An 81,821-nucleotide genomic window follows, 5' to 3' on the forward strand; every position below is an offset into this window, starting at 1 on the left:
GACCCTCGACAAGCCAAGAACCTAGTCAGAGAACGGCATGCACCAACTCAGACGCGCAGACCCACCCACGGATACGTCACGAGAGCCGGATATCCCCTGGCGTTGTGGGTTCTCCCCTCTAGTACCAACGGAGAAGCCACAACACCGCCGGATATCCCCTCGTGTGCGGAGGCTCTTGTCGCGCCCGACCCCGGGGCCGGCCGGCGGGATGGACCGAGCGGTGCATGCGGTGGTGCGGTGCGGGCGGAGGTGCGGTGCGGTGCGGGCAAGCGGTGGTGTGGTGCGGTGGGGACTGGAGACAGGAACTGGTGGGCGGAGACAGGGAATGTCGGGTTGCAGGTCTCCACGGCCTGTCGCGAGTCTCCGGATGCCGCCACCGACGCCCACACATCTGATCGGGGCGCCGGTTATCCCATCGCGTTGGGGGTTCTCTGCTGGTACACGAGGGGAGAAGCCTCAACGCGAGGGGTTATCCGTTCCTGTTGCGCGCGTGGGCGGCGATCAGTGGGGTGGATCCGGTGGGGTGTTTCCGGATTGGATCCAGGTGATGTAGTCGTGGGCGGTTTCCTGGTCGGGGCGGAGGTGGAGGCCGGCTGATTGGGCTCGGGTGGTGTCCAACTGGAAGGTGCCGTCGTTGGTGGCGTTGTGGGGGAGGTGGAAGCGGTCTTCGGTGGGGGTCCAGTTGATGGGGTGGGAGTTGGGGGTGGTGGTGTGCCAGGTGTTGGCCAGTTCGGTCATCGTTTGGGTGGGGCTTACGGCGTTGAAGGGGCCGGGGGTGCGGTTGACCGTGAGGTGGAGGAGGAAGGCGGCGAGGTCGCGGGCGTCGATGTACTGGATGGGCTGGTCGGGGCGGGCGGCGCATTCCATCGGGAGGTTGTGGGCCAGCGCCCAGCCCCAGTTGCCGAAGTCGGGGTTGTGGGGGCCGACGACGAAGCCGGAGCGTACGGCGGCGGTGCGGTCGCCGAAGGTGGCGGTGAGCAACGATTCGTTGCGGACCTTCGACGGGCCGTAGAGGTCCATCGTGAAGTGGTCTTCGGGCGCTCCGTCAGGCCACGGCAGGAGCGGCGCGGACTCCGTCATACCGGGTGTGGTTTTGCTCGCGTACACGGCGATCGAGGACATGTACGTGTAGTGACCGCAGCGGTCGCGCAGGACGGACGCGCTGAGCGAGACGTCCCGGACCAGGAAGCCGGACATGTCGATCACGCCGTCCCATTCGCCGTCGGCCAGCGCATCCGGCGCGGACCGGTCGCCGACGATCCGGCGTACGGAACCGAAGAGCTCGGGATTCGTCAGCCCGCGGTTGAACAGCGTCACCTCATGACCGTCCGACAAAGCGGCCTCGACGACGTGCCGCCCGAGATTCTTGGTGCCGCCGAGTACGAGCAGCCTCATGCCAGCGCTCCGACGACATCCTCGAGTTCGGCGAGCAGCCCGTCGATCCACCCTGTGGACTCCGGGATCGTCCGCAGCCCTTCCTCGACGATGAATCGCAGTGCCACCAGGTAGAAGCAACCGCCGCCGACGAGGATCTGACGCTCCACCAGCGCAGGGTTCCCACCGGCCGCATCGACGTAGTGGGCAACGATCGGCGCACGATTGTGGCCGAGGGCAACGGCATCACGAAGCAAGGTGAACAGATCACTCAGATGCGGCGCGGCATAAGCCCCGGGCCAGTCGATCGCGGTCCAGCGCGTTCCGTCGGTGACCAGGTTCTTCGGCACGTAGTCGCCGTGGACGACGGCCGTCGGCGCGTCCCGGTGCAGTCCGGCCAGCGCCTCGGTGAGCGGACCGAGATCGAACCCGATCCGCCCGATCCGGTCCGCCATCTCCTTGACCCGCTCCGGCGGAAACTCGCTATGTCCACCCAAAGCCCGACGACGGATCCTCGCGAGCAGCTCGGCCGATGCCGCGAACCCTTCAGCAGTCGGCTCCTGCTCCAGCGTCACCCGCCCGACATCCTCCAACACCATCACGCCGGCCCCGCCGGACCGATACCGGTGGATCAGGGAAGGCGCCGGCAGCTCCAGCGGTACGACGAACCGCTCGTACGCCGCTGCCTCGTCGGCCTGCCCGTCGGTGCCCCGCTTGACGATCACGCTGTTGAGCCCGAACGACAACCGCCACACCTCGGACGATCCCCACTGCCGGAGCAACTCTCCGTGCAGCTCTGCGACGGCCGGCGCCTTCGTGGCTTCCAGAACCGGTTCGGACACGACATCGAGCCAAGCAGGAAGCATCCGAAAAGTAGACCACGGTCGGGCCGGCGTCCGCCGCCGAATTAGGGTGGGGGTATGACCGAGAACGCCGCGCACGCCTGGGGCTTTGGCCTCGCCACTGTTACGACTGCTGGGGACGTCCTGGATGTCTGGTACCCGGCTCCCGAGCTCGGGACGCAGCCGGCGGGCACGAAGGCTCCAGCCGAGCTGGTCGCGGCCGAGGGCAACGACGAGCTCCGGCGGGTACGGCGTACGGTCGTGGCGACCGAGATCGTGCTGGACGCGGCCCCGAGCGGTACGGCGGACGCGTACCTGCGGCTGCACCTCCTGAGCCACCGCCTGGTCCGCCCGCACGGCGTGAACCTGGACGGCATCTTCGCCGCTCTCCCGAACAACGCGTGGACGTCGCACGGCCCGGTCAAGGTCGAGGAGATCGAGAACGTGCGGCTGCGGGCGCGCGCGGCGGGTCAGCACCTGAGCGTCACGAGTGTCGACAAGTTCCCGCGGATGACGGACTACGTCGTACCGTCCGGGGTCCGGATCGGCGACGCGGACCGGGTCCGGCTGGGCGCGCACCTCGCGGAAGGTACGACGGTCATGCACGAGGGGTTCGTGAACTTCAACGCCGGCACGCTCGGTACGTCGATGGTCGAGGGACGGATCGTCGCCGGTGTCGTGGTCGACGACGGCAGCGACATCGGTGCGGGCGCGTCGATCATGGGCACGCTGTCCGGCGGCGGCAAGCAGGTCATCTCGATCGGCAAGCGCTGCCTGCTCGGCGCGAACGGCGGCACCGGCATCTCGCTCGGCGACGACTGCGTGGTCGAGGCGGGCCTGTACGTGACCGCCGGGACCAAGGTCACCCTCCCGGACGGCAGCGTGGTCAAGGCCCGCGACCTGTCCGGGCAGCCCGGCCTGCTCTTCATCCGCAACTCGGTCACCGGCGCCGTCGAGGCCCGCCCGCGCAAGGGCGAAGGCATCACGCTCAACGAGGCGCTGCACGCCAACGCCTGACCGTCCGAAAGTATGAATTCGCCAACCAGCGTGAGGCTGCGGACGTCAACCAGATCGTGAACGCGGAACTAGTCCCCCGCCCCCAGACGTTCGGAGCGGTATGCCGGTGAAGCGTGGTGCCCTGGTGGCCGTGGGTGGGATCGGCGTGCTCGCCCTCGCGGTCGGCGTCGGTATCGCCTGGCTCGGCGGGAAGCACGTCGGGAACCTGCTGCCGCCGACCGAGCAATGTACGGCGACGGTCAACGGGCAGACGGTCGTGACCGACTTCGAGCAGGCCGAGTCGGCGGCGATCATCGCGGGCGTGGCCGTACGGCGGGGTCTGCCGGCCCGCGCGGCGACGATCGCGCTCGCCACGGCGTACCAGGAATCCGGCCTGCGGAACCTGGCGCACGGTGACCGGGACTCGCTCGGGCTGTTCCAGCAGCGGCCGTCACAAGGCTGGGGTACGGCGACACAGGTCCGCGACCCGTACTACGCGACCGGCAAGTTCTACGACGCGCTCGTGAAGATCAAGAACTACCAGAAGCTCGCGATCACGGTTGCCGCCGACCTGGTGCAGCGGAGTGCGTTCCCGAACGCGTACGCCGACCACGAGGCGGATGCCCGCGTGCTGGCGTCAGCGCTGACCGGGCAGTCGAAAAGCGTCTTCAGTTGCACTGTGAACACCGACTCGGTGCAGCAGGAGACGATGGGCAGCAACGGGCTGACGCCGCGCGCGGACGCCGTACGGAAGGATCTGCTCCGGACGTTCGGGAAGGTTTCGACCGGTGGGTACGCCGCGGGCGGGGTGAACTCCGGGCACATGGAGGGGTCGGCGCACTACGACGGGCGGGCGGTCGACGTGTTCGTGCGGCCGATCTCGACGGCGAACACCACGAAGGGCTGGGCGATGGCGCAGTACCTGGTCGCGAGGGCGGATCTGCTGAAGATCAAGACGGTCATCTTCAGCGACAAGATCTGGACCGCGGGCGGGCAGTCGGACTCCGGGTGGCGCGACTACACCCCGCCCGAGCGCTCCGGCGACCCCAAGATCCTCCGCCACCTCGACCACGTCCACGTCGACGTACTGGCGCAATAACCACAACGTCCGAAGAACCGTGCGCTCCGGGCCACGGATCTTCGGACGTTGTGTGACGAAGAACTTACTCGTCGTGTTCCTGCGGGGGCAGGGCCGCGATGAACGGGTGGTCCTTGTCGATCTTGCCGAGCTTGGACGCACCGCCGGGCGAGCCGAGGTCGTTGAAGAAGTCGACGTTCGCGGTGTAGTAGTCCTTCCACTGCTCCGGGGTGTCGTCCTCGTAGTAGATCGCCTCCACCGGGCAGACCGGCTCGCAGGCTCCGCAGTCGACGCACTCGTCGGGGTGGATGTACAGCATCCGGTTGCCCTCGTAGATGCAGTCGACGGGGCACTCCTCGACACAGGCGAGGTCCTTCAGGTCAACACACGGCTGCGCGATGACGTAGGTCACTGCTACTCCTCCTATGGCAGGCAAGCGCAGACCTTCGACTGGGGTGCTGCGATGCGGTGGTGCTCGTGTCTCTAGTATCACGGTAGTACGTCGCCCACTCTGCCAGGAGTCCGGATCGTGTCAGGCCTGGATGCCCGTGATATCGGCCACCGTGTCGTCGTCCGGCACCGCATTCCGGGCGGCCTGACCGACGTCATCGGCGTCCTGCAGGCCTGGACCCCCGAACTCGTCACTGTCCGCCACGCCGACGGCGCACTACACGAGATCCCGGCCGCCGACGTGACCGCGGCCAAGACGATCCCCGAGATGCCGCTCCGCCCGGTGGACGTCGACCAACTGTTCCTCACCACCGCACTGGGCCGCCCGGCCGTCGAGACGGCGTACGTCGGCCACTGGTTGCTCCGGGCATCCTCCGGCTGGACGGGCCGCGGCAACTCGCTCCTGCCCGCGGGCGACCCTGGTATGCCGGTCGCGGAGGCGCTGCAGCGTGCGAGCGCGTTCTACGACCAGCACGGTCTTCCGGCACAGGCCCTGGTCCGCGTCGGCAGCCCGTACGACGAGGAGATCCGCGCCTGCGGCTGGGTCGACGCCCGCCCGGACCAGTCCGACGTACTCGTCACGCACACCACCCTCGACCACGTGAACAGCTCACCCGAGTACGACGTACAGCTCGCCGAGGCGCCCGACGACGCGTGGTACGGGACCGCTTTCGACGGACCGGTGCCAGAGGTCGCACCTAAAGTCCTCGAGGGCGCCCCGAAGGCGATATTCGCGTCGATCGTGCTGGAGGGGGCCGTGGTTGCGGTCGGCCGGGGCTCCATGACCGGGCACTGGCTCGGCGTGGACGCGATCCGCGTGGCAGACGGCTACCGCCGCCGGGGCCTCGGTACGGCGATCCTCCAGGGACTGGCGCGCTGGGCAGGACCACACGGCGGCCGGCGTACCTACCTCGAGGTCCTGCTCGAGAACACCGCCGCCATGACGACGTACACCCGCCTCGGCTACCGCGAGGCCTATCGGTACCGCTATCTGACCAGTCGCTAGGCTCACCTGGCATGGCGGATCATGTGGTCGAGCGGCCGGAGTACCCGGGGGACTTCGAGGGGACGGTGCGGGTGGAGTACACGCCGCACCCGGACGACGGAGTCGCGGATCCCGGTGAGGTCGTCTGGACCTGGGTGCCGTTCGAGGAGGACTTCAGCCGCGGCAAGGACCGCCCGGTGCTGGTCGTCGGCTGGGACGAGCCGTTCCTGCTGGCGCTGATCCTCACCAGCAAGGACCACGACCGCGACGCCGCCGACGAGGCGCGCTGGGGCCGCGTCTGGCTGGACATCGGCAGCGGCCCCTGGGACAAGGAGCACCGCCCCAGCGAGGTCCGCCTGGACCGCGTCCTCCGCATCGACCCGCAACAGGTCCGCCGCGAAGGCGCCGTGATCGAGGAAGCAATCTTCCACCAGGTCGCCGCCGGCCTGCACAACCTCAACCGCGGCTGAAGGATCAGCTGGGTGGGCGGGTTGTTGCGGTGACGCCTGGCTTGCGGGGTGGCGTGGTGATGCCGCCGGGCGGCGGTGTCGGGGTGCCTGGCTTCGGGCCGCAGCGGATGTCGTCGGCCGCGTTGTACTTCGTGGTGAACGTCTCGGTCTTCTGCCGTACGCCGTTCTTCGCGAAGTACCGGTAGATGGTGATGTCGAAGCCCGGTGTCGGCGCCTGCGGCTCGCACTTGGCGGCCGGGTTGTAGACGAGGCCGGGCTGCCGGAAGTTCGTCTTCTCCGACTGCCCGGCGGTGATGTCGACGAACTTGGTGCCCCAGATGATCACCCGGATGCTGCCCTTGCTGCCCGGGGTCGACGGCTTGAAGACCGTCTGCACCAGCACGCCGTGCCCGGAGTCGTTCAGGAACTTCAGGTCCACCGAGCCCCAGGCGACGGTCGCCTCGCGCCCGACCGGGTAGCGGCTGATGTAGACGCTGTGCGCCTTGTGCTCGACGATCTTCAGCCCGGCGAAGAACGCCGCGTTGAAGGTGGTGGTCGCCGACTGCGAGACACCGCCGCCGAAGTCCTTCTCGAACTTGCCGCCGCTGATGATGTACCCCTCGGCGAACCCGTTCTCCTTGGTCCGCTCACCGACGACCTTGTTCAGGCTGAACTCTTCGTTCGGCTTCAGTAGCGTGCCATTGATCTTGGCCGCCGCCGTACCGATGTTGGTGTTGCGGTACGGCGCGTGCGGGAACTCGGTCGTGAAGTCGCCGATGTTCTGCGTGATCCCGAGCGCGGTCGCCTGCGCGGTGGTGAACTTCGCCGGGCTCGCCGTCAGCGGTACGTCGGCCCGCCGCTCACCGGTCGGCTTCGGCAGGATCGCCAGGATCGCAGCACCGACCTTCGCCCGGTCGACGACCATGCCGTTGACCGCCGGGACCACCTTCGGTCCGGCGCCGACGATCTGCACCGTCGCGTCCTTCGGCAACGTCTCCAGCGACTTGAACCGCTGCACGAACAGCGGCTCCAGCGCCTTGGTGCTCAGCGCCGGGATGACCTTGCCCTCCTGCACGCTGACCGCCAGCGCCGGCGCGATCTCGGCGGGCTGCAGCTCGACCGACTTCGATCCGACGGTCAGCCGGATCGGCCCCGACATCGCGGGCTCGGCGAACTCCGTCAGCGCCTTGTCGATCGCCTCGGTCGCAGCCTGCGGCTTCGTCACGCCGGCCGGCAGTTCCTTCGGGGTCCCGTCCGAGGGGTACGCCGCGGTCACCGCGTCGGCCGCCTTCGCGGTGTCCAACTCCAGGCCGTCGGCCGGCTCGTGCTTGACCGGCTGCGTGCCCTTGAAGGTGATCGTGCCCTCGGTGGCCTTGCGGTTCACCTGGCCGGCCAGCTTGTCGACGGCGGCCTTCAGCTTCGCGTCGTCCTTGGTGACAACCGGCTTGACCGCGTCCCCGCCGGTCAGCGCGTGCCAGATCCGGCCGGGGGCCAGGCTGCGACCCGCGCCGGCGGCGGCGACGGTCTTGTCCACGTCCACCGAGAGCCCGGCGTCGGCCGGCAGCACCTGGAACTTTGCGTCGCCCGCCTTCAGCGCGATCGGCGCACTCACCCGGTCCTGGATACCCGCGGTCAGCTTGGTCTTCGCGTCGGCCTCGGACAGGCCGCCGATCGGGATGCCGAGCACGGTCGTGTCCGTCGGGATCCTGGCACCGGCGAACGCGAACGCCGCGCCGTACCCCACGACGACTACACCGAGCCCCGCGGCGGCGATGATCCCCGCGAGCTGCTTTCTCCCCACCGGACAGAGTCCTCCCGCTCGAGCGCTTGGTCAGGGCACAAGCGCACATCCTACGGGACGGGGCAGGCCCCACCGACCGTCGGGGCTGCCCCGCGATGCCCCGCCGGTAACGATCAGTTTCCGGGCAGTTCCCGGTAGTGACTGGAATGGTAGATCAACGCGCCCTGGTCACTCTGATCGCCCGTCCCGAGGCTGAGCACCTCACCCACCACGATCGTGTGATCTCCCCCGTCGTACGTCGCCGACGTCCGGCACTCAAGCCACGACAGGGCGCCGTCCACGGTCGGGCACCCGGTTTTCGGGCCGGCCGTCGTAGCGATGCCGTCGAACTGGCTGTACAGGTCCCGCCCGGACCGCGCGAACCGGTCCGCGATCGCCCGCTGCGCCCCGGACAGCACCGACACGGCCCAGTAGCCGCAGTCCAGTACGGCGGAGTGCATCCGGACGCCCTTGTCGACGCAGACCAGCACCAGCGGCGGATCGAGCGAGACCGAGGTGAACGCGTTCGCGGTCATCGCGTGCGCGACGCCGTCCTGCAACGTGCTCATGATCGTGATCCCCGACGCGAACTGCCCGAGCGCAGCACGGAAGTCCGCAGGCGGGACGCTCCCACTCGACTCGGTTGAGGACACCCCAGCAGGTTATGCCTGCGAGCAGGTTGATGCCTCAACCGAGCGTGTGGGAACGGTCACCTCACAGCTCGCCGCGCTCCCTCGTCTACAGGCCCGCGAACAGGTCGTGCTCCAGGCCGTCGGGGCCGGGGGCCGGGGTGCCCTTGACCAGGCGGTACGGCTCGGAGGCCCAGATCTGGTTGCCGTTGTTGTTGGACAGCGCGAAGAACGGGCCGTCGACGGTGATCTGGGTGGCGTGCGCCTTCATCGCGTTCATCTTCCGGTCGATGAACTCCTCGCCCTCGATCACACAGTCGATCAGCCGGTCCGGCGTGATCATCGGCGGCATCGGGCCGTCGGGGTCCATCCCCTCGAAGGTGGTGGTGTCACCGGAGTCGCGGAGCGCCCGGAGCTGCTCGCGCATCCGGGACTCGGCCATCGCGGTCCAGTAGATCTTCGGGATGTCCCAGGCCGGGCCGAGGTCCTCCCGGTACGACCGGGCGGCGGCCAGCGCTGCGGCGTACGTCGCGACGCGGTGTGCCTTGATGTGATCGGGGTGGCCGTAGTTGCCCCACTCGTCGTAGGTCACCAGGACCTGCGGCCGGAGCTCCCGGATCACCGGGACCAGATCGTTCGCAGCGGCGACCAGGTCGGCCTGCCAGAAACTGTCCTTCCGGGTCTCCGGCGGGACGTCCGCGTTGCCCTCGTCGTTGTAGATCATCCCGGTGTCGCGGTACTTGCCCGGGCCGCCGAGGAACCGGTGGTCGGTGACACCGAGCTCGGCCATCGCGTTCGCGAGCTCACCGATCCGGTGCTCGCCGAGGCCGTCGTCCTGGTCGGCGGCCAGATGGGACAGCTCGGGGACGAGGACCTCGCCCTCCTCACCGAGGGTGCAGGTGATCAGGGTGACGTGGGCTCCCTCCGCGACGTAGCGCGCCATCGTCACACCGTTGTTGATGGTTTCGTCGTCCGGGTGGGCGTGCACCAGCAGCAGCCGGCGCTCAGCAAGCTCAACCATGCCGAAAGCCTACGTCGGCCCCCGGACAGTTCTCGCCGACAGTTCTCCCGACAGCGGGTCAGCCGAAGCGGCGGACCAGCAGGCACCCGGCCTGGAACCGCGACTTGGCGCCGAGACCGGCGATCAGCGCGCTGACCTCGGAGCGCACGGTCCGCAGCGACAGCCCCAGGTCACGGGCGATCGCGGCGTCCTTCGCACCGGTCGACATCATCCGGCCGATCGTCACCTGGCGGCTGGTCAGCTCCTTGACCGCGGCGGGAGTCCGCCGGTGCGACCCGAGCTCGTAGACCTCGCACACGACCTCCGGCGCGCCAAGTTGATCCTGAACGGCCTCGAACCGCAAAGCCGGAACTGCCGGATAGACCGACATGCCTCACTCCTCCCCAGAGATCAGGAAAGGATTCTCGTCCCTGGATCAGACCACTTGCCAGGTACAACCCATACAAACCGCCCATACAAGTTGCGGTGCGTAAACGTTCGCTGCGCAAACAGCGAGGAGGGCGGCGCCCGCAGGCACCGCCCTCCCCGAAGTGTGCTGCGATCAGCTCACTTTCTTCACACCGATCTGCGTGAGGTCAGGGAACCCACCGGTGTTCGGGTCGGCCACCACGTTGTCGAGGTTCGAGCCCACGACGTACACGTTGAGGTCCTGAACGGTCGGCACCAGCGGAGCCGTCTTCATGATCTCGACGTACAGGTCGGACAGACCGCTCTCGATCTTCGACTTGTCGGTCTCCTTCTCCAGGGCCGCCATCTTGTCCCATCCGGCCTGGCTGCGCGCGTAGTTGTTCTGCGCGGCCTTGCCCGGGGCACTCGAGTCCGGTCCGAACACCGACGGCACGATGGTCGTCAGGCTCGCCCAGTCGTAGCACCAGCCCGCGGTGATCAGGTCGGTCGCCGCGGAGTCCTGCTGCTGCGTCGAGTAGTAGTTGTCACCCGGGATCTTCTGGATCTCGACGTTGATCCCGATCGCCTTCCAGGACGCCTGAGCGGCCTCGGCGGCCTTGACGGCCAGACCGGTGTCCGACGAACCCAGGACGAGCTTCTCGCCCTTGTAGCCGGCCTCGGTCAGCAGCTGCTTGGCCTTCGCCGGGTCGCCCGCGTCCGGAACCTTGAAGGTCTCTTCCTTCTTGTAGCCCTCCATGTCCTGCGGAATGATCGAGTCGACCACCGCGGCCAGGCGCTCGCCACCACGACCGTCGCGGTAGCTCGTCCGGTCGAGGCCGTAGTACAGCGCCTCGCGCAGCTTCTGGTTCTTCAGCAGCGGCTTCTGCTGGTTGAACGCGATGTAGCGGCGGCAGATGTCGGTGCCCTGGACCACGCGGTCCTTGACGTTCGCCTGGTTGGTCTTGGCGATGTTCTCCGGCTGCACACCGGCGAAGCTCAGCGAGCTCTGGTCGGCCGCGCCGTTCGCGATCAGCCGCTGGTCGACGGTCGCCTCGGCGTCACCGAACTTGAAGATGAACTTGTCCGGCCGGGCGTCGCGCAGCGGGTCGGTCTTCTGGTCCCAGTAGGTGTTGCGGACCAGCACGAGCTGCTTCTTCCGGGTGTACGACTCGATCTTGTACGGGCCGCTCGCCACCGGGTGGTTGTCGTACTGCGTCTTGGTGTCCTTCGCCTTCGGTACCGGCGCGAAGACCTTCATGCTCGCCGTACCGTCGAACGAGGCGACCGGGCGGTTCAGCTTGAAGATGATCGTCTTGTCGTCCGGGACCTCGATCGCGGTGCAGCCCTTGCCACCGTTGTTACCCGCGACGTACGGGCCCTTGTAGCCCTTGCAGTCGAGGTACTCGTGCGCGTACGGCGCACCCTCGGCCATGTCCGCGGCGAACGACCGCTCGGCGTTGTACTTGATGTCGGCGGCAACGATCGGCGTACCGTCCTCGTACTTCAGCCCGTCCTTCAGCTTGAAGGTCCAGGTCTTGAAGTCCGGGCTCGCCTCGTAGCTGTCGGCGAGGTCCTTCTCGAGGATGATCTTCTTCGCCTTGCCGTCGTACCGGTAGTCCGTCAGCGTCCGCGTGATCAGCTTGCCGATCATCTGGGAGTCGGTGACGAAGTTCCGCGCCGGGTCGAGGTGCTCGACGTCGGTGACGTTGTAGACAGTGACGGTGCCCCCCTTGGCACCAGCCGTTGCCTGCCCGCTCGGCGTGTTGCTGTTTCCCCCGCCGCAGGCAACCGCGGTCAGGCTCAGTCCGAACCCAACGGCGATTGCCACTCCGGTTCGTTTGAGGTGATCCATGGCCAGTGTTTCCTTCCTTGTGTTGTCACTTGTCGCCGGGTCGCGACGGCATGAAGAAAGTGATCTACGTCATGTGGCGGTCATCAACTCACGTGTTCACAACCTGCGCAATGCGGTTTCGCCCGCTTGACCGGATCGTGATCCCTTCAATGCCGTTGCTACACCGGACGAACACTCTGTGTAGTCGTCAGACCACGTCCCGCTCTTCGGGGAAGTGGCAGGCCGATAAGTGGCCCGGGGCCCCGATCTGCAGCAGCGGCGGCTCTTCCGCAGCGCAGATCTCCTGTGCCTTCCAGCATCTGGTCCGGAAGCGGCACCCCGAGGGCGGGTTCAATGGGCTCGGTACGTCGCCGGTCAGCCGGATCCGCTCACGCGCCTGCTCGGCGTCCGGATCGGCCTCCGGCACCGCGGACAGCAGCGCGTGCGTGTACGGGTGCCGGGCATGGTTGTAGAGCTCGTCGCGGTCGGCCGTCTCGACCACCTTGCCGAGGTACATCACCGCGACCCGGTCGGAGATGTGCCGGATCACCGACAGGTCGTGCGCGATGAACAGGTAGGCGAGCCCGAACTCCTCCTGCAGGTCTTCGAGCAGGTTCACGATCTGGGCCTGGATCGACACGTCGAGAGCCGACACCGGCTCGTCGCAGACGATCAGCTTCGGCCGCAGCGCCAGCGCCCGGGCGACCCCGATCCGCTGTCGCTGGCCGCCGGAGAACTCGTGCGGGTAGCGGTTGTAGTGCTCGGGATTCAGCCCGACCCGTTCCATCAGGGTCTGGACCGACTTCTTGGTCCCGCTCTCGCTCTTCACCTTCTGGATGTCGAACGGCGCCCCGATGATGGTGCCGACGGTCTGCCGCGGGTTCAGCGACGAGAACGGGTCCTGGAAGATCATCTGGATCTCCCGCCGGAACGGGCGCATCCGGGCCCGGTTCAGGTGCGTGATGTCCGAGCCCATGAACGAGATCGAGCCCGCGGTCGGCTCATCCAGCCGGGTCACCAGCCGGCCGGTGGTGGTCTTCCCGCAGCCGGACTCACCGACCACGCCGAGCGTCTCACCGGCGTGGATGGCGAGGTCGACGCCGTCGACCGCCTTCACCGCGCCGGTCTGCCGCTGGAAGATGATCCCCTGCGTCACCGGAAAATAGCGTTGCAGCCCGCGGGTCTCCAGCAGCAGCTCGCGGTCCGCGGCCTGCTTGCCGGTCGCCTGCTCGGCAGATGTCGTCGTACTCACCAGCGCTCCCCCGCCATCAGAGGCTCGGCTTGATCTGCTCGGTGAACAGCTGCTTGCGCTGCTCCGACTTGATGTGACACCGCACCCGGTGCGGCTCCTGGCCGATCTGCAGCAGTTCCGGCAGCTCGGTGGAGCAGATCGTCCCTTCGACGTGATCCTGGTAATCGCAGCGCGGCTGGAACGGGCAGCCCTTGGGCAGGTTGATCAGCGACGGCGGAGTACCCCGGATCGACTTGAGCCGCCCGTCGCCGCTGCGGTTCACCCGCGGGATCGAGCCCAGAAGACCCCACGTGTACGGCATCTCGGGCCGGTAGAAGATGTCCCGGACGCTGCCGGACTCGACCACGCGGCCGCCGTACATCACCACCACGTTCTCGGTCATCTTGGCGACCACCCCGAGGTCGTGGGTGATCAGGATGATCGCGGAGTTGAACTCCTTCTGCAGATCCTTCATCAGGTCCAGGATCTGGGCCTGGACGGTGACGTCGAGCGCGGTGGTCGGCTCGTCGGCGATCAGCAGCGCGGGGTCGCACATCAGCGCCATCGCGATCATCGCGCGCTGCCGCATACCGCCGGAGAACTGGTGCGGGTAGTCGTAGAACCGCTTGTCCGGCGACGGGATGCCGACCCGGTCGAGCAGCTCGATCGCGCGCTTCTTGGCCACCGCCTTCGGGGCGTTGTTGTGCACCAGGAAGGCCTCGGTGAGCTGGTCACCGACCCGGAAGAACGGGTGCATCGCCGACAGCGGGTCCTGGAAGATCATCGCGACCTGCTGGCCGCGCAGGGCCCGCATCTCGGGCACGGACATCCCCACCAGCTCGGCGCCGTCCAGCCAGATCTCGCCGGTCACCTGCGCCTTGCTGCCCTTGTGCAGGCCCATGATGGCCAGGCTGGACACGCTCTTGCCGGAGCCGGACTCGCCGACGATGCCGAGCGTCTTGCCCCGCTCGAGGGTGAAGTTCAGGCCGTTGACGGCCCGCACCAACCCGTCGTCGGTCGGGAAGTGCACCTGCAGGTCCTTGACCTCCAGGAACGCCTTTCCGGCGCGGGTGTCCGCCGACGGCGCACTGGTCACGGATTCGGTCATCTCACCTCACCTGATCAGGACAGCCGCACGCGCGGGTCGATGACGGCGTACAGGACGTCGACGACGATGTTCGCAAGCACCACGAAGATCGCCGCGAACAGCACGACGCCCATGATCGCGGGCAGGTCGTTGCTGAGCACGGAGTCGATGGAGAACTTGCCGAGGCCGGTGATGCTGAAGATCTGTTCGGTGATCACCGCGCCGCCGAGCAGACCGCCGACGTCCAGGCCGAAGATGGTCACGATCGGCGTCAGCGCGGACCGCAGCCCGTGCTTGAAGACCACTGTCCGTTCGTTCAGGCCCTTGGCCCGGGCCGTCCGGATGTAGTCCTCGTTCATCGTGTCGATCATGTTGGCCCGGGTGATCCGGGTGTAGAGCGCCGCGAACACCAGCGCCAGCGTGATCCACGGCAGGATGTAGAACTGCAGCCACTTCACCGGACCGACCGTGAACAAGGCTGCGTTCGCCGTGTCCGGGAACGGGACCCATTTCAGTTTGACGATGAACAGGAACAGCAGCAGGTAGCCGAACACGATGGTCGGGAAGGACACTCCGAACAGGGCCAGGCCGACGCTGAACTTGTCGATGAACTTGCCCTTGCGCAGCGCGGCTATCAGGCCGAGCATGACTCCGGACAACAGCCAGAGGACGGCGGCTCCGAGGGACAGCCACAGCGTCGCCGGGAATGCGTCCTTGATCGAGTTCCAGACCGGGATGCCGTTCTGGTACGACTCACCGAAGCACGGCCACGGGCAGTTGCGCTCGTTGCCCTCGGACCCGATCGTCCGCCCGCCCGGGCTCACCAGGCCCTGCATGTACTGGCCGTACTGCACGACCAGCGGCTTGTCGAAGCCGTACGTCGCGTTGACCTGTGCGACCGTCTCCGCGTTGCAGTTCTTGCCGCAGATCAGCAACGCGGGGTTCGCCGGCGTGGCCCAGAACAGGAAGAACGTGATCGCGCTGATCACGATCAGCACGAACACCGCCTGGATCAGGCGGCGGATGAGATAGCGGCCCACCGGTCAGCTCCTTCCGGCGCGCGGATCGAGGGCGTCCCGGACCGAGTCGCCGAGCAGGTTGAACGCCAGCACGGTGATGAACAGCGCCATGCCCGGGAAGAACAGGTACAACGGGTTGCCCTCGATCCAGTTCGACGCGTCGGAGATCATCCGGCCCCAGGACGAGGTCGGCTCCTTGATGCCGACACCCAGGAAGGACAGCGCGGCTTCCGCGGTGATGTTCGTCGGGAGCAGCAGCGTCGTGTAGACCAGCAGCGTCGGCATCAGGTTCGGCAGGACCTGCCGGAACAGCACGTAGTTCGGTCCGGCGCCGAGTGACCTGGCGGCCTCCACGAATTCGCGCTCACGCAGCGAAAGCGTCTGACCACGGACTATTCGGGCCAGGTAGGCCCAGCCGAAGAACCCGAGGACGAACATCAGCACGCCCATCCGCAGCGCGTTGTTGTCGCCGATGCCGAACAGGTCCTGGGCGCGCGAGGCGACCACCGGTGTCAGCGCCATCACGAACAGCAGCGACGGGAAGCTCAGCATGATGTCCATCAGCCGGCTGAGCAGCGTGTCGACCCAGCCGCCGAAGTACCCGGACACCATCCCGATCACGGTGCCGAGCACGACCGCGATGACGGTGCCGCCGAGCGCCACGAGCAGCGAGACCCGGGTGCCGTAGACCAGCCGCGAGAAGATGTCCCGGCCGTTCTGCGGCTCGATGCCGAGCCAGTGCTCGGAGCTCGTGCCACTGCCCCACAACCCGCCGATCGGGATGCCGCCGTCACGCGTGTTCAGCAACGGGTTCCCGTGCGAGTCGAGCTTGTTGAACTGATCGGGCGGGAACCCGTTCAGCTTGACGATCAGCGGCGCGAACAGCGCCACCAAGATGATCAGCAGGATCACGATCGCGCTGATGATCGCGACCTTGTCGCGGCGCAGCCGTGCCCACGCGATCTCCCCCGGTGAGCGGCCCTCGATCTCCTTCGCCTCGGCAGTCTCGACCAGAGCATCTGTCGGCAGTCCCTCATCGGGAGACTGCGTCTCCGATACCCCCAGCGTCATCGCCCGTCACCCGTCTTTCATGGTGATGCACCCCGCACCTTTGACCCGGGCTCGCCGGGTTGCGGGGAACCCTACGTATCTCGCAGTGTGGACGCCATGGGAAGCCGACGCTAGTCACCGAATCGTGACCGGTGTGACTTCCGCCACTACTGGCGGGTTCGGAGTGCCCGGACGAACGGCCGATCGGGTACCAGCCAGTCGCTGTCGTCGAGGTCCTCCGGTGCGAACCACCGGAGCTCCGAGTGCTCACGCAGTACCGGATCGCCGGCGACGATCACCGCCCGGTAGACGTGCAGCCGGTATGCCTCCGAGATGTCCACTCCGGGTCCGAGGGACTCACCGACCTTGATCTCCAGGTCCAGCTCCTCGCGGAGCTCCCGGACCGCGGCCTGCTCGTCGGTCTCCCCCGGCTCGACCTTGCCGCCCGGGAACTCCCAGCCACCGTCAGGCCCCGGCCGGTACGCCGCCAGCACCAAGCCGTCCCGTACCACCGCAACACCCACCACGATCTGCATTGTCGCGACTCTGCCAGAAACCGTCGGCCGCGTCCGACATGATGCCGGTATGCCGTTGCAGAACAGGGTTCTGCCCACTCAGGAGATCGTCGCCGACCCCGGCCGCGGCCTCCTGATGGGTAATCGCGGCAGCCTGCACAGCCCCGATCGCCGCCTCGGCACGACCCGCTGGCGCTCGAAGGCATGGATCTGCTGCGTCCTCGACTGGAAGGGGATCCGCCGCGATCCGATGCCGCCCGGCCGCTGGACCGCGCTGTTCTTCTTCGACGAAGCGGTCGCGCTCGCCGCCGGCCATCGCCCGTGTCATTACTGCCGGCGCAGGGATTTCCTGCTGTACGCCGGTGCGTGGGCGCAAGGTCACGCTCAACGCCCGAGAGCTGCCGAGATGGACGCAGTACTGCACAGTCAGCGGGTCGAACCCCGGACCCGACGGCAACGGACGACGATCCAGAACCTGTCCGAACTGCCGGACGGGGCGATCGTGCGGTTCGACGGGCGGCCGGCGTTGGTGCTCGACCATCAGGTGTTGCCGTGGTCCTGGGACGGGTACGGCGTACCGCTGCGGCCACCCGGTCTGCAGCAGGTCGAGACCCTCACACCGCCCGCGAATCTTCTTGTGTTGCAGGCCGGATACGCCCCATTACTCCACTCATCGGCGCGCTCGCAACTGAGGTAAGCCTAACTGGAAACACGCCGTACCGAGAGGTCTTCCGTTGGGCGCTCGGCAGGGGCAAAGTGTGCCCATACTGACAGCTACATAACCATCACTGGAGTCGGCATGAGTGAAGGCAACAGCGGCCAGCGCAACATCGCCGCAGTCGTCCGCGCGCTCGAAGGGCTGCATGCGGCGGTGGGCAAACTCAGCCAGGAGTACGGTGACACCCTCGGCATCCGCCGCCTGGTGTCCGATGTGGCCCGGCTGGGCGACGATCTCGCAGAGCTCGGCGCGCCCGACCCCAGGCACAGGCCCGGACCCGTTCCGGAGGAACTCGAGGAGATTCCCGACGTGGAGTATGACGCGTCCATGTGGACCGACGCGGAACACGAAGGCTTCGGCGCGCCTGACAGGCACGCTCCCTGATGGCGACGGGAGTAGACGCGCCGGGCCGCGCTCAAGTAGGCCTCAAGACTGCAAGATCGGATCGATGGTGGCTCGCGCCGTTGCGCATCGGCGTGATCCTGGGCTTCTTCATCGTCTACGCGACGATCCGGATCTTCATGGGCAAGTGGTACTGGGTCAACGACTTCCATTACCTCACCCCGCTGTACTCGCCCTGCCTGAGCAGTTCGTGTGTCGAAGGCGCCAGCCACCTCGGCACCTGGTTCGGCGGGTTCCCGCGCTGGCTGCCGTTGAGCCTGATCACCTTCGTGGTGCTGGCCGGCTTCCGCGGCACCTGCTACTACTACCGCAAGGCGGGGTACCGGTCGCTGTTCTTCGCGCCGGCCGCCTGCGCGGTGCCGGAGCCGCACAAGAACTACACCGGTGAGCGCAAGTTCCCGCTGATCGCGCTGAACCTGCACCGCTACTTCTTCTACGGTGCGCTGGTCTTCGGTGTGCTGAACATCTACGACGGCCTGCAGGCCTTCCACGGCGACGGCGGCGGATTCGGCATCGGCCTCGGCACGGTGATCATCTGGCTGAACCTGGTGATGCTGTGGCTCTACACGCTGTCCTGCCACGCCTGCCGGCACATCGTCGGCGGCCGCCTGAAGAACTTCTCCAAGCACCCGATGCGCTACCGGTACTGGACCTTCGTGTCCAAGCTGAACCCGAAGCACGGCACCTTCGCGATGACGTCGCTGTTCACCGTGATCCTGACCGACTTCTACATCATGGCGGTCTCCGCCGGCTGGTTCTCCGACCTGCGCATCATCAATTGAGGATTTCATGACTGAGCTGGAACGACACTCGTACGACGTCGTCGTGATCGGGGCCGGCGGCGCCGGTCTGCGGGCGGCGATCGAGGCCCGTGAGCAGGGCAAGAAGACCGCGATCATCTGCAAGTCCCTGTTCGGCAAGGCGCACACCGTGATGGCCGAGGGCGGCTGCGCGGCCGCGATGGGCAACGCGAACTCCAACGACAACTGGCAGGTCCACTACCGCGACACGATGCGCGGCGGGAAGTTCCTGAACAACTGGCGGATGGCCGAACTGCACGCGCAGGAGGCCCCGGACCGGGTCTGGGAGCTGGAGACGTACGGCGCGCTGTTCGACCGCACGCCCGACGGCCGGATCAGCCAGCGCAACTTCGGCGGTCACACCTACCCGCGGCTCGCCCACGTCGGCGACCGCACCGGCCTGGAGCTGATCCGCACCCTGCAGCAGAAGATCGTCTCGCTGCAGCAGGAGGACTTCGAGGCTACCGGCGACTACGAGGCCAACCTCAAGGTGTACGCCGAGTGCACGATCACCGAGCTGATGAAAGACGGCGACGCGATCTCCGGTGCCTTCGGGTACTGGCGCGAGTCCGGGCGGTTCATCCTCTTCGACGCGCCTGCCGTCGTACTGGCGACCGGCGGTGTCGGCAAGTCCTTCAAGGTCACCTCGAACTCCTGGGAGTACACCGGTGACGGGCACGCGCTCGCGATGCGGGCCGGCGCGACGCTGATCAACATGGAGTTCATCCAGTTCCACCCGACCGGCATGGTCTGGCCGCCGTCGGTGAAGGGGATCCTGGTCACGGAGTCGGTCCGCGGCGACGGCGGCGTACTGAAGAACTCCGAAGGCAAGCGGTTCATGTTCGAGTACGTGCCGGACGTGTTCCGGGCGCAGTACGCCGAGTCCGAGGACGAGGCGGACCGCTGGTACAAGGACCCGGACAACAACCGGCGCCCACCGGAGCTGCTGCCGCGCGACGAGGTCGCGCGCGCGATCAACTCCGAGGTGAAGGCCGGCCGCGGTACGCCGCACGGCGGTGTCTTCCTGGACGTGTCATCGCGGCTCCCGGCCGAGGAGATCACCCGGCGGCTGCCGTCGATGCACCACCAGTTCAAGGAGCTGGCGGACGTCGACATCACCAAGGAGCCGATGGAGGTCGGTCCGACCTGCCACTACGTGATGGGTGGCGTCGAGGTCGATCCGGACACCGCGTCGTCCGTCGTACCGGGCCTGTTCGCCGCAGGTGAAGTGGCCGGCGGCATGCACGGCTCGAACCGGCTCGGCGGCAACTCACTGTCCGACCTGCTCGTCTTCGGGCGGCGCGCCGGCATGGGCGCCGCGACGTACGTCGACCAGCTTCAGGAGCGGCCGAAGATCGACGAGGGCGACGTCGACGCGGCGGCCGCGGACGCGCTGGCGCCGTTCGAGCTCGAGGGCGGCGAGAACCCGTACACGATCCACCAGGAACTGCAGCAGTCGATGAACGACCTGGTCGGCATCATCCGCAAGGAAGAAGAGATGGAGCAGGCGCTCGGCCGGCTGGCCGAGTTCCGTAGCCGGATCGCGAAGATGACGGTGGAAGGTCACCGGCAGTTCAACCCCGGCTGGCACCTCGCGCTCGACCTGCGCAACATGCTGACCGTGTCGGAGTGTGTGGCCGGGGCGGCGCTGATGCGGCAGGAGTCGCGCGGTGGGCACACACGCGACGACTTCCCGGGGATGAACCCCGAGTGGCGCAAGAAGCTGCTGGTCTGCGCGCTGGACGCCGACGGCGTCGTCAACGTCACCGAGAAGCAGCAGATCCCGATGCGCGAGGACCTGCTGGAGCTGTTCGAGCTCGACGAGCTGAAGAAGTACCTCACCGAAGAGGAGCTGCCGGCCACATGAGTTACAAGGGCAAATTCAAGGTCTGGCGTGGGGACTCCGAGGGCGGGGAGCTCAAGGACTACGAGGTCGAGGTGAACGAGGGCGAGGTCGTCCTCGACGTCATCCACCGGCTGCAGGCCACCCAGACCCCCGACATGGCGGTCCGGTGGAACTGCAAGGCCGGCAAGTGCGGCTCCTGCAGCGCCGAGATCAACGGCATGCCGAAGCTGATGTGCATGTGCCGGATGAACACGTTCGCCGAGGACGAGGTCGTCACGGTCACGCCGATGCGCACGTTCCCGGTGATCCGCGACCTGGTCACGGACGTGTCGTTCAACTACCAGAAGGCGCGCGAGGTGCCGGCCTTCAAGCCGCCGGCGGACCTGAAGCCGGGCGAGTACCGGATGCAGCAGGTCGACGTCGAGCGCTCGCAGGAGTTCCGCAAGTGCATCGAGTGCTTCCTGTGCCAGGACACCTGCCACGTGATCCGTGACCACGAGGAGAACAAGGAGTCGTTCTCCGGTCCGCGGTTCCTGATGCGCATCGCCGAGCTGGACATGCACCCGCTCGACGCCGCCGACCGGCAGCACGCCGCGCAGGAGCAGCACGGTCTGGGCTTCTGCAACATCACCAAGTGCTGCACCGAGGTGTGCCCCGAGCACATCAAGATCACCGACAACGCCCTGATCCCGATGAAGGAACGCGTCGTCGACCGCAAGTACGACCCGATCGTCTGGCTGGGCAACAAAATCCGCCGCCGCCCCGCCTAACCCCCGCACACCCCGAGTCCCCTGGCCCCACCCGGAGCCAGGGGACTCGCTTTTCCCAACTTTGAGAACCCACCAACCGTTTTCGCGGCTCCGATTTGGTTGGTGGGTTCTCAAAGTTGAGAGGTCCGGGGTCGGGTCACTCGCTTGGGTGAGGTCTCGGGGGCGGTTGGGCGTTTAGGGTTTCGGGCATGGGGATCGTTGTTGCGGGGTTGTTCAGTCTGTTCGTGTTCATGGTGATCTTCGTGCCGGTGTCGCAGCGGCTGCTCGGGGTGCGGTTCGGCGTACTGCGGCTCGCGTTGGGGGCGACGCTGACGCTGTCGGTGTTCAGTCCGATCGCCAACGCGCTGGTCGGCAAGCTGCCCTTCGAGGGTTCGAACGCCGCCGCGGTCGCGTTCCTCGCGTTGACGGCGGTGTGTTCGATGCTCGCCGGTCTGGTCTTCCTCGTACTGGCCGAGGCCATGGTGCCGACCGGGTCGTTGCCGCGGGCCCGTGATCTGCGGCGGGACCTCAGCGGGCGGATCGCGCGCACCCGACGGTACCTGCAAATTCTGCGAATCGCGATCAAGCACGGCCTCGGACCGTACCTGCGCGGCCGGCGCCGTCCGGGCCGGGAGAACGCCGCGGGCCAGGCCGAGCTGGCCAGGTCGCTGCGACTCGCGCTCGACGAAGCCGGCGTCACGTTCGTCAAGCTCGGGCAGGTGCTGTCCACGCGCAGCGACATCATCCCCTTGTCGGTCGCCACCGAACTCAGCCGCCTCCAGGACCAGGTCACCCCGGCCCCCTGGTCCCAGATCGAGCAAATCCTCACCGAAGAACTCGGCGCCCCGATCACCCAGCTGTACGCCGAGTTCGACCCGACCCCGCTCGCCGCCGCCTCGGTCGCCCAGGTCTACACCGCCCGCCTGCACACCTCCGGCGTGGCGGGAGGCGGCACGGCGGGAGGCGGTGTGGCGGGAGACGGCGCGGCTGGCCGGTCGGTCGCGGAGGGGCTCGACGTGGTGGTGAAGGTTCAGCGACCTGGGATTGCGGGGCTGGTCGACCGGGATCTCGACATCGTGCGGCGGCTCGCCCGGCTCCTGGATCGGAATACCGACTGGGGACGCTCGATGGGGGTGCGGGCGCTCGCCGACGGGTTCGCGGATGCGATGCGCGAGGAGCTCGACTTCACCGTCGAGGCCGGCAACATGACCACCGTGGCCGCCGGTCGGTCCGTTGCCGCCAGCAATGACCTCGTCGTACCGCGGCTGTACCCGGAGCGCTCCACCCGCCGCGTCCTCACCATGCAACGGCTCGACGGCATCGGCCTCGGCAACGCCGGCCAGGCGATCGCCGACCGCGGCCTCGACCCGGTCCGCCTCGGCCGCGCGCTGTTCGAGTGCCTGCTCGGCCAGGTCGCGATCGACGGCGTCTTCCACGCCGACCCGCACCCCGGCAACTTCCTGCTGCTGACCGACGGCCGGATCGGCATGCTCGACCTCGGCTCCGTCGGCCGCCTCGACCCCGCCACCCGCGAAGCCCTGCAACGCTTCCTGCTCGCCATCGACCACGGCGACCCGGTGTCGGCCACCGACGCGCTGCTCGAGATCGTCTACCGACCGGACGTCATCGACGAACGCGCGCTGGAGCGCTCCGTCGGCCAGTTCATGACCAAACACCTCGCGGCCGGCGTGTCACTCGGCCCGGCGATGTTCAACGACCTGTTCAAGATCATCACGTCGCACGAACTCGGCGTACCGCCCGAGGTCGCGGCCGTGTTCCGCGCGCTCGCCACGGTCGAAGGGACGATCTCCCGGATCTCCCCCACCTTCGACCTGGTCGCGGCGTCGCGGCAGTTCGCCAACGCGCACGTCACCGATCGGCTCACGCCCGACGCGCTCCGCCGTACGGCGACCGAGGAACTCGCCACGCTGCTCCCGATGTTGCGCCGCCTGCCGCGCCGGATCGACCGGATCGCAGCCGCCGCGGAGAGTGGCCGGCTCGGAGTGAATGTCTCTCTCTTCGCCGACGAACGCGACCGCCGGCACTTCACCGGCCTGCTTCACCAGGCGCTGCTAGCAGTGCTAGGCGCGACCGCGGGCATCATGGCCGTCCTCTTGCTCGGTACACCGGGCGGCCCGAAGGTCACCGACTCGATGACGCTCTTCCAGCTGTTCGGCTACAACCTGCTGGTGATCTGCGCGGTCCTCGTACTCCGCGTCCTGATCCTGATCTTCCGGCTCCCCGGCAATCGAGCGACTTGACTTCAACCTAACTTGAACTTCAACCATAGCCCCCATGACGACGACCGCTGAGGCCCGCCCCAAGCTGTTCACCGGACAGCATCTGCCATTGGTGCTCGGGGTGATCGGACTCGTCACGCTCGGCGCGTTCGAGAACCGCGCGGTCGGTACGGCGTTGCCCACGATGGTCCGCCAGTTCGACGCACTCGGCAGCTTCGGTCTCGCGAACGCGGCGCCGAACGCGAGCTACCTGATCTCGCTCGCGATCGCCGGCCTTTGGTCGGACCGCCGCGGCCCGATCCCGACCCTGCGCGCAGGCGCGATCTCGTTCACCCTCGCACAACTCCTGGTCGGTACGGCGACCGCAATGCCGATGGTCATCGCGGGACGCCTGCTCAGTGGTCTGGCCGAGGGCCTGCTCGACGTGTCGTTGATGGTGCTCGTCGCCCACGCGCTGCCCGCCGTACTGCGGCCGCGGATGTTCTCGTTGTTCGCCGCGATGTGGATCCTCCCGTCGGTCCTCGGACCGGTGCTGACCGGAGTGGTGACGGAGCAGTTCGGCTGGCGCTGGGTCTTCCTCGGCGCGGTCGTACTCCTGGTCCCGAGCTGGCTGCTGCTCCGTCCGGCCATGCGTCAATCGGCCAACGCACCCGCGCCGGAGCGCACTGCCGAGGATGCGGCCGAGCTCGAGGCGTGGCGAGCCGCACTCCCCTGGGCCTTGGCCGCATCCGTCGCCCTGTTCTCGATGACGCTGGCCGGCGACCACCTGGAAGCGCACCCGTTCCTCGGCGGTACGGCGGTGGTCGTGGCGCTAGCAGTGCTAGGACAGGCCGCCGTACGCGTGATGCCGGCCGGCACATTCACTGCACGACGCGGCTTCCCCGCAGTGGTCGCCGTCCGCGGACTCGGTGGGGCTGCGTTCGCCGGCGTCGGCGCGTACCTCCCGCTACTGCTCACGCTGCAGCATGACTTCAGCCCGTCGCGGGCTGGCGTGACACTGTCGATCACCGGCGTCTGCTGGGCGTTCGGATCGTGGCTGCAGGGTCGCGAACACGGGATCGAGCGGATCGTCGTACTGCGGACCGGGCTCGCGTTCATGACGCTCGGACTGGCTGTGACGTCGTTGCTCGCCTGGACGGACGCGACCACCTGCATCGGCCTGATCGGTTGGGGGTTCGCGGGCATCGGCATGGGACTCAGCTCCTCGAGCCTGTCCGTGCTCACGCTGGACCTCTCCGACCAGAGCAACTCCGGCCGCAACACCAGCGCCGGTCAGATGGCCGCGACCATGAGCATCGCCACCGGTCTGGCAATCAGCGGCACCCTGCTGGCGTTCAACGCCGACGACCCGCAACCGTGGGTCTTCGGAGCGATCGTCACCGCAGGATCCGTACTGGCCCTTCTGGGCTTCCTTGCCGCACCGCGCGCCCGTCGCTCCGAGTGACGCGGGGGTCTAGAGTGAGCGCATGGCTGAGCTCTTGACCGACGACCAGATCGACCTCGCGTTGCGCGACCACCTCCCGGAGTGGAAGGTCGTGGACAACGAGCTGGTCCGAAGCGTCAAGAGGGATACGTTCCTGGACGGCATCCGGCTGGTGGCGACCGTCGGGCAGCTGGCGGAGTCGATGAACCACCACCCGGACATGGACATCCGCTACACGACGATCACGTTCCGGGTCAGCAGCCACGAGGCCGGCGGGATCACCGACGACGACCTCGTACTCGCACGGCACATCGACACCGCTGCAGGCTGACCGCTTCCCGTCATGGCTCTTGTCGGCCACGGCAAGCGCTGGTGGCTGTGACGTCACAGCCCTTACACCTAAGGGCATGACCTCACACCGCTTTGCCATCGCGGCCGCGACCGTCACTCTGCTCGCTGCTCTTCCCACACCTGCTGGCGCAGCACCCCCGGCCCCGTCCTGGAACCGGCCACACTGCGGCAAGGTGTACGGCGACGGCTCGGTGACCTTCACCGAGACGGACGGCCAGGTTCTCGCGGGTACGACGGGCAAACTGCTCGCCGTCACGTACGCGAAGGTCGCCGCGCTGGAGGAGCCGAACACGCTCGTCAGCATCGGCAAGCAGACGATCCAGCGCTCGAGTGACGCCGGCTGCAGCTGGCAGTTGCTCGACAAGACACCGGACGACTTGAGCACGTACGACGTACAGCCGGGCCCGGGCGGTTCGGCGTACGTCTACAGCGTCAACGACCAACCCATCCACCGCGTGCACGGTTCGCAGGTCACCACGGTCCTCGGGCCAGTGCAGTGGGGCGGGCTCGCGGCGCTGGACGCGCGGCCCGGGCGGCTGCGAGCCGTGGCGGGCGACGGGCAGCTCTACGACTCCTCGAACGACGGCGAGACCTGGCAGCGCGTCGGCGTACCGCCTGCGCGTGATCTGTTCCTGTACGACGCCGTGGTAGATCCGCGGAACCCGGATCACGTGGTGGCGGGCGTGATGTCGGACGGCGTGTACGTGACGTTCGACGGCGGGCGGACCTGGACCCGGTCGCGGCCGGTCGAGCGGGTGAACGCGTTCAGCCTGGCGATCTCGCCGGCCGACCCGTCGAAGGTGTGGATGGAGGGGTACGACCGGGACCGGTCGACGCGGTACATCTGGGAGTCGACCGACGGCGGGCAGAAGTTCCGCGAGGTGCTGGACCAGAGCCGCGCCGACCTGATCAACGGCAACAAGATGTGGGCCTCACCGGTCGACCCGGACCTGCTGTATTTCAGCTACGGCACGTCGTTCGCGAACTTCGGCGCCGACCTGTACCGCTTCGTCCCCTCCACCGGCGCCCTCACCAAACGCCACAACACGTTCGACGGCATCCCGTCCCTCGCCTTCAACCCCTCGAACCCGAACATCCTCTACCTGGGCCTCGCCGAGGAGCGGTGAGGTGGGGCGGACCTGCGCCACTCATCAACCCTCGCCCGAGCGCGCTCCGAGGGCGGGGCTCAGCGTGGACAGCGCGAACAGCCGGTGGTTGGTGAGTGCTGGAGGTCCGCGCCTCAGGTCGTAAGTCTCTGGCTCGTTTGGATCGGTTACCGTTGATGAGTGACGAGTGTCGAGGAATATCGCCTGCTGGGGTTTGCCGACGTCGACCGGGAGGCGGCCGAGGCGTTCGTACCGGATCAAGCGGTGGTGAAGGAGCTCGCGGACCAGATCCGCGGGGCGATCGGGAAGCTCGGCAGCGAGCCGGAGTTCACGATGCCGGAGGACCCGCGGAACTCTGTCCAGGCGTTCCTGGACACCGTGCCGGACATCCGCCGGTTCCACGCGGAGCGCGGCATTCCGGACGACATCAGCTGGGCGTCGCTGGCCGATCTGGGACAGCAGCTCAAGGTGAGTCGTCGTACGCACGGCGAGTACGGCCTGGAGACGCACTGGTGGCTGACGATCGCCTGGACCGGGCAGCTCTACGCGCTCGGCCGGCTGCAGTACCTGCTGCACCAGGTGCCGGAGGACAAGCCGGTTCCGGGCACCGAGCCGGGCGAGTGGATCATCGGCGTGCACATCCCGGAGACCGGTCCGCTGACGCCTGAGCTGGTCGACGACAGCATCCAGCGGGCCCGCGAGTTCTTCCCGCGGTACTTCCCGGAGTACCCGGTGCAGACGGCGAACCTGTGGTCCTGGCTGCTCGACCCGTACCTGCTCGACAACCTCCCGCAGGACTCGAACATGGTGAAGTTCGGGCGCCGCTTCACGCCGTACGGGACGCCGAACGACAGCCAGGACAGCGCCATCTTCTTCACGTTCCGCACCCATGGCCTGGACCACCTCGACGAGCTCCCGCAGGACACCCGCCTGCAGCGGCTCGTCGTCGGCCGGATCAAGGACGGCGGCACCTGGCAAAGCGCCTGGGGCTACCTGAAGCTATGACGGGCGGTTCTGAAGACTAGGTACGCCGTACCTCGCCAGCCAGCTCGCCAGCTCCATGTTGGACACGCACCGTACGTCGGGCTGCGTGCACGTCTCCGTCACGAAGGCGGTCAGCGCGTCGGAGTACACGCTGTTGTTCCAGCGGTTGAAGTGGTTGCCGAGGAACAGCGGCGGGTTCCCGCTCGCGCGCGACGTCGCGAGCGCCTGCCGGTACGTCGCGAGCTGAGCGGTGGGCTTGGCCGCGGTGGGGTTCGCCTCAGGCCTCACCACGGGTCTACTGACGCACGGATACCGGGAAAGGTTGGCCCGGGACACGCAAGCGCTTGGAAACCCGCGCGGGGATCGTTAAGCGGCCGTGACCTTCGCCGCGCGGCGCTTCACGACGATCCGGCGGGAGGTCTCGACGACGAGACCGATCACCGCGGCCAGGCTCAGGCTGAACGCGAGCCCCTTCAGTTGGTCGTGCGCGAACGCGTCACCACCGAGATACCCGAGCATGGCGACGTACGTATAAGCCACCGTGACACCGGCGATGGTGAAGACGATGAACTTCTTGAACGAGTACCGCGTCGCGCCCGCCGTCAGCGTCGCGACCATCCGGGCGCCCGGGATGTAGCGGACCGTCATCAGGATCAGCCCGCCGCGTGAGTGCAGCGCGGCCGAGACCTTGTCGTAGAGCTTCTGGCGACGCTCCTGGCGCTTCATCCACCGGTGCAGCGCAGGGCCGGAGCCGCGGCCCAGGAAGTAGCAGACGGACTCGCCGATGACGGAGCCGGCCATCGCGGCCGCGATGACGAGCGGGAGGTTCTGGTGGCCGGCGGCCGCGGCCATGCCGGCGGTGATCACCATGCCCTCGCTGGGCACCACCGGGAACACGGCATCGATCGCGGCGGCGGCGAACAGGATGAGCAGCAGCCAATGCGAGGCCATCGCAAGGCTGAGCAGGTGTCGCGCGACCTCCATCAACTCCGTCACCCGGCCAAGGATGCCATTCATCGTCAAGGGAGCTGCAATCCCACCGATGTGATTCAGGCGTGGTTCACCCGATGTTCAGCCGATGCCACTGGCTGAGGTCAGAGCAGTACGGGGAGTTCGCGGATCGCGTTCATCAGCAGGAAGACCATCCAGCCTACGTTCCGAGGTGCTCAACCAGTTCGGTGCGCGAATGGACGCCGAGCTTCGCGTAGACCTTGCGCAGGTGGTACTCGACGGTCTTGGGGCTCAGGAACAATCGCGCCGCAGCCTCCCGAATGCTGTGACCATCCGCAAGCAGTACGGCGATCTGGCGCTCCTGTGGCGTCAGATCGTCCACAGTGCTCGGCACACGGCGCCGTGCGGTCTCACCAGTCGCCTTGAGCTCGGCCGCCGCCTGGTCTGCCCACCCAAGCGCACCGAGCGCGTCGAAACCCTCCACTGCGAGCCGCAGCTGCGTACGCGCGTCCACACGCCGCCGTGCCCGTCGCAGCCAAGCGCCGTACGCCAGCCGCGTCCGGGCCAGCTCAAACGCGTCCAGCGTCTCCTCGTGCCAGCGGAGCGCCAGAACGAAGTCCGACTCGCTCTCACCGGCCACACCGCGCGCCCGTGCTGCTCGCGCCAGCGACCACGGCTGCCCTTTCGCCTCTGCCAACGCAGAATGTTCGAGCACTACCCGCTGCGCATCGTCCAACCGTCCCAACCGCAGGTAGACCTCGACCAGCTCGGGTGCCGGCGACAGGTCCGGGTCCTTCAGCCCGTACTCAGCCAGTACGTCGACCAACCGCTCGTACTGCGGTAGCGCCGCAGCCGGGTCGCCACGTCCCAGCTCGAGGTCTCCCAGCGCGAACAGGGACCACACCGTGCCGAGGCGGATCTCATGCTCCGCACAGATCCGTAGACACTCCACAGCGAGCTCCTGGCACTCCGGTCTGCCCTGGTGGGACATCAGCCACGCCAGTCCGGCCAGGTTCATCGCTAGTTCAGTCGTTTGACCGGTCTCGCGCGACAGCCGGATCCCCTCGTCGTACGACGTCTCCGCATCGGCCCACCGATCGGTTGTCGCGTCGTCGCGAGCCAGCACGAACAGGAGGCCCGGCAGCGTCCCGAGAGCGACCTGTTCGCGTCGCTCGAGCATCGCCTGCTGCAGGAGCGTCCGGCCGGTACCTGTCTCTCTGAGGAACAACGCGGCCAGCACCATCCACACCTGGCGCCGGCGGTCCCGGTCCAGCTCGTCGGAGGGTGCCAGCGCGATCGCTGCACGGATCTGGTCCGTCCCACCGCTCCCGGCCAGCACCTTGGCGACGCCGCTCGCCAGCATGCCGATGATGCGCGGACCAGGACGATCGACCGCCGGCAGCAGGCTGTCGAGGTTGTACGCCACCTCCAACCCGGCCGCGGCGTCGCACAGCCGGAAACAGGCCGCGACCGCATCCGCGAGCAGACCGGTGGCGATCGCCGGGTCGGTCGACTCCGCAGCAGCCGCGACCAGGATGTCGCGGGCACGGCGCGGCGATCCGCACTTCACTTCGATGTCGCCGCGAATCTCCTGCGCGCGGATCCGCACCGGCAACGGCGGCTGCAGAATCAGCGCATCCTCCAGCAACGCCTCTGCTCGCTCCGCCAGTCCGGCCGACCACGCCGCCTCACCAGCTGCGACCAGTCTGACTGCACGGTCCGGTAGTCCCCGGCTCAACCGTCCAGCACGCTCGTACGCCGTTGCTGCGACCGCATGTGCTCCACGTGCGGCCGCATGCTCCGCTGCAACGACCAGTCCGGCTGCCACCTCGTCGTCAGCGCCGAGGACTGCCTCGGACAGGTGCCACGCCCGCCGGTCCTGGTCCGGTGTGGCCAGAGCCACCGCGCGGTGCGCCGTACGACGTGCTGCCGGGTCAGCGCCGGTGTAGATCGCCGAGCGGACCAGCGGATGTCGCCACTGGACCTCACCGTCCTGAATGGCGACCAGACCGGCCGCCTCGGCCTCCTCCAGTGCAGCGACCTCTACTCCGAGCGCTGCGCACACTCGGGACACCGTTCCGAGATCACCGTCTAAGGCCGCTACAAGCAGTGCGGTGCGCGCATCCGGGCTCAGGCGGTTTGCCCTGCTGGCAAAGGCTTCTGCGAGCATCGCGGGGACTGGAAACGGTACGCCTGGCGGCATCCGGTGCAGGCGGTCCGGATCGTCAGCCAGCTCCAGCAGCGCCAGCGGGTTACCTGCCACGGTGTGGTGCAGTTGCTCGACCAGGTCGCTCGGGACATGCTGCACGACCTGTCGCGCGGCATCCAGCGTGATGCCCTCCAGCTGCAGCCGTGGCAGGTCGGCTTCGAACGGATGCGGTTCGTCGGCACGAGCCGCGATCAGCATGACGATCGGGTCTGCCAGCAGGCGTCTCGCCGCGAACAACAGCGCTTCAGCCGATGGACGGTCCAGCAGGTGTGCGTCGTCGATGATCAGTGCGAGCGGCGTGTTCTCGGCGTACCGGCAGATCAGGCTGAGGGTTGCGGCGCCGACGGCGAAGCGGTCCCCGGGGCTTGCTGCATCGGTTCCGAGTGCCAGTGCCGATTCCAGTGCTGTCCTCTGCGGTCCGGGGATGCGGTCGAGGCCGGCCAGCACAGGTCGGAGCAGTTGGAGCAGGCCTGCGAACGGCAGCTCCCGTTCGGCTTCGGTACCACGTGCTCTCAGGACCTGCAGTCCACCGGCCAGTGCAGCGGCCTCGTCCAGCAACGCGGTCTTGCCGATGCCGGGCTCGCCAGTGATGAGCAGTACCCCAGCGGACCCGACCCGCGCCCCCGCGATCAATTGCTCGATCACCTGGCGCTCCGCGTCCCGCCCGATGAGCATGTCTCGCAGTGTGCACCAGGACCCCCACCTGATGCGATGGTCGGGCTCCTCTTCCTAGGTTCGCCGTACCAACCATTCAAGGGGGAGCAATCGATGACTGTTGCAATCGACAGCGACAAACTGATGGGCTTCGTGTTCAAGGCGGTCGACGAGGTCGGGGCGACGCTGAACGCGGCGCTGGTCGTGATGGGTGATCGGCTCGGCTACTACCAGGCACTTGCCGACCACGGCCCGACCACGCCGGCCGAGCTCGCCGAGCGGACCGGCACCGATCAGCACTACACGCGGGAGTGGCTGAACGCGCAGGCCGCGGGCGGATTCGTCGAGTACGACGCGAGTACCGGCCGCTACACGTTGCCGCCGGAGCAGACCGTGGCGATGACCGATCCGAACAGCCCGGCGTACCTGCCCGGCTTCTTCCAGATCGCGCTCGGCACGGTGCAGCACACCACCGGGACGATTGAGGCCGCACGGAGCGGTGCGGGCGTCGGGTGGCACGAGCACACGTCCGACGTGCACGTCGGCTGCGAGCGGTTCTTCCGGCCGTCGTACAACGCGAACCTGCTGCCCAGCTGGCTGCCCGCGCTGGACGGCGTGGTCGCCAAACTGGAACGCGGCGCGAAGGTGGCCGACATCGGCTGCGGGCACGGCGCGTCCACGATCCTGATGGCCGAGGCGTTCCCGAACTCCCGGTTCATCGGCTCGGACTACCACCAGGCGTCGATCGAGACGGCCCGGCAGCGGGCCGCGAACCTCGGCGATCGGGTGACCTTCGAGGTGGCGGCGGCCGACCAGTTCAGCGGGTCCGGGTACGACCTGGTGACGACCTTCGACGCCCTGCACGACATGGGTGATCCGGTCGGCGCGGCCAAGCACGTGCGCGAGGCGCTCGCTCCGGACGGCACCTGGATGCTGGTCGAGCCGATGGCCGGCGACCACGTCGAGGACAACCTCAACCCGGTGGGTCGCGCGTACTACGGCTTCTCCACGCTGCTGTGCACGCCGGCGTCGCTGTCGCAGCCGGTGGGTCTCGCCCTCGGTACCCAGGCCGGTCCGGCGCGGATCCAGGACGTCACCAAGGCGGCCGGGTTCAGCAGGTTCCGTACGGTCGCGCAGACGCCGTTCAACCTGGTGTTCGAGGTCCGCCCCTGACACAACAGTTCACCAACTGGTGAAGTATCTCGTGTGCTGACTGGGCTGCCGAGGACCTTCGGAGCGCTCGCGGACCCGACCCGGCTGGCCGTTGTCGGCCGGCTGAGTCGGGGCGACGCGACGATGGGCGAACTGGCCGAGCCGCACCGGATCACCCCACCGGCGATGACCAAGCACGTCACCGTGCTGGTCGACGCTGGGCTGGTGAGCCGGAAGCGGGTCGGCCGGACCGTCGTGTGCTCGCTGCGGCCGGAGGCGTTCTCCGAGGTGGAGCAGTGGCTCGGCGACCTCACGACGTACTGGAACAGCACCGTTGACCGCTTGGAAGAACTCCTGCGAGGGGACGCCGATGGGTCGAGGTCGAGCTGAGCGAGACTGTGCTGCCTGAAGGTGGCGACGGCACTCGGATGCTGCTCAGCGTTCCGCTGCCCGACCCCGTAGTCGATCGAGGGTGAGCACGAGTACGACGGTGGTCGCGAGCAGCACGACTGCTTCGGCCGCGGCGACGAACGCCTGACCGCGGTCGGTCAGCGCGAAGATGCTCACCGGCAACGTCCGCCACGACGCGGGATAGATCATGATCGTCGCGCCGACCTCGCCCATCGACAACGCGACGGACAGACCGGCGGCCGACGCGATCGCGGGCAGCAGCATCGGCAGCCGGACCCGCCACAGCACGCGGGCCGGCGACGCCCCGAGCGACGCGGCAACCTCGGCGTACGAGGGATCGATGCGTTCCAGCGCCGCAGAGACCGTTCCGTAGCTGAAGGCAACCATCAGGACGAGGTGCGCGATCACCACGATCCATTTCGTGCCGTTGAGCAGGAGCGGTTGGCGCGAGAATGCGACCAGCAACCCGAGTCCGACCACCACGGACGGTACGGCGATCGGCAGGTGATGCATCGCGTCCGCGAGCCGCTTGAACCTCGTGTCTGCGGAGGACAAGGCGCCCCAGGTGCCGAAGACGACCGCGAGCAGACCACCTAGGAACGCCGTCTGCAGACTGACGGACAGCGAGGCGAGTTCGTCACCGGACAGCGCCTCCCGCAGGTGATCAGCCGTCGGGTCGGAGGGCAGTACGCCGTTCCATGAGCCGGCGAACGCGGCCGCGATCACGACCGCGAACGGAGCGAGTACGAGCAGCCCGAACACCACGGCGAACGCGAGCCAGACGATCGCCTTCCCGGGTTTAGTCCAGACGAGCACGGCGGCCTCCCAGTGCCATTCGCAGTACGGCGTACAGCCCGAGGGACAGCGCGATCTGTACGACGGCGATCACGCACGCACCCGGATAGTCGAACATCACGATGCCCTTCGTGTGCACGAGCATCGGCAACGTGGTGGTGCCCTTCGCACCGAGGAACAGGACGATGCCGAACTCGTTCAGCGTCAGCAGCAACGTCAGGCTGCCGCCCGCGAGCAGGGCCGGTCGTACTTCGGGGAGCACGACCTGCCGCAGTACGCGCCACGGCCCCGCGCCGAGGCTGGCGGCCACATCGAGCTGCGCGCGCGGCAGCCGACTCATTGCCGCCAGCAACGGTCGCATCACGAACGGCGTGTAGAAGGTCACCTCGGCGAGCACCACGGCCCACGGCGAGGTGAGGAACCCGCCGGCGCGCAGGACACCGGTGCTGCCGTAGATGAACGTGAAGGAGAGCGCGACCAGGAACGACGGCAGCGCGAGCATCGTGTCCACGAGTCCGGCGACGAGGCGGGCGCCGGGGAAGGGGACGAAGCTGATCACGACGGCGAGGAAGGTGCCGACGACGAGGCAGCCGGCGGTCGAACTCACCGCGATCTGCACGGTCCGCAGCAACGCGTTCCGGAACTCGGTCGACCCGATCACCTCACCCCACGCCGGCGCGGACTCCACCGCGACCAGCACCAACGGGTAGACGACGAGGACCGCAATCAGCAGGAGTGGCGGTAGCACCCACAACCATCGGGCGTCGCGCCGCGGTGGATTGCCGACCACGACGCCGGCTCCGAGCGCCTCAACAGCCATCAGCCGGCACCAGACTGCAGGCCTCGACCGGCAGCACCAGCGAAACCTCCGCCCCAAGCTCAGGAACCCGCCGATCCGCAGGTACGTCGACCCGCACCGTCACGTCGTGCAACCCGTCGACCGAGCACGTCACCTGATTGAACGCCCCACGCCACTGCACCCCAACCACCCGCCCCACCACCCCGCCATCCACCGCTGCGGGCTCCAGCCGGATCGCATGCGGCCGGATGCACAGCAGGCTCTCGCCAGGTGCTGCTTGCAGTCCCGGGAGCACGTGACCAGCTACCTTCACGCCACCTTCAGCCGGCTCGACCGGGAGCAGGTTCGCCCCGCCCAGGAACGAAGCGGTGAAGGCCGACGGCGGAGCGGCGTACAACTCAGCAGCCGGCGCGACATCCACCAACCGCGCATCCCGCATCACCGCGATCCGGTCCGCCAACGCCAGCGCCTCGGACTGATCGTGCGTCACATAGACGATCGCGATATCCGGCACCTCCCGTCGCAGCTTCTGCAGCTCGCCGAGCATGTCCGCCCGCAACTGCGCATCTAGCGCTGCTAGCGGTTCGTCCAGCAACAGCACCGGCGGCCGGATCGCGAGCGCCCGGGCGATCGCGACCCGCTGCTGCTGACCGCCGGACAACTCACGCGGGAAGCGGCGCGCGTACGACGTCATTCCGACCATCTCGAGCATCTCGCCGACCCGCGCCGCCACCTCGGCCTTCGGCTTACGCGCCGCCTTCAGCCCGAACGCCACGTTGTCCGCGACCCGCAGATGCGGGAACAGCGCGTACTGCTGCACCACGACCCCGATCCCCCGCTTCGCCGGCGGAAGATCGGTCACATCGTTACCGGCCAACCGAACCCGCCCCCGGCTCGGCCGCACGAACCCGGCCACGGCCTTCAGCGCGGTCGACTTCCCGGAGCCCGACGGCCCGAGCAGCGCGACCGTCTCACCGGCCGCGACGCTCAGGTCAAGCCCCTCCAACGCGCACGTGCGACCGAAGTGCACGGTCACATCCTGGAGCTGAACCGTCATCCCACAGCCTTCGCGTACGCCGCCACATCGGCATCCAGATCGGTCAGCACTGCGGACCAGTCCGGCTGCCACACCTCGACACCTGACATCGACTTCTGCACCGATGCGAAGTTCGCGTCCGTCGGCTTCACGTCATCCCGCGCCGGGATCCCGAACGCGTCCTGCGACACCGTCTGCTGCGCGTCCGTCGACAGCAGGTACTCCATCAGTTGCTTGCCGCCGTCAACGTTCGGCGCACCGGCACCGAGGCCCATCACGTACGGCAGCGCAAGCGTCGTACGCTTTCCGTCCTTGCTCGCCGGGAAGAAGATGCCGAACGCCGACTTGTCGTTCGCGATCGACGCCGCGTTCATCTGGACGTCGCCGTTCGCGACCAGCAGCTCACCCTTGCTCACCTTCGGCTGCAACTTGCCGGTCGACGCGGACGGGCCGACGTTGTTGGCCTCCAGCTGCTTCAGATAGTCGAGCGCGCCCGGTTTCCCCAGCAGGTGCTGAAGCAGCAGCAGTACGGCGGTACCGTCACCAGCCTGCCCCGGCGTCGAGTACTGCAGCTTCCCCTTGAACTTCGGGTCGAGCAGCTCGTCGAACGACTTCGGCGTACCCGCGTGCTGGTTCGCGATGAAGCACAGGTAGTTGTCGACAACCGCGACATAGTCGTCGCCCTTGACGCCCTTCACGTGATCAGCGCCCGGTACGTCGTACTTCTGCAGCAGACCGTCCTGGGACGCCTTCTGGATGAACGGCGGCAGCGTCACCACGACGTCGGCCTGCGGGTTCGACTTCTCCTTCTGCAGCCGCGACACCACCTCACCGGAGCCGGCCTCGACCGTCTGGACCTTGATCCCGGTCTTCTGAGTGAACGCGTCGAACCGGGTCTTGTACCAGTCGGCGAGCCCGTCCGCGGTGTAGACGGTGACGGTCTTCGCGGCGCCGTCGCCGGTCGATGCGGCTCCGGTGCCACCACAAGCAGCAGTTCCGGCCAGCACGAGGGCCGTAACAAGCAAAGGGGCGAGCAGGGTCTTGAAAGCCTTCACTTCTCTGTCCTTCCGATCTCATCGAAGGTTGCCTCGGCGATCGCCGGCGACATGGTCATCCCGCGCCCACCAGGACCGGTGACAAGGTGGATGCCGTCGGCAACTTCCCGCCGGAGGATCACCTCGTCGTTGGTCGCCTGCGAGTACACGCCGGCCCATCGCCTCACGATCTCGGGCAGCTTGCGGCCGAGGATGTTCTCGACGGCGTCCTGCAGGTAGTCGTACGGATCGCTCTGTACGTCGAACCCGAACGGCTCGGCGTACTCGTGGGTGTCACCAATCGTCAGACCACCGTGCGTGCGCTGCACCATCAGCAGCTGCATCTTGTGGTCCTCGGCAACAGGAGCCTGCGACGGCAGGTCATCGACGGCAGATCCGCTGTACGCCGGGTAGTAGCGGAAGCTGTCCCCGTCGGCGACCGCGGTGGTGAGCGTGTCGCCGAGCGGCGCCGTCTGCATCATCTGGAGGCGCACCCGGCGTACCGGAAGGTCGTCGGTCAGTTCGCGGATCAGCCCGCTGTGCCAGGCGCCCGTACAAAGGACGACGACGTCAGCCGAATGCGTCACCCCGTGGTCGTCGACGACCCGGCCGGTGTCGACGTTGCGCACTTCCCGGTCGCCGAGGAACTGGTAGCGATTCGACTTCATCAACTCGGCCCGGAGCGCCGGCAGCACTTCCCGCGGCTCGACGATCGCGTCCCGCGCACACCACAACGCGCCGCGCAGGTCGCCCTTCAACGCCGGGTTGCGCTCCCGGGTCTGCTCCGCGTCGAGCACCTGGAACCCGCGCGCCACCGCGTCCGGTCGCGTCGCGGCCTCCTTGGCCACCGCCAACTCGGCCTCGGTGCGGCAGACCGTCAGCGAGCCGACCGTACGGACACCGATGCCAGGCACCTCGGCCCACAGGTCACGAGCCCGCTGCGCCAGCTCGATCTCGGCCCCGTCGGCGCGACCGCTGACCCAGACCAGGCCGAAGTTCCGCACGCTCGCACCCCGCGCCTCGAGCTCCCGCTCGAGCTGCAGCACCTCGTGCCCACGCCGTACCGCTTCCCAGGCGTGAAACGTGCCCAGTACGCCACCACCCACCACAACCACCCGCACACCGACTCCCCTCGTCGCGACCAAGATTGGTCCGGACCAATGAAGGGAGCGTACGAGCAGGTCGACGAGCAGGTGAACCCCCGGCAAACAGATCCCCAGGGCGGAGCGTTGCGGGGGCTTGAGCGTTCCAGGGAGCGTTCTACGGGCGGAGGGTGGCGCGGAAGCCGACTCGGTCGCCGCGGTAGAGGGAGCGGACCGCTTCGATCGGGCGGCCGGCGGTGTCGCGGCTGGTTCGGTGCAGGAGGAGCATCGGGAGCGACTGGGTGGCCTTGAGCAGCTCGGCCTCCCGCGGGGTCGCGATCACGGTCTCGACCAGTTCCTCCCCCTCGCCGAACCGCACGCCGAGCTGATCGGTCAGGCACCGGTACAGCGACCCGGTCGGATCCAGCACCTCACGCAGCGTCGGGAAGCGCGCCACCGAGAGGTACGTCGTCTCGAGCCCGATCGGCTGCCCGTCCGCGAACAGCACCCGCTCGAGCCGGTGCACCGGATCCCCCTCGGCGACCTTCAACTGCTCCGCGAGCTCGACGTCGGCGATCACCTCGTCGAACGCGACCACCTCACGCCCCGGCGTATGCCCCTGGGCCCGCAACGCCTCCGTGTAACTCACCAACGCCAGCGGCTGCACCAGCTTCGGCGTCGCGACGAACGTCCCCTGCCCCTGCCGCGCCCGCAGCCGCCCGTCGGCGATCAGCTCCCGGATCGCCTGCCGCATGGTCCACCGCGAGACCCCGAACTCCTTCGCGAGCACCCGCTCCGGCGGCAACGCGGCCCCCTCGCCCAGTCCCTCCACCACATCCACCAGCCGGGTCTTCACCACGAAATGCAGCGGCTCACTCACACGGTCGACAATAGTCGAGCCCCCGGGCGGGCCCGCGCAGAAAAGGGTCGAGCCCCGGGCGGCAACCCGGGGCTCCTTCTGGATGGATGGACAGTTCGGCGGAACTCAGCTGCCGGACTTGCGCCGGAACTGGCGCTTCTGCTTGTCGTTGTGCGCGTCGCCGACGCCCTGCCCCCGCGTTCCGGATCCCGGATGCGAGTGCTTCCCGGCGTTCTTCTTCTCGAGCGCTTCCCGAAACTTCTTCTGCAGATCGTCCGCCGGCTCGCTGGACTTGTCGCTCATACCGTCTCCTTCACAAACCGTGGGCGTACCGACCCACGCTAACCGAGGGTGAGTACCGCAGGCGAGTGTATTCCAGCTCGCGGAAACCCCCGGCTGCGGCGCGGGCACCGCTGTTAGGTTCGGGGTACGCCGAGGGAGGGACACGGAATGCTCGTGAGCAACGAGGCACTGCTCGGGATCGCGCTGGTCGAGCTGGGCCTGGTGATCGTGCCGGGACCGAACATGATCTACCTGATCTCCCGCTCGATCGCCCAAGGCCGCCGCGCGGGCCTGATCTCGCTGGCCGGTGTCGGGCTCGGCTTCCTCACGTACTTGCTCGCGGCAAGCGCCGGCCTCGCGACCCTGTTCGCGCTCGTCCCGCAGATCTATGTGGCGCTCAAGCTTGCGGGCGCGGCGTACCTGCTCTGGCTCGCCTGGAATGCCTTCCGCCCCGGCGGTACGTCGGTGTTCGCCACCCAGGAACTCGAGCCGGATCGCCCGCGCAAACTGTTCGGCATGGGCCTGCTCACCTGCCTGCTGAACCCGAAGATCGCCATCCTCTACATCTCGCTGCTCCCCCAGTTCCTCGACCCGTCCCGCGGTCACCTCGGCCTGCAGAGCCTGATCCTCGGCCTCGGGCAACTCACCGTCGGCGTGCTCATGAACGCCGTCTTCGTCATCACCGCCGGCTCCGTCGCCGTGTTCCTCGCCCGCCGCCCCACCTGGATGCGCATCCACCGCTACCTCACCGGCACCGCCCTAGCCGTCTTCGCAATCCGCCTCGCCACCGACCGCACCCGCCCCCTCCCAACCCACTGAGACCTGTCGACCGCCGACTCGGGACCCGCCGACTCACGACCCGCGGAAACTGCTCGACCTGCCGACTCGCGACCGCCGTGAACTGTCCGACCCGCCGACTAGCCTTGGGCGGGATGAACGACTTCGTTGCCTCGTCGCTCGATCGGCTCGTCGCGGCCTGGAGTGCCGCGCCGGTCGCCGCCCTCGTCCGCGACCGCGGCCTGCCCGCGATCACCCGCGAGTACCTGCTCGACACCTTCGCCTGGCAACGCGCCGAGGACGCCACGCAGGCACTCACCAAACACTTCGCCGGCGCCCGCTTCGCCGACGAGGTCGAGTACGGCGTACTCCTCGTCCCGGACCCCGCGAAGCTCGACACCCGCGCCCCGTTGCCGGATGAGGTCCGCCCGACGCCGTCCCCGGATGTGTTCGACGACCGCCTGCCCACCGGGGTCGCGCTGCCGGGAGATCGCCCATGGCAGCTGGTAGTAAGCGTGATCGGCTCGTACGGCCCGTCACTCGGCAGCTACAACGACGTGATCGCCTCGGACGACTTCATCGTGGACGGACAGGACACCCGGCCGTGGATGACCCGTCAGGTCTGGGGCGCGCGCGTACTGCAGTGTGGGGCGACGCCGCCGGACTGCGACGACAACGAGCGCTGGACGTTCACGCTGTTCCCCGGTGAGAAGCTGGTCGACGGACAGGCCGAGTCCGGGACCGTGTTGAAGGGCAAGGTCCGATTCCGGCTCGGCAAGCCGGATCGCGGGATCGGGTCGGCTCGCGTCGCCCCCGCCGTGCTCGTCTAACTGCGTGCTCGTCTAACTGCGTGGTCGTCTAAATCGTGTGCGGCTCGCCCGCCGCTCCCGGGATACTGCTGGGCGTGATGCACGAGGGGCAGTTGGATGTCACGGTCGAGCTCGTACAGGAGCTGATCCGCGAGCAGTTCCCGGAGTGGAGCGGTCTCGCGGTTCGCGCCGTACCGTCCCACGGAACCGTCAACGCGTTGTTCCGGATCGGCGATGAACTAGTCGCCCGGTTCCCGATCCTGCCGGGCGATGCGGCGACGGTGCAGCAGGAGCTCGAAGACGAGGCGGATGCGGCGCGGCGATTGCGCGCGATGTCGCCGTACCCGACCCCGGAGCCGATCGCGATCGGTGCGCCGGCCTCGGGCTATCCGCTGCCGTGGGCGGTGCAGACGTGGGTCGACGGCACGATCGCGTCCGACGTCGCCGGGTCGGTCGCCTTCGCCGAGGATCTCGCGCGGTTCGTGCTGGCGCTGCGGGCGCAGCCGACCGAGGGGCGGGTGTTCACGGGCTCGTGGCGCGGCGGGGTGCTGACCTCGCAGGACGAGTACGTCGCGGACGGGCTGGAGCGCAGCCGCGGGATGATCGACGTGGACGGGCTCGCCCGGTTGTGGGCCGACCTGCGGACGACTCCGCGCACCGAACCGGACGCTTGGACGCATCGCGACCTGATGCCGGGCAACCTGCTCGCGAAGAACGGCCGCCTGGCCGGCGTGATCGACGTCGGCACGTTCACGGTTTCGGATCCCGCGATGGACCTACAGCCCGCGTGGAATCTTTTCGATACCACCGCCCGCGAGGCGTTCCGCAGCACGCTCGGCAGCGACGACGCGGAGTGGCGCCGCGGCATGGGCTGGTCCTTCGCCCAGGCCATCGGCTGCCTCTGGTACTACGTCGAAACCAACCCAGTCATGTCCCGCACCGCCCACCACACCCTGACCGCGCTGCTCAAATCGCTCTAGCGACGAACACGAACTCTTTCCCGGGCCGATCCGGAGCCTCCCGTACGTCGTCGACCGCGAACCCGGCCGCGACGAGCGACTCCTCGACCTCGTCCCGCTCCCGGAACCGCAGCGTGGAATCGGAGGTGAGTACCGCGCCGTCCGACGAGAACACGAACGTGCCGCGGAACGAAACGAACGGCAACTCCACCGACAGCAGATCGCTCCAGGCCTCCACCGTCTCGCCGGCAACCTGCTGCACCTGATGGGTGTTGTCGCGCGTCCACTCCTCCCATTGACGCCGCGCCGGATCCCGCGTCTCGAACACGAACCGCCCGCCCTCGGCCAATGCGGCCCGCACCCCACGCACCGTCGCCGTCCAGTCCTCGTCCGTCAGGAATACCTGCGCCACGTTCCCAGTCATCAGCGCAAGGTCCACCTGCAACGGCGGCATCGTCGTCGCGTCCCCGTGGATCCACCGCACCCGCTCCGCGAACTCCTTGCCCCGAGCAACCTCTAGCGAAGCCGCCGCCGGATCCACCCCGACAACCTCTACGCCGCCGCTGGCGAGCAGACAGGCCAACTCGCCCGTCCCGCACCCCACGTCCAGCACCTTCGTCGCGCCGAACTCCGCCACGATCGCCGCGTAGTGCTCCAGATCCCCCCGATCCGGATCCAGCGCGTCGTACACCGCCGCCAACCGAGGCTCCCCGAACTTGGCATCAACCATGCCCGCGACCGTAGCCCGCCGCTCCCGGTCCAGCCACTGGATTTGACCCTAACGACAGGACGTACACATCTACGTATAGCCGACCGCACGCCTGACCGCACCTCGGAGCGCACCCGAATCGCGCACACCTCCTGTCGTTAGCGCACACCCCTAGGAGGTCGCCCCGGTGTAGCGCCGCAGCCCAGCCCGCCAAGCTAGCGCTGCTAGCGCGGCTGAGCCGGCCGCCGCCAACACTCCGGCGAGGAGCACGCCGAGTTGAGCGCCGCGGAGGAGTGCGGTTGACGGGATGCTTGCGATGAGTGCCATCGGGAAGACGTAGGTGAGGAGGATGCGCAGCGGGCGGGCGAAGACGTCCGTCGGGTAGCGGCCGAGTTGCCAGGCCGAGTGGTAGAAGACGTCCAACTGCAGCTTCGGCGCCCAGAACGCCAAACACGCCAGCAGCACGCTCAACGCCCACGTCACCACGATCCCTGCCACGACCAGCACCAACCAAGTCAAGACGCCACCGACACCCGGCGAGCGATCGGCGACCCCGATCCCCCAGGTCAGCACGCCCACCCCGAGGACGACCTGGATCAGTTGCAGCGGTGACGATAACGACAGGCTGGACAGGAACAAACTCGGGGCCGGCTGCAACAAGTAGCCGTCCAGCTTCCCCTCGCGGATCCCGGTCTCGGGGAACCACGACAGGTTCGGATCGATGAACGTCGTCCGCAGGCCGGTGATCAGCTGGTAGGTACCGATCAGAACCAGGAACTCCGCCTTCGACCAGCCCGCCAACGTGTCGGCCCGGGTGAACACGATCAGCACGGCCGCGATCGCCGTACCCAGACCGGTGAACGCGAGCAGCACGTCGAAGACGAGGTTGACGCGGAAGGCCACGCTCCGGCGCAAGGACATCGAGAAGCCTGCCGCCAGCAAACGAAGGAGTTTCATGAGCCCACCGCCGTGTACCGACGGATGCCGGCTCGCCACAGGACCACGACCACGCCGACCAGCACGACCACCCAGACCAGCTGGTAGAGGAGCGATCCACCGCTCCGCGTCCCGGCGGCGATCTCGGCCGGCAGACCGTTCATCCCGTAGAACGGCAGCACCTCCGCGATGCGGCGCAACCCGTCCGGCAGCAACCCGATCGGCGCCGCCGTACCGCCGAACAGGAACACCAACTGACTACCGAACCCCACCACCGCATGCACCCGATCCGTCCAGAACGCCGTCAACGACAACAGGAATGTCCACAGGAAAACGAGCACCGCGGCGAGCACGAGGTACGGCGTACTCCGCAGCACCGCCCACCAGTCGAACCCGACGTGCAACGCGATCCCGGTGAGCAGCACGATCGGTGCCCCGAGCAACGTCAACCAGGCGCGGATCGCGAGATTCATCCCGATCACGCCGACCACCACTGGCTGCGGGCGGAGCAGTTCGTGGCTGAGCGTCCCGTTGTAGATCCGTTCGGAAAACGTGTGCTGCTCGAACGACTCGGTCATCAGCGTCACCAGGATGACCGCGACGTAGTACCGCGCGATCGCCGGATCGTCCGGATAGACCGCGGACCACACGAACAACCCGATCAGCGGCGCGACCACGGCCTGCACCACGAGCGTCAGCAGGAACCACCACGCACCGGACCACTCCAGCACCTCCTGACGGAGCCGGAAACCGAGCAGTACTGCGGTTCTCATCGCAGCCCCTCGCGGTACGCCTGGTCGATGACCTTCTCCAATGGCGGCTCCTCCACCGCGAGATCCACGATCTCCAACGCCTGCAGCAAGCGGCCCGTCGTACCCGCGACCTCGTCCCGCGGCACGCGCAGCACCCACTGCCCGTCTGCCTTGTCGACCACCTCACCAAACGGTGAAGGATCCCCTTGCGTGGAGATGCGGATCAGCTTGTACGGCGACAGGCGCGCGGAGAGTTCTGCGAGCGGTCCGTCGTACTGGACCTCGCCCTTGTCGATCAGGATCAGCCGCGGGCAGAGCGACGCGACATCGGCCATGTAGTGGCTGGTCAGGAGTACGGTCGCGCCGGTCTGCTCGACGTACTCCTGCACGAATTCGCGGATCAGGCTCGCGGCGCTGACGTCGAGACCGATCGTCGGCTCGTCGAGGAACAACACCTCGGGGCGGTAGATCAGCGCCATCGCCAGCCCGACCCGCATCCTCTCGCCGAGGCTGAGCGCGCGAAGTTGCCGCTCCAGCAGCGGTTCGAGGTCGAGGAGCGCTTCGAGATCGGCCAGGGTACGGCGGAACGTAGGGCGCGGGACGTCGTACAGCAGGCGCTGGTACTCGAGGGAATCCATCACGGTCAGCTCCTGCGAACCGCCGACCGGCTGACTGCCGCGGACGAATGCGATCCGCTTGAGGAAGGCTGAACGGCGTTGCCACGGGACCGTGTCGAGGACCTGGACCGCGCCGCTGGTCGGATGCAGGATCCCGGAGAGGATCTTCATCGTCGTGGTCTTGCCGGCGCCGTTCGGGCCGATGAACCCCGCGACCTCACCGGGCGCGATCGTGAACGACACCTCGTCGAGGGCCTGGACGGTTTTGTACTCGCGGCGTACCAGCGAACCGAACGCCGCCCGCAGCCCGCCTTTGCGGACCGGAGCCTTGTAGGACATCGAGAGGTTTTCCACCTCGACTGAACTCATGGGGGTGACCGTAGGAGGAAAAGACGCCAGCTCCTGGCTTATTTCCTGAGATAGTCGGAGGATGCGCGCCGAACGGCTCCTCCGACTGCTCCTGCACATGCAGACCCGCGGTCAGTCGACGGTCGCGCAACTGTCCGCCGCGCTGGACGTTTCGCCGCGCACGATCCAGCGCGACCTGGACGCGCTGAGCCTCGCTGGTGTCCCGGTGTACTCGATCCGCGGGCGCGCCGGTGGGTGGACGCTGCTGCCGGACTACCGCAGCCGGCTGACCGGGCTGACGCCGTCGGAGGTCATGTCGGTGTTCGTCGGCGCGACCGCCCACGTGCTCGCCGACCTCGGGCTCGACGCCTCCAGCGAACTCGCCGTCACGAAGCTGATCGCGTCACTTCCGGAAGGCACTCGCCGCGAGGCCGAGTACGCGCGCCAACGCCTCCTGATCGACCACGCCGGCTGGGACGACCGCCGCGAAATCCCACGCTGGCTGGACCTCTGCCGCCAAGCCCTCTGGGAGGAACGCCGCCTCGAAATCACGTACGGCGAGACCACTGACGGGCGCGGGCCGTTCGCGATCTCGCCTCTCGGGCTGGTGGCCAAGGCGCGCACCTGGTACCTGGTCGCCGCTCGCACCGACGGCCGCCTCCGCACCTACCGGCTGTCCCGCCTGACCTCGGCCGAGCTCACCAACGACATCTTCACCAGACCCGCCGACTTCGACCTGGCCGCGTACTGGGCCCAGTCCCAGCGCGAGTTCCAGGCCTCGCGCCCGTCGTACCCGATCGTCCTGAAGGTCCGCGACCACGCCGTCCGCCGCTTCCGCCCGACCGCCCCGATGCTGCCCGCGGACGACAACTGGTGGATCATCCACACCGACCTCGAGAGCCCCCACGAAGCCCAGGCCGCCGTCCTCGCCCAAGCCGGCGCCGCCCAGGTCGTCGCCCCACCCGAACTCATCACGATGGTCCGCGACGCCGCCCGCGAAATCGCGAACTCCTACTGACCCCTCAGCCCTGCGTCAGCACAGCAGCGGACCCTACGCCTGGGTCGGCTTCGCGAGAGTGAGGATTTCGGGGCCGTTCTCGGTGATGGCGATGGTGTGTTCGGTGTGGGCGGTGCGGCAACCGGTCACGCTGCGCAGGGTCCAGCCGTCGTCGTCGGTGACGAGCTCGGCGGTGTCCTGCATGACCCACGGTTCCAGGGCGAGCAGCAGGCCGGGGCGGAGTTGATAACCGCGGCCGGGACGGCCCGTGTTCGAGACGTGCGGATCCTGGTGCATCGTCGAACCGATGCCGTGACCGCCGAACTCGGTGTTGATCGGATACCCGGCCGCGCTGAGCACGGTCCCGATCGCCCGCGAGATGTCGCCGATCCGGGCCCCGGGAACGGCGGCCGCGATCCCCTCGGCCAGTGCGCGTTCGGTCGTGGTAATCATCGCGACGTCCTCAGGCGCCTTGGACTCGCCCACGATGAAGCTGATCGCAGCGTCCGCCGCGATCCCTCCCAGGGAGACGGCGAGATCGAGCGTCAGCAGGTCACCGCCGACGAGCTGGTAGTCGGACGGTTTTCCGTGCAGTACGGCGTCGTTGACCGCCGTACAGATGTAGTGACCGAACGGCCCACGCCCGAACGACGCCTCGTAGTCGACGTAGCAGGACTGCCCGCCGGCCTCCGTGATCAGGGCCTTCGTCCACTGGTCGATGTCCAGCAGGTTCGTGCCGACCGCGGTCCGGCTCTTCAGCGTCTGCAGAATCCCGCCGACCAGGGCTCCGGATTCCTTCGCCTGAGCCAGCTCGCGGGCGTCCAGGATCTCGATCATGCGCGGCCTCTCGTGTGCATCCAATAACTATACCGGCCATATTATCCCGGTACTATCATCGGATCATGGTCCGGCTCCCGCTCACCCCCGCGGAGGTCGAGCGCGGCGAACGCCTCGGCACGCTGCTCCGGCGCGCCCGCGGCGACCGCTCGATGCTTCAGACCGCCCTCGACGCCGGCGTCTCCCCCGAAACCCTCCGCAAAATAGAGTCCGGCCGCGTAGCCACCCCAGCCTTCCCCACCATCGCCGCCATCGCCGACGTCCTAGGCCTCTCCCTCGACACCCTCTGGACCGAGATCAACCAACCCGAACGGCTGGTCTCCTAGCCCTCAGGCGTCGAATCGGACGGCGTTCCATTCGAGGATGCGGGGGTCTGCGAGGCCCTCGAGTACGAAGGGGTCCTCGGCGATGAACGCCTCGGCATCGTCACGGGTGGAGAAGATGCCCATGGAGCCGGCAGCTGGGTCCGGCGTCCCGAACGGACCGAGGGCGACCAAGCCACCGCCGCCCGCGCGGAAGGCCTGGTAGAACGCCACATGGCGCGGGTAGACCTCCATGAGCTGCTCGCGTTCTGTGCCCTCGCGGAGGCTGTAAAGGACGACGTACTCCATGTAGCAGAGACTAAACGTCGAAGCGGATCTCGACGACGTCGCCGTCCGCCCCTTACCGCTCTTCTTTGCTTTTCAGACGTTGAAGCGGAACTCGACGACGTCGCCGTCCTGCATCACGTAGTCCTTACCTTCCATGCGGACCTTGCCGGCGGCGCGGGCGGCGTTCATGGAGCCGGCGTCGATGAGGTCGTCGAAGGAGACGATCTCGGCCTTGATGAAGCCGCGCTGGAAGTCGGTGTGGATAACGCCGGCGGCCTCGGGGGCGGTGGCGCCGCGCTTGATGGTCCAGGCGCGGGACTCCTTGGGACCGGCGGTCAGGTACGTCTGCAGGCCGAGCGTGTCGAACCCGACGCGCGCCAGTACGTCGAGACCGGGCTGGTCGATGCCCATCTCGGCGAGCATCTCGCGGGCCTCGTCCTCGTCGTCGAGCTCGACCAGTTCGGCCTCGAACTTCGCGTCCAGGAAGATCGCCTCGGCCGGCGCGACCAGGTCCCGCATCTGCTGCTTCAGCGGCTCGTCCGACAGTTCGTCGGCGTCGCAGTTGAAGACGAACAAGTATGGCTTGGCGGTCATCAGCATCAGCTCGCGGATCGCGTCGCGGTCCACGTCGGTGGCGACGATCGGCGTACCGGCCTCGAGGTGCTTCTGGGCGGCGCGGACGGCTTCGAGCGTGACCGCGGCCTCTTTCTTGAGGCGGGTCTCCTTCTCCAGCCGCGGGATCGCCTTCTCGACGGTCTGCAGGTCGGCGAGGATCAGCTCGGTCTGGATCGTGGAGATGTCGTCGGCCGGCGAGACCTTGCCGTCGACGTGCGTGACGTCGTCGTCGCGGAACACCCGGGTGACCTGGCAGATCGCGTCCGACTCGCGGATGTGGCTGAGGAACTTGTTGCCGAGGCCCTCACCCTCCGACGCGCCGCGCACGATGCCGGCGATGTCGACGAACTGCACGGTGGCCGGAATCTGCTTCTGCGAGCCGAACACTTCGGCGAGCTTCCCCAGCCGCGGGTCCGGGACACCGACCACTCCGACGTTCGGCTCGATGGTCGCGAACGGGTAGTTCGCGGCGAGTACGTCGTTCTTGGTCAGCGCGTTGAACAGGGTGGACTTGCCCGCGTTCGGGAGCCCGACGATTCCGATGGTGAGTGCCACGGGCGTCAAGGTTACGCGGCGAACACCGAAGTACCCCAATCGTCAGATCAGGAAGGCTTCGAGTTCGGCGCCGTACCAGCGGTTGGTGCGGCCGATCGGGCGCATGCCGAGCCGGTGGCAGACAGCTAGCGACGCGACGTTGTCCGGGCGGACGACGGCGTAGATCTGCCCGATCCCGGCCTTGAACCCGTGCTCGATCGCGGCCCGCGCCGACTCGGTCGCGAGGCCGCGGCCCCAGGCGTCCGGATGCAGATGCCAGCCGACCTCGACCTCGCCGCGGCCGGGCGTCCCGTCCGTCGGGTCGGGCAGCGGGGCCAGTAGTACGGTCCCCGCGATCGTCCCGGTGGCACGTTCCTCCACGGCCCAGACGCCGTACGGCGCCTCGCGGCTCCGCTCGTTCCACCGCATGATCGCCTTCGACGCCGCACCGCGGTCCGTCATCACCCGGGGCTCGGCGCCCAGCCAGCGGGACACCTCCCAGCGGCGGTAGATGTCGAAGACGCGGTCGCCGTCCGGATCCGCCCAGTCACGCACCACCAACCGGTCAGTCTCGAAAACCACCATGCTCCCCACCTCCCAAGGCTGTTCTTATTTCCGCGAACCAGGCGATCGCAAGCAACGTCTCCATCCTGTGACCACTTGGACCGATCGGATCGGGATTCCCTCACGCTTCGTGTTCGGATGCCTGCAGTTCCTGCGTTTCGGGTGGTTGGAGGTGGTGTCGTGCCTGTTTCCGGGGTTCCTGTTCGCGGGCCTGGCGATCTCGAAGTATGTCGACCTGCCGATCGCCCGGTACGACGCCTTGCTGATCTACTGTCTCGGCCTGACGCTGCTGTTCTGGGTGGTGCGGCTGGAGACCTGGCGTGAGGTCGCGGTGATCTTCGGGTTCCACCTGGTCGGACTCGGGCTGGAGCTGTTCAAGGTCCGGGTCGGCTCCTGGCAGTACCCGGGCGACGCGGTGACGAAGTTCGCCGGGGTGCCGCTGTTCGCGGGGTTCATGTACGCCGCGGTCGGCAGCTACCTGTGTCAGGCGTGGCGCCGGTTCGACCTCCGGGTCAGCAACTACCGCCCGATCCTGACGACGGTCTTCGCGGTGCTGATCTACGCGAACTTCTTCACCCATCAGTGGATCCCCGACCTGCGGATCCCGATCGCGCTCGGTCTGCTCGTCGTGTTGCGCCGTACCTGGGTCTTCTTCACGGTCGGCGTACGGCGTTACCGGATGCCGCTGGCGTTGTCGTTCGCGCTGATCGGGTTCTTCCTGTGGATCGCGGAGAACTTCGGCACGTTCCTCGACGCGTGGAACTATCCGGACCAGGTGAGTGTGTGGCGGCTCGTGCATCCGGCGAAGTTCGGCGCGTGGTCGTTGCTGGTCAGCATGAGCTTCGTGCTGGTCGCGAGCGTGAAGTCACTGGAGGGCCGGCTGTACCACCGCGGCGGAACCGCAACAGTCGAGATCTCACCGCAACACGCCAAGGCCAACCAAGCTGACAGGTAAGGCGTCTTCAGAAGTGTGAGGGCGCCTGAGGGGGCGCTGGGGAACCGCCTTAGGTACAAGGGGAAAGTCATGTCCCGAAAGTTCGCCGCATTCGTCGCGACCGGGGTGGCGCTGGCCGTCGTCATCGGTGCGTTACTGGTTCTGGCGATCGGGCACGAACGGCAACCACGCCCGGCTGCCGCGACCACGCAGACCACGTCGACACCGAGTCCGACGCCTACCGAGACACCGACGCTGAACGCGCCGCCGTCGACGCCGCGCAAGCCGGCTCCGAACCCGACCGCAGCACTTGCCTCCGGCAACAAAAGAGTGTTGTTCTTCAGCTTCGACGACGGACCGGACCCAGTCTGGACGCCGAAGGTCCTGCTGATCCTGAAGAAGTACGGCGCACATGCGACGTTCTTCGAACTCGGCGCGATGCAGACCGCGCACCCGGGGCTGCGCGAGCAGGTACTTGCCGCCGGCCACACGATCGGCAGTCACTCGATCACGCACCCGCAGCTGACCGCGATCTCAGCGGCGAAGCGGCACCACGAGATCTTCGACGGACCGGATTCGACCTGCTTCCGGCCGCCGTACGGCGCCTCGAACCCGAAGGTCCGCGCCGACATCCACGCGGCCGGCATGGTCCAGGTGCTGTGGGACGTCGACCCGCGGGACTGGGCCCGCCCGGGTACGAACGCGATCGTGCACAACATCCTCACGCACGCGCACAACCACAACATCATCCTGATGCACGACGGCGGCGGCAACCGCGCCCAGACCGTCGCGGCCCTGGACAAGGTCCTCCCACTCCTCAAGGCCCAGGGCTACACATTCCCCGCGATGAACTGCTGACGCCGGGCGCTCCGGGTCGCACACTGAGCCATGGATGCTTCCCGGGAGCTGCACCGCCTGACCAGTGGATACCAGGTGTCTCAAGCGGTGCACGTCGCCGCCACACTCGGCATCAGCGACGTACTCGCCGACGGCCCGAAGAGCCTCGCCCAGCTCGCAGAGTCCACCGGAACGGACACCGGGGCATTGGCGCGCCTGATGCACGCGCTGACCGCGCTCGGGTTGTACAGCGTCGACGACGGCAAGTACACCAACACCGAGCTCGGTACGGCGTTGCGCACCGACGTACCGCGCTCGGTCGCCGGCTGGGCGCGCTTCATCGGCAAGGGGTCGCACTGGCAGGCGTACACCGGTTTGGAGGACAGCATCCGGACCGGCGAGACGGCGTTCCCGGCAGTCCACGGCGAGGCGGTGTGGGAGTACCGCGCGAAGCATCCGGCGGAGCAGGCGGCGTTCGACGCGGCCATGACCTCTATGTCGGAGACGTTGTCCGACGCGGTCGTCGACGCCTACGACTTCAGCCGGTTCGGGACGTTGGTCGACGTCGGTGGCGGGCTTGGCCGTCTGCTGATCGGCATCCTCTCGCGGTACGAATCAGTCAGCGGCGTGCTGTTCGACCAGCCTGATGTCGTCGCGGGCGCCCACGACCTGCTGTCCGCGGCGGGCTTGTCGGAGCGCTGCCTCGTGGTCGGCGGCAACTTCTTCGAGGCTGTGCCCGAAGGTGACGCGTATCTTCTGAAGTCGGTGATCCACGACTGGGCGGACGCCGAGTCGATCGAGATCCTGCGCACCTGCCGTCGGTCGATGCCTGCGCACGGCCGTCTCCTGCTGGTGGAGCAATTGCTGGACCAGTCGCCGGATCCCCTGCGTACGGCGTTCTCGGACCTGAACATGCTCGTGATGACCGGCGGACGCGAGCGGACGACTGACGAGTACGGCGCGCTCCTCGCCGCCGCCGGCCTCGACCTCGTCGCCACGACTCCGACGGCCGGTCCAGCGTTCGTCCTCGAGGCTGCGCCCCGCACCTAGGCGTGGTTGGCAAAAACTGTCGGTGGCGTTCGGCACTATCTGTGACATGACCGGTACGACGGTGTTGCTGATCCTGCTCTTCCTCGTGGTGGGGCTGTTGCTGGGGGCTGTGTTCGGCGTGCTGTGGGTGCGCGGACGGGACGGTGCTGCGCTGGCGCGGATCACGGCCGAGCGGGACGCGGCCGAGGACCGGGTGGTCGAGCTGACGCAGGAGCGGACGAGCGTCGGGCAGCAGATGGGCGGGCAGGCCGTCGTCAAGGAAGCGCTGGATCGCCTGCACGCACAGCTGAATCAGCTCGAGCAGGGTCGCGCGGCGTGGCAGAGCCAGCTGCATCAGCAGGTGAACGAGGTGCGGATGAGCGGCGAGGCGCTGCGCCGCGAGACGGCCTCGTTGTCGACCGCGTTGCGCAAGCCGCAGGTGCGTGGCCGGTGGGGTGAGCTGCATCTGCGTCGCACCGTAGAGCTCGCCGGAATGGTTGCCCACTGCGACTTCACCGAGCAGACGACGACGGTCGCCGAGGACGGCGTACTGCGGCCGGATCTCGTGGTGAGGCTTGCCGAGGGCAAGAATCTGGTCGTCGACTCGAAGGTGCCGCTGGCCGCGTTCCTCGACGCGTGCGAGTCCGACGACGCGGAGTACCGCGAGGACCGGTTGCGGGCGCACGCGCGGCACCTGCGGACCCATGTCGACCAACTGTCGGCGAAGGCGTACTGGACCAGGCTGTCTCCGTCGCCCGAGTTCGTCATCCTCTTCGTGCCGGGTGAGTCCTTCCTGTCCGCGGCGCTCGACGTCGAGCCTTCCCTGCTCGAGTACGCCGCTGAGCGCCGGGTGATCCTCGCGACGCCGACCACGCTGATCGCGACGCTGCGCGCGGCGGCGTACGCGTGGAACCAGTCGGCGTTGACCGAGTCCGCGCAACAGGTCTTCGAGCTCGGCCGGGAGCTGTACGAGCGACTCGGCACGATGGGCGACCATCTCGGCCGCGTCGGGCGCTCGCTCACGTCTGCGGTGGAGGCGTACAACGGTACGGTCGGGTCGTTCGAGCGGCGGGTCTTCATCACCGCGCGCAAGCTGCGGGATCTGCATGTCACGGAGTCCGAGCTGACCGCGATGGAGTCGATCGAGGCCTCCGTGCGCCCGCTCACCGCGCCCGAGTTCGTGGCGCTGGACGAGTCGCCGAGCACGAGGAGGTGGCCGCCGTCGCAGACAGGCTGAATGTTCCGGACGCTGATCGTCCGGAACCCGGTCTATGGTCCTTGCCATGGACAACGCACCGCTCTCCGAGCCACCCGTCGCCGGGACCGAGGCCGACACGTTGATGGGCGCGCTCGAGCGCAACCGCCGTACCTTCGCCTGGAAGTGCGGCGGTCTGGACTCGGCCGGCCTGAACAAGCAGCACCCGCCGTCGACCGTGACGCTCGGCGGACTGCTCAAGCACCTGGCGCTGGTCGAGGACGAGTATTTCACCCGCCGGCTCCTCGGCAAGGAACTCCCGGCACCATGGGATGCGGTCGACTGGGACGCCGACCCCGACTGGGAGTGGCAGAGCGCGGCGGACGATTCACCCGAAGATCTGATGGACCTGTGGCAGGCGGCGGTAGCCCGCTCCCGCGCCGCAGTCGCCGACGCGCTCACGACCGGCGGCGTCGACCAGTTGGCTCAGTACAAGGGCCGCGACGGCGACTCCCCCAGCCTGCGCTACATCTTCGTCGACCTGATCGAGGAGTACGCCCGCCACACCGGCCACGCCGACCTGATCCGCGAATCCATCGACGGCCTCACCGGCGAAGGCGTGCCCGCCTCCTAACGTCCCGCGTCCCCCCGCGGATCGCATCTTTGAGAACCCACCGACCATTCTCGCGGCCCGATGATGGTCGGTGGCTTCTCAAAGATGGAGCCTGCGGCCGATTCCGGTGGATTGGGGAGTGTTACAGGCTGATTCGGGTGGGCAGGGCTCCCCAAACCGGTTTGGGGAGCGTGCGCGACGGCACCGCTACTCCACTCACCGGTGAAGGGGTGCCGCAGTAGCTGTCGGAAAGCCGACAGTAGTGAGGTGTTGACAGTCGGTGTCCTTCTCAAGCAACGATGAGAGCGCTCTCTCAGGCTTACGTGAGGAGAAGGATATGCGCTTCAGAACCAGAGTCCTGGGTGTCGTCGCGGCTGCGGTGGCTGTGGCCGGCGTGCTGTCGGCGACCCCGGACCGGTCGGCCGACGCGGCTGTGCCGGCGACGATTCCGCTGAAGATCACCAACAACTCGGGCCGTGGCGACCCCGTCTACATCTACAACCTGGGCACGAATCTGGCCACCGGGCAGCAGGGCTGGGCCGACGCCTCCGGGACGTTCCACGCCTGGCCGGCCGGCGGCAACCCGCCGACCCCGGCGCCGGACGCGTCGATCGCCGGACCCGCCAACGGGCAGTCCGTCACGATTCAGATGCCGAAGTTCTCCGGCCGCGTCTACTTCTCCTACGGCCAGAAGCTCGTCTTCAAACTCACCACGGGCGGCCTCGTGCAACCCGCCGTACAGAACCCGAGCGACCCGAACCGGAACATCCTGTTCCACTGGTCGGAGTACACGCTCAACGACAGCGGCCTGTGGATCAACAGCACGCAGGTCGACATGGTCTCCGCGCCGTACGCCGTGAGCGTGACGGCCGCGGACGGGTCCACGAAGACCACCGGCCACCTCCAGCCCGGCGGATACAACGCCGTGTACGACGGTCTCCGCAACGCCGCCGGCGGTTGGGGCGGCCTGATCCAGACGGCGCCCGACGGCTCGGTCCTCCGCGCACTCTCCCCGCTGTTCGGCGTCGAGACCGGGGCGCTCCCGGCGGGTGTGATGGACGACTACATCAACCGCGTGTGGTCGAAGTACAGCTCCGAGACCCTGACGGTCACGCCGTTCGGCGACCAGCCGGACATCAAGTACTTCGGTCGCGTGTCCGGCGGCGTCATGAACTTCACGAACACCTCCGGCGCTGTCGTCACGTCGTTCCAGAAACCCGACGCAGCCAGTGTGTTCGGCTGCTTCAAGTTGCTGGACGCACCGAACGACCAGGTCCGCGGCCCGATCTCCCGGACCCTGTGCGCCGGCTACAACCGCTCCACGCTGCTGACGAACCCGAACCAGCCGGACCCGAACGACGCGAACTTCTACCAGGACGCGGTCACCAACCACTACTCGAAGATCATCCACTCCCAGATGGCCGACGGCCACGCGTACGGGTTCGCCTTCGACGACGTCGGCAACCACGAGGCCCTCGTCCACGACGGCAACCCGCAGCAGGCCGGACTGATCCTCGATCCGTTCAACTGACCCTTGACTCCTGCCTCGGTTAGTGGAAACTTACCGTTCGTGGGGACTTACGGATCTCTCGAAGCTGCCGGACCGGTGCTGGACGCGCTCGGCGACCCGACGCGCCGGGTGATCCTCGAGACGCTGCGTACCGGCGGGCCGTGTTCGGTCGGCGTACTGGCCGAGCACGTGCCCGTCAGCCGGCCTGCGATCTCGCAGCACCTGAAGGTGCTCGGCGCGGTCGGTCTGGTGCAGCACGAGTCGCGCGGGACCCGGAACATCTACCGGGTCCATCAGGCAGGCCTCGACGAGCTGCGCAGCTGGCTCGACCAGTTCTGGGGCGATGCGTTGCAGGCGTACGCCGACCACGTACGCCGGACCGAGGAGGGACGGAAATGACTGTGGAACAAGACATCTCGCCGTTGGTGAAGATCGTGGTTGTGCCGGTCGGGGTCGACCGGGCGTTCGAGGCGTTCACGGCGGAGACGTCGGCGTGGTGGCCGCTGTTCAGCCACTCGGTCGGCGAGGCGGCGGCGAACGAGGTACGGCTGGAGGGCGCCGTCGGCGGGCGCATCGTCGAGTACGGCGCCGACGGCGAGATCGCCACCTGGGGCACCCTGTCCGACTGGGATCCGCCGAAGTCACTGACCTTCAGCTGGCACCCGGGTCAGGACCCGTCCGAAGCCGGGCAGGTCACGGTGACGTTCGACGCAACTGATGGCGGCACACAGGTTCAGCTCGTGCACTCCGGCTGGGAGCGTCGCGGCGACGGCGGCCGGGCCCGGCTCAGCTACGACACAGGTTGGGACTTTGTGCTGGGCAAGTACGTCGAGTTCGCCCGATAGTTGGCAGATGACTCCTGTCGACGCGCGCGCACTGGAAGCCTCGCTGCGGCCGCATGGTGAATCGGTCATGCTGCCGCGGGCGGCGTACGTCGATCCGGAGGTCCTCGCGTGGGAACGCCGGCACTTCTTCGCCGGTACCTGGACGTGCCTCGGCCGCGTCGACGAGCTGTCGGACGGTACGACGTACCGCGAGGTGACCGTCGGCGACATCGCGACCGTTGTCACGTTCGGCGACGTACCGCGGGCGTTCGCGAACACCTGCCGGCATCGCGGTCACGAGCTGCTCCAGCGGGACGAGACGAGCGACCGGCGAGCCGTGGTGTGCCCGTACCACGGTTGGTCGTACGAGCTCGACGGCTCGGTGAAGGCGGCCCCGCGGATGGGCGATTGCTTCGACACATCGCCGTACGGGCTGGTCGAACTGCCGGCCGAGGTGTGGCACGGCTGGCTGTTCGTGAACGCGACCGGTACGGCGGGGTCGTTCGAGGATCACCTCGGCGGGATCACCGGCCTCGTCGCGCCGTACGCGCCGGAAACCCTTGTTCTGAAGGCGCGGCACGCGTACGACGTGGCGGCGAACTGGAAGACGATCGTGGAGAACTACCACGAGTGCTACCACTGCCCGCTGATCCATCCCGAACTGTGCAAGGTATCGCCGCCGACGTCGGGCGACAACTGGAACCTGCCCGGCGCGTGGGTCGGCGGCCTGATGGACCTGCGACCGGACGCCGAGACGATGTCGCTCGACGGCCGGTCACTCGGGGTCCCGATCGCCGGCGTCGACCCGCGTCAGGTCAACTACCTCGGCCTGTTCCCGAACCTGCTGATCTCGCTGCATCCCGACTACGTGATGACCCATCGCCTCGAGCCGCGCGCACCGGGCCTGACCGCAATCGAGTGCTCCTGGTACTTCCGGCCCGAGGTGACGGACCCGTCGTACGCCGTGGAGTTCTGGGACATCACGAACCGCGAGGACTGGGCCGCCTGCGAGTCGGTCCAGCGCGGCGCCGAGTCCCCGCATTTCCGCCCCGGCCCACTCGCGCCCGCCGAGGACGCCGTCTACCAATGGGTCACGATGCTCGCCCGCGGCTACCTCGGCAAGCCGCTCAGCACCTGACGGGATCACCCGCCGGTGACTGGGAACAAGCAATGGCCTGTTCCCAGTCGCCAACGCCTATCCGCAGTCAGTAGCCCAGCGTGAAGCGGCGGCCGTTGTGGGCGGGGGTTTCCGCCTCGTCGATAAGGGCGACTGCGTAGTCCTCGGCGGAGATGTGGTCGCCGATCGGCTCGTCCTGGCCCAGGCGGAAGACGCCGGTGCGCTCGCCGGGGGCGATCACGAACGCCGGGGACAGCATCGTCCAGTTCACGTCGCTCGCGCGCAGGTTCTCGAGCGCCTGCGAGACGGTCAGCGACTCGTTCTTGTACTCGGCCGGGAACTCCGGCCCGTCCACCACCCGGTTGCCGCCGATCACCAGGCTGCCGGCGCCGCCGACCACGAACAGCCGGGTCTCCGTCCCCCGCACCGCGGCGATCAGGGTGTCGACCGCGTCCAGGTACTCCTGGTGGTCCCCACCGGTCCGGCTCGGCCCGATCGCCGCGACCAGCACGTCCGAGTCCGCCGCCAGCTCCTTGGCCGCCGCGACGTCGTTCGCGCTCCTCTGCACCGCGCGGACGCCGTCCGGCAGCTCGCCGCCGGAGCGCGTCACGCCGGCGACCTCGTGCCCGCGGCTGACCGCCTCGGCCGCCACCCGGCTGCCGACCATCCCACTCGCGCCGAACACCGCGATCTTCATCTCTGCTCCTTGTCTGTTGACCTGACCTCGACAGTATCCATTGGTAACTGGCTACTTCAACGTGCTATAAGTACCTTGTGGTAACCAAAGGAAACGCGTTCGACCCGAACTGCCCGACCCGCACGATCCTGGACCGGATCGGCGACAAGTGGACGGTGCTCGTCGTCCTCAGCCTGCGCAGCGGCCCGCTCCGCTTCACCGAACTCCGCGACGGCATCGGCCGGGTCGCGCCCAAGGTCCTCACCCAGACCCTGCGCCGGATGGAGCGCGACGGCCTGATCACCCGCGAGGTCTACCCGGAGATCCCGCCCCGCGTCGTCTACACCCTGACCCCGATGGGCGCGTCCCTGATCGACCCGATCAGCGTGATCACCGACTGGGCGGAAACCCACATGCCCGCGATCACCAAGGCGCAGACGGCGTACGACACCGTCTGAACATCACAACCTGCACTCCGCCGGATTACAGCTCAACCTTTGCGATCCCTCGCCTAATCACACTCCTGACCGGGATGAGAGCTGGGGGTTGGTTGGAATGGATCCAGGACGGGATCGGGAGTTCGCGGAGTTCGTGGACGGACGGTTCACGGCGTTGCAGCGGTTCGGGTACCTGCTGACCGGGGAGTGGCATCTCGCCGAGGACCTCGTGCAGACGTCGCTCACCAAGGTGTGGTTCCACCGGAACTCCTTGCGCAGCGGGAACGCCCTGGAGAGCTACACCCGCACGGTGATGGTCAACACCAGCACCCAGTGGTGGCGCCGCAAGTGGAAGGGCGAGACGCCGACCGAACATCTGCCCGAGCCGCAGCAGTCCTCGGGACCTTCGGAGTACGGCGTCGTGGACGATCGGGACCTGTTGCTCAGGGCCCTCGCCACACTCCCCCGCCGTACCCGCGCGACCCTCGTCCTGCGGTACTTCGAGGATTTGCCGGAAGCCGAGATCGCCCAGATCATGGGCTGTTCGCTCGGCACAGTGAAGAGCAACGTGTCCCGTGGACTCGCGAAGCTCCGTGAGCATCACCTGGTCGCCGCCGTCTCCGCCCCTGCCCAGAAGGAGGGCTGAGTCATGACCGAAGACCTGAAGGACCGGTTCGCACAGCTGGTCGCGGATCCGCCACCGCCGACCGCAGTGCCGAGTGAAGCCGTGTTTGCCCGCGTTCGGACGGTACGTCGACGTCGCGCCGCCGGTGTGACGACTGTCGCCGCGGCCGCAGCGGTCGCGATCGCACTTGCCCTGGGCAACGTCACGGACATCGGCGGCGCACCGCCGGTCACCAACACGCCAGGAGCCCCGAAGTCGATCGTCACCGGCCCACCAACCGCCGCACCGAAGCCGGCGCCGCCGATCGCCGTACGGCTGAAGCCGTCGATGAACGGCCGGACGGTGGGAATGACCGTCACCGTGACCGGGAAGGCGTTCGTCCCGACGGCGATCCCCGAAGGCACGCTGCTGGACGCGAACTCGCCGTTCGTGGACCTGTCCGGTGGCACGGACTACTCCTTCGGAGAAGGCGTGCCAGGCGGCTCCGACGGCGGTTCGATCGACTGCACCACGAAGCAACTGAAGACGGGCTCGCAGACGTACGTGATCCCGGAGACCCACACGTTCACGAAGCCGGGCACCTACAAGTTCACGTACACGATCCGCTACTGCGGCACGAAGGGCTGGTTCCCGACCACCACGACCACGCAGTTGGTGGTCAGATAGTCCAGGCGTGGTCGGAGGTGCCGGTGGTGGGGAGGCCGGCGGCCTTCAGGTCGGTGCGGAGGTCGCGTGGGAGGGCGAACGTCAGGCTCTCCTCCGCGGTGGTGACCTCCTGTACGTCGCCGTACCCGCGCTCGGCCAGCCAGCGCAGGACGTCGCGGACCAGCACCTCCGGCACGCTCGCGCCACTGCTGACACCGACCGAGTCGACGCCGTCCAGCCAGGCCTCGTCGATCTCGTCGGCGAAGTCGACCAGGTAGCCGGCCTTCGCGCCGTGCTCGACCGCGACCTCGACCAGGCGCACCGAGTTCGACGAGTTCCGGGAGCCGACCACGAGCATCAGGTCGGCGTCCGCGGCCAGTTTCTTGACCGCGGCCTGGCGGTTCTGGGTGGCGTAGCAGATGTCGTCGCTCGGCGGGTCCTGCAGGTGCGGGAACCGCTCGCGCAGCCGCCGTACCGTCTCCATCGTCTCGTCGACCGACAGCGTGGTCTGGGACAGCCACACGACCTTCTCGGGGTCACGGACAGTGACGTTCGGTACGTCGTCCGGGCCGTCGACGAGCGTCACGTGCTCCGGGGCCTCGCCGGAGGTGCCGATGACCTCCTCGTGCCCCTCGTGGCCGATCAGCAGGATGTCGTAGTCGGTCGCGGCGAACCGCTTCGCCTCGTGGTGCACCTTGGTGACCAGCGGGCAGGTCGCGTCGATGGTCTTCAACTGCCGCGCGGCCGCCTCCTCGTGCACCACCGGCGCGACACCGTGCGCGGAGAAGATCACCGTCTCGCCCTCGGGCACCTCGTCGGTCTCCTCGACGAAGATCGCCCCACGCTTCTCCAGCGTCTGTACGACGTACTTGTTGTGCACGATCTCCTTGCGCACGTACACCGGCGGCCCGTACAGATCGAGCGCCTTCTCCACCGCCACCACGGCCCGATCGACCCCCGCGCAGTACCCACGGGGCGCGGCGAGGAGCACGCGCTTCGTCGTCGTCGCGGTCGCGGCACCGATGTCGTCAGGCTGAGGAGTCACGCCCCCATGGTACGGGCCGTGATATGTGAGCAGCGTCACCGGGGAGCCGTCCGCCCTGTCCGGACGGCTCCTCCATGGGAGGTGTACCTGCGCATCAAGAATCGCCCGGAAACGCCTTGTGCGCAAAGGGTTTTCGGACCCACTCCCGCAGTACGCCGAAATGCCGGTCGGTCAGCCCGACCCGCGCGTCGACCGGAAGGATCAACGCCCGCGGGAAGCGGTCCCGCTCGACGTCGCCCACCTCGTCGTCCACCCACGCGAACGGACGAGCACCGACCCACTCCGCGACGTACGCCGCCTTCCAGGAACCCCGGCGTACCGGCGTCCGATCGGGCCAAAGAATCGTCGGCAACTCAGGCAAACCGAGCAAAGGCCCGAGCAGGCGGTTGGCGCCGTGCTCCCAACTGCTCGCCCACACCAGGTCGAAACGGTCCGCGAGCGCGTTGAGCTCTACCCCGTGGCGTGGATTGAGAAGGACCCGCCAAGTCTTCGCGCCTTCAGTGATCTCGTGCCGCTCGTACCCAGGCGGGATCCCGTTGGCTCGGTGTGGGTTGAGTGGGCCGTCGAAATCCAGTAGGAGGAGTGGGCGCATTACTCAACGTTAGGGAATGTCGGTGCGGGGTCGTAGGGTCTGGGGGTGGCTTTGGAGACCTCGCCGGAAGCGCCTGCGGCCGTGCGGACGATCGCGAACGGGATCGCGGGCTGGATCAACCAGCTCGGTGCCGTGTGGGTCGAGGGGCAGCTGACGGACGTCTCGATCGGCCGCGGTACGACGACGGTGTTCGGGACGTTGCGGGACACCGACGCGGACATCTCGCTGCGGTTCACCTGCAACCGGCGGGTGTTCGAGACGGTCGAGGTCAGCGACGGCTCGCGGGTGCTGGTGCACGCCAAGCCGAACTTCTTCGCCCGCCGCGGCACGCTCGCGCTCGCCGTCAGCGAGATCCGCCACGTCGGGATCGGTGAACTGCTGGCCCGGATCGAGCGGCTGAAACAGCTACTCGCGGCCGAGGGCCTCTTCGAGCCGTACCGGAAGAAGAAGCTGCCGTTCCTCCCGCACACGGTCGGGTTGATCTGCGGGCGGGACTCGGCGGCCGAGCGCGACGTACTCGAGAACGCGAAGCGGCGCTGGCCGGCGGTCGCGTTCCGGATCGAGTACGCGTCGGTGCAGGGCCCGTCGGCGGCCGGTGAGGTGATGACCGCGCTGCGGAAGCTGGACGCGGACGATGCGGTCGAGGTGATCGTGATCGCGCGCGGCGGCGGGTCGCTGGAGGATCTGCTGCCGTTCTCCGACGAGGGCCTGATCCGGGCGGTGTCGAAGACGGGTACGCCGGTGGTGAGCGCGATCGGGCACGAGCCGGACTCGCCGCTGCTCGACCTGGTCGCGGACCTCCGGGCGTCGACACCGACCGACGCGGCGAAGCGGATCGTGCCGGACGTGCGCGAAGAGCTGGACGGCGTACGGCAGCTGCGCGAACGCGGCCTGCGGGCGATCCGATCCTGGTTGGATCGCGAGGCGCACGCGCTGGCGGCGATCCGATCGCGACCCGCGTTGGCGGCGCCGGTGTCGGACCTGCAGCGGCGGTCCGACGAGATCACGGCCCTCGTCGAGCGCAATCGACGTACGCTCACGCATCGGCTCGACCGGGCGAGCGACGACCTCACGCACCGCTTGGCGAGTGTGCGGGCGTTGTCCCCGAAGGCGACGCTGGAGCGCGGGTACTCCGTTCTGCAGTTGGCCGACGGCACCGCCGTACGGGAACTGGCGCAGGTGGCGCCGGGTGACCTGCTGCAGGCGCGGGTCAGTGACGGCCGCTTCGCGGTCGAAGTCAAGTCCGAGGAGGACAAGTGAGCGGCGACCGACCCGAGATGACGTATGAGCAGGCCCGCGAGGAGCTCGTCGACGTGGTCCGCAAACTCGAGGCCGGCGGCACCAGCCTCGAGGACTCCCTCGCCCTCTGGGAGCGCGGCGAAGAACTCGCCGCCACCTGCCAACGCTGGCTGGACGGCGCCCGCGAACGCCTCACCAAGGCCCAAGCCGCCCACGAGAAGAAGCCCGACTGAACACCCAATGCCCGCCCGACCGGGAAACCTCGCGACGCGATCGGCACGGCCGGAGGATCTGCTCGGTGCCGCTGAAGCTCGCGTAGCCAGCTGGCGAGCGGCGTTCACCGGCCTCGTCCCCCAGGACTTCCTGGACGCGATGGACCCGGACTCGATCGCGTCCTCCTGGGCGAACAGCATCGATGCCGGTCGATCCCGGCTGTACGTCGCAGTCGCCGGCGAGCAGGTGATCGGGTACGCCGGTGTTGGGCCGGAGCGTGATGAGGCAGCGCCACCGAACACCGGCGAGCTGTACGCGCTCTTCGTCCACCCCGACCACTGGGGAACCGGCGCCGGCCGCGCCCTGACCGACGCTGCCTGCGCCGACCTCTGCGCAGCCGGCTGCACCGCCGTCCAACTTTGGGTGCTCGAGGCAAACATCCGCGCGCGCCGCTTCTACACGCGTTACGGCTTCACGGAAACGCCCGACCGCACCCACTCCTCGCTCAGCAACCTCCCCGAGATCCGGCTGGTGAAGGTTTGCGCAGAGCCGGAACTACATTCCGCCACCGGTCACATAACCCGCCAGCCGCCCACGAAGCAGCGGGTCGGTTGAGCGCTCGCGGGTCACGCGGGGAGTGGGTTCAGCGCTCGCGGGTCACGTCGTCAGGAGGGTGGTTGTGAGGGTTTGGAGGCCGGCTTTCATTCGGTCCAGGTCGTAGCCCTGGTCTCGGAGGGCCTTGTGTAGGTCGGCGGCTAGCGGTGCTAGCAGAACGTGGGCCGTGTAGTCCGCGTCGAGTTCGGGGCGGGCGGATTCGATCAGGTGGGACAGGTGGCGGTGCCAGAGGTGGTACGAGCCGATGCGGTAGCGCGCGCCGTCCGAGGCGTTCTCGCTGTCCATGAACAGGGCGACGTGCCGATCGAGTAGGTCGAGGTACGCGTCGAGGAACGCCATCACGCGGACGACGGGCGGCGCGCCCGGTCCGAGCGGCGGTGGACCGCTGATGATCTTCGCCTGCAACTCCTGCTCGCGCTCGTCGAGCAGCGCGACCGCCAGGCCGGCGCGATCGCCGAACCGGCGGAACACGGTCCCCTTCCCGACGCCCGCCTCCGCGGCGATCGCGTCCAATGACACGTTCTTCACGCCGCGCTCGGTGAACAGCCGCTCGGCGGCCTCCAGTACACGCAGCCGGTTGCGCCGCGCATCCGCCCGTTCCGGCCGCGGCTCCCCCACGACCGGCAGGCTCCGTTGTAAAGCGGACTGCGGTCCGGTACTGTCGTTCATAAGACGGACTGTAGTCCGCTAAAGACTCAGGAGGAAGCAGACATGAGCAACGCTCGGATCGCGATCGCCTACCACTCCGGCTACGGCCACACCGCGAAGCAGGCCGAGGCGGTGGCCGAAGGCGCCGCGTCGGTTCCGGGGACCACGACCGATCTGGTGCCGCTGGACGAGCTGACCGAGGACGTGTGGGAGCGGCTGACCGCTGCCGACGCGATCATCTTCGGCGCACCGACGTACATGGGGAGCCCGAGTTGGGTGTTCAAGAAGTTCGCCGAGGAGAGCGTCCGGATCTGGGCGGCCGACCTCGGCTGGCGGGACAAGATCGCGGCCGGATTCACCAACTCGAAGGCGATGTCCGGCGACAAGCTGAACAGCCTGGTCGACCTGTCCGTGTTCGCCGCGCAGCATGGGATGATCTGGGTCGGCCTCGACATCTACCCGGGCTGGGCGGACAGCACCGCGAGCATCGAGGACCTGAACCGGCTCGGCAGCTGGCTCGGTGCGATGGCGCAGTCCGACGCGGACCTGTCCGCGGAGAAGGCGCCGCCGGCCACCGACCTGCGGACCGCGGCCGCGCTCGGCGCGCGGGTCGCGACTGTCACGCACCGGCATCTGAGAGGAGCACTGGCGGCCTGATGGCATGGATCATCCTGCTCGCCGCGGCGGCGTTCGAGATCGCGTTCGCGCTCAGCCTGAAACCGAGCGAGGGCTTCAGCCGGCTCTGGCCGACGCTCGGCGTGCTCGTGTTCGGCGTGATCTCGGTCGTCCTGCTCGCGAAGACACTCGATCGCCTCCCGGTCGGTACGGCGTACGCGATCTGGACCGGGATCGGTTCGGTCGGCGTTGTGATCCTCGGCGTCGTCCTGTTCCACGAGCCGATCACCCCGATGCGCCTCGCCTGCATCGCGCTGATCGTCACCGGCGTGGTCGGCCTGCGCCTAGCCGGCGCCGAGTAGGTGGACCGCCACCACTCATCAATGCGCTCACGAGGCCGCTCGCAGCCGCGCGCTGAGCGTGCGAGCCGCCGCGTCGGCGCAATTGATGAGTGGTGGCGGTCCGCGGTGCCCGCGGTCAGGTGTTCGTGCGGCGTCGGCGACGGGCGTGCGGGGCGGTGGGGATGTGGTGGGTGTCCAGGGGGAGGTCGTCGGTGGGGGTGGCGCCGTCGGCCAGGAGCTGGTGGTAGGCGGACCAGGTGGTGGCGCGCGGCGGGATGTTGCCGATGGCATCTACTCGGGTGACGGGGTGGGTGCCTTCGTGGATCGGGTCCCACAGGTCGGCGTCGCTGCGCAGGTCGCGGAGTTCGCCGAAGAGCTCCCGGCCGAACCAGCACGGGTAGCTCTCGCCGTCGTCGTACCGGCTGACGCCGATCGGCGTGGAGGCCTCGGCGACGAGCGACCAGACGGTGGCGGACGTGATCCCGGGCTGATCACCGAGCAGTACGACGATGCCGTCGGCCCGGCGGTCGACGGCATCAAGGGCCGGCACGATCGACGAGCTACCGGTGTCGGAGTGCGGCGACTCGACGACCCGCACCCCGTCGAGGTCGATCCGGTCGTGGACCTGCTCCGACGCGCTGCCCAGCGTCACGACCAGCTGATCGAAAGCGCATTCCCGGGCGCTCTCCAGGGCGGCGCCGAGCAGCGTGCCGCCCTGATAGGCCAGCAACTGCCAGGGAGCACCGAGATGCGGTGAGCTGTCTGCGCCCAGCAAAAGCCCCGTGATGAACATTTGCGGGTCAACTCCCCACCGGGGACGGCGCGACCATTCGACGACCCTTCTGCTGGTCCCCGAGCGTACGCAAGCCGAGCCTCGATCGAACCGCTTGCCGTGGGCATGTGTCAACGACCGTCCGGAAAGTGGTCGGAAATGACCGGAAAATGGGCAGTCCGCCGGTTGCCGCAGGTCAGCGCAAATGTCAGTGAAGGACCGAAGCGAACGCTTCAAGCGCCGGATATCCGGCATTTCCGGCGACGATCGTCGTCACCCCGGAACCCACCAGCAGCAAGGCGTTCTCGTTCTTCCGGTCGAGCAGCACCTTGCGTTGCCAGGTCACGCCGCCGACCGACGCCGTACCGTCGTCCGTCGTCCGGCCGAGCTTGTCGGCGACGTATTTGCCGCCGCTGACATTCGACTGCTCGAGGCCGACGTATTTCTTCTCGTTCGTCACGACCCCGAGATGCCAGGTGATCGGCTCCTGCTGCGGCGTGCGGAATTCCACGCTGGTCGCGGTCCACCCGGACGGCATCGGCTCCGGTCCGCGCACCCAGGCGGCGGCCTTTCGCGCGTCCTCGAGCTGGGCGGTGTACTCGACCGCGTTGGGCTTCTCCTCCTTCTTCGGCCGCCAGGTGACCGTGATCAGGAACGCGACCACCGCGAGGCAGATCACCAGCGCGAACACCATGTTCCCGACGGTCTGCGACTTCTTCTTGTCCCGCCGGTACGCCTGCCGGTACTCGTTCGCCTCCGCCTGGACCTGCGCCCGCTCCCGCGCCTTCTCCTGCGCCCGCACGTCCGCCTTCACATCAGCCTTCACGTCGGCCTTCTGCTGGGCGGCAGCCTCGTCGGAAGCGTCCTGACCTGTGGAACTCATGACGACAGTGTCTCGCGAGGTGCAATCCGCCCGAACACCCCCCAAGGGCGTTGGCTACGATCCGTTGGCATGAGCGATCCGACCAGCCCACCGGCCCACTTGGAGGTCGACGCGCACGCGCCCGACCGGAACCTCGCCCTCGAACTGGTCCGGGTCACCGAGGCCGCGGCGATGGCGGCGGGCCGCTGGGTCGGTCGCGGCGACAAGAACGGCGCCGACGGCGCGGCGGTGAACGCGATGCGTACGCTGATCGGCACCGTCGGTATGGACGGCGTCGTGGTGATCGGCGAGGGCGAGAAGGACAACGCCCCGATGCTGTACAACGGCGAGCAGGTCGGCTCCGGTGAGGGCCCGGCCTGCGACGTGGCGGTCGACCCGGTCGACGGTACGACGCTGGTCGCGAAGGGCATGAACAACGGCATCGCGGTGATGGCGGTCTCCGCGCGGAACTCGATGTACGACCCGTCCGCGGTCTTCTACATGGAGAAGCTCGTCGTCGGCCCGGAGGCGGCCGAGGTGGTCGACATCCGGCTCCCGGTCGCGGAGAACATCCGCCGCGTCGCGAAGGCGAAGGGCAGTTCGGTCGACGACGTCACCGTCGTACTGCTGGACCGGCCGCGGCACGACGAGCTCGCCACCCAGATCCGGGCCACCGGCGCGCGGATCAAGTTCATCTCCGACGGCGACGTGGCGGGCGCGGTCGAGGCGGCCCGCCCGGACACCGGTCTGGACATGTTGCTCGGCATCGGCGGTACGCCCGAGGGCATCATCGCCGCCTGCGCGATGAAATGCCTCGGCGGGAAGATCCAGGGCAAGCTCTGGCCGCGCGACGACGCGGAACGGCAGAAGGCGCTCGACGCCGGGCACGACCTGGACCGCGTGCTCGACACCGACGACCTGGTGAGCGGTGACGACTGCTTCTTCGTCGCGACCGGTATCACCGACGGCGAACTGCTCCGCGGGGTCCGCTACGGCCGCTCCACCGCCCGCACCCACTCGCTCGTGATGCGCTCCCGCAGCGGCACGATCCGCTCGATCGAGAGCGTCCACCAGCTGGAGAAGCTCCGCGCGTACTCCGCCATCGACTTCGAGCACGCCCGATGACCGCTCCGCTCCTCGTCGTCGGCGAGGCTCTGGTGGACATCGTCGGACCCGCGAAGGCCCGCAACGGAAACGGGAAGAGCAACGCGACGCCCGGTGGTTCGCCGGCGAACGTCGCGGTCGGGCTCGCCCGGCTCGGCGTACCGACCGAGCTGGTGACCCGGATCGGGACCGACGCGTACGGCGATCAGCTCGGCGCGCATCTGTTCGGGAACGGTGTCCAGCTCGCGCCCGGATCGGTCGACCCGAAGTTCCGGACCAGTACGGCGACTGCGACGCTGGACGCGGCCGGTGTGGCGACGTACCAGTTCGACATCACCTGGGAACCGCCGGCGCTGTCGCTGTCCCGCGGCTGCCCGGCCGTCCACACCGGCTCGATCGCGACCGTGCTCGAGCCTGGCGCCACGGCGATCCGCGAGTTCCTGGAATCGGTCGCCGATCAGCCGGTCACCGTGACGCTCGACCCGAACGCGCGGCCGAGCATCACGCCCGATCCGGTGTCGACCTGGGACGCCGTACGGGCGCTTGCGGCGCTGAGCGATCTGGTGAAGCTGAGTGACGAGGACTGCGAGTTCTTACGGCCCGGTCTCGCGCCGATGGACATCGCGAAGGAGCTGCTGACCGCCGACCGGACGCAGTGCGTGGTGATCACGCGCGGCGGCGACGGCGCGCTCGGGGTTTCCCGGGACGCACACGTGGACGTGACCGCGCCGGTGATCGAGGTCGTGGACACCGTGGGCGCGGGCGACTCGTTCATGTCGGCGCTCATCGCCGGACTGGACGCGCGCGGGTTGCTCGGCGAGCGGCGGCTGGCCGGGCTCACGTCCGAGGACCTGCGGGACGTCGTGGACTACGCGGTGAAGGCCGCGGCGATCACCTGCACCCGGCACGGCGCCGACCCGCCGACCGCGGCCGAGCACGCGGAGAAGTGGGGTTCCTGAGGGTGTCGGCCGAGACCTGGACCTCCGAGCTGGAGTCCAACGGCAGCGTTGACTTCCGGCCGCGCCGCAGCAGGCTCGCGGTGCGGCTGGCCGGATTCGGGCTGCTGATGGTGCTGTCGGCCTGGACGAACGTCGAGCACCTGCGCGCGGACGGTGTGTCGGGCGCACTCGGCGTACTGCGGCTGACAGCACTCGCGGCGTTCGTGTACGGCACCGGCCTGACCGCGTGGCAGCTGATCACGAACCGCCCGGTCATCACGGTCGACGCCGAGGGCATCACCCGCGGCCGCAGCCTGCAGTGGTCGGGCATCACCAGCATCGACGAGCCCACCGGCTGGCCGCTGGCCCGCGCGGTGCAGATCAACCCGGCGGACCGCCGTACGCGGCCGATCTCGATTCCCCAGGACAACGTCCAGGACCTGGACGCCCTCGCCCCCTGGCTCCGCTCCCTCCACGAACAGCACCGCGACTAGTTCATCGAACTGCGAACTGCGCTTAGGTGTTCGCGGGCGCGGGCGGCGGCCAGGGCTGGGTCCTTGGCGCGGATGGCGTCCGCGATCGCCTCGTGGGCGGCCTGGTCGTGGCGGTGCCGGTGTTCCTCGTCGAGTTTGAGCATGTCGATCATCGCGCGTCGGATCCGCGGCACGAACGTGTCGAACAGCTCCGTGAGTACGGCGTTGTGCGCGGCCGTCACGACCGCGCGGTGGAACGCGAGATCGGCCTCGATGTACCAGTCGTCGGGCGCCTTCACGGCGGCCCGTTGGCGGTCCGCGAGCGTGTAGCGGAAGTTCTTCAGGTCCGCCGGCGTACGACGGCTCGCCGCCAGCCGGGCGCCCTCGGTCTCGATCGCCAGCCGGCCTTCCAGTACGTCGGTGATGTCCGCCTTCCGCAGGACCTTGTCCCAGTCCTCGGCGGCCTGGAGCGCGATCACGAACACGCCCGCGCCCTGACGGCTCTCCAGCACCCGCCGGCCGGCCAGTTCCCGCACGGCCTCGCGGATCGTGGACCGGCCGACGCCGAGCTGCGCGGCCAACGTGGTCTCGCCGGGAAGCTTGGCGCCGAGCACCCATTCACCGCTCCCGATCCGGCGCAGCAACTCCTCAGCGGCCTGCTCGACGAGCGGATGACGGCGAATCATGCCGACCATTCTAGAGCTTGTCAGCTTGTCTGAGGAGTTGATACGGTGCTCGGCATGCGCTTGCTTTCGGGTCTCCTTCTCGGCCGCCACGGCTGGAGCTGATTCGACCGGCGCTCCCTCCGTGGAGTGCAGCGTCCGCCGGTCCTCCCAGCTCCCCCGGAAGGACCTCCTCATGAATCGCCAGCAGCCCTCCTCCATGCCCAGCCACCGCTATCGCGACATCTTCGCCCGGGTCCCGGTCGCGCCCGTCGAACGCACCTGGCCGGGCCGCCGGATCACGACGGCGCCGCTCTGGGTGCCGGTCGACCTCCGCGACGGCAACCAGGCGCTGGCCGACCCGATGGACCCCGAACGCAAGCGCCGCTTCTTCGAGCTGATGGTTGCCATCGGCTACAAAGAGATCGAGGTCGGCTACCCGTCCGCGTCCCAGACCGACTTCGACTTCGTACGGCTCCTGGCGACGTCCGACCTGGTCCCGGACGACGTCGCGATCGTGGTGTTCACACCGGCCCGCCGGGACCTGATCGAGCGGACCGTGGAGTCGGTCGCGGGCATCCGCGGCGACGTGGTGATCCACATGTACGCCGCGACCGCGCCGGTGTGGCGGGACGTCGTACTGCGCCGTACGCGGGACGAACTGGCGTCGATGATCTACGCCGGCTCCGAGGAGATCCTGCGCCTGGCCGGGGACTCGGTGCGGTTCCAGTTCTCGCCCGAGGTCTACAACCTGACCGAACCGGACTACGTGCTCGAGCTGGCGGATCACCTCACCAAGCAGTGGGATGCGACACCGGATCGGCCCGTGATCCTGAACCTGCCCGCGACGATCGAGGCCGCGACACCGAACGTGTACGCCGACCAGATCGAATACATGCACCAGAACCTGCCGCGCCGCGACGGCGTCATCCTGTCGGTGCATCCGCACAACGACCGCGGTACGGGGATCGCCTGCGCGGAGCTAGCAGTGCTAGCGGGAGCCCAACGCGTCGAGGGCTGCATCTTCGGCAACGGCGAACGCACCGGCAACGTCGACATCGCCACCCTCGCGCTCAACCTGCACGCGCAGGGCGTCGACCCGATGATCGACTTCTCGGACATCGACGGGATCCGTTCAGTGGTGGAGTACTGCACGCGGATGCCGATCCATCCCAGGCATCCGTACGTCGGGGAGCTGGTCTACACCGCCTTCTCGGGGACGCACCAGGACGCGATCCGCAAGGGGTTCGCCGTACAGGGTCCTGGTGTCTGGGAAGTGCCTTATCTGCCGATCGACCCGGCGGACGTCGGGCGTGGGTACGAGGCCGTCGTACGCGTGAACAGCCAGTCCGGTAAGGGTGGGATCGCGCATGTGCTGCAGTCTGTGTACGGCATCCGGCTGTCTCCGGAACAGGAGCGGGAGTTCGCGCGGCACGTGCAGCGGCACACGGACGCGACCGGGCGGGAAGCAAGTGCCGACGAGTTGAAGGCGTTGTACGAGGAGGTTTACGGGTGCTCGAACTGAAGGACGTCGACTTCGTCCGGGACGGCAAGCCGTTGCTGTCCGGGGTGTCGCTCACCGCGGGCGAGGGTGAGCGGTGGGCGCTGCTCGGGCCGAACGGCGCGGGCAAAAGCACACTGCTCGGGTTGTGTGGCGCGGTCACGCATCCGACCCGCGGTACGGTCGAGATCCTCGGACGCCGGCTCGGTACGGTCGACATTCGCACCCTGCGCGAGTCCATCGGGCACGTGAATCCGCGGCACCCGCTGCGTTCGCCGCTGAGCATCCAAGACGTCGTACTGACCGGTCTCACCGGGACGATCGAGCGCATGCCACGCTGGGAGCCGACTCCCGTGCAGGAGGCTCGCGCTCTGGAGCTGATCGAGCTGCTCGGGATCGGCGGGCTGGCCGGCGCGCACTGGACCACGCTGTCGCAGGGCGAGCGTGGTCGCGCGCTGATCGCGCGGGCGCTGATCTCGGACCCGCAATTGCTCCTGCTGGACGAGCCGTCGACCGGCCTGGACGTCGCCGCGCGCGAGCAGCTGCTGGAGACGCTCGACCAGATCCACCTGAGCCACCCGCACCTGGCGTGGGTCCTCGTCACCCATCACCTCGAGGAACTCCCCACCTGCACCACCCACGCCGCCCTCCTCCGCGAGGGCCGCGTGCTGGCCGCCGGCCCGGTCGACGACGTCATCACCACCGAACTGATTTCGGCGACCTTCGACCACCCGATCGAGATCAACCGCCACGCCGGCCGCTGGACCGCAACCGCCCACCGAGGTACCCAGCGCCGCTGAGCAGTGCGAGTACGGCGCATCCGCCGGCGAGCCACAGCCAGAACCCCGTGTCCTCCCGCGCCGACTCGAGCATCCACACAGCACGCCCCTTCCCCGGCTCGGCGAGGACGTACTCGACCGGTACGACGTCGCTCAGCCGGAGGACGTGCTCGCCGGGGTCGCGTGTGGTGTTGAACGTGTGCTCCACACCGCTGACGACGTACCGGATGTCCACCGTGCCGGAGCCCTTGTCGAACCACCCGGGCTCGTGGATCTTGACCACCGCCCCGTCGATGATCGCGGTCGGCCCGTCCGCCGGGCGCGCCACGCTCCGTGCGTGCAGACCCTCCGCCCCGAACGGGATCACCATCAGCACGAAGAACGCCACGAGGCTGCCCGGTACGAGCGGCTCCCCACGCCGCCGCCATCCGGAGGAATGCGCAGCGTGCCGCCCGGCCGGCCGCTCACCGGTCGCGGTCTCCACCGGACTGACGCCCCGGACCCAGAGAACAGCCACGACAACCAGGGTCAGCACCAGCCAGGCCATCACCGCGCCGAGGCCGATCATCCCGCCGACGAACGCCGCATCGCCGACCGAACTGTGCGCCACGAGGGCGACGAGCGCGCCGACTCCGGCCCCGAGCACACCGACGAGAAGCATCGCCACGACGGCCCCGATCCCGAACAGGGAGGAGCCGGAATCGGCCAGCTCGTACGCCGCTGCCGGACCGCGTACGAACGCCCAACTGAGCACCACGCGGATCCGCCCCATATGCCAAGTGTCGTGCACTACAGTGAGATCTGCTCCGGGGGTGGAGTCGTGAGAGCTGGGGGCACCATGACTGTGATGGGCGAGCGACTGCCCGAGGCCTGGATGGTCGAGATGCACCGCAACGGCCGCGTCGAGTTCCCCCTCCGCCGCTGGTCGTTCCTGCAGTTTCCAGGGCTACTGTTCCTGCCCACGGCATTCTTCGGCGCGAGCACCATCCCGGACATGTTCGACCACGGGTGGCCGGTCATCGCCTACCTGCTGATCACGCTGTGCGCCGCTCTCGTGCTCGGCATCACCTGGCAGCTCGTCACCCAGCGCCCGCTCCTCGTCATCGACCACCGCGGCATCCACCAAGGCCGCCGCCGCTTCCTGCCCTGGGACGAGATCGGCTCCATCGGCCCCATCTCCGGGCCTAAGATGGCCCGCCAACTCCAGATCCACCCCAAGAACGTCTGGGCCAAGAACCTCGTCCTCACCCAGCAACACGTCAACGACCTGCAAACCTTCCAAACCTGGCTCGAAGAGGTCCTCGAGGACCAGCGCCACACCGGCACCCGACAGGACGACAATGACAGCGATCGGCGACGGGCCCACTGAGGTCTGGACCGCCGAGTTGCGGCGGTCCGGGCAGGTGAGCTTTCCGCTGCGGCGCCGACCGATGCTGCGGCAAGGCGTGTCGGGGCCGTTCTTTCTGCTGTTCCTCATCGGTACCGAACTGCCGAATGCGCTGAAGAGCGGCGGCGTCTGGCCCACCGTGACAGTGCTGCTCATGACCGCGTGCTTGGTCGGCGGCGGTTTCGGCATCTGGCAACTTGTCGCGCTGCGGCCGGTCCTGACCGTTGACGGCTCGGGTATCCGGCTGGGGCGCCGGCGGTTCCTGGCCTGGAGCGACATCGACACCATCGCCGAACTGACCGGACCGCCAGGCGACCGCTACTTCGCCATCGTGCCGAACGCCCCCAAAAGAAAGCTCCAACTCGGCGATGACCACGTACGCAACGTCCCTGCGTTCAGGTACTGGCTGTCCGACCTACTCGCCGACCACCGCCGAACGGCGAGCTCGCCCGACAGGACCTAGGCCGCAGGACTTGTTTCGTCGAAGCGAACGACGAGCTGGGCATGGAATGCGTGGGCGATGCGCTCCAGCAAAGCAAGAGTGGGCACGGTCCCTCCGGCCTCGAACCGCGCCAGCGCGGACTGGGTCATCCCGGCTGCCTCAGCCAGCCTCGTCTGTGTCCAACCACGCTGCTCACGCATCGTCCGAACACTGGCCCCCAGTTCGAAGGCACGGCGCGTGGCGTCGTACGCGTCCAATGCGCCAGGCTCGGCCATCCGGCGCTCCCGCAGACCATCCCATCCAGTCCGGTCAGTCACCTCAGTCCTCCTCCGTCGCTGCGACCATATGGGCTTCGCGTACGCATCTGCGATACGCCCGCACCGCCCTGTCGATCTCCCGAACCTCCCGCATCCGGCTCTTCCTGAACACGGTCAGCAGAACGATCCGCCGGTCGGTCGCGATCCAGTAGGTAACCCGCATCGCATCCTGTTCAAGCCAGAAGCGCAACTCACGGAGCTTTCCCTCGATCTGTTTGGTGTACGGCTCCCCCAGCAGCGGACCGCGCTCAGCAAGGAGATCCACGTAGAAGGCGGCACGGGCGAACAGATCGGTCGGTAGAGCTTCGAGCCAAGTACGCACCTCGGCTTCAAGTTCAACGGTACCCCAGGGCATAGCAAGGATGCTATAACGATCCGGCTACTGCCTGTTAGCGCTGAGTCAGGTGAGGCCGAGGCGCTTGCTCAGGCGGGGGCCTCGTTTGATTTTGATTTCGCCGAGGATGGCGGTGCCGCGGATGTGGAAGCGTTTGGGGGCGGCGGGCTGGGCGTTCGGGTCCGGGACGGCTTTCAGGCCGGCTTCCTGTTCGGAGACGGAGCCGAGGATCGGGTTGCTGTCGAGGAGGACGATCGCGTTCTGCGGGACCCGGATCTTCACGTCCGCGAGGATCGACTTCACGTCGATCGTGATCTCGTCGAACGGGATCTGCGCCTCGGTGTAGTCGAGCGTGACGTCGCCGAGGACCGCGTTCACCTCCTGGCGCTGCGGGACCAGCCAGTTCCCCATCCGCTTGGACTCGGACATGAACACGTTCAGCACCGGACCGGTCTCCACCAGCGCACCGCCGTACTGCGGGGTGGTGGACGGCACGCTCTGCGCCCGCGGGCCGCTCGGCAGGTCGGCGGTCAGCTCGACGAGTTCGCCGTACGTCTTGGAGGCGTACAGCGTCTCGAGCCGGTCCTCGAGCTCGGCGTACGACAGCCGGCCCTCGCCCGCGGCGTCACGGAGGATGTCGGCGACCTCCTCCCGCTCGAGATCGGACACCCGCCGCCGCAGCACCGGATCGTCACCGCCCTGCGCGGGCACGACATCCTGCGGGCGGTTCTCCTGGGGAACGTCATCCTGAGCCACCCCAAAACCATACGCGCGCCCACCCCCGCCCGCAGACCCGTTTCCTCCCCGATTCACCCCTGATCCGACCCCTGAGAGCGAGAGTTAGGCTTTGGGGATCCAGTCCAGTCTGTGTGGAGGTATGCCCGGTGTCTGCCGACTTCAACTACTCCGATCTGTTGCCGTTGGGTGCTGACGAGACGGAGTACCGGCTGCTGACGACGGAGGGTGTCAGCACGTTCACCGCAGGCGATCGGACGTTCCTGCAGGTTCAACCGGAAGTGCTGCAGGCGCTGACGGCGGAGGCGATGCACGACATCTCGCACTACCTGCGGACCGCACACCTCGCGCAACTGCGGCGGATCATCGACGACCCGGAGGCGTCCGGGAACGACCGGTTCGTCGCGCTCGACCTGCTGAAGAACGCGAACATCTCGGCCGGCGGCGTCCTCCCGATGTGCCAGGACACCGGCACCGCGATCGTGATGGGCAAGAAGTCCGAGGGCGTACTCACCGGCGCGGTCGACGAGGAATGGATCAGCCGCGGCGTGTACGACGCCTACACGAAACTGAACCTGCGCTACTCGCAGATGGCCCCGCTGAACATGTGGGACGAGAAGAACACCGGCTCCAACCTCCCGGCGCAGATCGAGCTCTACTCGACCCCGGCCGGCAGCGGCGACCCGGCGTACAAGTTCCTGTTCATGGCCAAGGGCGGCGGCTCCGCGAACAAGTCGTTCCTCTACCAGGAGACCAAGGCGGTCCTGAACCCGTCGCGGATGATGGAGTTCCTGGACGAGAAGATCAGGTCGTTGGGTACGGCGGCCTGCCCGCCGTACCACCTGGCGGTCGTGGTCGGAGGCACGTCGGCCGAGTACGCGCTGAAGACCGCGAAGTACGCCTCCGCGCACTACCTCGACACGCTGCCGACCACGGGATCGCCGCTGGGGCACGGGTTCCGGGACGTGGAGCTGGAGGAGGAGGTCTTCAAGCTCACGCAGGAGTTCGGGATCGGGGCGCAGTTCGGCGGGAAGTACTTCTGCCACGATGTCCGCGTGATCCGGCTGCCGCGGCACGGCGCGTCCTGCCCGGTCGCGATCGCGGTGTCCTGCTCGGCGGACCGGCAGGCGCTGGCGAAGATCACGCCGGAAGGTGTGTTCCTGGAGCAGCTCGAGCGCGACCCGGCGCGGTTCCTGCCGGACACCACGGACGCGCACCTGTCCGACGACACCGAGGTCGTCCGCATCGACCTGAACCGGCCGATGAGCGAGATCCGCGACGAGCTGTCCAAGCTGCCGGTGAAGACTCGGCTGTCGCTGAGCGGTCCGCTGGTGGTGGCGCGGGACATCGCGCACGCGAAGATCAAGGAGCGGCTGGACGCGGGCGAGCCGATGCCTGCGTATCTCCGTGATCACGCCGTGTACTACGCGGGGCCGGCGAAGACGCCGGAGGGGTACGCGTCCGGGTCGTTCGGGCCGACGACTGCCGGGCGAATGGATGCGTACGTCGATCAGTTCCAGGCGGCCGGTGGATCGTTCGTCATGCTTGCCAAGGGCAACCGGTCGGCGAAGGTGACGGCGGCGTGCAAGGAGCACGGCGGGTTCTACCTCGGGTCGATCGGCGGGCCGGCGGCACGACTGGCACAGGACTGCATCAAGTCCGTCGACGTGATCGAGTACCCGGAGCTCGGCATGGAGGCGATCTGGAAGATCCAGGTCGAGGACTTCCCGGCCTTCATCGTCGTCGACGACAAAGGCAACGACTTCTTCACCGACACCAGAAAACCAGTCCCCCTGACAGTCCGCCCGCGCAGCTGAAGCAGGAGCACCAGAACGCCCGTCCCCCGCCCGCGCAGCTGAAAAACAGTTGGCGGGAAGCACCAGAAAACCCGTCCCCGCACAGTCCGCCCGCGCAACCGGAGGTGGCCGGCCCGGGTCCAAGGATCGGCGGTGCGAGGAGTCCGGGCGCTGAGCTGGAGGCGGTGCGGGACTGGCTGTCAGCCGGCCTGGGATTCGACGGCTTCGGGCAGTTTGAGCATCAGCTTCTTCGCGGCCTGGACAAGGTCGGCTTCGTTGTGGCCGAAGGCCTGGAGGTAGCTCCTGAGCGCGGATCGCAGTATCTGGAGCTCCTCGTCCTGCAACTCGATCGTGTACATGTTTCCAAGGTAAGTCCGAACCTGCCGGATGGAAGTGCTCGTGACCCACCTGTGTTGTCAGCCGCTGTGGAGCTCCGCCGCGATCAGAGTCGGCTGATGGGTCGTCGGCGCGACGGGCAGTCGCCAGTCCGGCGGCGCGGACCAGAACTGCCAGTCGTCGGAGAACGGCGACGTCCAGGCCTCGATGTCACGGATCGCAGCGTGCGCATCGGCGACGATCGCCTCCGCCTCGGCCGCGGTGAACCGCCCGGCGGTGACCGCGCCCTCCAGCTCGTCCTCGTCCTTCCAGTCGATGCTGCGGTCCGGGTTGATCCAGAGGTCAAGCACATGATCGACAGTGCTGGTACGCCGGGAAGCCCAGTCGCGCACATGCTCCCGCTCGAGGTTCACGTACCACCCGTGGAACGTCCCGTCCTCGCCCCAGAAGTACCAGACCGACCACGGCTTCCCGGGCGGCGACACCTTGAGGATCCCGGTCCCGTGCCAGACGTCGAGCTTCAGCACCCGCTCCTCGGTGAACATCGCGACCGGACCGGCACGCCGCATCTCCCGCCCGTCGGCGAGGACCGGTTTGAGCAACGGCGTACCCGGAGCGAGCCAGGCGACCAGCCCGTCCGCGTCGTCACGCACGACCGTCATCGGCCGCACGTTCGGCTTGTCCGCATGCCGCCCGGTGCCCTCGTACACCCACTCGATCGTCGTCCCCGGCTCCCAGTACCGCCTGACTTCCTGCGTCACGCCGTCGGTCACGACTGCACCGGCCGGGTCATGGACAGTACGTCGAGGGCCGCGTCCAGCTGCTCCTCGGTCAGGTCTCCCTTCTCGACGTGACCGTTCTCGATCACGACCTCGCGGATCGTTTTCCCTTGTTTCAAAGCACTCTTGGCGACGACGGCCGCATTCTCGTACCCGATGTAGCGGTTCAGCGGGGTCACGATCGACGGGGACGACTCGGCCAGCGCGCGGGCGTGGTCGACGTTCGCCGTGATGCCGTCGACGCAGCGGTCGGCGAGCAGGCGGGAGCTGTTCGCCAGCAGGTTGATGGATTCGAGCAGGTTGCGCGCGATCACCGGCAGCATCACGTTCAGCTCGAAGTTGCCTCCGGCACCGGCCACGGTGATCGTGGTGTCGTTGCCGATCACCTGGGCGGCGACCATCAACGTCGCCTCGCAGATCACCGGGTTCACCTTGCCGGGCATGATGCTCGACCCGGGCTGCAGATCCGGCAATGCGATCTCGCCGAGCCCGGCGCGCGGCCCGGAACCCATCCAGCGCAGGTCGTTGCAGATCTTCGTCAGGCTGACCGCGACCGTCTTCAGTTGCCCGGAAAGCTCGACCAGCCCGTCACGAGCCCCCTGGGCCTCGAAGTGGTCCTCGGCCTCGGTCAGCTCCAGCCCGGTCCGGCTGTTCAGCTCGGTGATGACCGCGGCCGCGAAGCCAGGTGGCGTGTTGATCCCGGTCCCGACAGCCGTCCCGCCCAGCGGCAGCTCGGCGACCCGCGGAAGCGTCGCCCGCACACGCGCGGCACCGCGGCTGATCTGCTGCGCGTAGCCGTTGAACTCCTGGCCGAGCGTCACCGGGGTCGCATCCATCAGATGCGTCCGCCCTGACTTCACCACCTCGGCGAACTCGGATCCCTTACGGGACAGGGAATCCGCGAGGTGCTCGAGCGCCGGCAGCAGCTCCTGTACGACGCCGGCCGTAGCGGCGACATGGATCGCCGACGGGAAGGTGTCGTTGCTGGACTGCGACGCGTTGACGTGATCGTTCGGGTGCACGTCCGCGCCGAGCGAGCGGGTGGCGAGGGTGGCCAGGACCTCGTTGACGTTCATGTTCGTCGACGTACCCGAACCGGTCTGGAAGACGTCGATCGGGAATTCCGCGTCGAACTCCCCCGCCGCCACCTGATCCGCGGCGGCAACGATCGCTTCCGACCGGTCCGCGTCGAGCACCCCGAGCGAGGCGTTCACGACCGCGGCCGAGGCCTTGATCTGCGCGAGCGCGTGCACGAGCGCCGGCGCCAGCGGCCGCCCGGAGATCGGGAAGTTCTCCACCGCACGCTGCGTCTGCGCCCGCCACAATGCGTCCCGAGGCACCTTCACCTCGCCCATCGTGTCGTGCTCGATCCTGAACTCCGCGTCATCACCCATGCCAAAAAGAGTACGTCGATCGGCCCTTCCGGAACGCCCTGATAGGCAACCTGTGGACAACGACACAGACGCTGGGCGGTTCCTTCGTAATGCTGCATTGCCTTGATAGACGTAGTACAGCTCGGGGCGGCCCTGGAGTTCGACCGGGACAGGCTTGACGTCGCAGGAGCCGAAGACGGAGCGGACGGCTGCCTCAAGAGCGGCTGACTCGGACGAGGACCAGACGGTCAGGACGCCGCCCGCGCGCAGCTTGGTGTGGCACGTTATCAGGAAGTCGGGCGCGTAGATGGCCGAGTTCTCGTTGTAGACAAGGAAGTCCGGGCCGTTGTCGACGTCCAGCAGGATCGCGTCGACCGACGCGTCGGGGAGGTCTGTGACGACGGCCCGGACGTCTCCGACCACCACACCGACACGAGGGTCGTCGAGGATCGACGGGACCAGGCCGGAGCGCATCCAGGACACCACGTCCGGCTCGATCTCCGCGACGATCACCTGACCGAGGCGGGAATCGGCCAGCAGCGCGCGGACCGTGTACCCGAGTCCTAACCCACCGACCAGCACCCGGTCAGGGTGACGCACCGCCTCCAGTGCAGCCGACGCCAGCAGTTCCTCGCTCGACGTCTCCTGGTCGTCCATCACGAAGACCCCGTTGACCCGCAACTCCAGCGCCCCGTCGTACCGCCGCCGCAGCACCAACTCGCCACGCTCACCGACCACCCGCGCCAACTCCGCCACGCCAGCATCCTCCCCCACCTCCTTACGTCCGAAGAATTCGAGGGAGGTCCCGCCGCTTCTTCGGACGTAACGCGGTTGTCCACAGGGCGGGAGGGGGGCGGTGGCGCGGGAAGGGGTTTGGGAGGGATGCTCTCGCGGGTGATGGGAGGACATGAGGGTCGGGCGGCGGGGCATCGGCGGCGACGGGCCGAATCCACCGGCGAGCTGTTCGCACAGCAGTACGGCGTTGCGAGTCGCAGGCAGTTGTACGCCGTCGGACTCGGGCGCTGGGACATCAGGGCCGAGCTCCGATCCGGCCGCTGGGCGAGACGCGGACCGCAGTCGATCAGCAACGTCACCGGTGCACTCTGCGAGCGAGGACGTTGGTGGACCGCGGTGATCGAAGTCGGTTCCCGCGCCGCGTTGGACGGTGTGACGGCTCTCCAGGCGGCCGGATTGACGGGCTTCACCGAGCCGGCCATCCATATCTCGATCCCGAAGTCCGGACGACCGCGCCGGTGGCCGGGAGTGGTGCTGCACGAAACCCGGCGCCGGCTGGCCACGGATCTCGTGCTCGCCGGCACTCCGCGGGTCCGCCCGGTTGTGGCGGTCGTGAGGGCAGCACTGTGGGCCGCCTCCAACCGACAGGCCGCGTTGATCATGACCATGGCGGTACAGCAACGGCTGGTCACCGTCGCAGCGTTGACCGACGCGGTGTCGGCAGTCCGCCGACACCGCAGGCGCAAGTTCATCCTCCGTCTCCTCGTCGACCTGCAAGGAGGTGTGCAGTCGATGGCGGAGCTCGACTTCGCGCAGATGTGCAGGGCGGCCGGATTGCCGGAACCGGATCGCCAAGTCGTCCACGATCTCGGTGACGGCCGGGCCGTAGTCGACAACGAGTGGACCGAATACGACCTGGTAGTGGAGATCGAAGGCGCTCATCACCTGCACGCTCCGGCGACGATCGCCGACGCCGTACGGCAGAATCACCTGACGACCCGCCGGTCGTCCGTTCTGCGCATCCCCATCGTGGGCCTGCGTACCGACCCCGATCGCTTCCTCGAGCAGGTCCGCAGTGCCCTCATTGCCCGCGGCTGGCATCCCCACTGAGTCATTACGTCCGAAGAAGTGCGACGACCTCTCGCCGCTTCTTCGGACGCAACGGGTTGGTTAGTACCAGCCCTTGGATTGGGAGTGGCCCCAGGCGGAGCAGGGCGAACCGTAGGTGGCTTCGATGTAGTCCAGGCCCCACTTGATCTGGGTGACCGGGTTGGTCCGCCAGTCCTTGCCGTACGCCGCCATGCGGTTGCCGGGGAGCGCCTGCGGGATGCCGTACGCCGTCGACGTCGGGTTGTCGGCGCTGACCTTCCAGCGGGACTCCTTGTTCCAGAGCTTCTCCAGGCAGCTGAACTGGCTCTGGCTCCAGCCGTGGTCAGGGAGGAGGTTCATCGCGACCTCCTTCGGCGTGCCCTCGTACTTCTTCCGCTCGGCGTCGCGGCTGGCCCGCTCCTCGCTCGACGAGCGCTGGGCCTCCCGAAGTGCCTGATAGCGCAGCAAAGCCGCGTTCTTGGCCTTCATCTTCACCGCGGCCGCGTCCTGCAGGGCAGTGCGCTGCTGCTCGACGGCCTCGACCTGGTTCCGCATCCGGACCGCCTCGGCGGCGATCTCGGCGGCCGACTGCGGCTTGGCCGACGGCGTGGTCGCGGAAGGGATCGCCTTCCCACTGTTCAGCACGGCCATTTCGGCCCGCCCGGACACCTTCTCCGACGCACTGCTGCTCCCAGGAGAGCTGAAGAGGTCGATACCGGCGACAACGGAAACCACGGCGATTCCGGTCACTGCGAGAATCGCGACGGAGCGCTTCGCTTTCATCTGTCCTTCCGAGAAAACCCGACCCCCGTCGGCTGCAACGAGAACATACTCTGGCGTAAACCGTCCGTGATCACAAGCAGGTCACGAACGAACGGTGGGGGGGCCGCGTGGCGGCCGCCCCGGTGATAACACTGGTTTTAAGACGCTTTTTTACTAAGCGCACGAACAACCAGTCTCTTTTAAACATATTTAGCTGCCGACGGCAACAGCAGTGTTGATATCG

93 protein-coding genes and 1 pseudogene are annotated in these 81,821 nt (G+C 68.0%); 47 read left to right on the forward strand and 47 right to left on the reverse strand.

What is annotated here, in order from left to right:
- Positions 1-501 precede the first annotated feature (501 nt).
- Positions 502-1,395: an NAD-dependent dehydratase gene (locus ACWF0M_RS33175; RefSeq protein ID WP_452239692.1), complete on the reverse strand. Its 894-nt coding sequence runs from the start codon at positions 1,393-1,395 to the stop codon at positions 502-504.
- Positions 1,392-2,216 (reverse strand): phosphotransferase, encoded by an 825-nt coding sequence (locus tag ACWF0M_RS33180; protein ID WP_452239693.1) that lies wholly within the window; start codon positions 2,214-2,216, stop codon positions 1,392-1,394. The genes ACWF0M_RS33175 and ACWF0M_RS33180 overlap by 4 nt, the downstream gene beginning before the upstream one ends.
- 78 nt (positions 2,217-2,294) lie before the next feature.
- On the opposite strand from ACWF0M_RS33180, the gene dapD reads away from it, so the two are divergent.
- On the forward strand, positions 2,295-3,233 hold the full coding sequence (gene dapD / locus ACWF0M_RS33185) for a 2,3,4,5-tetrahydropyridine-2,6-dicarboxylate N-succinyltransferase (RefSeq protein ID WP_452239694.1): 939 nt from the start codon (positions 2,295-2,297) through the stop codon (positions 3,231-3,233).
- 100 nt (positions 3,234-3,333) lie between these two features.
- On the forward strand, positions 3,334-4,311 hold the full coding sequence (locus ACWF0M_RS33190) for a hypothetical protein (RefSeq protein WP_452239695.1): 978 nt from the start codon (positions 3,334-3,336) through the stop codon (positions 4,309-4,311).
- Positions 4,312-4,375: 64 nt separating this feature from the next.
- Here ACWF0M_RS33190 and fdxA read toward each other — a convergent pair whose 3' ends face one another.
- On the reverse strand, positions 4,376-4,702 hold the full coding sequence (gene fdxA, locus ACWF0M_RS33195) for a ferredoxin (RefSeq protein ID WP_012923087.1): 327 nt from the start codon (positions 4,700-4,702) through the stop codon (positions 4,376-4,378).
- 117 nt (positions 4,703-4,819) lie between these two features.
- Between fdxA and ACWF0M_RS33200 the strand changes: the two genes are divergently transcribed.
- Positions 4,820-5,746, forward strand: a complete 927-nt coding sequence (locus tag ACWF0M_RS33200; protein ID WP_452239696.1) for a GNAT family N-acetyltransferase — start codon at positions 4,820-4,822, stop codon at positions 5,744-5,746.
- Between the two features lie 11 nt (positions 5,747-5,757).
- Positions 5,758-6,195, forward strand: coding sequence for a type II toxin-antitoxin system PemK/MazF family toxin (locus ACWF0M_RS33205; protein WP_452239697.1), 438 nt, complete (start codon positions 5,758-5,760; stop codon positions 6,193-6,195).
- Between the two features lie 4 nt (positions 6,196-6,199).
- On the opposite strand, the gene ACWF0M_RS33210 is transcribed toward ACWF0M_RS33205, so the two are convergent.
- The 10 genes from ACWF0M_RS33210 to ACWF0M_RS33255 form a co-directional block, all read right to left on the reverse strand.
- Complete coding sequence (locus ACWF0M_RS33210; protein WP_452239698.1) at positions 6,200-7,975, reverse strand: VanW family protein; 1,776 nt, start codon at positions 7,973-7,975, stop codon at positions 6,200-6,202.
- A gap of 113 nt (positions 7,976-8,088) precedes the next feature.
- Positions 8,089-8,607: a flavin reductase family protein gene (locus tag ACWF0M_RS33215; RefSeq protein ID WP_452239699.1), complete on the reverse strand. Its 519-nt coding sequence runs from the start codon at positions 8,605-8,607 to the stop codon at positions 8,089-8,091.
- Between the two features lie 85 nt (positions 8,608-8,692).
- Positions 8,693-9,604 (reverse strand): N-acetyl-1-D-myo-inositol-2-amino-2-deoxy-alpha-D-glucopyranoside deacetylase, encoded by a 912-nt coding sequence (gene mshB, locus ACWF0M_RS33220; RefSeq protein WP_452239700.1) that lies wholly within the window; start codon positions 9,602-9,604, stop codon positions 8,693-8,695.
- Between the two features lie 58 nt (positions 9,605-9,662).
- On the reverse strand, positions 9,663-9,974 hold the full coding sequence (locus tag ACWF0M_RS33225; RefSeq protein ID WP_452239701.1) for a response regulator transcription factor: 312 nt from the start codon (positions 9,972-9,974) through the stop codon (positions 9,663-9,665).
- A 171-nt stretch (positions 9,975-10,145) separates the two neighbouring features.
- Positions 10,146-11,819: an ABC transporter substrate-binding protein gene (locus ACWF0M_RS33230; RefSeq protein ID WP_452239702.1), complete on the reverse strand. Its 1,674-nt coding sequence runs from the start codon at positions 11,817-11,819 to the stop codon at positions 10,146-10,148.
- A gap of 211 nt (positions 11,820-12,030) precedes the next feature.
- The gene (locus ACWF0M_RS33235) at positions 12,031-13,074 is read right to left on the reverse strand and encodes an ABC transporter ATP-binding protein (protein WP_452239703.1); all 1,044 of its coding nucleotides are present in this window, start codon (positions 13,072-13,074) and stop codon (positions 12,031-12,033) included.
- Positions 13,075-13,090: 16 nt separating this feature from the next.
- Positions 13,091-14,161 (reverse strand): ABC transporter ATP-binding protein, encoded by a 1,071-nt coding sequence (locus tag ACWF0M_RS33240; protein WP_452239704.1) that lies wholly within the window; start codon positions 14,159-14,161, stop codon positions 13,091-13,093.
- Between the two features lie 14 nt (positions 14,162-14,175).
- A complete protein-coding gene (locus ACWF0M_RS33245; RefSeq protein ID WP_452239705.1) occupies positions 14,176-15,180 on the reverse strand; it encodes an ABC transporter permease in 1,005 nt (334 codons plus the stop codon).
- Positions 15,181-15,183: 3 nt separating this feature from the next.
- On the reverse strand, positions 15,184-16,230 hold the full coding sequence (locus ACWF0M_RS33250; RefSeq protein ID WP_452239706.1) for an ABC transporter permease: 1,047 nt from the start codon (positions 16,228-16,230) through the stop codon (positions 15,184-15,186).
- Between the two features lie 146 nt (positions 16,231-16,376).
- Positions 16,377-16,745: a (deoxy)nucleoside triphosphate pyrophosphohydrolase gene (locus ACWF0M_RS33255; protein WP_452239707.1), complete on the reverse strand. Its 369-nt coding sequence runs from the start codon at positions 16,743-16,745 to the stop codon at positions 16,377-16,379.
- Positions 16,746-16,794: 49 nt separating this feature from the next.
- On the opposite strand from ACWF0M_RS33255, the gene ACWF0M_RS33260 reads away from it, so the two are divergent.
- From ACWF0M_RS33260 to ACWF0M_RS33305, 10 genes are all read left to right on the forward strand, one after another.
- Positions 16,795-17,421: a hypothetical protein gene (locus ACWF0M_RS33260; protein ID WP_452239708.1), complete on the forward strand. Its 627-nt coding sequence runs from the start codon at positions 16,795-16,797 to the stop codon at positions 17,419-17,421.
- A gap of 102 nt (positions 17,422-17,523) precedes the next feature.
- Complete coding sequence (locus ACWF0M_RS33265; protein WP_452239709.1) at positions 17,524-17,826, forward strand: hypothetical protein; 303 nt, start codon at positions 17,524-17,526, stop codon at positions 17,824-17,826.
- Entirely contained in the window at positions 17,826-18,626 is an 801-nt protein-coding gene (locus tag ACWF0M_RS33270; protein ID WP_452239710.1) for a hypothetical protein, read from the forward strand. Before ACWF0M_RS33265 ends, ACWF0M_RS33270 begins: the two co-directional genes overlap by 1 nt.
- Positions 18,627-18,633: 7 nt before the next feature.
- Complete coding sequence (locus tag ACWF0M_RS33275) at positions 18,634-20,511, forward strand: fumarate reductase/succinate dehydrogenase flavoprotein subunit (protein WP_452239711.1); 1,878 nt, start codon at positions 18,634-18,636, stop codon at positions 20,509-20,511.
- Entirely contained in the window at positions 20,508-21,260 is a 753-nt protein-coding gene (locus ACWF0M_RS33280; RefSeq protein ID WP_452239712.1) for a succinate dehydrogenase/fumarate reductase iron-sulfur subunit, read from the forward strand. The genes ACWF0M_RS33275 and ACWF0M_RS33280 overlap by 4 nt, the downstream gene beginning before the upstream one ends.
- Before the next feature lie 188 nt (positions 21,261-21,448).
- The gene (locus ACWF0M_RS33285; protein WP_452239713.1) at positions 21,449-23,500 is read left to right on the forward strand and encodes an ABC1 kinase family protein; all 2,052 of its coding nucleotides are present in this window, start codon (positions 21,449-21,451) and stop codon (positions 23,498-23,500) included.
- 34 nt (positions 23,501-23,534) lie between these two features.
- Positions 23,535-24,923, forward strand: coding sequence for an MFS transporter (locus ACWF0M_RS33290; RefSeq protein ID WP_452239714.1), 1,389 nt, complete (start codon positions 23,535-23,537; stop codon positions 24,921-24,923).
- 22 nt (positions 24,924-24,945) lie between these two features.
- A complete protein-coding gene (locus ACWF0M_RS33295) occupies positions 24,946-25,233 on the forward strand; it encodes a 4a-hydroxytetrahydrobiopterin dehydratase (protein WP_327637243.1) in 288 nt (95 codons plus the stop codon).
- A 76-nt stretch (positions 25,234-25,309) separates the two neighbouring features.
- Positions 25,310-26,380: a WD40/YVTN/BNR-like repeat-containing protein gene (locus tag ACWF0M_RS33300; RefSeq protein ID WP_452239715.1), complete on the forward strand. Its 1,071-nt coding sequence runs from the start codon at positions 25,310-25,312 to the stop codon at positions 26,378-26,380.
- 159 nt (positions 26,381-26,539) lie between these two features.
- Positions 26,540-27,364 (forward strand): acyltransferase domain-containing protein, encoded by an 825-nt coding sequence (locus tag ACWF0M_RS33305; RefSeq protein ID WP_452239716.1) that lies wholly within the window; start codon positions 26,540-26,542, stop codon positions 27,362-27,364.
- Here ACWF0M_RS33305 and ACWF0M_RS33310 read toward each other — a convergent pair.
- The 3 genes from ACWF0M_RS33310 to ACWF0M_RS33320 all read right to left on the reverse strand — a co-directional run bounded on the left by ACWF0M_RS33310 (position 27,359) and on the right by ACWF0M_RS33320 (position 31,178).
- Positions 27,359-27,634, reverse strand: coding sequence for a hypothetical protein (locus ACWF0M_RS33310; RefSeq protein WP_452239717.1), 276 nt, complete (start codon positions 27,632-27,634; stop codon positions 27,359-27,361). The genes ACWF0M_RS33305 and ACWF0M_RS33310 overlap by 6 nt on opposite strands.
- 75 nt (positions 27,635-27,709) lie before the next feature.
- Positions 27,710-28,339 carry a DedA family protein gene (locus ACWF0M_RS33315; RefSeq protein ID WP_452239718.1) on the reverse strand — a complete coding sequence of 210 codons (630 nt, stop codon included), beginning with the start codon at positions 28,337-28,339 and terminating at the stop codon, positions 27,710-27,712.
- 154 nt (positions 28,340-28,493) lie between these two features.
- Complete coding sequence (locus tag ACWF0M_RS33320; RefSeq protein ID WP_452239719.1) at positions 28,494-31,178, reverse strand: AAA family ATPase; 2,685 nt, start codon at positions 31,176-31,178, stop codon at positions 28,494-28,496.
- 93 nt (positions 31,179-31,271) lie between these two features.
- Here ACWF0M_RS33320 and ACWF0M_RS33325 point away from each other — a divergent pair, with 93 nt between their 5' ends.
- Both ACWF0M_RS33325 and ACWF0M_RS33330 read left to right on the forward strand, forming a co-directional pair.
- Complete coding sequence (locus ACWF0M_RS33325) at positions 31,272-32,330, forward strand: class I SAM-dependent methyltransferase (protein ID WP_452239720.1); 1,059 nt, start codon at positions 31,272-31,274, stop codon at positions 32,328-32,330.
- Positions 32,331-32,363: 33 nt separating this feature from the next.
- Complete coding sequence (locus ACWF0M_RS33330; protein WP_452239721.1) at positions 32,364-32,699, forward strand: ArsR/SmtB family transcription factor; 336 nt, start codon at positions 32,364-32,366, stop codon at positions 32,697-32,699.
- A gap of 45 nt (positions 32,700-32,744) precedes the next feature.
- On the opposite strand, the gene ACWF0M_RS33335 is transcribed toward ACWF0M_RS33330, so the two are convergent.
- The 7 genes from ACWF0M_RS33335 to ACWF0M_RS33365 form a co-directional block, all read right to left on the reverse strand.
- Entirely contained in the window at positions 32,745-33,536 is a 792-nt protein-coding gene (locus ACWF0M_RS33335; protein ID WP_452239722.1) for an ABC transporter permease, read from the reverse strand.
- Positions 33,520-34,335 (reverse strand): 2-aminoethylphosphonate ABC transporter permease subunit, encoded by an 816-nt coding sequence (locus ACWF0M_RS33340; RefSeq protein WP_452239723.1) that lies wholly within the window; start codon positions 34,333-34,335, stop codon positions 33,520-33,522. Before ACWF0M_RS33340 ends, ACWF0M_RS33335 begins: the two co-directional genes overlap by 17 nt.
- Positions 34,325-35,371, reverse strand: a complete 1,047-nt coding sequence (locus tag ACWF0M_RS33345; protein ID WP_452239724.1) for an ABC transporter ATP-binding protein — start codon at positions 35,369-35,371, stop codon at positions 34,325-34,327. Before ACWF0M_RS33345 ends, ACWF0M_RS33340 begins: the two co-directional genes overlap by 11 nt.
- Positions 35,368-36,405 carry a 2-aminoethylphosphonate ABC transporter substrate-binding protein gene (locus tag ACWF0M_RS33350; protein ID WP_452239725.1) on the reverse strand — a complete coding sequence of 346 codons (1,038 nt, stop codon included), beginning with the start codon at positions 36,403-36,405 and terminating at the stop codon, positions 35,368-35,370. Before ACWF0M_RS33350 ends, ACWF0M_RS33345 begins: the two co-directional genes overlap by 4 nt.
- The gene (locus ACWF0M_RS33355) at positions 36,402-37,505 is read right to left on the reverse strand and encodes a TIGR03364 family FAD-dependent oxidoreductase (RefSeq protein ID WP_452239726.1); all 1,104 of its coding nucleotides are present in this window, start codon (positions 37,503-37,505) and stop codon (positions 36,402-36,404) included. The genes ACWF0M_RS33350 and ACWF0M_RS33355 overlap by 4 nt, the downstream gene beginning before the upstream one ends.
- 139 nt (positions 37,506-37,644) lie before the next feature.
- Entirely contained in the window at positions 37,645-38,346 is a 702-nt protein-coding gene (locus ACWF0M_RS33360; RefSeq protein ID WP_452239727.1) for a GntR family transcriptional regulator, read from the reverse strand.
- Between the two features lie 105 nt (positions 38,347-38,451).
- Positions 38,452-38,628, reverse strand: a complete 177-nt coding sequence (locus ACWF0M_RS33365) for a DUF5302 domain-containing protein (protein ID WP_452239728.1) — start codon at positions 38,626-38,628, stop codon at positions 38,452-38,454.
- Positions 38,629-38,775: 147 nt separating this feature from the next.
- On the opposite strand from ACWF0M_RS33365, the gene ACWF0M_RS33370 reads away from it, so the two are divergent.
- The 3 genes from ACWF0M_RS33370 to ACWF0M_RS33380 all read left to right on the forward strand — a co-directional run bounded on the left by ACWF0M_RS33370 (position 38,776) and on the right by ACWF0M_RS33380 (position 41,173).
- Complete coding sequence (locus tag ACWF0M_RS33370; RefSeq protein WP_452239729.1) at positions 38,776-39,426, forward strand: LysE family translocator; 651 nt, start codon at positions 38,776-38,778, stop codon at positions 39,424-39,426.
- A gap of 113 nt (positions 39,427-39,539) precedes the next feature.
- Complete coding sequence (locus ACWF0M_RS33375; protein ID WP_452239730.1) at positions 39,540-40,214, forward strand: hypothetical protein; 675 nt, start codon at positions 39,540-39,542, stop codon at positions 40,212-40,214.
- 77 nt (positions 40,215-40,291) lie between these two features.
- Entirely contained in the window at positions 40,292-41,173 is an 882-nt protein-coding gene (locus tag ACWF0M_RS33380) for an aminoglycoside phosphotransferase family protein (RefSeq protein ID WP_452239780.1), read from the forward strand.
- Here ACWF0M_RS33380 and ACWF0M_RS33385 read toward each other — a convergent pair.
- The 4 genes from ACWF0M_RS33385 to ACWF0M_RS33400 all read right to left on the reverse strand — a co-directional run bounded on the left by ACWF0M_RS33385 (position 41,160) and on the right by ACWF0M_RS33400 (position 44,535).
- Complete coding sequence (locus tag ACWF0M_RS33385; RefSeq protein WP_452239731.1) at positions 41,160-41,882, reverse strand: class I SAM-dependent methyltransferase; 723 nt, start codon at positions 41,880-41,882, stop codon at positions 41,160-41,162. The two genes, ACWF0M_RS33380 and ACWF0M_RS33385, sit on opposite strands and share 14 nt — an antisense overlap.
- Positions 41,883-42,032: 150 nt before the next feature.
- Positions 42,033-42,818 carry an ABC transporter permease gene (locus ACWF0M_RS33390; protein WP_452239732.1) on the reverse strand — a complete coding sequence of 262 codons (786 nt, stop codon included), beginning with the start codon at positions 42,816-42,818 and terminating at the stop codon, positions 42,033-42,035.
- Positions 42,815-43,570 carry an ABC-2 family transporter protein gene (locus ACWF0M_RS33395; protein ID WP_452239733.1) on the reverse strand — a complete coding sequence of 252 codons (756 nt, stop codon included), beginning with the start codon at positions 43,568-43,570 and terminating at the stop codon, positions 42,815-42,817. The genes ACWF0M_RS33390 and ACWF0M_RS33395 overlap by 4 nt, the downstream gene beginning before the upstream one ends.
- On the reverse strand, positions 43,567-44,535 hold the full coding sequence (locus ACWF0M_RS33400) for an ABC transporter ATP-binding protein (RefSeq protein WP_452239734.1): 969 nt from the start codon (positions 44,533-44,535) through the stop codon (positions 43,567-43,569). The genes ACWF0M_RS33395 and ACWF0M_RS33400 overlap by 4 nt, the downstream gene beginning before the upstream one ends.
- 61 nt (positions 44,536-44,596) lie before the next feature.
- Between ACWF0M_RS33400 and ACWF0M_RS33405 the strand changes: the two genes are divergently transcribed.
- Positions 44,597-45,532 (forward strand): helix-turn-helix transcriptional regulator, encoded by a 936-nt coding sequence (locus tag ACWF0M_RS33405; RefSeq protein ID WP_452239735.1) that lies wholly within the window; start codon positions 44,597-44,599, stop codon positions 45,530-45,532.
- A gap of 33 nt (positions 45,533-45,565) precedes the next feature.
- Here the strand turns inward: ACWF0M_RS33405 and map are convergent, their stop codons facing one another.
- Positions 45,566-46,348 carry a type I methionyl aminopeptidase gene (gene map / locus ACWF0M_RS33410; RefSeq protein WP_452239736.1) on the reverse strand — a complete coding sequence of 261 codons (783 nt, stop codon included), beginning with the start codon at positions 46,346-46,348 and terminating at the stop codon, positions 45,566-45,568.
- 65 nt (positions 46,349-46,413) lie between these two features.
- On the opposite strand from map, the gene ACWF0M_RS33415 reads away from it, so the two are divergent.
- Entirely contained in the window at positions 46,414-46,674 is a 261-nt protein-coding gene (locus ACWF0M_RS33415; RefSeq protein WP_452239737.1) for a helix-turn-helix transcriptional regulator, read from the forward strand.
- A gap of 3 nt (positions 46,675-46,677) precedes the next feature.
- On the opposite strand, the gene ACWF0M_RS33420 is transcribed toward ACWF0M_RS33415, so the two are convergent.
- From ACWF0M_RS33420 to ACWF0M_RS33430, 3 genes are all read right to left on the reverse strand, one after another.
- A complete protein-coding gene (locus ACWF0M_RS33420) occupies positions 46,678-46,959 on the reverse strand; it encodes a YciI family protein (RefSeq protein WP_452239738.1) in 282 nt (93 codons plus the stop codon).
- 72 nt (positions 46,960-47,031) lie between these two features.
- A complete protein-coding gene (gene ychF, locus ACWF0M_RS33425) occupies positions 47,032-48,108 on the reverse strand; it encodes a redox-regulated ATPase YchF (RefSeq protein ID WP_452239739.1) in 1,077 nt (358 codons plus the stop codon).
- A gap of 42 nt (positions 48,109-48,150) precedes the next feature.
- Positions 48,151-48,672, reverse strand: coding sequence for a GNAT family N-acetyltransferase (locus ACWF0M_RS33430; protein WP_452239740.1), 522 nt, complete (start codon positions 48,670-48,672; stop codon positions 48,151-48,153).
- 67 nt (positions 48,673-48,739) lie between these two features.
- Between ACWF0M_RS33430 and ACWF0M_RS33435 the strand changes: the two genes are divergently transcribed.
- From ACWF0M_RS33435 to ACWF0M_RS33475, 9 genes are all read left to right on the forward strand, one after another.
- Positions 48,740-49,606 (forward strand): DUF817 domain-containing protein, encoded by an 867-nt coding sequence (locus ACWF0M_RS33435; RefSeq protein WP_452239741.1) that lies wholly within the window; start codon positions 48,740-48,742, stop codon positions 49,604-49,606.
- A 69-nt stretch (positions 49,607-49,675) separates the two neighbouring features.
- The gene (locus tag ACWF0M_RS33440; protein ID WP_452239742.1) at positions 49,676-50,443 is read left to right on the forward strand and encodes a polysaccharide deacetylase family protein; all 768 of its coding nucleotides are present in this window, start codon (positions 49,676-49,678) and stop codon (positions 50,441-50,443) included.
- A 30-nt stretch (positions 50,444-50,473) separates the two neighbouring features.
- On the forward strand, positions 50,474-51,472 hold the full coding sequence (locus ACWF0M_RS33445; protein ID WP_452239743.1) for a methyltransferase: 999 nt from the start codon (positions 50,474-50,476) through the stop codon (positions 51,470-51,472).
- Between the two features lie 46 nt (positions 51,473-51,518).
- Positions 51,519-52,688, forward strand: coding sequence for a DNA recombination protein RmuC (locus tag ACWF0M_RS33450; protein ID WP_452239744.1), 1,170 nt, complete (start codon positions 51,519-51,521; stop codon positions 52,686-52,688).
- Between the two features lie 46 nt (positions 52,689-52,734).
- Positions 52,735-53,280, forward strand: coding sequence for a mycothiol transferase (locus ACWF0M_RS33455; RefSeq protein WP_452239745.1), 546 nt, complete (start codon positions 52,735-52,737; stop codon positions 53,278-53,280).
- A gap of 316 nt (positions 53,281-53,596) precedes the next feature.
- Positions 53,597-54,790 (forward strand): glycoside hydrolase family 64 protein, encoded by a 1,194-nt coding sequence (locus tag ACWF0M_RS33460; RefSeq protein ID WP_452239746.1) that lies wholly within the window; start codon positions 53,597-53,599, stop codon positions 54,788-54,790.
- A gap of 39 nt (positions 54,791-54,829) precedes the next feature.
- Positions 54,830-55,168, forward strand: a complete 339-nt coding sequence (locus tag ACWF0M_RS33465) for an ArsR/SmtB family transcription factor (RefSeq protein WP_452239747.1) — start codon at positions 54,830-54,832, stop codon at positions 55,166-55,168.
- Positions 55,165-55,614, forward strand: a complete 450-nt coding sequence (locus tag ACWF0M_RS33470; RefSeq protein WP_452239748.1) for an SRPBCC domain-containing protein — start codon at positions 55,165-55,167, stop codon at positions 55,612-55,614. The genes ACWF0M_RS33465 and ACWF0M_RS33470 overlap by 4 nt, the downstream gene beginning before the upstream one ends.
- A gap of 7 nt (positions 55,615-55,621) precedes the next feature.
- The gene (locus ACWF0M_RS33475; protein ID WP_452239749.1) at positions 55,622-56,731 is read left to right on the forward strand and encodes an aromatic ring-hydroxylating oxygenase subunit alpha; all 1,110 of its coding nucleotides are present in this window, start codon (positions 55,622-55,624) and stop codon (positions 56,729-56,731) included.
- Between the two features lie 67 nt (positions 56,732-56,798).
- Here the strand turns inward: ACWF0M_RS33475 and ACWF0M_RS33480 are convergent, their stop codons facing one another.
- Positions 56,799-57,407 (reverse strand): NAD(P)-dependent oxidoreductase, encoded by a 609-nt coding sequence (locus tag ACWF0M_RS33480; RefSeq protein WP_452239750.1) that lies wholly within the window; start codon positions 57,405-57,407, stop codon positions 56,799-56,801.
- A gap of 77 nt (positions 57,408-57,484) precedes the next feature.
- On the opposite strand from ACWF0M_RS33480, the gene ACWF0M_RS33485 reads away from it, so the two are divergent.
- The 3 genes from ACWF0M_RS33485 (at position 57,485) to ACWF0M_RS33495 (ending at position 59,114) form a co-directional block, all read left to right on the forward strand.
- A complete protein-coding gene (locus ACWF0M_RS33485) occupies positions 57,485-57,844 on the forward strand; it encodes a winged helix-turn-helix transcriptional regulator (RefSeq protein WP_452239751.1) in 360 nt (119 codons plus the stop codon).
- A 97-nt stretch (positions 57,845-57,941) separates the two neighbouring features.
- On the forward strand, positions 57,942-58,469 hold the full coding sequence (locus tag ACWF0M_RS33490; protein WP_452239752.1) for a SigE family RNA polymerase sigma factor: 528 nt from the start codon (positions 57,942-57,944) through the stop codon (positions 58,467-58,469).
- A 3-nt stretch (positions 58,470-58,472) separates the two neighbouring features.
- A complete protein-coding gene (locus tag ACWF0M_RS33495; protein WP_452239753.1) occupies positions 58,473-59,114 on the forward strand; it encodes a hypothetical protein in 642 nt (213 codons plus the stop codon).
- On the opposite strand, the gene ACWF0M_RS33500 is transcribed toward ACWF0M_RS33495, so the two are convergent.
- Both ACWF0M_RS33500 and ACWF0M_RS33505 read right to left on the reverse strand, forming a co-directional pair.
- Positions 59,107-60,138, reverse strand: coding sequence for a 4-hydroxy-3-methylbut-2-enyl diphosphate reductase (locus ACWF0M_RS33500; RefSeq protein WP_452239754.1), 1,032 nt, complete (start codon positions 60,136-60,138; stop codon positions 59,107-59,109). The genes ACWF0M_RS33495 and ACWF0M_RS33500 overlap by 8 nt on opposite strands.
- Positions 60,139-60,232: 94 nt before the next feature.
- Positions 60,233-60,730, reverse strand: coding sequence for an HAD domain-containing protein (locus ACWF0M_RS33505; RefSeq protein ID WP_452239755.1), 498 nt, complete (start codon positions 60,728-60,730; stop codon positions 60,233-60,235).
- Positions 60,731-60,775: 45 nt separating this feature from the next.
- Between ACWF0M_RS33505 and xseA the strand changes: the two genes are divergently transcribed.
- The 3 genes from xseA to ACWF0M_RS33520 are packed head-to-tail and all read left to right on the forward strand — an operon-like array spanning position 60,776 to position 62,797.
- Positions 60,776-61,990, forward strand: a complete 1,215-nt coding sequence (xseA, locus tag ACWF0M_RS33510) for an exodeoxyribonuclease VII large subunit (protein ID WP_452239756.1) — start codon at positions 60,776-60,778, stop codon at positions 61,988-61,990.
- Between the two features lie 17 nt (positions 61,991-62,007).
- Positions 62,008-62,202, forward strand: coding sequence for an exodeoxyribonuclease VII small subunit (locus tag ACWF0M_RS33515; protein WP_452239781.1), 195 nt, complete (start codon positions 62,008-62,010; stop codon positions 62,200-62,202).
- A gap of 7 nt (positions 62,203-62,209) precedes the next feature.
- Positions 62,210-62,797 carry an N-acetyltransferase family protein gene (locus ACWF0M_RS33520; protein ID WP_452239757.1) on the forward strand — a complete coding sequence of 196 codons (588 nt, stop codon included), beginning with the start codon at positions 62,210-62,212 and terminating at the stop codon, positions 62,795-62,797.
- A gap of 42 nt (positions 62,798-62,839) precedes the next feature.
- On the opposite strand, the gene ACWF0M_RS33525 is transcribed toward ACWF0M_RS33520, so the two are convergent.
- Positions 62,840-63,466, reverse strand: coding sequence for a TetR/AcrR family transcriptional regulator (locus ACWF0M_RS33525; protein WP_452239758.1), 627 nt, complete (start codon positions 63,464-63,466; stop codon positions 62,840-62,842).
- 42 nt (positions 63,467-63,508) lie between these two features.
- Here ACWF0M_RS33525 and ACWF0M_RS33530 point away from each other — a divergent pair, with 42 nt between their 5' ends.
- Positions 63,509-64,102, forward strand: coding sequence for a flavodoxin family protein (locus ACWF0M_RS33530; protein ID WP_452239759.1), 594 nt, complete (start codon positions 63,509-63,511; stop codon positions 64,100-64,102).
- Positions 64,102-64,422: a DMT family transporter gene (locus ACWF0M_RS33535; protein ID WP_452239760.1), complete on the forward strand. Its 321-nt coding sequence runs from the start codon at positions 64,102-64,104 to the stop codon at positions 64,420-64,422. The genes ACWF0M_RS33530 and ACWF0M_RS33535 overlap by 1 nt, the downstream gene beginning before the upstream one ends.
- 115 nt (positions 64,423-64,537) lie before the next feature.
- On the opposite strand, the gene ACWF0M_RS33540 is transcribed toward ACWF0M_RS33535, so the two are convergent.
- Entirely contained in the window at positions 64,538-65,194 is a 657-nt protein-coding gene (locus ACWF0M_RS33540; RefSeq protein ID WP_452239761.1) for a nucleotidyltransferase family protein, read from the reverse strand.
- A gap of 187 nt (positions 65,195-65,381) precedes the next feature.
- Positions 65,382-66,056: a DUF4245 domain-containing protein gene (locus ACWF0M_RS33545; RefSeq protein WP_452239762.1), complete on the reverse strand. Its 675-nt coding sequence runs from the start codon at positions 66,054-66,056 to the stop codon at positions 65,382-65,384.
- A 69-nt stretch (positions 66,057-66,125) separates the two neighbouring features.
- Between ACWF0M_RS33545 and glpX the strand changes: the two genes are divergently transcribed.
- Genes glpX through ACWF0M_RS33560 form a run of 3 tightly spaced genes read left to right on the forward strand, consistent with a single transcriptional unit; the run spans position 66,126 to position 68,571 of the window.
- Positions 66,126-67,160, forward strand: a complete 1,035-nt coding sequence (gene glpX / locus ACWF0M_RS33550; RefSeq protein WP_452239763.1) for a class II fructose-bisphosphatase — start codon at positions 66,126-66,128, stop codon at positions 67,158-67,160.
- Positions 67,157-68,098, forward strand: coding sequence for a carbohydrate kinase family protein (locus ACWF0M_RS33555; RefSeq protein ID WP_452239764.1), 942 nt, complete (start codon positions 67,157-67,159; stop codon positions 68,096-68,098). The genes glpX and ACWF0M_RS33555 overlap by 4 nt, the downstream gene beginning before the upstream one ends.
- A 2-nt stretch (positions 68,099-68,100) precedes the next feature.
- Positions 68,101-68,571: a hypothetical protein gene (locus ACWF0M_RS33560; protein ID WP_452239765.1), complete on the forward strand. Its 471-nt coding sequence runs from the start codon at positions 68,101-68,103 to the stop codon at positions 68,569-68,571.
- Here ACWF0M_RS33560 and ACWF0M_RS33565 read toward each other — a convergent pair.
- Positions 68,568-69,236 carry a FadR/GntR family transcriptional regulator gene (locus ACWF0M_RS33565; RefSeq protein ID WP_452239766.1) on the reverse strand — a complete coding sequence of 223 codons (669 nt, stop codon included), beginning with the start codon at positions 69,234-69,236 and terminating at the stop codon, positions 68,568-68,570. The genes ACWF0M_RS33560 and ACWF0M_RS33565 overlap by 4 nt on opposite strands.
- Before the next feature lie 172 nt (positions 69,237-69,408).
- Between ACWF0M_RS33565 and ACWF0M_RS33570 the strand changes: the two genes are divergently transcribed.
- Entirely contained in the window at positions 69,409-70,737 is a 1,329-nt protein-coding gene (locus tag ACWF0M_RS33570) for a 2-isopropylmalate synthase (RefSeq protein ID WP_452239767.1), read from the forward strand.
- A complete protein-coding gene (locus ACWF0M_RS33575; RefSeq protein ID WP_452239768.1) occupies positions 70,725-71,513 on the forward strand; it encodes an ABC transporter ATP-binding protein in 789 nt (262 codons plus the stop codon). Before ACWF0M_RS33570 ends, ACWF0M_RS33575 begins: the two co-directional genes overlap by 13 nt.
- On the opposite strand, the gene ACWF0M_RS33580 is transcribed toward ACWF0M_RS33575, so the two are convergent.
- Positions 71,455-72,264: a hypothetical protein gene (locus tag ACWF0M_RS33580; protein ID WP_452239769.1), complete on the reverse strand. Its 810-nt coding sequence runs from the start codon at positions 72,262-72,264 to the stop codon at positions 71,455-71,457. The two genes, ACWF0M_RS33575 and ACWF0M_RS33580, sit on opposite strands and share 59 nt — an antisense overlap.
- A gap of 75 nt (positions 72,265-72,339) precedes the next feature.
- On the opposite strand from ACWF0M_RS33580, the gene ACWF0M_RS33585 reads away from it, so the two are divergent.
- Positions 72,340-72,861, forward strand: coding sequence for a hypothetical protein (locus ACWF0M_RS33585; protein ID WP_452239770.1), 522 nt, complete (start codon positions 72,340-72,342; stop codon positions 72,859-72,861).
- A complete protein-coding gene (locus ACWF0M_RS33590; RefSeq protein WP_452239771.1) occupies positions 72,833-73,342 on the forward strand; it encodes a hypothetical protein in 510 nt (169 codons plus the stop codon). Before ACWF0M_RS33585 ends, ACWF0M_RS33590 begins: the two co-directional genes overlap by 29 nt.
- Here the strand turns inward: ACWF0M_RS33590 and ACWF0M_RS33595 are convergent.
- The 3 genes from ACWF0M_RS33595 to ACWF0M_RS33605 are packed head-to-tail and all read right to left on the reverse strand — an operon-like array spanning position 73,339 to position 74,728.
- Positions 73,339-73,638: a helix-turn-helix domain-containing protein gene (locus ACWF0M_RS33595; protein WP_452239772.1), complete on the reverse strand. Its 300-nt coding sequence runs from the start codon at positions 73,636-73,638 to the stop codon at positions 73,339-73,341. The genes ACWF0M_RS33590 and ACWF0M_RS33595 overlap by 4 nt on opposite strands.
- 1 nt (position 73,639) lies before the next feature.
- A complete protein-coding gene (locus ACWF0M_RS33600) occupies positions 73,640-73,993 on the reverse strand; it encodes a type II toxin-antitoxin system RelE/ParE family toxin (RefSeq protein ID WP_452239773.1) in 354 nt (117 codons plus the stop codon).
- 45 nt (positions 73,994-74,038) lie between these two features.
- Positions 74,039-74,728 carry a DUF1707 SHOCT-like domain-containing protein gene (locus ACWF0M_RS33605; RefSeq protein ID WP_452239774.1) on the reverse strand — a complete coding sequence of 230 codons (690 nt, stop codon included), beginning with the start codon at positions 74,726-74,728 and terminating at the stop codon, positions 74,039-74,041.
- Between the two features lie 128 nt (positions 74,729-74,856).
- On the opposite strand from ACWF0M_RS33605, the gene ACWF0M_RS33610 reads away from it, so the two are divergent.
- A complete protein-coding gene (locus ACWF0M_RS33610; protein ID WP_452239775.1) occupies positions 74,857-76,524 on the forward strand; it encodes a fumarate hydratase in 1,668 nt (555 codons plus the stop codon).
- 179 nt (positions 76,525-76,703) lie between these two features.
- On the opposite strand, the gene ACWF0M_RS33615 is transcribed toward ACWF0M_RS33610, so the two are convergent.
- The 4 genes and pseudogenes from ACWF0M_RS33615 to ACWF0M_RS33630 form a co-directional block, all read right to left on the reverse strand.
- On the reverse strand, positions 76,704-76,862 hold the full coding sequence (locus ACWF0M_RS33615) for a hypothetical protein (RefSeq protein WP_452239776.1): 159 nt from the start codon (positions 76,860-76,862) through the stop codon (positions 76,704-76,706).
- A gap of 57 nt (positions 76,863-76,919) precedes the next feature.
- The gene (locus ACWF0M_RS33620) at positions 76,920-77,612 is read right to left on the reverse strand and encodes a DUF402 domain-containing protein (protein ID WP_452239777.1); all 693 of its coding nucleotides are present in this window, start codon (positions 77,610-77,612) and stop codon (positions 76,920-76,922) included.
- On the reverse strand, positions 77,609-79,012 hold the full coding sequence (locus tag ACWF0M_RS33625; RefSeq protein ID WP_452239782.1) for a class II fumarate hydratase: 1,404 nt from the start codon (positions 79,010-79,012) through the stop codon (positions 77,609-77,611). Before ACWF0M_RS33625 ends, ACWF0M_RS33620 begins: the two co-directional genes overlap by 4 nt.
- Before the next feature lie 228 nt (positions 79,013-79,240).
- Positions 79,241-79,921 (reverse strand): annotated as a pseudogene (locus ACWF0M_RS33630) (spermine/spermidine synthase domain-containing protein); the annotation flags it as partial.
- On the opposite strand from ACWF0M_RS33630, the gene ACWF0M_RS33635 reads away from it, so the two are divergent.
- Positions 79,886-80,836, forward strand: a complete 951-nt coding sequence (locus ACWF0M_RS33635; protein ID WP_452239778.1) for a hypothetical protein — start codon at positions 79,886-79,888, stop codon at positions 80,834-80,836. The pseudogene ACWF0M_RS33630 and the gene ACWF0M_RS33635 sit on opposite strands and share 36 nt — an antisense overlap.
- A 60-nt stretch (positions 80,837-80,896) precedes the next feature.
- On the opposite strand, the gene ACWF0M_RS33640 is transcribed toward ACWF0M_RS33635, so the two are convergent.
- Positions 80,897-81,598: an aggregation-promoting factor C-terminal-like domain-containing protein gene (locus ACWF0M_RS33640; RefSeq protein WP_452239779.1), complete on the reverse strand. Its 702-nt coding sequence runs from the start codon at positions 81,596-81,598 to the stop codon at positions 80,897-80,899.
- Positions 81,599-81,821: the final 223 nt, after the last annotated feature.

Source organism: Kribbella sp. NPDC055110, from assembly GCF_053607525.1.

Excerpts from the sequence above, each read along its gene's own strand:
- ACWF0M_RS33520 (WP_452239757.1), top strand. The coding sequence starts at position 62,210 with ATGCCCGCCCGACCGGGAAACCTCGCGACGCGATCGGCACGGCCGGAG.
- ACWF0M_RS33490 (WP_452239752.1), top strand. The coding sequence starts at position 57,942 with ATGGATCCAGGACGGGATCGGGAGTTCGCGGAGTTCGTGGACGGACGG.
- ACWF0M_RS33475 (WP_452239749.1), top strand. The coding sequence starts at position 55,622 with ATGACTCCTGTCGACGCGCGCGCACTGGAAGCCTCGCTGCGGCCGCAT.
- ACWF0M_RS33450 (WP_452239744.1), top strand. The coding sequence starts at position 51,519 with ATGACCGGTACGACGGTGTTGCTGATCCTGCTCTTCCTCGTGGTGGGG.
- ACWF0M_RS33320 (WP_452239719.1), bottom strand. The coding sequence starts at position 31,178 with ATGCTCATCGGGCGGGACGCGGAGCGCCAGGTGATCGAGCAATTGATC.
- ACWF0M_RS33300 (WP_452239715.1), top strand. The coding sequence starts at position 25,310 with ATGACCTCACACCGCTTTGCCATCGCGGCCGCGACCGTCACTCTGCTC.
- ACWF0M_RS33600 (WP_452239773.1), bottom strand. The coding sequence starts at position 73,993 with ATGCCCTGGGGTACCGTTGAACTTGAAGCCGAGGTGCGTACTTGGCTC.
- ACWF0M_RS33460 (WP_452239746.1), top strand. The coding sequence starts at position 53,597 with ATGCGCTTCAGAACCAGAGTCCTGGGTGTCGTCGCGGCTGCGGTGGCT.
- ACWF0M_RS33495 (WP_452239753.1), top strand. The coding sequence starts at position 58,473 with ATGACCGAAGACCTGAAGGACCGGTTCGCACAGCTGGTCGCGGATCCG.
- ACWF0M_RS33290 (WP_452239714.1), top strand. The coding sequence starts at position 23,535 with ATGACGACGACCGCTGAGGCCCGCCCCAAGCTGTTCACCGGACAGCAT.
- ACWF0M_RS33340 (WP_452239723.1), bottom strand. The coding sequence starts at position 34,335 with ATGGCTGTTGAGGCGCTCGGAGCCGGCGTCGTGGTCGGCAATCCACCG.
- ACWF0M_RS33395 (WP_452239733.1), bottom strand. The coding sequence starts at position 43,570 with ATGAGAACCGCAGTACTGCTCGGTTTCCGGCTCCGTCAGGAGGTGCTG.
- ACWF0M_RS33455 (WP_452239745.1), top strand. The coding sequence starts at position 52,735 with ATGGACAACGCACCGCTCTCCGAGCCACCCGTCGCCGGGACCGAGGCC.
- ACWF0M_RS33480 (WP_452239750.1), bottom strand. The coding sequence starts at position 57,407 with ATGAAGATCGCGGTGTTCGGCGCGAGTGGGATGGTCGGCAGCCGGGTG.
- ACWF0M_RS33390 (WP_452239732.1), bottom strand. The coding sequence starts at position 42,818 with ATGAAACTCCTTCGTTTGCTGGCGGCAGGCTTCTCGATGTCCTTGCGC.
- ACWF0M_RS33385 (WP_452239731.1), bottom strand. The coding sequence starts at position 41,882 with ATGGTTGATGCCAAGTTCGGGGAGCCTCGGTTGGCGGCGGTGTACGAC.
- ACWF0M_RS33615 (WP_452239776.1), bottom strand. The coding sequence starts at position 76,862 with ATGTACACGATCGAGTTGCAGGACGAGGAGCTCCAGATACTGCGATCC.
- ACWF0M_RS33420 (WP_452239738.1), bottom strand. The coding sequence starts at position 46,959 with ATGGAGTACGTCGTCCTTTACAGCCTCCGCGAGGGCACAGAACGCGAG.
- ACWF0M_RS33240 (WP_452239704.1), bottom strand. The coding sequence starts at position 14,161 with ATGACCGAATCCGTGACCAGTGCGCCGTCGGCGGACACCCGCGCCGGA.
- ACWF0M_RS33250 (WP_452239706.1), bottom strand. The coding sequence starts at position 16,230 with ATGACGCTGGGGGTATCGGAGACGCAGTCTCCCGATGAGGGACTGCCG.
- glpX (WP_452239763.1), top strand. The coding sequence starts at position 66,126 with ATGAGCGATCCGACCAGCCCACCGGCCCACTTGGAGGTCGACGCGCAC.
- ACWF0M_RS33345 (WP_452239724.1), bottom strand. The coding sequence starts at position 35,371 with ATGACGGTTCAGCTCCAGGATGTGACCGTGCACTTCGGTCGCACGTGC.
- ACWF0M_RS33640 (WP_452239779.1), bottom strand. The coding sequence starts at position 81,598 with ATGAAAGCGAAGCGCTCCGTCGCGATTCTCGCAGTGACCGGAATCGCC.
- ACWF0M_RS33295 (WP_327637243.1), top strand. The coding sequence starts at position 24,946 with ATGGCTGAGCTCTTGACCGACGACCAGATCGACCTCGCGTTGCGCGAC.
- ACWF0M_RS33470 (WP_452239748.1), top strand. The coding sequence starts at position 55,165 with ATGACTGTGGAACAAGACATCTCGCCGTTGGTGAAGATCGTGGTTGTG.
- ACWF0M_RS33265 (WP_452239709.1), top strand. The coding sequence starts at position 17,524 with ATGAGTGAAGGCAACAGCGGCCAGCGCAACATCGCCGCAGTCGTCCGC.
- ACWF0M_RS33205 (WP_452239697.1), top strand. The coding sequence starts at position 5,758 with ATGGCGGATCATGTGGTCGAGCGGCCGGAGTACCCGGGGGACTTCGAG.
- ACWF0M_RS33540 (WP_452239761.1), bottom strand. The coding sequence starts at position 65,194 with ATGTTCATCACGGGGCTTTTGCTGGGCGCAGACAGCTCACCGCATCTC.
- ACWF0M_RS33585 (WP_452239770.1), top strand. The coding sequence starts at position 72,340 with ATGGGCGAGCGACTGCCCGAGGCCTGGATGGTCGAGATGCACCGCAAC.
- ACWF0M_RS33430 (WP_452239740.1), bottom strand. The coding sequence starts at position 48,672 with ATGGTGGTTTTCGAGACTGACCGGTTGGTGGTGCGTGACTGGGCGGAT.
- ACWF0M_RS33405 (WP_452239735.1), top strand. The coding sequence starts at position 44,597 with ATGCGCGCCGAACGGCTCCTCCGACTGCTCCTGCACATGCAGACCCGC.
- ACWF0M_RS33535 (WP_452239760.1), top strand. The coding sequence starts at position 64,102 with ATGGCATGGATCATCCTGCTCGCCGCGGCGGCGTTCGAGATCGCGTTC.
- ACWF0M_RS33530 (WP_452239759.1), top strand. The coding sequence starts at position 63,509 with ATGAGCAACGCTCGGATCGCGATCGCCTACCACTCCGGCTACGGCCAC.
- dapD (WP_452239694.1), top strand. The coding sequence starts at position 2,295 with ATGACCGAGAACGCCGCGCACGCCTGGGGCTTTGGCCTCGCCACTGTT.
- ACWF0M_RS33370 (WP_452239729.1), top strand. The coding sequence starts at position 38,776 with ATGCTCGTGAGCAACGAGGCACTGCTCGGGATCGCGCTGGTCGAGCTG.
- ACWF0M_RS33225 (WP_452239701.1), bottom strand. The coding sequence starts at position 9,974 with ATGTCGGTCTATCCGGCAGTTCCGGCTTTGCGGTTCGAGGCCGTTCAG.
- ACWF0M_RS33440 (WP_452239742.1), top strand. The coding sequence starts at position 49,676 with ATGTCCCGAAAGTTCGCCGCATTCGTCGCGACCGGGGTGGCGCTGGCC.
- ACWF0M_RS33255 (WP_452239707.1), bottom strand. The coding sequence starts at position 16,745 with ATGCAGATCGTGGTGGGTGTTGCGGTGGTACGGGACGGCTTGGTGCTG.
- ACWF0M_RS33190 (WP_452239695.1), top strand. The coding sequence starts at position 3,334 with ATGCCGGTGAAGCGTGGTGCCCTGGTGGCCGTGGGTGGGATCGGCGTG.
- ACWF0M_RS33365 (WP_452239728.1), bottom strand. The coding sequence starts at position 38,628 with ATGAGCGACAAGTCCAGCGAGCCGGCGGACGATCTGCAGAAGAAGTTT.
- ACWF0M_RS33175 (WP_452239692.1), bottom strand. The coding sequence starts at position 1,395 with ATGAGGCTGCTCGTACTCGGCGGCACCAAGAATCTCGGGCGGCACGTC.
- ACWF0M_RS33555 (WP_452239764.1), top strand. The coding sequence starts at position 67,157 with ATGACCGCTCCGCTCCTCGTCGTCGGCGAGGCTCTGGTGGACATCGTC.
- ACWF0M_RS33380 (WP_452239780.1), top strand. The coding sequence starts at position 40,292 with ATGCACGAGGGGCAGTTGGATGTCACGGTCGAGCTCGTACAGGAGCTG.
- ACWF0M_RS33515 (WP_452239781.1), top strand. The coding sequence starts at position 62,008 with ATGACGTATGAGCAGGCCCGCGAGGAGCTCGTCGACGTGGTCCGCAAA.
- ACWF0M_RS33625 (WP_452239782.1), bottom strand. The coding sequence starts at position 79,012 with ATGGGTGATGACGCGGAGTTCAGGATCGAGCACGACACGATGGGCGAG.
- ACWF0M_RS33415 (WP_452239737.1), top strand. The coding sequence starts at position 46,414 with ATGGTCCGGCTCCCGCTCACCCCCGCGGAGGTCGAGCGCGGCGAACGC.
- map (WP_452239736.1), bottom strand. The coding sequence starts at position 46,348 with ATGATCGAGATCCTGGACGCCCGCGAGCTGGCTCAGGCGAAGGAATCC.
- ACWF0M_RS33400 (WP_452239734.1), bottom strand. The coding sequence starts at position 44,535 with ATGAGTTCAGTCGAGGTGGAAAACCTCTCGATGTCCTACAAGGCTCCG.
- ACWF0M_RS33285 (WP_452239713.1), top strand. The coding sequence starts at position 21,449 with ATGGGGATCGTTGTTGCGGGGTTGTTCAGTCTGTTCGTGTTCATGGTG.
- ACWF0M_RS33590 (WP_452239771.1), top strand. The coding sequence starts at position 72,833 with ATGACAGCGATCGGCGACGGGCCCACTGAGGTCTGGACCGCCGAGTTG.
- ACWF0M_RS33580 (WP_452239769.1), bottom strand. The coding sequence starts at position 72,264 with ATGGGGCGGATCCGCGTGGTGCTCAGTTGGGCGTTCGTACGCGGTCCG.
- ACWF0M_RS33445 (WP_452239743.1), top strand. The coding sequence starts at position 50,474 with ATGGATGCTTCCCGGGAGCTGCACCGCCTGACCAGTGGATACCAGGTG.
- ACWF0M_RS33280 (WP_452239712.1), top strand. The coding sequence starts at position 20,508 with ATGAGTTACAAGGGCAAATTCAAGGTCTGGCGTGGGGACTCCGAGGGC.
- mshB (WP_452239700.1), bottom strand. The coding sequence starts at position 9,604 with ATGGTTGAGCTTGCTGAGCGCCGGCTGCTGCTGGTGCACGCCCACCCG.
- ACWF0M_RS33565 (WP_452239766.1), bottom strand. The coding sequence starts at position 69,236 with ATGATTCGCCGTCATCCGCTCGTCGAGCAGGCCGCTGAGGAGTTGCTG.
- ACWF0M_RS33260 (WP_452239708.1), top strand. The coding sequence starts at position 16,795 with ATGCCGTTGCAGAACAGGGTTCTGCCCACTCAGGAGATCGTCGCCGAC.
- ACWF0M_RS33570 (WP_452239767.1), top strand. The coding sequence starts at position 69,409 with ATGAATCGCCAGCAGCCCTCCTCCATGCCCAGCCACCGCTATCGCGAC.
- ACWF0M_RS33275 (WP_452239711.1), top strand. The coding sequence starts at position 18,634 with ATGACTGAGCTGGAACGACACTCGTACGACGTCGTCGTGATCGGGGCC.
- ACWF0M_RS33505 (WP_452239755.1), bottom strand. The coding sequence starts at position 60,730 with ATGCGCCCACTCCTCCTACTGGATTTCGACGGCCCACTCAACCCACAC.
- ACWF0M_RS33270 (WP_452239710.1), top strand. The coding sequence starts at position 17,826 with ATGGCGACGGGAGTAGACGCGCCGGGCCGCGCTCAAGTAGGCCTCAAG.
- ACWF0M_RS33325 (WP_452239720.1), top strand. The coding sequence starts at position 31,272 with ATGACTGTTGCAATCGACAGCGACAAACTGATGGGCTTCGTGTTCAAG.
- ACWF0M_RS33545 (WP_452239762.1), bottom strand. The coding sequence starts at position 66,056 with ATGAGTTCCACAGGTCAGGACGCTTCCGACGAGGCTGCCGCCCAGCAG.
- ACWF0M_RS33525 (WP_452239758.1), bottom strand. The coding sequence starts at position 63,466 with ATGAACGACAGTACCGGACCGCAGTCCGCTTTACAACGGAGCCTGCCG.
- ACWF0M_RS33375 (WP_452239730.1), top strand. The coding sequence starts at position 39,540 with ATGAACGACTTCGTTGCCTCGTCGCTCGATCGGCTCGTCGCGGCCTGG.